Annotated in this window: 78 protein-coding genes and 5 tRNA genes (1 of these 83 cut by a window edge); 40 read left to right on the top strand and 43 right to left on the bottom strand. The window is 68.2% G+C overall.

Translation table 11 applies throughout. The features are described from left to right. Positions 1–283: 283 nt before the first annotated feature. The 3 genes from glgB to I6N91_RS07915 are packed head-to-tail and all read right to left on the bottom strand — an operon-like array spanning position 284 to position 7895. Positions 284–4090: a 1,4-alpha-glucan branching protein GlgB gene (glgB, locus tag I6N91_RS07925; RefSeq protein WP_198812034.1), complete on the bottom strand. Its 3807-nt coding sequence runs from the start codon at positions 4088–4090 to the stop codon at positions 284–286. Next, positions 4090–5856, bottom strand: coding sequence for a maltose alpha-D-glucosyltransferase (gene treS / locus I6N91_RS07920; RefSeq protein WP_198812033.1), 1767 nt, complete (start codon positions 5854–5856; stop codon positions 4090–4092). The genes glgB and treS overlap by 1 nt, the downstream gene beginning before the upstream one ends. Beyond that, positions 5856–7895 carry an alpha-1,4-glucan--maltose-1-phosphate maltosyltransferase gene (locus I6N91_RS07915; protein ID WP_198812032.1) on the bottom strand — a complete coding sequence of 680 codons (2040 nt, stop codon included), beginning with the start codon at positions 7893–7895 and terminating at the stop codon, positions 5856–5858. Before I6N91_RS07915 ends, treS begins: the two co-directional genes overlap by 1 nt. Positions 7896–8028: 133 nt before the next feature. On the opposite strand from I6N91_RS07915, the gene glgP reads away from it, so the two are divergent. Both glgP and I6N91_RS07905 read left to right on the top strand, forming a co-directional pair. Then, positions 8029–10641 (top strand): alpha-glucan family phosphorylase, encoded by a 2613-nt coding sequence (glgP, locus tag I6N91_RS07910; RefSeq protein WP_198812031.1) that lies wholly within the window; start codon positions 8029–8031, stop codon positions 10639–10641. 162 nt (positions 10642–10803) lie between these two features. Continuing rightward, a complete protein-coding gene (locus tag I6N91_RS07905) occupies positions 10804–11667 on the top strand; it encodes an SGNH/GDSL hydrolase family protein (protein WP_198812030.1) in 864 nt (287 codons plus the stop codon). Positions 11668–11785: 118 nt separating this feature from the next. Here I6N91_RS07905 and I6N91_RS07900 read toward each other — a convergent pair whose 3' ends face one another. The 6 genes from I6N91_RS07900 to I6N91_RS07875 form a co-directional block, all read right to left on the bottom strand. Next, positions 11786–12346 (bottom strand): hypothetical protein, encoded by a 561-nt coding sequence (locus I6N91_RS07900; protein ID WP_198812029.1) that lies wholly within the window; start codon positions 12344–12346, stop codon positions 11786–11788. Positions 12347–12419: 73 nt separating this feature from the next. Next, the gene (glgX, locus tag I6N91_RS07895; protein WP_198812028.1) at positions 12420–14546 is read right to left on the bottom strand and encodes a glycogen debranching protein GlgX; all 2127 of its coding nucleotides are present in this window, start codon (positions 14544–14546) and stop codon (positions 12420–12422) included. A 22-nt stretch (positions 14547–14568) separates the two neighbouring features. Beyond that, on the bottom strand, positions 14569–15549 hold the full coding sequence (rlmB, locus tag I6N91_RS07890) for a 23S rRNA (guanosine(2251)-2'-O)-methyltransferase RlmB (RefSeq protein ID WP_198812027.1): 981 nt from the start codon (positions 15547–15549) through the stop codon (positions 14569–14571). Positions 15550–15635: 86 nt separating this feature from the next. Next, positions 15636–17078 (bottom strand): cysteine--tRNA ligase, encoded by a 1443-nt coding sequence (cysS, locus tag I6N91_RS07885; protein ID WP_198812026.1) that lies wholly within the window; start codon positions 17076–17078, stop codon positions 15636–15638. Positions 17079–17116: 38 nt separating this feature from the next. Further along, on the bottom strand, positions 17117–18376 hold the full coding sequence (gene ispD / locus I6N91_RS07880; protein ID WP_198812052.1) for a 2-C-methyl-D-erythritol 4-phosphate cytidylyltransferase: 1260 nt from the start codon (positions 18374–18376) through the stop codon (positions 17117–17119). Between the two features lie 110 nt (positions 18377–18486). Beyond that, positions 18487–18969: a CarD family transcriptional regulator gene (locus I6N91_RS07875; RefSeq protein ID WP_043443336.1), complete on the bottom strand. Its 483-nt coding sequence runs from the start codon at positions 18967–18969 to the stop codon at positions 18487–18489. A gap of 256 nt (positions 18970–19225) precedes the next feature. On the opposite strand from I6N91_RS07875, the gene I6N91_RS07870 reads away from it, so the two are divergent. Next, positions 19226–19756, top strand: coding sequence for a hypothetical protein (locus I6N91_RS07870; RefSeq protein ID WP_198812025.1), 531 nt, complete (start codon positions 19226–19228; stop codon positions 19754–19756). Between the two features lie 96 nt (positions 19757–19852). Here the strand turns inward: I6N91_RS07870 and I6N91_RS07865 are convergent, their stop codons facing one another. Next, a complete protein-coding gene (locus tag I6N91_RS07865) occupies positions 19853–20533 on the bottom strand; it encodes a response regulator transcription factor (protein ID WP_159617078.1) in 681 nt (226 codons plus the stop codon). Then, complete coding sequence (locus tag I6N91_RS07860) at positions 20530–21774, bottom strand: cell wall metabolism sensor histidine kinase WalK (RefSeq protein ID WP_198812024.1); 1245 nt, start codon at positions 21772–21774, stop codon at positions 20530–20532. The genes I6N91_RS07865 and I6N91_RS07860 overlap by 4 nt, the downstream gene beginning before the upstream one ends. A gap of 166 nt (positions 21775–21940) precedes the next feature. Between I6N91_RS07860 and phoU the strand changes: the two genes are divergently transcribed. Then, a complete protein-coding gene (gene phoU, locus I6N91_RS07855; RefSeq protein WP_120165622.1) occupies positions 21941–22600 on the top strand; it encodes a phosphate signaling complex protein PhoU in 660 nt (219 codons plus the stop codon). A gap of 86 nt (positions 22601–22686) precedes the next feature. Here phoU and I6N91_RS07850 read toward each other — a convergent pair whose 3' ends face one another. Continuing rightward, complete coding sequence (locus I6N91_RS07850; protein WP_198812023.1) at positions 22687–23436, bottom strand: phosphoglyceromutase; 750 nt, start codon at positions 23434–23436, stop codon at positions 22687–22689. 98 nt (positions 23437–23534) lie between these two features. Here I6N91_RS07850 and I6N91_RS07845 point away from each other — a divergent pair, with 98 nt between their 5' ends. Further along, positions 23535–24326 carry a class I SAM-dependent methyltransferase gene (locus tag I6N91_RS07845; RefSeq protein ID WP_198812022.1) on the top strand — a complete coding sequence of 264 codons (792 nt, stop codon included), beginning with the start codon at positions 23535–23537 and terminating at the stop codon, positions 24324–24326. Positions 24327–24367: 41 nt separating this feature from the next. Here the strand turns inward: I6N91_RS07845 and I6N91_RS07840 are convergent, their stop codons facing one another. Beyond that, positions 24368–24688 (bottom strand): DUF2516 family protein, encoded by a 321-nt coding sequence (locus I6N91_RS07840; protein ID WP_246018999.1) that lies wholly within the window; start codon positions 24686–24688, stop codon positions 24368–24370. 4 nt (positions 24689–24692) lie between these two features. Continuing rightward, a complete protein-coding gene (locus I6N91_RS07835; protein ID WP_198812021.1) occupies positions 24693–25859 on the bottom strand; it encodes a PLP-dependent aspartate aminotransferase family protein in 1167 nt (388 codons plus the stop codon). Positions 25860–25941: 82 nt separating this feature from the next. Here I6N91_RS07835 and tmk point away from each other — a divergent pair, with 82 nt between their 5' ends. From tmk to I6N91_RS07810, 5 genes are all read left to right on the top strand, one after another. Then, the gene (gene tmk / locus I6N91_RS07830; protein WP_307843277.1) at positions 25942–26589 is read left to right on the top strand and encodes a dTMP kinase; all 648 of its coding nucleotides are present in this window, start codon (positions 25942–25944) and stop codon (positions 26587–26589) included. Then, positions 26586–27746, top strand: coding sequence for a DNA polymerase III subunit delta' (locus I6N91_RS07825; RefSeq protein WP_198812020.1), 1161 nt, complete (start codon positions 26586–26588; stop codon positions 27744–27746). Before tmk ends, I6N91_RS07825 begins: the two co-directional genes overlap by 4 nt. Beyond that, positions 27743–29314, top strand: a complete 1572-nt coding sequence (locus I6N91_RS07820; protein ID WP_307843276.1) for an alpha/beta hydrolase — start codon at positions 27743–27745, stop codon at positions 29312–29314. The genes I6N91_RS07825 and I6N91_RS07820 overlap by 4 nt, the downstream gene beginning before the upstream one ends. Positions 29315–29422: 108 nt before the next feature. Then, positions 29423–29498 (top strand) — tRNA-Thr (locus tag I6N91_RS07815). A 121-nt stretch (positions 29499–29619) separates the two neighbouring features. Next, positions 29620–30399, top strand: a complete 780-nt coding sequence (locus tag I6N91_RS07810; protein ID WP_198812019.1) for a helix-turn-helix transcriptional regulator — start codon at positions 29620–29622, stop codon at positions 30397–30399. Positions 30400–30612: 213 nt separating this feature from the next. On the opposite strand, the gene I6N91_RS07805 is transcribed toward I6N91_RS07810, so the two are convergent. The 7 genes from I6N91_RS07805 to I6N91_RS07775 all read right to left on the bottom strand — a co-directional run bounded on the left by I6N91_RS07805 (position 30613) and on the right by I6N91_RS07775 (position 36646). Continuing rightward, positions 30613–31452: an aldo/keto reductase gene (locus I6N91_RS07805; protein ID WP_198812018.1), complete on the bottom strand. Its 840-nt coding sequence runs from the start codon at positions 31450–31452 to the stop codon at positions 30613–30615. Between the two features lie 74 nt (positions 31453–31526). Beyond that, positions 31527–31976 (bottom strand): hypothetical protein, encoded by a 450-nt coding sequence (locus I6N91_RS07800; RefSeq protein ID WP_198812017.1) that lies wholly within the window; start codon positions 31974–31976, stop codon positions 31527–31529. Positions 31977–31982: 6 nt separating this feature from the next. Continuing rightward, positions 31983–32621, bottom strand: a complete 639-nt coding sequence (locus I6N91_RS07795) for a bacterial proteasome activator family protein (protein ID WP_198812016.1) — start codon at positions 32619–32621, stop codon at positions 31983–31985. A 136-nt stretch (positions 32622–32757) separates the two neighbouring features. Then, positions 32758–32967 (bottom strand): YbdD/YjiX family protein, encoded by a 210-nt coding sequence (locus tag I6N91_RS07790; RefSeq protein ID WP_120165630.1) that lies wholly within the window; start codon positions 32965–32967, stop codon positions 32758–32760. Next, on the bottom strand, positions 32967–35243 hold the full coding sequence (locus I6N91_RS07785) for a carbon starvation CstA family protein (RefSeq protein ID WP_198812015.1): 2277 nt from the start codon (positions 35241–35243) through the stop codon (positions 32967–32969). Before I6N91_RS07785 ends, I6N91_RS07790 begins: the two co-directional genes overlap by 1 nt. A gap of 132 nt (positions 35244–35375) precedes the next feature. Continuing rightward, on the bottom strand, positions 35376–35585 hold the full coding sequence (locus I6N91_RS07780) for a hypothetical protein (RefSeq protein ID WP_198812014.1): 210 nt from the start codon (positions 35583–35585) through the stop codon (positions 35376–35378). Between the two features lie 89 nt (positions 35586–35674). Next, a complete protein-coding gene (locus tag I6N91_RS07775; RefSeq protein ID WP_198812013.1) occupies positions 35675–36646 on the bottom strand; it encodes an NAD(P)H-quinone oxidoreductase in 972 nt (323 codons plus the stop codon). A gap of 63 nt (positions 36647–36709) precedes the next feature. On the opposite strand from I6N91_RS07775, the gene I6N91_RS07770 reads away from it, so the two are divergent. Next, a tRNA-Ser gene (locus I6N91_RS07770) sits at positions 36710–36797 on the top strand. Between the two features lie 458 nt (positions 36798–37255). After that, a complete protein-coding gene (locus I6N91_RS07765; RefSeq protein WP_198812012.1) occupies positions 37256–41707 on the top strand; it encodes an ExeM/NucH family extracellular endonuclease in 4452 nt (1483 codons plus the stop codon). 306 nt (positions 41708–42013) lie between these two features. Here I6N91_RS07765 and I6N91_RS07760 read toward each other — a convergent pair whose 3' ends face one another. Continuing rightward, a complete protein-coding gene (locus I6N91_RS07760) occupies positions 42014–43978 on the bottom strand; it encodes an FAD/NAD(P)-binding protein (protein ID WP_198812011.1) in 1965 nt (654 codons plus the stop codon). Positions 43979–44063: 85 nt separating this feature from the next. On the opposite strand from I6N91_RS07760, the gene I6N91_RS07755 reads away from it, so the two are divergent. Both I6N91_RS07755 and I6N91_RS07750 read left to right on the top strand, forming a co-directional pair. After that, positions 44064–46145 (top strand): prolyl oligopeptidase family protein, encoded by a 2082-nt coding sequence (locus tag I6N91_RS07755; protein ID WP_198812010.1) that lies wholly within the window; start codon positions 44064–44066, stop codon positions 46143–46145. A 108-nt stretch (positions 46146–46253) separates the two neighbouring features. Next, positions 46254–46341, top strand: a tRNA-Ser gene (locus I6N91_RS07750). A 125-nt stretch (positions 46342–46466) separates the two neighbouring features. Here I6N91_RS07750 and I6N91_RS07745 read toward each other — a convergent pair. Next, complete coding sequence (locus I6N91_RS07745; protein ID WP_198812009.1) at positions 46467–48581, bottom strand: RecQ family ATP-dependent DNA helicase; 2115 nt, start codon at positions 48579–48581, stop codon at positions 46467–46469. A gap of 98 nt (positions 48582–48679) precedes the next feature. Between I6N91_RS07745 and I6N91_RS07740 the strand changes: the two genes are divergently transcribed. From I6N91_RS07740 to I6N91_RS07730, 3 genes are all read left to right on the top strand, one after another. Next, positions 48680–50086 (top strand): phosphomannomutase/phosphoglucomutase, encoded by a 1407-nt coding sequence (locus I6N91_RS07740; RefSeq protein ID WP_198812008.1) that lies wholly within the window; start codon positions 48680–48682, stop codon positions 50084–50086. Positions 50087–50151: 65 nt separating this feature from the next. Continuing rightward, complete coding sequence (locus I6N91_RS07735; protein ID WP_198812007.1) at positions 50152–51165, top strand: pirin family protein; 1014 nt, start codon at positions 50152–50154, stop codon at positions 51163–51165. Positions 51166–51381: 216 nt separating this feature from the next. Then, positions 51382–51762, top strand: a complete 381-nt coding sequence (locus tag I6N91_RS07730; RefSeq protein ID WP_198812006.1) for a co-chaperone YbbN — start codon at positions 51382–51384, stop codon at positions 51760–51762. A 95-nt stretch (positions 51763–51857) separates the two neighbouring features. Here I6N91_RS07730 and I6N91_RS07725 read toward each other — a convergent pair whose 3' ends face one another. Beyond that, on the bottom strand, positions 51858–53744 hold the full coding sequence (locus I6N91_RS07725; protein ID WP_198812005.1) for a phosphoenolpyruvate carboxykinase (GTP): 1887 nt from the start codon (positions 53742–53744) through the stop codon (positions 51858–51860). Between the two features lie 292 nt (positions 53745–54036). On the opposite strand from I6N91_RS07725, the gene I6N91_RS07720 reads away from it, so the two are divergent. Then, a tRNA-Arg gene (locus I6N91_RS07720) sits at positions 54037–54109 on the top strand. A 135-nt stretch (positions 54110–54244) separates the two neighbouring features. Next, complete coding sequence (locus I6N91_RS07715; RefSeq protein ID WP_198812004.1) at positions 54245–55663, top strand: NAD(P)/FAD-dependent oxidoreductase; 1419 nt, start codon at positions 54245–54247, stop codon at positions 55661–55663. A 3-nt stretch (positions 55664–55666) separates the two neighbouring features. Here the strand turns inward: I6N91_RS07715 and I6N91_RS07710 are convergent, their stop codons facing one another. From I6N91_RS07710 to upp, 3 genes are all read right to left on the bottom strand, one after another. Further along, positions 55667–56206, bottom strand: a complete 540-nt coding sequence (locus I6N91_RS07710; protein ID WP_198812003.1) for a histidine phosphatase family protein — start codon at positions 56204–56206, stop codon at positions 55667–55669. Between the two features lie 58 nt (positions 56207–56264). After that, a complete protein-coding gene (locus I6N91_RS07705) occupies positions 56265–57086 on the bottom strand; it encodes a winged helix-turn-helix domain-containing protein (RefSeq protein ID WP_198812002.1) in 822 nt (273 codons plus the stop codon). A 318-nt stretch (positions 57087–57404) separates the two neighbouring features. Next, positions 57405–58040 carry a uracil phosphoribosyltransferase gene (upp, locus tag I6N91_RS07700; protein ID WP_159617130.1) on the bottom strand — a complete coding sequence of 212 codons (636 nt, stop codon included), beginning with the start codon at positions 58038–58040 and terminating at the stop codon, positions 57405–57407. A 23-nt stretch (positions 58041–58063) separates the two neighbouring features. On the opposite strand from upp, the gene I6N91_RS07695 reads away from it, so the two are divergent. From I6N91_RS07695 to I6N91_RS07675, 5 genes are all read left to right on the top strand, one after another. Further along, entirely contained in the window at positions 58064–58576 is a 513-nt protein-coding gene (locus I6N91_RS07695) for a nucleoside deaminase (protein WP_374058927.1), read from the top strand. 60 nt (positions 58577–58636) lie between these two features. Then, entirely contained in the window at positions 58637–59122 is a 486-nt protein-coding gene (locus tag I6N91_RS07690) for a pyridoxamine 5'-phosphate oxidase family protein (protein WP_198812001.1), read from the top strand. Between the two features lie 74 nt (positions 59123–59196). Further along, positions 59197–59286 (top strand) — tRNA-Ser (locus I6N91_RS07685). A gap of 877 nt (positions 59287–60163) precedes the next feature. Next, on the top strand, positions 60164–60556 hold the full coding sequence (locus I6N91_RS07680; protein WP_198812000.1) for a TIR domain-containing protein: 393 nt from the start codon (positions 60164–60166) through the stop codon (positions 60554–60556). Continuing rightward, positions 60553–61512, top strand: a complete 960-nt coding sequence (locus I6N91_RS07675) for a caspase family protein (RefSeq protein ID WP_198811999.1) — start codon at positions 60553–60555, stop codon at positions 61510–61512. The genes I6N91_RS07680 and I6N91_RS07675 overlap by 4 nt, the downstream gene beginning before the upstream one ends. A 173-nt stretch (positions 61513–61685) precedes the next feature. On the opposite strand, the gene I6N91_RS07670 is transcribed toward I6N91_RS07675, so the two are convergent. Beyond that, positions 61686–61952, bottom strand: coding sequence for a hypothetical protein (locus I6N91_RS07670; protein ID WP_198811998.1), 267 nt, complete (start codon positions 61950–61952; stop codon positions 61686–61688). Positions 61953–62039: 87 nt separating this feature from the next. Here I6N91_RS07670 and I6N91_RS07665 point away from each other — a divergent pair, with 87 nt between their 5' ends. Beyond that, on the top strand, positions 62040–62702 hold the full coding sequence (locus I6N91_RS07665; protein WP_198811997.1) for a restriction endonuclease: 663 nt from the start codon (positions 62040–62042) through the stop codon (positions 62700–62702). 375 nt (positions 62703–63077) lie between these two features. Next, positions 63078–63494, top strand: a complete 417-nt coding sequence (locus I6N91_RS07660) for a TIR domain-containing protein (protein WP_198811996.1) — start codon at positions 63078–63080, stop codon at positions 63492–63494. A 246-nt stretch (positions 63495–63740) separates the two neighbouring features. Here the strand turns inward: I6N91_RS07660 and I6N91_RS07655 are convergent, their stop codons facing one another. Beyond that, on the bottom strand, positions 63741–64085 hold the full coding sequence (locus I6N91_RS07655) for an SOS response-associated peptidase family protein (RefSeq protein ID WP_307843275.1): 345 nt from the start codon (positions 64083–64085) through the stop codon (positions 63741–63743). Positions 64086–64220: 135 nt separating this feature from the next. Beyond that, positions 64221–64997 (bottom strand): type 1 glutamine amidotransferase domain-containing protein, encoded by a 777-nt coding sequence (locus I6N91_RS07650; RefSeq protein ID WP_198811994.1) that lies wholly within the window; start codon positions 64995–64997, stop codon positions 64221–64223. Positions 64998–65313: 316 nt separating this feature from the next. Between I6N91_RS07650 and I6N91_RS07645 the strand changes: the two genes are divergently transcribed. Genes I6N91_RS07645 through I6N91_RS07635 form a run of 3 tightly spaced genes read left to right on the top strand, consistent with a single transcriptional unit; the run spans position 65314 to position 67571 of the window. After that, a complete protein-coding gene (locus I6N91_RS07645) occupies positions 65314–65490 on the top strand; it encodes a hypothetical protein (RefSeq protein ID WP_198811993.1) in 177 nt (58 codons plus the stop codon). Beyond that, on the top strand, positions 65474–66667 hold the full coding sequence (locus I6N91_RS07640; protein ID WP_233091583.1) for a cupin domain-containing protein: 1194 nt from the start codon (positions 65474–65476) through the stop codon (positions 66665–66667). The genes I6N91_RS07645 and I6N91_RS07640 overlap by 17 nt, the downstream gene beginning before the upstream one ends. After that, positions 66612–67571, top strand: coding sequence for a sucrase ferredoxin (locus I6N91_RS07635; RefSeq protein ID WP_307843274.1), 960 nt, complete (start codon positions 66612–66614; stop codon positions 67569–67571). Before I6N91_RS07640 ends, I6N91_RS07635 begins: the two co-directional genes overlap by 56 nt. A 40-nt stretch (positions 67572–67611) precedes the next feature. On the opposite strand, the gene I6N91_RS07630 is transcribed toward I6N91_RS07635, so the two are convergent. After that, complete coding sequence (locus tag I6N91_RS07630) at positions 67612–68154, bottom strand: hypothetical protein (protein ID WP_198811992.1); 543 nt, start codon at positions 68152–68154, stop codon at positions 67612–67614. Between the two features lie 179 nt (positions 68155–68333). Between I6N91_RS07630 and I6N91_RS07625 the strand changes: the two genes are divergently transcribed. Beyond that, positions 68334–68576, top strand: coding sequence for a hypothetical protein (locus tag I6N91_RS07625; RefSeq protein WP_198811991.1), 243 nt, complete (start codon positions 68334–68336; stop codon positions 68574–68576). A 381-nt stretch (positions 68577–68957) separates the two neighbouring features. Here I6N91_RS07625 and I6N91_RS07620 read toward each other — a convergent pair whose 3' ends face one another. The 6 genes from I6N91_RS07620 to I6N91_RS07595 form a co-directional block, all read right to left on the bottom strand. Next, entirely contained in the window at positions 68958–69836 is an 879-nt protein-coding gene (locus I6N91_RS07620; RefSeq protein ID WP_307843273.1) for a phosphodiesterase, read from the bottom strand. A 28-nt stretch (positions 69837–69864) separates the two neighbouring features. After that, the gene (locus I6N91_RS07615; protein WP_198811989.1) at positions 69865–70995 is read right to left on the bottom strand and encodes a glycosyltransferase; all 1131 of its coding nucleotides are present in this window, start codon (positions 70993–70995) and stop codon (positions 69865–69867) included. Continuing rightward, entirely contained in the window at positions 70985–72328 is a 1344-nt protein-coding gene (locus I6N91_RS07610) for a family 1 glycosylhydrolase (RefSeq protein ID WP_198811988.1), read from the bottom strand. The genes I6N91_RS07615 and I6N91_RS07610 overlap by 11 nt, the downstream gene beginning before the upstream one ends. A 116-nt stretch (positions 72329–72444) precedes the next feature. Then, complete coding sequence (locus tag I6N91_RS07605; protein WP_198811987.1) at positions 72445–72678, bottom strand: hypothetical protein; 234 nt, start codon at positions 72676–72678, stop codon at positions 72445–72447. Further along, positions 72675–74219, bottom strand: coding sequence for a class I SAM-dependent methyltransferase (locus I6N91_RS17465; protein ID WP_198811986.1), 1545 nt, complete (start codon positions 74217–74219; stop codon positions 72675–72677). The genes I6N91_RS07605 and I6N91_RS17465 overlap by 4 nt, the downstream gene beginning before the upstream one ends. Next, positions 74216–75670: a bifunctional cytidylyltransferase/SDR family oxidoreductase gene (locus I6N91_RS07595; RefSeq protein ID WP_198811985.1), complete on the bottom strand. Its 1455-nt coding sequence runs from the start codon at positions 75668–75670 to the stop codon at positions 74216–74218. Before I6N91_RS07595 ends, I6N91_RS17465 begins: the two co-directional genes overlap by 4 nt. A gap of 152 nt (positions 75671–75822) precedes the next feature. Here I6N91_RS07595 and I6N91_RS07590 point away from each other — a divergent pair, with 152 nt between their 5' ends. The 7 genes from I6N91_RS07590 to I6N91_RS07560 all read left to right on the top strand — a co-directional run bounded on the left by I6N91_RS07590 (position 75823) and on the right by I6N91_RS07560 (position 85782). Further along, positions 75823–76284: a 23S rRNA (pseudouridine(1915)-N(3))-methyltransferase RlmH gene (locus I6N91_RS07590; RefSeq protein ID WP_198811984.1), complete on the top strand. Its 462-nt coding sequence runs from the start codon at positions 75823–75825 to the stop codon at positions 76282–76284. Between the two features lie 86 nt (positions 76285–76370). Beyond that, entirely contained in the window at positions 76371–77027 is a 657-nt protein-coding gene (locus tag I6N91_RS07585; RefSeq protein ID WP_198811983.1) for a DUF4232 domain-containing protein, read from the top strand. 99 nt (positions 77028–77126) lie between these two features. Continuing rightward, positions 77127–82016, top strand: a complete 4890-nt coding sequence (locus I6N91_RS07580; protein ID WP_198811982.1) for an ATP-dependent helicase — start codon at positions 77127–77129, stop codon at positions 82014–82016. Positions 82017–82072: 56 nt separating this feature from the next. Beyond that, positions 82073–82897 carry an Fpg/Nei family DNA glycosylase gene (locus tag I6N91_RS07575; protein WP_198811981.1) on the top strand — a complete coding sequence of 275 codons (825 nt, stop codon included), beginning with the start codon at positions 82073–82075 and terminating at the stop codon, positions 82895–82897. After that, complete coding sequence (locus I6N91_RS07570) at positions 82897–83811, top strand: RluA family pseudouridine synthase (RefSeq protein ID WP_198812046.1); 915 nt, start codon at positions 82897–82899, stop codon at positions 83809–83811. The genes I6N91_RS07575 and I6N91_RS07570 overlap by 1 nt, the downstream gene beginning before the upstream one ends. A gap of 56 nt (positions 83812–83867) precedes the next feature. Then, positions 83868–84509, top strand: coding sequence for a DedA family protein (locus I6N91_RS07565; RefSeq protein WP_198811980.1), 642 nt, complete (start codon positions 83868–83870; stop codon positions 84507–84509). A gap of 493 nt (positions 84510–85002) precedes the next feature. After that, positions 85003–85782, top strand: a complete 780-nt coding sequence (locus I6N91_RS07560; protein ID WP_198811979.1) for a hypothetical protein — start codon at positions 85003–85005, stop codon at positions 85780–85782. A gap of 34 nt (positions 85783–85816) precedes the next feature. On the opposite strand, the gene I6N91_RS07555 is transcribed toward I6N91_RS07560, so the two are convergent. Then, positions 85817–86233: an STAS/SEC14 domain-containing protein gene (locus tag I6N91_RS07555; protein WP_233091582.1), complete on the bottom strand. Its 417-nt coding sequence runs from the start codon at positions 86231–86233 to the stop codon at positions 85817–85819. Continuing rightward, positions 86234–87040, bottom strand: coding sequence for a class I SAM-dependent methyltransferase (locus I6N91_RS07550; protein ID WP_307843272.1), 807 nt, complete (start codon positions 87038–87040; stop codon positions 86234–86236). 82 nt (positions 87041–87122) lie between these two features. On the opposite strand from I6N91_RS07550, the gene I6N91_RS07545 reads away from it, so the two are divergent. Together I6N91_RS07545 and I6N91_RS07540 are read left to right on the top strand one after the other, a co-directional pair. Continuing rightward, a complete protein-coding gene (locus tag I6N91_RS07545; protein ID WP_198811978.1) occupies positions 87123–88649 on the top strand; it encodes a glycosyltransferase family 39 protein in 1527 nt (508 codons plus the stop codon). Between the two features lie 32 nt (positions 88650–88681). Next, on the top strand, positions 88682–89227 hold the full coding sequence (locus tag I6N91_RS07540; RefSeq protein WP_198811977.1) for a GNAT family N-acetyltransferase: 546 nt from the start codon (positions 88682–88684) through the stop codon (positions 89225–89227). 17 nt (positions 89228–89244) lie between these two features. On the opposite strand, the gene I6N91_RS07535 is transcribed toward I6N91_RS07540, so the two are convergent. The 4 genes from I6N91_RS07535 to I6N91_RS07520 form a co-directional block, all read right to left on the bottom strand. Continuing rightward, positions 89245–89715 carry a GNAT family N-acetyltransferase gene (locus I6N91_RS07535; RefSeq protein WP_198811976.1) on the bottom strand — a complete coding sequence of 157 codons (471 nt, stop codon included), beginning with the start codon at positions 89713–89715 and terminating at the stop codon, positions 89245–89247. Between the two features lie 62 nt (positions 89716–89777). Then, entirely contained in the window at positions 89778–90209 is a 432-nt protein-coding gene (locus I6N91_RS07530; RefSeq protein WP_198811975.1) for a VOC family protein, read from the bottom strand. 27 nt (positions 90210–90236) lie between these two features. After that, on the bottom strand, positions 90237–91436 hold the full coding sequence (locus I6N91_RS07525) for an acyl-CoA dehydrogenase family protein (protein WP_198811974.1): 1200 nt from the start codon (positions 91434–91436) through the stop codon (positions 90237–90239). A 42-nt stretch (positions 91437–91478) separates the two neighbouring features. Continuing rightward, positions 91479–92255, bottom strand: coding sequence for an SDR family NAD(P)-dependent oxidoreductase (locus I6N91_RS07520; RefSeq protein ID WP_198811973.1), 777 nt, complete (start codon positions 92253–92255; stop codon positions 91479–91481). Positions 92256–92388: 133 nt separating this feature from the next. Between I6N91_RS07520 and I6N91_RS07515 the strand changes: the two genes are divergently transcribed. Next, positions 92389–92515, top strand: the beginning of a protein-coding gene (locus I6N91_RS07515) for a glycoside hydrolase family 76 protein (RefSeq protein WP_198811972.1). The gene runs 1016 nt beyond the window's last position; only the first 127 of its 1143 coding nucleotides appear in the window; it begins with the start codon at positions 92389–92391; its stop codon lies beyond the right edge, outside the window.

The raw sequence follows: 92515 nt of genomic DNA, 5'->3' as shown, positions 1-92515 counted from the left end.
CAACCCGACAAAACCAGGCCATCCTCGCTCCGGAGCAACTTTACAAGCCTACCCGCACCCGACCATCCCCGCAAATCGGCTGGTTTCCACCGTTCCGGCTGCTTCCAGCTGGACCCCCAACCGGCTGGATTTTGGGATCAGCAGATCCCGTTCCCAACCGTTCTTGTGGTCGCCATCCGACCGAGAACTTCGATCAGCGCGGATATAAACACTAGCACCCTTGAGCGCTGAATGTAAACCTCCGCCGGACCTCGGTAAGGCCCGGCGGAGGCTGGATAAGCGGCTACGCCTTGGCGGTCCGGGGCGCCAGGTACAGGACACCCAAGGGCGGAACGCGCAGATCCGCGTGTGCGGGCTGTCCGTTGTGCCCACCTTCGATGGCGGTGATGTCACCGTTTCCGACCCCGGACCCACCGAACTGCTCCGCGTCGGTGTTGAGGACCTCGGCCCACTCCCCCGCCCAGGGCAGGCCGACGCGGAAGCCTTCGTGCGGGCCGCCGGCGAAGTTGGCTACGCAGACGAGCGGGTTGCCTTGGTGGTCCCACCGGATGAAGGAGAGCGTGTTGCGTCCGCCGTCGTTCTCATCGATCCACTGGAAGCCGGCCGGCTCGTTGTCCCGCGCGTACATCGCCGGGGTCTCCCGGTACACCGTGTTGAGCGAGCGCACGAGTTCCTGCACACCGCGGTGCGGCGGGGTATCGCACAACCACCAGTCGAGGCCGTGCTGTTCCGCCCATTCGGACTCCTGGGCGAACTCGGATCCCATAAAGATCAGCTGCTTGCCCGGGTGCGCCCACTGGAAGGCAAGGTAGGCGCGCACATTGGCCAGCTGCTGCCAGCGATCCCCCGGCATCTTCCGCAGGAGGGAGCCCTTGCCGTGCACTACCTCGTCATGGCTGATGGGGAGGAGGAAGTTCTCGGTGTACGCGTACACCATTGAGAACGTCGCCTTGCCGTGGTGGTAGGACCGGTTGATCGGATCCTCCGCCATGTACTGGAGGGTGTCGTGCATCCAGCCCATGTTCCACTTCAGCCCGAAGCCCAGGCCGCCGGCACTCGTGGGGCGGGTGACGCCCGGGAAGGCCGTGGATTCCTCGGCAATCATGACGATGCCCGGTGCCCGCTTGTAGGCAGTCGCGGTGACTTCCTGGAGGAAGGAGATGGCCTCGAGGTTCTCCCGCCCACCAAGGCGGTTGGGCCGCCACTGGCCTTCCTCCCGCGAGTAGTCGAGGTAGAGCATCGAGGCGACGGCGTCGACGCGGAGCCCGTCGATGTGGAACTCCTCGAGCCAGTACAGGGCATTGGCGACAAGGAAGTTGCGCACCTCCCGGCGTCCGAAGTCGAAGATCAGCGTTCCCCAGTCCATGTGCTCACCGAGCAGGGGATCACCGTGTTCGTAGAGCGTTCCGCCGTCGAACTTGGCCAGCGCCCACTCGTCCTTCGGGAAGTGTGCCGGAACCCAGTCCATAATGACGCCGATGCCGGCCTGGTGGAGCTTGTCGACGAGGTACTTGAAGTCGTCCGGGTGCCCGAAGCGGGACGTCGGCGCGAAGTACGACGTGACCTGATAGCCCCAGGAACCGCCGAACGGATGCTCCGCGACGGGCATGAGCTCGACGTGCGTGAAGCCCTGCCAGGTGACGTACTCGACGAGCTGCTCCGCGAGGTCGCGGTAGCTCAGGCCGACGCGCCAGGAGGCAAGGTGCACTTCGTAGACGCTCATTGGCCCGTTGTGCGGGTCCTTCGAGGCGCGTTCGGTCATCCAGGCGTCGTCTTCGAAGGCGTAGCGTGACTCGACGACGCGCGAACCGGTCAGCGGAGGCACCTCGGTGCCGCGGGCCATCGGGTCGGCCTTTTCGCGCCACTGCCCGTCGCTGCCGAGGATCTCGTACTTGTAGACGGCACCGGCCTGGGCACCGGGGATGAAGATTTCCCACACCCCCGAGCTGCCGAGCGCGCGCATGGCGTTGATGCTGCCGTCCCAGCCGTTGAAGTCGGCCTTGACCCGCACGGCTCGAGCGCTGGGCGCCCAGACGGCGAAGGAGACGCCGTCGATCGCTCCGAGCACCGAGGAGTAGTGCCGGACGTGGGCGCCGAGTGCGGTCCACAGGGTTTCGTGCCTGCCCTCGGCAATGAGGTGCATGTCGATCTCGCCGAGGGTCGGGAGGAACCGGTAGGGGTCATCCACCAGCTGGGGCTCGCCGCCGTAGGCGACCTCGAGCCGGTAATCCGGGACGTGGCCCGGGGATTCCGCGGGGACGGCCCCGACCCAGATTCCGTTGTGCTCGTGCGTAAGTTCCGTCCGCCCGCTGCCGGTCACGACGACGACGGAACGCGCCAGCCGGCGCAGGGTGCGGATGGTGACAGTCCCGGAATCGTCAAGGTGCGCCCCGAGCACCGCGTGCGGCTGGTGGTGCATGCCGTCCGAAACCTGCTGCAGGACATCCCGCGGCACGGGGATGGGCGTGGGGTCCGACGGCGGACCGGAGGGCGCGGACGTGCCCTTCGGTGCGCCGGATGCTGCACCTCCGGCAAGCGACGGCGACGCCGCCGCAGGGGAAACCTGGCCGGTGGTGGAGCCGGCACCGGATCCGGCCCCGGTGGGAGCGGGCGGTGCGGCAGGGGGCTCGGCCGCTGCCCCTGAGGAAGCGGGAGTACCGCTGGAAACTGCGGCCGCCATGGCGCCCACGGGTGCGGCCAAGGGCTGGCCGGTCAGGGCATGCCGGACATCGCGCGCCGGCATTTCGACCCACTCGGGCCGGTTACGTAGTTCGTAGACCACCTCGTAGAGGGCCTTGTCGAGCCAAAGTGCCCGGAACAGCGGCGAAACGGGGTCGACCTCGCTGCCCGCCTCGGAGGCATATCCGGCAAGGAGCGCCGAGGTCGCCGCGGCGGCCCACTGCTCACCGGCGAGTGCCTCCGGGGAGCCTTCGGGCGATGCCCCACGGGAAGCGGCAGCATATTCGAGCGACCGGACCATTCCCACGACGTCGCGCAGCGGCACATCGGGGACGCTCCGCTCGGCGGTGGGACGCAGCGGTTCGCCTTCGAAGTCGAGCATGAGCCAGGATCCGTCCGGTGCCCGCAGGATCTGCCCAAGGTGGAGGTCGGCGTGGATCCGCTGCAGGGCGGGCAGCGCGTCGAGAGCGCGGACCTGTGCGAGGACGGCCTCGATATCCTCGTTCAGCGGCCCGACGGCGGTGCCTGCCTCGGCCCATGCCCACTCGATGCGCCGGGTGAGTGCGTCCTTGAAGGCCTCCTGCTCGGCGGCGGTGGCCTGGCTGCTGCCAAACGCGCTCTCAAGCTGCCGGTGGATCCGCGCCACGAGGGCACCGAGTTCGTGGGCTTCGGCGCTGAAGTCGGTGCCCGCCGAAGCGGCCAGGGAGGCGACGCGCCAGGCGTCGGTGCTGCCCTCGATGAAGTCGCGCAGCACACTCAGGTGGCCGGTGACGTGATTTCCGGGCTCGGTGTTCGGCAGCTGCCATTCGCCGGTGACCCAGCCGAAGGTGGCGGGAACATCGGTTGAACCTTCGGCCGTCAGTCCCGCGCAAATGTCGACATCGGGGCTCTTCCCCGCGGCGAGCACACGGAAGAACTTCACGATCATCGAAGACGGCCCAGACCCGACGACGACCGAGGTGTTTGACTGCTCGCCCTTCAGCACCTTGATGGGCTGCTTCGGGGTGGGCACCGGCAGGTTCTCGAGGGCCAGGCCCTTCACGCGTCCGTCGGCGCTGGCGCCCGAAACGCGCATCAGTTCGACCCAGGCGTCAACGAATGCCGGGTCGTGGGTGGCGTCGTAGACCCAGCGCTTGCCGAGATCCGGATGCTCAATCTGCCCGAGGAGCCCGGAGGCCGCCTCCGGAAGGGGCTCTGCCCGGTAGCTGAGCGGGACGTTGACGACGTCGGTGCGCCGGCCGGAGCCGACGGCGAGGAAGTTGACCTCGAGGGCGGCCTGGCCGGTTGGGTCGTCCAGGACCGTCCCGCCGACAACGGTGATCGAAATGTCCTTGCCGCGGGCCGGGAACCAGCGCTGTGCCGGGAGCCACTCGGTAAGGATTTCAGGAAGAAACGGTGTGTGGGTTCCCATTACTTAATAGCCTCCGGGATAGGTATGACGGGCAGCGCCGCGGTGTGGGGCGATGCGCTGTTCGAGCTCGCCGATCGCAGGCGGAGCCAGTAGAAGTCATGGCTTCCAAGGGTCAGGGTGATATTGCCGTCCTCGGCGAAGGCCGGGAAAGGCATTCCGCCGAAGAGGTCGCGCAGTCCCCTGCCGGCGAATTCGGGCAGGTGAAGGTTTGCTGCGACGGGGTGCTGGGAGAGGTTGAAGATGCAGAGCACCACTTCTGGACGCTCGCCCTCGGAGTTGCCCTCGTGGACCTCGCGGACGAACGCGAGGACGGACTCCGCCTCGGTCGGCACATTGCGGTAGTCCCCCAGCCCGAAGGCCGGGTTGGCACGCCGCACCGCAAGCATCTGGCGCATCCAGTGAAGGAGCGAGCTGGAGGTTGCGAGCTGCGCCTCAACGTTGACGTGGTTGTAGTGGTACACCAATGACTGCACCACGGGCAGGTAGAGCTTGCCCGGGTCGGCGGTGGAGAACCCGGCATTGCGGTCGGGGTTCCACTGCATCGGGGTGCGGGATGCATCCCGGTCTTCGAGCCAGATGTTGTCCCCCATGCCGATCTCGTCCCCGTAGTAGAGGAACGGGCTGCCTGGCAGGGACAGCAGCAGGGCGTGGATCAGCTCCACCTCGGCCCGGGAGTTGTCGAGTAGCGGCGACAGGCGGCGGCGGATGCCGACGTTGGCGCGCATCCGGGAATCCGGCGCGTACCAGCCGAGCATCGCCTCGCGCTCTTCGTTGGTGACCATTTCAAGGGTGAGTTCGTCATGGTTCCGCAGGAAGGTCCCCCACTGGGCTCCGCCGGGGATCGACGGCGTCTCCTTCATCGTCTCGATGATGGGGGCGGCCTTCTGGTCCCGCAGCGCGTAGAAGAGCCGGGGCATGATCGGGAAGTGGAACGCCATGTGGCACTCCGGCCCGGTTTCGTCGCCGAAGTATTCGACGACCTCCTCCGGCATCTGGTTCGCCTCGGCGATGATGACGCGGCCCGGGTAGTTCTCATCGACCATGGCGCGCAGGTCCTTAAGGAACTCGTGCGTCTTGGGAAGGTTCTCGCAGTTGGTGCCCTCCTCCTCGAAGAGGTAGGGGATGGCGTCGGCACGGAACCCGTCGATCCCCTGATCGAGCCAGAACCGCACCACATTGAAGATCGCCTCGATAACCTTCGGGTTTTCGAAGTTGAGGTCTGGCTGGTGGCTGAAGAACCGGTGCCAGAAGAACTGCCGGCGGACCGGGTCGAAGGTCCAGTTGGACTCCTCGGTGTCGACGAAGATGATGCGCGCGTCCTGGTACTTCTCGTCGGTGTCGCTCCAGACGTAGAAGTCGCCGTAGGGGCCCTCGGGGTCGCGGCGCGACTCCTGGAACCAGTGGTGCTGGTCCGAGGTGTGGTTCAGGGGCAGATCGATGATGACGCGCACGCCGCGGGCGTGAGCCTCGGCCACCAGCCGCTTGAAGTCGCTGATGGTGCCGAACTCATCGAGCACATCGTAGTAATCGGCGATGTCGTACCCGCCGTCGCGCAGCGGCGACTTGAAGAACGGGGGCAGCCAGAGGCAGTCCACGCCGAGCCACTGCAGGTAGTCGAGCTTGTCGATCAGCCCGGAGAAGTCACCCGACCCGTCGCCGTTGGCGTCCGCGAATCCCCGCACCAGTACTTCGTAGAAGACGGCCTTGCGGTACCAGTGGGGGTCGTGCGCAAGTCCGGGTGCATTGAGTTGGAAGGGGTTGGGCACTAGTGCTTCCTCCTGACATAGAGAATGTGTGCCGGTTCCACATGGGCGTCCAGCCTGACGTAATTATGTTCGCCCCAGTTCCAGCTCGAACCGGTGAGGAGGTCGTCGACGCGAAACGTGCCGTCCTCGTTTCGGTCGGCCGGATCGATCGACAGGGCGTCGAGATCCAGGGACACGGTGCTCTCGCGGGCGCTGTGAGGATCGACGTTCACCACGATGATGAGCGTGTCCTTGCCGTCCGCGGTCTCCTTGTGCTTGGAGAACACGACGGTCGCGGAGTCGGTGCTCGAGTGCACCGCGAGGTTCTCAAGGTCCCCGAGGGCCGGGTGCGCCCGCCGGATCGCGTTGAGCCGCGTGAGGTACGGGGCCAGGGAACGCCCTTCGGCCTCGGCCGCCGCGTAGTCGCGCGGACGGTATTCAAACTTCTCGTTGTCGATGTACTCCTCGGCGCCCGGGCGGGCGACGTGCTCGAACAGCTCGTAGCCGGAGTACACGCCCCACAGCGGGCTCGCCATCGAGGCAAGTACCGCGCGGATCTTGAAGGCCGCCGGGCCGCCGAACTGCAGGAACGCCGTGAGGATGTCCGGGGTGTTCACGAAGAAGTTCGGCCGGAAGTACGGTGCCGAGACCTTGCTGATCTCGGTGAAGTACTCCTCGATCTCCGTCTTGGTGTTCCGCCACGTGAAGTAGGTGTAGGACTGCTGGAACCCGGCGCGCCCCAGAGCGTGCATCATCGCGGGGCGGGTGAAGGCCTCGGCGAGGAAGACGACCTCGGGGTGCTTGGCGTTGACCTGCGCGATCAGCCACTCCCAGAACTGGACCGGCTTCGTGTGAGGGTTGTCGACGCGGAAGATCTTCACGCCGTGGTCCACCCACAGCAGCACGATCCGCAGGATTTCCTGAGGCAGCCCGACCGGATCGTTGTCGAAGTTGATCGGGTAGATGTCCTGGTACTTCTTCGGAGGGTTTTCCGCGTAGGCGATCGAACCGTCGACGCGCGTCGTAAACCACTCGGGGTGCTCGGTGACCCAGGGGTGGTCCGGGGAGGCCTGGAGCGCGAAGTCGAGGGCGACCTCGAGGTTGAGCTCCGCCGCCCGCGCCACGAAGGCGTCGAAGTCCTCGAAGGTGCCAAGGTCCGGGTGGATGGCGTCGTGGCCGCCGGCGGCGGAGCCGATGGCCCACGGCGAGCCGGGATCGCCCGGGGCCGCGGTGAGCGTGTTGTTCGGGCCCTTGCGGTGCGTTTCACCGATGGGATGAATCGGAGGCAGGTAGACGACGTCGAAGCCCATGGCCGCGACCGCGTCGAGGCGCTTGGCGGCCGTGCGGAAGTTGCCGGAGATCCACCGGGCTGCGGCGGCGTCATACTCGGAACCCTCGGAACGGGGGAAGAACTCGTACCAGGCCCCGCGTCCGGCCCGGTCGCGCTCCACCAGAATGGGGTAGGCCTTCGACGGGGTCACCATGGATCGGATCGGCTCGCGCTCGATCGCATCGAGGATTTCGGGGGTGCTGCCGGCCGAGAGGCGTTCCTCGACGCTGAACGCCGTGTCCCCAAGGGTTGCGGCGGTGCGGCGGAACATTTCTGCGTCGCGGGGTGAGCGGTCGGCGGCGGCCCGGGTGAACAGGGCGGCCCCTTCGGCGAGCATGAGTTCGACGTCGACGTTCGCGGCGATCTTCACCGTCGCATCGTGGACCCAGGTCCCGTAGAGGTCGGACCAGCCCTCAATGGTGAAGGTGTTGAGTCCGACGGCGGTGGGGCGGAGCAGCCCCTGCCACCGGTCCAGGCCTGCGCCCACCGGTTGCAGCCGGATCCGCTGCACTTCCTTGCCCTCCGGGTCGTACAGCACCGCCGAGACGCCCAGTTGGTCGTGGCCTTCGCGGAACACGGTCGCGCCGACGACGATATCCGCCCCGGGCACCGCCTTGGCAGGGAATTGGCCGCCCTCGACGACCGGGCTGACGCCCGTGATGGGGATGCGGCCGAACCGCAGCCCTTCCGCATACGTGCCTTGACGTGGTAGTTCGCTAGATAGGGTCACCCACAGCACGTTAGCGAGAATTCAGGCGAAATGCTAAGGGGGCTTCGCGTAACACAACGATATCTTCGGCGATAACGTAAGCGGTTACGCGCGCTTCTCCCCAGTGGAACGCAAGTGCGCTAGCGTAACCAAAGTGAAGGCAATCCGTAGATTTACAGTCCGAACCGTCCTCCCCGAAAGCATCGCCCCGCTGGGCAAGCTGGCGGGCAATCTGCGCTGGTCGTGGCACCTGCCGACAACGCGCCTGTTCGAGGACATTGACCCTACGGCCTGGGACGCGAGCAACCGCGACCCCGTGGCTTTCCTCGGCTCGGTGACGCGCGAGCGCCTGCAGCAGCTTGCAGCCAACAAGGAGCTCGTCGCCCGCATCCAGGAGCTCGGCGCCGACCTCGACAGCTACCTGACCGAGCCGCGCTGGTACCAGTCCCTCGGCGCGGACGCTCCCCGCTCCATCGCCTACTTCTCACCCGAGTACGGCATCAGCGCCGTGCTGCCCCAGTACTCCGGCGGCCTCGGCATCCTCGCCGGTGACCACCTCAAGGCGGCCTCGGACCTCGGGGTGCCCCTCGTCGGTGTCGGGCTGCTGTACCAGGCCGGCTACTTCATGCAGTCGCTCTCCCGCGATGCCTGGCAGCAGGAAACCTATCCGGTGCTTGACCCGGACGGGCTTCCCCTCACTCTGCTCCGCGAGGAGGACGGCACGCCGGCACGCGTGGTCCTCCCGCTGCCCAACGGGCGACAGCTGATCGCGCACATCTGGCGCGCCGACGTCGGCCGCGTTCCGCTGCTGCTGCTCGACTCCAACCTGCCTGCCAACGACGAGGCGGCGCGCACCGTCACCGACCGGCTGTACGGCGGCGGCGGGGACCAGCGCCTCCAGCAGGAACTCCTGCTGGGCATGGGCGGGGTCAAGGCGCTGCGCATCTTCCAGCGCCTCACCGGCGCCCCGGCGCCCGAGGTGTTCCACACCAATGAAGGCCACGCCGGTTTCCTCGGCATCGAGCGGATCCGCGAACTGATGGATTCGGCCAGCGAATCACCCATGAGCTGGGAGGAGGCCCTCACCGCTGGCCGCGCCTCCACGGTTTTCACCACCCACACCCCGGTGCCGGCCGGCATCGACCGCTTCGAGCGGGCGCAGATCGAGCACTTCTTCAACGCGGGCCTGGCCCCGTCCGTGCCGACCGACAAGGTCCTGGCGCTGGGCGCAGAGAACTACGAGGGCGGCGACCCGGCCAAGTTCAACATGGCCGTCATGGGCCTGCGGCTGGCGCAGCGGGCCAACGGCGTCTCCAAGCTCCACGGCGAGGTGTCCCGCGGCATGTTCTCCGGGCTCTGGCCGGGCTTCGACACCAGCGAGGTTCCCATCACCTCGGTGACGAACGGCGTGCACGTCCCCTCCTGGGTCGACCCGCTGATCGCCGACTTCGCCCGCGAGAACTTCGGGGCCGAATCGGTCCTCGACCAGCGATGGGCCCGCGTGTACGACGTCGCCGACGAGAAGATCTGGGCGCTGCGGCGGAGCATGCGCTCCAACCTCGTCGACGACGTCCGCGGCCGCCTGCGCTCCTCCTGGAAGAAGCGCGGAGCCGCCGACGCCGAACTGGCGTGGACCGATACGGTGCTCGACCCCGACGTGCTGACCATCGGGTTCGCCCGCCGCGTCCCCACCTACAAGCGCCTCACCCTCATGCTGCGAGACCCCGCCCGGCTCAAGGCCCTGCTGCTCCACCCCGAGCACCCGATCCAGCTCGTGGTCGCGGGCAAGTCCCACCCAGCGGACGAGCAGGGCAAGCGCATGATCCAGGACATGGTGCGCTTCACCGATGATCCGGAGGTCCGCCACCGCATCGTCTTCCTGCCCAACTACGACATCGCGATGGCACGCATTCTGTTCCCGGGCTGCGATGTCTGGCTGAACAACCCACTGCGCCCGCTGGAGGCCTGCGGCACCTCGGGCATGAAGGCGGCGATCAACGGCGGACTCAACCTCTCGGTGCTCGATGGCTGGTGGGATGAGATGTACGACGGCGACAACGGGTGGTCCATCCCGACCGCCAACAACGGGGCCTCAGCCGACGAGCGCGACGACATCGAGGCGGCGGCGCTCTATGACCTGCTCGAGAACCAGGTCGCTCCGCGGTTCTACGGTTCGGTGACCGCTGCCGCAGCCGGGTCGGCCGGCCCGTCGGAGCCGTCGCACGACGGCATTCCGCACCAGTGGATCGCGATGATCAAGCACACCATGGCGACCCTCGGCCCGGCCGTCTCGGCCGAGCGCATGCTCCAGGACTACGTGGGCCACCTGTACCAGCCGGCCTGGCGGGCCGGCCGGGACGCCACCGAGGACCGGTATGCCCTGGCGCGGCGCACGGCCGCGTGGCGCACCCGCATCCAGGGTGGCTGGCCCGCCGTCCAGGTCGAGCACGTCGACTCCCTCGGCGTGAGCGAGGATCCGCAGATCGGTGACGCGCTCACGGTCAACGCCTACGTCGCCCTCGGCAACCTCGATCCCGCCGATGTCGCGGTGGAGGTTGCGTACGGCCGGGCCGCCGGTGACGACGAGCTCAGCGACGTGACGCTTGCGGAACTGCGGGTCGCGGAGAACCTGGGCAGCGGGCGGTACCTCTTCACCGGGGACACCCGGATCGAGCACTCGGGTTCGTTCGGCTACACGGTCCGGGTGCTGCCGCGGCACGCGACCCTGGCCTCCAGTGCCGAACTCGGGCTGGTCGTCAACGCCTGACCTCCGGTGGGCAGCGCCGCCTGGCGGCGCTGCCCACCCGCCGGCTACCGGACCGGCTTCGCGGCGAATGCCTTCCCCCGTCCGTTCCGGCCCGACGGCAGAATAATGAACCGCTCGGGACAGATAGGACCGCCGGAGCGGTATGCGGAGTAGCTTGAGGGCATGACTACTACTCACCGCACCCAGCTCAGGACCCGCTTTTCCCTGCTCGCCGCCCTCACTGTGGCACTCGCCGCTGCTCCTGCCGCCGTTCCGGCCGCCGCGGCACCCAAGGCCCCCGCCGATTACGTCGCACTCGGTGATTCCTACGCCTCGGGCTTCGGTGCGGGAACCTACACTGCGTGCGGCCAGTCGCTGCTTGGCCTTCCCGGGGTGCTGGATTCGAACAAAAAGGTGGAACTGACGGCCAACGGCACCTGCGCGGGTGCGGCCGCCACCGTGGTGCCCGGTGGAGCCGTCGATGTTCCAGAACAGATTGCAGGGCTTGTAGCCCTCGGCAAACTCGGTGCCGGAACGAAACTCGTGACCCTCTCGGTCGGTGGAAATGACGCCGGTTTCTCGACCGTGGCCGGCGCCTGCGCCGTCCAGCCCCTTGAAGCCTGCGCCCGGGCGCTCCAGCTGAGTTCCGCCGCCGCGCAGACGACCGTTGCGCCTAAACTCGACGCCGCATATGCCCAGCTTCGGGCCGCAGCCCCCAATGCCGTGGTTGTGGTGACCGGTTATCCCCACCTCTTCTCACCGGAGTCCTCCGGCCCGGCCCCGTTCCCGGCCGTGGCCCAGCAGCTTTTCAATGACGCCACCGACACGTTGAACACGGTCATCGCGTCCCGGGCCGCTGCCGCCGGCTTCACCTATGTGGACGTCGTCGACGAATTTGCCGGACACGGCGTCGGATCGCCGGATCCCTGGATCACCTTCACCGGGTTCACCGCTCCCGATGACCTGCATCCGACGGCCACCGGGTACTCGGAGGGCTACCTCAAGGCCGTGCGCAGCGAGGTAAACCTCGCACAACTGCGGAAGTAGCTGCGAAGGAAGTTCCCGCGCTGCTGTAACCCAGTGGCCGCGGCCGGTCGGTGGGCAGCTCCCGAGCTGGCCACCGACCGGCCGGGTCTGGTGGCGAACGGCATTCCGGCGGATCCGTTCAGCCGGTCGACGTGGTGCCGCCCGTTTCCGTGACGGACCGCCGCAGAACCGCTGCTGTCTTCCGGAGGTCGCGGGCCGGCCCCGCAAGTTCGACCGCTCCCCCGGGCGTCGACAGCTCAACGACGCGCCAGGTCGGGCCCATCCGGAAAAGCGCCTGGGATAGTGGAATGTCGCGCTCGCTGCCGACAGACATCACCTCTAGTTCGAGCGGTTCGCCATATTCATCGCCGCGCCCATCGATCTGGGGTTGAAAATCCAGCCGCCCGGCCGACGGCGTCGCAAGTCCGGGCTTCCACCGGCGCGGTACACCCTCCGCTCCACTCACGCCCGACCGAAGAAAGCCAACGACCTGCCCCCGCACCGCCCGCAGCCGGATGTCGCCCCTCCGGAAGTAGCCCCGCAGCAGTGATACGGCGGTCGCTCCTGCAACGGCTCCCAGGAACGGCAATAGCGAGGTGGTTATCGCGTCCTGATGGGCAATGACGGGCACGGCGACAACGGCGGCAACCAGTAGTGCCACCTTGAGGATCAACGCAATGAGTCCGTTGCGGCTGGGCATAAGGCACCCTAAACCGGCGTCCCGCCCACTGGCGAGGCTGGGTCGGTGTGCTGGTCAGGCTGACGGACCCCGTTCAGGAGGCCGGACGGCCCCCGTACCGCTGGCACAGATAAACAGCGACCGAGTTGGCGGTGAGGGAATCGGACTCCCCCAGAGAGAACCGGGCACCTGAGCGCCGCAGCGCCGGGTCGGCCGAATCGAAGGCGAGTTCCATGGTCGTGGCCCTCGCTTCCACCAGGCCCTGCCCCTGCAGGATCCATGCGGCCGGAAGGTGGATCTTGCGGTCCACGGTCGATCCATTGACCGCGATGAGGGCCCCGGCCTGGCCGTCCGGATCGGCCAGCATCAGCTGGACCACCCGGGTGGACGAGTTGTCCCAGTCGGCCGGAGTCATGGGCAGGCCCGAGGCGTTGAACCACAGCAGCGCCGAGTCGGCGCCCCGGCCGGGAAAGGCCGGCGACTGGCCGGCGAGGAACCGCCGGCGGATCCGAAGCAGCGCACGCGTGGCGGTGAGCATGCGTTCCGCCGCGGCGTCGTGGTGCCAGGAGATCCAGGCGAGCTCGTTGTCCTGGCAGTAGGCGTTGTTGTTGCCCCGCTGGGTCCGTCCGAGCTCATCACCGGCAGTGATCATGGGAACCCCGACCGACATCAGCAGCGTGGCCATCAGGTTCCGGGCCGTCTGCTCCCGTGCGGCGACGATCGCCTCGGTCTCGGTGCGGCCCTCCGCACCGTGGTTGTAGCTGCGGTTGTCGTTGGAGCCGTCGCGGTTTTCCTCCCCGTTGGCCTCGTTGTGCTTCCGGTCGTAGGCGGTGAGGTCCGCGAGGGTGAACCCGTCATGGGCGGTGACGAAGTTGACTGAGGCAAGCGGGGTGCGGCCCGAGTGGCGGAACAGGTTCTGCGACCCGGCCAGGGAGTCGGCGAGGCGAGCCGGTGAGCCGGCGTGCCCTCCGGCCCGCAGCGAGGCCTGGTCGCGCAGCCAGAAGTCGCGGGCGGTGTCGCGGAAGCGGTCGTTCCAGTCGGCCCAGCCCTGAGGGAAGTTTCCTGTCTGCCAGCCGCCCATGCCGACGTCCCAGGGTTCGGAAATGAGTTTCGTTCCCCGCAGGGCGCTCGATGCGCCGACGGCGACCAGGAAGGGGTGCCGCGGAGTGTAGGTGTTGGTCTCGTCCCGCCCCAGGGTCACGGCGAGGTCGAACCGGAAGCCGTCGATCTGGAACTCCTCAACCCAGTACCGGAGGGAGTCGAGCGCGAACTCGACGACCTTCGGCTGCGAAAAGTTCAGCGAGTTCCCGACTCCCGTGGTGTCGAGGTAGCGTCCGGCGCCGTCGTGCCGGTAATAGTCGGTGTCTCCGAGGCCGCGCCAGCACAGCGCGGGGTTCTCCTTGCCTCCCTCGGCGGTGTGGTTGTAGACGACGTCGAGAATCACTTCGAGGCCGGCCTCGTGCAGCGCCTTCACCATCGACTTGACCTCCGCGAGGACCGCCGCCGGACCCGCGGCGCGGGCCGCCGCGGTCGCGTAGGCCGAGTGCGGGGCGAAGAATCCGAGGGTGTTGTAGCCCCAGTAGTTGGAGAGGCCGAGCGGCCCGAGGTGGGGTTCGTCAATCGAAAAGTGGACCGGGAGCAGCTCGACCGCAGTGACGCCCAGCTCGAGCAGGTACTCGATCATCACGGGGTGGGCCAGGCCAGCATAGGTGCCGCGCAGCTCCTCGGGAATCCCGGGATGCAGCTTCGTCAGTCCCTTGACGTGCGCTTCGTAGATGACGGTGTCCCGCCACGGGGTGCGCGGCCGGGAGGAGCCGCCCCAGTCGAAGGATTCCTCGACGAAGACCGAGAAGTACACCGGGTCCTCCCCGGTACCGCCGGCCTCCTCGACCTCGATGGCCCGCGCATACGGGTCGAGCAGCAGTTGTCCCGGCCCGAGGGCCGGACTCGGGGGCAGCGGCTCGCCGGTCGGCCAGAACCCATAACGGGCGCCCGCCGGGATCGGGCCCACCACCCCGTGGTGGACGCCGCCGTCGAGTCCGGGCAGCGTTTCGAAGGCCCACCGGCCGTCCTCCCGCTGAAAGTGCACGTCGATCGAAGGGATCGACGGCGCCCAGACCGCGGCGTTGACGTGAAGGCCATCCGAGAAACGGCCCTTGAGCCGGTGCATCCCCTGCGGGAATTCACTGGAGGCGACGGGGGCCTGCTGCGGCATGCTCATGACGGGATCCAGCTCGGCGCGATCAGGCGGAGCGCTGGCGGGAAATTTCGTAAAGGCTGATTCCCACCGCCATTGAGGCGTTGAGCGATTCCATGGCGGAATCGATCGGGATCGAGACGATCTGGTCGCAGTTCTCGCGCACCAGCCGCGACAGCCCCTTGCCCTCCGACCCCACCACCAGGCACACCGGGTCCTTGCCGAGTGTCAGCTCCGGCAGCGAGATGTCGCCGTCGCCGTCTAGACCGAGCACGAAGATGCCCTTGTCCTTGAACGACTTCAGGGCCGAGTTGAGGTTGCCCACCCGGGCCACGGGCACGCGGACGGCGGCTCCCGCGCTGGTCTTCCACGCCGAGGCGGTCACGCCGACGGAACGCCGCTCCGGCACGATGACGCCGTGGGCGCTGAAGGCCGAGGCAGACCGGATGATGGCGCCGAGGTTGCGCGGATCGGTGATCCCGTCGAGCGCGATGAACAGGGGTGCGTTCGCAATGTGGCCGCGCTTGAACTTGTCCACCGTCTCGTCGACAAGGTCGAGCGCATCGGCGTATTCGTAGGGCGGGATCTGCAGCATCAGCCCCTGGTGCACCGCACCTTCGGTCATCCGGTCAAGTTCGGGCTTGCCGGTTTCCATCACGGGGACGCCGCGTTCGGTGGCGAGCTTGAGCGCCTCCCGGACCCGGTCGTCCATCTCGACGCGGATAGCCACATGGAGCGCCTTGGCGGGGATGCTCGCGCGGAGCGCCTCAACCACCGAGTTGCGGCCCGTCACGATTTCCTCGGTGGCCTTGCCCTTCCGGCCCGAACCGGGGTTCTTGCCGCCGCCGCGCTTGGCTGCGGAGCGTTCGGCCAGCTCCTTATTCTTGTACGCCTTGTGGTACGGGCGGTCCTCCGCCTTCGGGGTGGGGCCCCTGCCTTCGAGGGACTTGCGACCGTGGCCCCCCGTGCCGATGGTGGGGCCCTTTTTCAACTTGCGCACCGCGCCTGGACGTCCGTGACTGGCCATGGGGAAACACCTTTATATAGAGGAAAAGTCTCCACCAGTTTACGCGGACGGCGCCCGGAGGCGTTCCCGGAGGAAAACAGGCGCGTTCAGCGGCCGGCGATGCTCCACTCGGCACCGTCGGCGGAATCCTCGACGGCGATCCCGGCGCCGGCCAGCGCGTCCCGGATGGCGTCGGCGCGCGCCCAGTCCTTGGCGGCGCGGGCCGCCTCCCGCTCGCGCAGAGAGGACCGGATCAGGGCGTCGAGCGCGGCGGTCTGCTTAACGTCGGCCGTTCCGGTGTCGGTGGCATCATCGAGGCCGAGGACGCGGACCATCGCCGCGACCCCCGCCTGCGCGGTGCGCGCCCCCTCGGCGTTACCCGCCGCCAGGGCTGTATTGCCGGCCCTCACGGTTTCGTGAAGGACGGCGAGGGCCTGCGGGATGTTCAGGTCGTCATCCATCGCGTCGCCGAAGGCCTCCGGCAGGTCCGACGGCGCACCGGCGGCCGGCCCGAAACGGGCAAGGGCCTTGCCCAGGAATCCGTCGATGCGCTCGACGGCGGCCGCGGCCTCCTCAAGCGAGGACGGGCGGTAATCGAGCACCGACCGGTAGTGGGCCTGACCCAGGTAGTACCGCACCACGCGCGGCCGGGCGCGGGCGATCATCTCCTCGGGGCTGACCGTGTTGCCGATCGACTTGGACATCTTCTCGCCCTCGAAGGTGACGAGGCCGTTGTGCATCCAGTACTGCGCATACCCGCGCTTCGCGGCGCGCGCCTGCGCCAGCTCGTTCTCGTGGTGCGGGAAGCGCAGGTCGAGCCCACCGCCGTGAATGTCGAACTGCTCCCCGAGGTACTTGTGGGTCATTGCGCAGCACTCGGTGTGCCAGCCGGGCCGTCCGGCACCCCAGGGGCTGGGCCATGACGATGAGGCAGGGTCGGTGTCCTTGTGGCCCTTCCACAGGGCGAAGTCCCGCGGGTCGCGCTTGCCGCGCGGGTCGGCGTCGGTGGCGGCCTGCATGTCGTCGATGTTCTGGTGGGTGAGGGCGCCGTACTCCGGCCAGGAGCGGACATCGAAGTACACATCCCCCGATCCGTCGGGGGCGGGATACGCGTAGCCGGTGTCGATGAGTTCCTGGATCAGGGCCTGCATCTCCGGGATGTGGCCGGTGGCCCGCGGTTCGTAGGTGGGCCGGCGCACCCCGAGGGTGTCGTAGGCCCGGTTGAACTCGAGCTCATAGCGGTAGGCCAGCGCCCACCACTCCTCGTTCCGGATCCCGCCCGGCGCCGGTTCCTCGTCGGTAAAGGAGGCCTTCGACTTTTCGAGGATCTTGTCATCGATGTCGGTGACGTTCCGGACCGAGGTCACCCGGAACCCGCGTGCCTCGAGCCAGCGGGTCAGCTGGTCGAACACGATGGCCGAGCGGACGTGGCCCACGTGCGGCATGCCCTGAACGGTGGCACCGCAGTAGTAGAGGCTGACGGCTCCCGGGGTCAGGGGGACGAAGTCCCGTACCTCGGCGGTGGCGGTGTCATACAGTCTCAGGCTCACTGCACCAGATTAGCCGAACCGCCGCCTGCCGCCTGCTGTTATGCGGCAGAGATGACGACGGCGGTGGCCAGCGCGGCGATGCCCTCGCCACGCCCGGTCAGGCCAAGGCCGTCGGTGGTCGTCGCCGAGACGCTCACTGGCGCGCCGGCTGCCTCCGAGAGGACCGCTTCGGCCTCGCTGCGGCGGGCGGCGAACCGGGGACGGTTGCCGATCAGCTGCACGGCGATGTTGCCGATGCGGAAGCCCGCCCCGCGGACGATCGCGGCCGCCTCCTGGAGGATCGTCACCCCGGAGGCCCCGGCGAGTTCGGGGCGGTCGGTGCCGAAGTGCGTGCCGAGGTCGCCAAGGCCCGCGGCGGAGAAGAGGGCATCGGCGGCGGCGTGGGCGACGACGTCGCCGTCGGAATGACCCGCCAGCCCTCGCTCGCCCTCCCAGAATAGGCCCGCGAGCCACAGGGGGGCGGGTGCATCCTCCGGGGAATAGGCATGGATGTCGGTGCCGATACCGGTCCGGGGCAGGGGCGCCGCCGGGGGCAGTGCGCTTTCGGTCATGGGGGCCTCCTCGGGGGCGGTGGTGGCTGCCGAAGGCGTGCCGGCGCCTTGAACGAGCGTTTCGGCGAGCATCAGGTCCAGCGGGGTGGTGACCTTGAAGGCGGACGGGTCACCCTCGACGGTGACGACGGGGGTTCCCGTGGTCTCGATGAGCATCGCGTCGTCGGTGATCAGCGGGTCCTCCGCGCGGGCGCCCGCATGCGCCTCCCGCAGCAGGCGCGCGGTGAAGCCCTGGGGAGTCTGGACGGCGCGCAGGCCGTTCCGGTCAGGGGTGCCTTCAACCTCGCCGCCGCGCACGGTCTTGACGGTGTCGGCCACGGGGACCACCGGGATCACGGCATCCGCGCCCGCCGCGAGGCGGGACACCACGCGTCGGAAGACCTCCGGCGGGGTCAGGGCGCGTGCCGCGTCGTGGACGAGGATGACCGGAGCGTCGGTTGAGAGTGCGGCGATGCCTGCCCGCACCGAGCCGGCCCGGCTGGCCCCGCCGGCGACGACCCGCACGGGGACGGTGCCCGACAGGCCTTCCGCCACCGACCGCAGGACGTCGTCACCGGCGGGGATGACGACGGCGATTTCCGCGGCGACACCGGAGTCGAGCACCGCGCGCAGGGACCGCTCAAGGAGGGTGAGGCCCCCGCAGAGGACGCGGGCCTTGGGGATTCCATGTCCCAGCCGTTGCCCGGAACCGGCAGCGACGATCACCACGCCCGCCGTTCCGGCGGCAGGGGTGCTGGGAAAGGACACTTCCGGGGAGGGTGTGGGGCGGGAGGACACGAAATTACCCTACGGCAGCCGCACGCAAAAGAAGGACCCCCCTGAGGGAGCCCTTCTCTTTGTGCTTGTTGACCTGCCGCCTAGGAGGCGAGGACCTCGTCGAGAACGCTTGCGGCCTTCTCTTCGTCGGTCTTCTCCGCCAGTGCGAGTTCGGAGATCAGGATCTGCCGCGCCTTGGCGAGCATCCTCTTCTCCCCGGCCGACAGCCCGCGGTCGTGATCCCGGCGCCAGAGGTCGCGGACGACCTCGGCCACCTTGATGACGTCGCCGGATGCAAGCTTCTCCAGGTTCGCCTTGTATCGGCGCGACCAGTTGGTCGGCTCCTCGGTGAACTCGGCACGCAGTACGTCAAAGACGTGCTCCAGGCCTTCTTTGCCCACCACATCACGAACCCCGACAAGGTCGACGTTTTCTGCTGGTACTTCGATCGTTAGATCACCCTGTGCCACCTTGAGCTTGAGATACATCTTCTCTTCGCCCTTGACGACGCGCATCTTGATCTCTTCGATCTTCGCTGCGCCGTGGTGAGGGTAAACAACTGTTTCGCCAACCTCAAAAACCATGTGGACTTTCCCCTTTCCCGCAAGTCAGTTTATCACGGCGGCGACACGCCGACGGCGCGTTTTCGCAGGTCAGCGGGCTCCAACGGACCGGTTTAGCTATCATTCGCCTCTTGACGCGGCGGGGAATCGGTGATCGGGCCTTGTCATGCGCCGCGAAACGGACTCCGCCAAACGGGCCCTTTGGCGATAGTGTGTTTCCTAGTTTCACCACCCGACCCCCCGGCGCCGTGCCGGAAGACCCCCAGGAGTTTGAGCTGTGAGAATTGCACCGCACCGCCGAGTGCAGCAGGCCGCCGTCGCCGGCGTCGTGCTGTCCATGCTGGGGATCACCGGCTGCAGCGTGATCAACGAGCAGTCAACCACCCGCCAGTACGCGGCGTCCGACGGCATTGTCGAGAACCTCGGCCCGGTGGAACTGCGGAACATCCTGATCGTCTCCACCGACGAGGGCGAGCCCGGGACCCTGCTGGGCACCGTGTTCAACAACAGCGAGGAGCCGGTCCAGCTCACCATCGAGGGTGAGAACGAGACCTCCGAGATCACCATCGACGGCGGCGACAAGTACGTCTTCGAAGATGAGGTCGACGACGACGGCACCCTCCAGGGCATCAGCGAGATCCCCGGATCCCTCGTCGACGTCGACTTCACCGTCGAGTCCGAGACTGAAACCTATGGCGTACCGGTGGTCGATGGAACCCTTGCGGAATACCGCGACTTCGTCCCCGGCGGATACACCCCGGAGCCCAGCGAGCCGGCCGCTACCGAAGAGGCCCACGGGGGCGAGTAGCTCCCGACCGCCGTGCACCCCGAGCCGGGGCCCGATCCGGGCCCCGGCTCAGCACGTTAACCCCGGAGCAGGACCCCGGCGGGGTCTCCGAACCGCTCAGGGCTCGAACTTGTACCCGAGGCCGCGCACGGTGATCAGGTGGCGCGGCGCCGAGGAGTCGGGCTCAATCTTTCCCCGCAGCCGCTTGATGTGGACATCGAGGGTCTTCGTGTCGCCGACATAGTCTGCGCCCCACACCCGGTCGATCAGCTGGCCGCGGGTGAGCACCCGGCCGGAGTTGCGCAGGAGCATCTCCAGCAGTTCGAACTCCTTGAGCGGCAGCGCCACCTGGGTGCCCTCGACGCTCACGACGTGCCGTTCGACGTCCATGCGGACCGGACCGGCCGAGACAGTGCCGGAGACGAGCTCCTCGGGCTCCCCCTGCCGGCGCAGGACCGCCCGGACCCGGGCGACGAGCTCCCGGGACGAGTAGGGCTTCGTGACGTAGTCGTCGGCGCCGAGCTCGAGCCCCACCACCTTGTCGATCTCCGAGTCCTTTGCTGTCAGCATGATCACGGGGACGCTTGAGCGCTGCCGGAGCTGGCGGCACACCTCGGTCCCGGAAAGCCCTGGCAGCTGGAGGTCCAGCAGCACGAGGTCCGCTCCCGCCCGGTCGAATTCGGTGACCGCGTCGAGCCCGTTGTCGACGACGGCGACCTCGAAGCCCTCCTTTCCCAGCAAGTACGACAGCGGGTCGCTGAAGGACTCTTCGTCCTCGACAATCAAGATCCGGGTCAAGCGCTTACTCCCTGCTCCTGGGCGTTGGTTCCGCCCTTTTTCTCTGGCTTTGAATCAGGCTGCGGCGTCGCATGGGCGGCCGGCTGGGCTTCGGCGCCGTGCGCCTCGTCGGCCGATTCCATCTCGGGAAGCCGGACGGTGAAGGTGCTGCCCTGCCCGGCCATCGACCAGACCGTCACCTCGCCGCCGTGGTTGGACACCACATGCTTGACGATGCTCAGTCCCAGGCCCGTGCCGCCGGTCGACCGCGAACGCGCCGCGTCGATGCGGTAGAAGCGTTCGAAGATGCGTTCCTGTTCCTCGGCCGTGATCCCGGTGCCCTGGTCGGTGACCGAGACTTCGGCCAGCCCGTCCCGGGAGCGCAGGCCGATGCCGACCCGGGTCCCCTCCGGCGAGTAGCGGATGGCGTTGTCGATCAGGTTACGGAAGGCGGTCATCAGCTGGTCGGGGTCGCCGAAGACCGGCTCGTCGACGGTGCCGCGTACGACGATCTCGATGGAGTTGCTCTCTGCCGGGAGCCGGTTCCGGTCGACCGCCTCCTGGATGACGGTGTTGAGGTTCACCGGCTTGCCCTTGCGCACGATGTCGGCGCCCTGCAGCCGGGAGAGCTCGATGATGTCCTGGACCAGGGCGGAGAGCCGCCCCGATTCCTTATGCATCCGCTGGGCGAACCGGCGGACCGCCACCTCGTCCTCGGCGGCGTCGTCGATGGCCTCGGCCAGCAGGGAAATGGCGCCCACCGGGGTCTTCAGTTCATGCGAGACGTTGGCGACGAAGTCGTTGCGGATTTCCTCGGTGCGCGTGATCTCGGTCCGGTCGTCGGCCAGGATCAGGATGTACTCGGCGCCGAGGGAGGCGACGCGCACCTGCAGGATGATGGTGCCCTTGCCCAGCGGGCCGCGCGGCAGTTCGAGCTGCTCCTGCTCGATCACGCCATCACGGCGGACGCGCGCCGTCAGGTTCAGCAGTTCCTCGTGCACCACCGTGTGTCCCCTGACGAGCCCGAAGGCGTAGGCCGCGGGACTGGCGCGGACGACGCCGTCGATGGCGTCGACGATCACGTAGGCGCGTCCGATGATGGAGAGCACCTCCGCCGCACCCTCCGGCAGGGTCGGCTCGTCATCGAATAGCAGCTGGCTGTGCTTGGCCTCGCTGGCCCGGTAGGCCAGCATCCCGAACACGCCAAGGGCCAGGCCGACGAGCCCGGTGACCAGGCTGAGCAGTACGGGGTCCACGGTCATAGCTTATGCGCTGGAATCCCGGCCGGACCCGCATCCGGTGGCAATAGGCGGGTGGTTCAACTAACGTTCACCTAAAGCTGCGCGAACGTTCATGAGGGGCTGAAAAGCTGGCCCGCGGACCTGTTCCCGCAGGTGAGTAGAAACTTCCAACGGAAAGGACGCCCACGTGCGTAAGGTTTTTCAGGCCGAACTCCACCAGATTGGCGAGGAACTGATTGAGATCTCGCAGCTGGTGTCGGAGGCCATCCAAAAAGCCAACAGCGCTTTCCAGGGTGCCGATACCGAGCTTGCCCAGGAAGTGATCGCGGCCGATGCCCGCATCGACTTCCTGCAGAACTCCCTCGACGAGCGGGCGATCGACATTCTCGCGCTGCAGGGGCCGGTGGCCAGCGACCTGCGCATGATCGTCGGGGCCCTGCGCATGAGCGCCTCCCTCGAGCGGATGGGCGATCTGGCCCGTCACGTTGCCCAGCTGGCGCGCCTGCGGTACCCGGCCCACGTCATCCCCGAGAAGATCCGCCCGACCTTCGATGAGCTTGCCGTCCTGGACATCCAGATCGCCGGCAAGGTCACCGAGCTGCTGGAGACGCGGAACCTCGACCTCACCAACGAGATCAACGCCGCCAACGCCCGGGTGAACGAGCTTCACGCAGGAGTGTTTAAGGCCGTCGCCGCCGCCGACTGGAACGAGACGGCGCCGACCACCGTTGACGTCACCCTCGCCAGCCGGTACTTCGAGCGCTTCGCCGACCACGGGGTCTCCGTGGCCCGCAAGGTCACCTACCTCGTCACCGGCGAGTGGCAGCCCAGCGCCCCGCTCAACTGAGCGGCGCGAACTCAACAGACGACGACGGCGGCTTCCGGAAGGAAGCCGCCGTCGCGTTTAAGCTCCGGTGGTTCAAGCTGCGGTGCCTAGTGCTTGCCCTGGTTGGCCACGGCCTGGATTGAGGCAGCGGCGGCCTCGGCGTCGAGGTAGGTGCCTCCGGCCTTGATCGGGGTGAGGTTCTCGTCAAGTTCGTACACCAGCGGGATGCCCGTGGGGATGTTCAGGGCGGCGATGTCCTTGTCGCTGATCCCGTCCAGGTGCTTCACGAGGGCGCGCAGCGAGTTGCCGTGCGCGGCGACGAGCACCGTCTTGCCGGCCAGCAGGTCCTTGCTGATGTCCGACTCCCAGTACGGAAGGAACCGGTCGAGGACATCCTTGAGGCACTCGGTGCGGGGCAGGTCCTCGCCGAGGTCCGCGTACCGCGGATCGTTGCTCTGGGAGTACTCGCTGGAGTCCTCGAGCGGGGGCGGCGGGGTGTCGTAGGAGCGGCGCCACAGCATGAACTGGTCTTCGCCAAACTCGGCGAGGGTCTGAGCCTTGTCCTTGCCCTGGAGGGCGCCGTAGTGGCGCTCGTTGAGGCGCCAGTTGCGCTTGACGTCGATCCAGGTGCGGTCCGCGGCCTCGAGGGCGAGGTTGGCCGTGATGATCGCGCGCTTCTGCCGCGAGGTGTAGACGATGTCAGGGAGGAGACCCTCCTCGACGAGGAGTTCACCGCCGCGGATCGCTTCCTTCCGGCCCTTCTCCGTCAGTGCCACGTCGACCCAGCCGGTGAACAGGTTCTTTTCGTTCCACTCGCTCTGTCCATGGCGCAGCAGAATCAGTTTGTGAGAAGTCATGGGTCCTAGTCTGCCGTATCCCGCGCCGGCGGGCATCCGGGCGCCGGCGGTGCGAGTACCCTTGGACGGTGCACTTTCACCTCCGCGCCGGGAAACCCATGGGCAGCATCACACGCGGAACAACGAATCCCAACCGGCTCCGTCGGGTCGACCGGTGGCTGGCCGGGCCGCAGGCGTGGCGCCTGCGCCGCGCGGAGGACCCCCTCGTCGTCGACCTCGGCTACGGCGCAGCACCGGTGACCGCCGTCGAACTGTTCGGCCGGCTGCGCCCGGTGCGCCCCGACAGCGAACTGATCGGCATCGAGATCGACCCGGCCCGGGTCGAGGCGGCGCGGCCGCTGGAGCGGGCGGGCCTCAGCTTCCGCCAGGGCGGTTTCGAAGTACCGGTGCCCGGGCGCCGCCCCGTACTGGTGCGTGCATTCAATGTGCTCCGCCAGTACGACGAGGAGGACTACCTGGCGCACTGGGACACGGTACGGTCCCGGCTCTCGGAGGACGGGCTGTTCATCGACGGGACGTGCGATGAGATCGGCAGGCGGTCAACCTGGGCCGCCATCGACCGGCACGGCCCGGTGTCGCTGAGCATCTCCATGCGCTTCGGGTCCTTCACCCTGCCCTCCGACGTCGCCGAACGCCTTCCAAAGGCCCTGATCCACCGCAATGTTCCCGGCGAAAACGTTCACCGCTTCCTGCTCGCGATGGACCGGGCCTGGCTTGATGCGGCTCCGCTGGCCGCCTTCGGGGCACGCCAGCGGTGGACGGCGATGTGCGCGGTGCTGGCGAAGGCCGGCTGGCCCCTGCTCGACTCGCCGTCCCGCTGGCGCCTCGGCGAGATCACCGTGGCGTGGAGCGCCGTCGAGCCGGCCGACACCGCTCGGCGGGCAGCGTAAGGGCAGGTGGATGCCCGCTGGATTTTACTTCCCGCAGCGCTTTACCAGGGGCCGTAGGGGCCCTGGTTGCCGCGGCCGCGGATCTCGCTGACGGCCGGTTTCACGTCGGCGAGGTAGACGCACGCGGCGACGACGGCGACCAGCTTGAACAGGCCGAATCCCGGGCTGAGTGCGCTGAAGATGCCGACGACCACGGCGCCGCCGGTGATGGCCATCCAGAAGCCCTTGGTGCGCTTGAGGGTCGCCTCAAAGGACGCCGCCGGGCGCCGCACGCAGTCGGCAAAGGCCCACAGCTCGAGACCCAGCGCAACGTAGCCAAGAACGAGGTACAGGTAGAACTCGAAAGTCAGGATGATACCCACGGAGTTAGCTTAGCCGCTGGGATGCCTTGAGCGCGTTTTCGAGGTCCGCCCACAGATCTTCGACATTTTCGATACCCACCGAGAGCCGCACGAGGGCCTCGGGGACCGTGGCGGGCTCCCCGGGCTGGCGGCGCCGGCGTTCGATGAGGGATTCAACCCCGCCGAGTGAGGTTGCCGGCAGCCACAGGCGCACCGCCCCGACCAGCGCCTCTGCGGCTTCGACTCCCCCGGCGGGCTCGATGCAGACGATGGCCCCGAACCCGCTCAGCTGCGCCTTGGCCCGTTCGTGGCCTGGATCCTGCGGCAGTCCGGGGAAACGGACGCGGTCGACCGCCGGGTGGCCGGCGAGCCGGCCGGCGAGTTCGGCCGCGTTGGCCTGCGCCCGCTCCATCCGCACCGCCAGGGTGCGCAGCCCGCGCAGGGCCAGCCACACCTCGAAGGGACCGGCGACGGCGCCGTGCAGGGTCCGGTGGGCCAGCAGCCGCTCGCGCAGGCCAGGATCGGAGGTGGCGAGCGCCCCCAGGACGACGTCGGAGTGGCCCGACAGGTACTTGGTCACCGAGTGCAGCACCACGTCGGCCCCGGTTTCCAGCGGCCGGGAGAGCAGCGGGGTGTTGAAGGTGTTGTCGGAGACGACGAGCGCTCCGGCGGCGCGCGCGGCGTCGGCCAGGCGCGCGGTCTCGGCCACCTCGAGCATGGGGTTGGTGGGGCTCTCCAGCCAGAGCATGCCTGCCGGTGAGGCGGGCAGCGCGTCGATCTCCCGCAGGACGGCATCGGTGTCGGCGATGTCAACGGTGCGAAGGGTGAACCTGCCGGAGGCTGCCTCGGCCGTGGCGAGACTGACCGAACCGGCGTAGGCGTGGCGTGGCATGATCACGGTGCCCCCGGCCGGCACGAGGGACAGCGCCGCGGCTGCGGCCCCGAGCCCGGAGCTGAACACCAGGGCCGGGAGGGCTGCGGCCTCTAGCCGGCCCAGAGCCTCTTCGAAGGGGTCCCAGCTCGGGTTGGACATGCGCCCATAAACCCGGTCGCCCGGCTCCGGCGCCCGGGTCTCGTGGAAGGTCGTCGACAGCACCAGCGGCGGGTTGGCCGGGGCGTCATGCTCCCGGGCGGGCCTGCCTGCCGCGACGACGACGGTATCGGGAGCCAGATCGGGGTCGGAATTAGCCATGGGGAAAGGGTAGCCCGGAGGGTTGATCCCTGCCGCACCGGCGGCGTCGGCAAGTGGGGGCGGCACTCGGTAGGCTGGGCGTGTGACTCTGTCGAATCCGCATCCGCTGCCGGGGCTCTTTATTGCTTTCGAGGGCGGCGACGGCGCGGGCAAGTCGACCCAGGTGGGCGCACTGTGCCGGGCGCTGGAGGCCGACGGCGTCCCCGTGGTGAGGACCCGCGAGCCCGGCGGGACGCCGGTGGGCGAAAAGCTGCGCGCCCTGGTGCTCGAACACGGGCACGGCGAGATTGACGCCCGGACCGAAGCGCTGCTGTTCGCCGCCTCGCGCGCGGCCCACGTGCAGCAGGTGATCCTGCCCGCCCTGCGGCGCGGCGACGTCGTCGTCTGCGACCGGTACATCGACTCCTCCGTGGCCTACCAGGGCTCCGGACGCGGGCTGGGCGCCCGGGATGTCGAGGACCTCAACCTGTGGGCGGTCGAGGGGCTCCGGCCGGACCTCACGGTGCTGCTCGATGTGGAGCCGCGGGAGGGCCGCAACCGGCGCACCGCGGGCGATGCCCCCGAGGACCGGATGGAGTCCGAGCCCGACGACTTCCACGCGCGGATCCGCAGCGCGTTCCTCGAGGCGGCCGACCGCGACCCCGCCCGCTACCTGGTGCTCCCCGCCGCCTCGCCCGTCGGCGACCTCGCCCAGCGCGTGCTGACCGCCGTCCGGGAGCGCCTCGCGTGAGCGTCTGGACCGACCTGCGCGGGCAGGAACCCGTGGTGGAGCAGCTGCAGCGGGCCTCCCGGTCCGGCGCGCCCACGCACGCCTGGCTGTTCACCGGCCCGCCCGGCTCCGGCCGTTCAAACGCGGCGCGGGCGTTCGCCGCGGCCCTGCTGTGCGACCGGGACGTGGCGGAGCGTGGCTGCGGCACCTGCAAGTCCTGCCGCACCGTGCTCGCCGGCTCGCACGCCGACCTGACCAACGTCACGACCGAGAAGGTCACCATCACCATTGACGAGGCGCGGGAGCTGGTGCGCAAGGCCCAGGACAAGCCCTCGACCGGCCGGTGGCGCGTGATCATCGTCGAGGACGCCGACCGCATGCAGGAACGCAGCACCAACGTGCTGCTGAAGGCCATCGAGGAACCGCCCCCGCGGACCATCTGGCTGCTGTGCGCCCCGAGCCCGGGCGACGTCCTGGTGACGATCCGCTCGCGCTGCCGCAGCGTGAGCCTGCGCCTGCCCCCCGTGCGCGACGTCGCGGACCTGCTGGTGCACCGCGACGGGATCGACCCGGCCACAGCGGAGGCGGCGGCACGGGCCGCCCAGAGCCATATCGGTGTCGCCAAGCGCCTCGCCACCGACGACGGCGCCCGCGAGCGCCGCAACCAGATTGTGCGGCTGCCGCTGACCCTGCGCTCGGTCTCCGGGGCCATGCAGGCCGCAGCCGACCTGGTGAAACTTGCCGAGGCGGAGGCGCAGAGTTCCTTCGAGCAGCGCGACGCCTCCGAGCGTGCCGCACTGCTCACCGCCCTGGGCGCACCGGAATCGGGAACCCTTCCCCCCTCGATGCGCAGCCAGGTCAAGCGCCTCGAAGAGGACCAGACGCGGCGGGCCAAGCGGTCGAAGAACGACTACTTCGACCGCGCCTTGACCGACCTGATCTCCTTCTACCGGGATGTGCTGATGCTCCAGGTCTCCAGCGGCCGAGACCTCGTCAATGAACCGCTGCGCCCCGAGCTCGAGGCCTTCGCGCGGCGGGAATCGGCGGAGGACACCCTGCGGCGCATCGACACGATCAACGAGGTGCGCGAACGCCTCGTCAGCACCAACGTCTCACCGCTGCTGGCGATCGAGGCGATGGCCGTCGGCCTCCTGTCCCGGAAGGACCTCGCCTCGTGAGCCCGAAGACCGCTCCAGGCCTGCGCCGGCTGCGCCGCTGGGTGGCCTCGGGCGCAGCCGCCGCCCTCCTGCTCTCGGGCTGCACGCTGCTGCCCGGGCCGTCGGCGGACAAGGCCCCGGACACCGGAGTCGTGACGGCGGACCCGGACGCGATCGGTGACGTCCCGGCCGGCCTTGAGCCCTTCTACAGCCAGGAGGTGGAGTGGGAGCCGTGCGAGGAGGACTTCGCCTGCGCCCGGGTCGAGGTTCCCCTTGACTACAGCGACCCGGGACGGGCGACCATCGAGATCGCGGCAATCCGCGCCGACGCGACGAAGGGCGAGCCGCAGGGGACGATCCTGGTCAACCCCGGCGGCCCGGGTGGATCCGGGTACAACATCGTGCGGGACGCCCTGCAGCGGGTGGCCAGCGACCGGGTCCGTGCGGACTACGACATCCTCGGGTTCGACCCGCGCGGGGTCAACCGTTCCACGGCGGTCGAGTGCCGCACCGATAAGGAGCAGGACGCCGCCCGCGAGGAGTTCATTCCGCCCGACACTCCCGACGAGGAAGCGCTCGAGCTGCTGCGCGCCGAGGCCCGGGAGTTTGCCGACCTGTGCGCGGAGCGGACCGGAGAGCTGCTCGGCTTCGTCGACACCAACAGCGCCGCACGCGACATGGACATCCTCAGGGCCCTGGTCGGGGACCCCAAGCTCAACTACCTCGGCTTCTCCTACGGCACCCTGCTGGGCGCCGCCTATGCCGGGCTGTTCCCCGAGCGTTCCGGCCGCCTCGTGTTCGACGGCGCCCTGAACCCGGCCCTCAGCAATGAGCAGGTGACGCTCGCGCAGGCGGCAGCCTTCGAGAAGGCCCTGCGTGCCTATGTCGCCGACTGCCAGGCCCGGGAGGGCTGCCCGCTGCCCGGTGACGTCGACGCCGGCGTGGCCGCCGTCCAGAACCTCTTCACCGCGGTCAAGGAGGAGCCGAAGCCGGCCGAGGACGGGCGCCTCGTCACCATCGGCAGCTTCGTGCAGGGCTTCATCCTTCCCCTGTACGACGACTCGAGCTGGCCGACGCTCACCGACGCGCTGACCACCGCCCTTGAGGGCGACTACACCGACATGATGTACCTTGCGGATCTCTCGTTCGAGCGGGAAGCCGACGGCACCTACAGCACCAATGCGACCGACGCCTTCCTCTCCGTGAACTGCCTCGATTACCCGATGGTGACGGACCCCGAGCAGCTGCGCCGCGACGAGGCGGAGCTGGTGGCGGCCTCACCGACCTTCGGTGAGCTTCTCGCCTACGGAGGGCTGACCTGCGAGCCGTGGAAGTACGGGCCTGTGCGCGAACCGGCGCCCGCCAGCGCCCCGGGGGCCGACCCGCTCCTGGTGATCGGGACCACCGGGGACCCCGCCACCCCCTACGAGTGGTCGCTGGCCCTGGCGGATCAGCTCGAGTCGGCCATCCATGTGACCTGGGAGGGCGAGGGGCACACGGCCTATGGCCGTTCCAACGACTGCATCCTGGACATCGTCGACAGCTACTTCCTTGAGGGCGCCGTCCCCGAGGACGGGGTCCGCTGCTGAAAGGGCAGGACCGGGCGCAGGTGGGTGCGCTTTTGACCACCGGGCGCAGGCTCTTATAGAGTTGCTTCTTGTGGATTGAGGGACCAATCGGTCCGGCTCATGAAGCGTGCCTCCTTAGCTCAGTCGGTAGAGCGTCTCACTCGTAATGAGAAGGTCGCCAGTTCGACTCTGGCAGGAGGCTCCACCGGAACCCCGCGCTTCGACGAAGCCGCGGGGTTTTCTGTATCCGCTCCCGCGATCACGTCCTCAGGGAAACGCCTTTACGCCCGGCGGTGTTGGAGGGATCATCGACTGCGGGAGCTGATGTGGAAAAGACTCGAAACACCATCGACGGCGCAGCGCTGACCGCCGCCCAGTTCCTCGGCGCCAAGTCGTCCGATCCCATCTCCCTCGGCGACGTCGCCGACCACGTCGGGTACAGCCCATCCCACCTCGTGCGCCTCTTCGAATCCGTCGTGGGAGTGCCGCCGGGACGCTACCTTGCCCAATTGCGCTTCGAACGCGCCAAGACCCTGCTGCTCACCAGCGGAGAGCCGGTGCGCGACATCTGCTTCGAGGTCGGCTTCACCTCGCTGGGCACCTTCAGCCGGCGTTTCGCCGAGGGCGTCGGGTACAGTCCCGGGCGCTTCCGGGTGCTGCCCCACATCCTCGCGGACCATCCACCGCGTCCGCTCCACCTGCCCACCGGACTCACCAGCGGAGGAACCATCTCCGGGGTGACCGTCCTGAGCCGCGCGGCCAGGGACGCCGTCGGACCCAACCCCGCCCTGTACGTGGGGCTGTTCACCACACCCTCCGCGAAGGGCCGGCCCGTGACCAGTTCACTACTCGACGGCGTCGATACCTTCGCGTTCGTCAATGTCCCGCCGGGGCGGTTCTGGGTGCTCGCCTCGGCCCTGCCCGGTGCGGCCGAGCCGCTGCGGCAGCTGGTCCCGCTGCGAAGCGTGTACGGCAGGACGATGCGCCCAATCCTTGTGGGGCGGGACGCACCGCACCACCATGTCGCCATCGAGCTGGAGCCGGCCGAGGAATGGCAGCTGCCGGTGCTCCTCGCCGTGCCGGCGCTCGCCTCGGCCGGGACCTGACGCAGCCCCGGCCGGGGCGCGCTGGCTTCAGCTCATCGCGGACCCGGCCTGGCCGGAGCGCATCAGGGGCACTGTCGGACGCCCCACAGTTCCGGACGCAGGAAGGCCACCCGGCGGGCCGGGTGGCCTTCCTCTGAGGGACAGCGTCCCTTCCTGCGGCTTAGCCGACGGAGCTACGCGCGGACTTGGCCGACGCGCGGCGCCTGACCGGAATCAGGCGAAGTCCGCCGTTGCAGGGTCGGAGCCGATACGGCCCGCTTCGCCCTTGTCGAGCGCTGAGATCGCCTCGATGTCCTCGTCGGCGAGCTGTACGTCGAGTGCGTCCCAGTTCTCCGCGATGCGGGACTCGGTGACCGTCTTGGGGATCACGACATTGCCGAGGGCGAGGTGCCAGGCCAGGACAACCTGCCCGGGGGTCGCGCCGTGCTTGCCGGCGATGTCCTTCAGCACCGGGTCCTCGAGGAGGCCCTTGCCGGAGCCCAGCGGCGAGTAGGCCTGGTGCAGGATGCCCTTCTCCGCGTGGAAGGCCCGGAGCTCGGGCTGGCTGAAGTAAGGGTGGGACTCGACCTGGTTGATGACCGGCACGACGCCGGTCTCGTCGATGATCTCCTGCAGCGCCTCGATGGTGAAGTTGGAGACGCCGATGCTGCGCACGCGCCCCTGCTCCTGCAGCTCGATGAGCGCCTTCCAGGTGTCGAGGTACTTGCCCTGCTTCGGCTGGAGCCAGTGGATCAGGTACAGGTCGAGGGTTTCGAGGCCCAGCTTCTCCATTGACTTATCGAACGCCGCAAGGGTGCTTTCGTAGCCCTGGTCGGAGTTCCAGAGTTTGGTCGTGATGAACAGATTTTCGGTGGGGATGCCCGAGGCCGCGATCGCGCGTCCTACCCCGGCTTCGTTCCCGTAGATCTTCGCGGTGTCGATGTGGCGGTAGCCGGCCTGGAATGCCTGGCCCACCACCTTCTCGGCCGTATCGTCTTCAACCTGCCACACGCCAAAGCCGAGCTGGGGGATCGAAAGTCCGTCGTTGAATTTCAGTTCTGGTGATGTAGTCATAGGGAAACAACTAACCACACCGGGCATCCATTTCACAACGTCAATCTTCAGCACCCTTAGCACTTGCAGTCGGCCTAGCCCGGAAGCTGGCGTTCGGCTTCGAGCACATCCTCGACCACAAGTTCCGCCCGGCGCCGCACGTTGTCGAGCCCGGCCGAGGCCACGCCCCACCGCTCCCCGTCCAGGCGCGTCATGGCCGCGGCCTCCGCCGTCGTGGCAAGGGTATTGCCGGCGCGGGAAAGGGCCCGATGGACCGCAATTACGGCGCCGGGGATATCGAGGCCCTCGCTGGGCCACTGCGCCTGCGCCCGGGCGCACACGGCGCGCACCCGCGGCAGCAGGTCCCCCAGCTGGTTGGCGACGGCGACGAGTTCGTTGTACACGTCGTCGTCCTCGACGCCCTCAAGGATCTGGTGGTACCGGTCGAGGCCGCGGCGGAACCGGTCATGGGCGCGGCGCCACACGCCGTTCCCCAGATCGGCGTCATCCTTGCGGCCCTGCCGGGCCGCAGCAAACAGTCCCATCGCCCGCTAGAGGTACTGGCCGGGCCCGCGATGCTCCGGGTCCGCCGGTGCCTGCTTGCCGGGGGCCCGCACGGGTTCCCCGTCCTCGCCGACGACGACGCCGGGGGCGATGACGGTACCGGGCGGAAGCTGACGGAGCTGGAGCTTGGCGGCAAGCTGCTGGTTGGCCATCTGCTGAGCCGCAAGGGCCGCCTGGATACCGTGGAAGAGCCCCTCGAGCCAGCCGACGAGCTGCGCTTGGGCCACCCGCAGCTCTGCGTCGGTGGGGACGGAATCCTCCTCGAAGGGCAGGTTGATGCGGTGGAGTTCCTGCACCAATTCAGGGGCAAGACCATCCTCGAGTTCCTTGACCGAGCGTTCGTGGATTTCGGCGAGGCGGGTGCGGCCGGCGTCGTCGAGCGGTGCGGAGCGCACCTCCTCGAGCAGCTGCTTCAGCATCGTCCCAATGCGCATGACCTTGGCCGGCTGGTCAACGAGGTCGGCGAGCGATGCCCGGCCCGAACCCAGCGTGTCCGCGGCGAACTTCCCCGCACCGGGGGCGGGCGGCGGCGCGGAGGGCGCATCGGCGGGTGCGTTCCCGGGGGAGGGCACAGGCCCGGGGGTGGGCACACCGGATGAAGAACTGCCTGGCTGCTGTTCGGTCATGGGTTTATGTTCTCACGGGCGGCCGGAGGGGCGCTGGTGACGCCGCCGGCTCCGCGCGTGCCGCCCAATGAAAAAAGGACCGGCCGGAGATGTCCCCCCAAGGGCATCTCCGGCCGGTCCGGTCTTTCGGGGGCGCCTAGCAGCAGCGCCCCTCGGGGTTGGCGTCCTGGCGGTCCGTCCGGTCCCGCCAGAACTGCCGCTCAGTCATGGGCGGCTCGGAGCAGTGCGACGCCTCGTGGTGTTCAAGGTACGCCGCGTAGGCGTTCTCGCCCATCACGCCCTTGAAGAACCACGCCACCCCGCGTGCCGCGTCCCGTGCCCTGCCGAGGGCAGTTCCGGTGCTCATCAGTGACCGGACCTTGCCGGGCGCTTGACCGGCCCGAGCGCGTTCCACTTCGCCTCCAGCTCCTTCTCGGGCGGGGTCGGGATCAGACCGGCCGGCGCGTAGATGCGTGAAGGCACCGGAGCGTCCTCCGTCTCGTCGCCCCCACCGTTGCGGTAGGCCCGAATCGTGGCGAGGATCGCCGTGATGATCACAATGATCGCCAGCGTCACGAAGACGATGGACAGGGTGCCCTGGATGAAGGTGTTGGTCACCACCTTCTCCATCGCCTCAACCGTCGGGGCGTTGCCGAAGCTCTCCTCACCAGCGGCGAGGGCGTCCTTGAACGCGTTGTGCTGCGCCCAGTAGCCGATGGCGGGCACCGGGGAGAAGATCTTCAGGAACGACGCCGAAATGGTCACCACTGCGGCGAAGGCCAGCGGAAGCGCGGGGATCCACAGGTACTTGAAGGCCCCCTTCTTCGCGCAGATCGCCATGCACACCGCGAGCGCGATGGCGGCCAGCAGCTGGTTGGCGATGCCGAACAGCGGGAACAGGGTGTTGATGCCGCCGAGCGGATCGGTGACACCCATGATGAGGATCGCGCCCCAGCCGGCGACCATGATCGCCGTGCAGACCCATGCCCCGACCCGCCACGAGGTGTCGCGGAAGCGGGGGATGAAGTTGCCGATGCTGTCCTGCAGCATGAACCGCGCCACGCGGGTTCCGGCGTCGACGGCGGTCAGGATGAACAGCGCCTCGAACATGATGGCGAAGTGGTACCAAAACGCCATGGCTCCCGATCCGCCGAACAGGCCCTGCATGATCTGGGCAATGCCGACGGCAAGGGTGGGCGCCCCGCCGGTGCGGGAGACAATCGATTCCTCACCGACGTTGCCGGCCAGTGAGGTCAGCGCCTCGGGGGCGAGGTTCACTCCGGTCAGGCCCAGGCCGTTGACGAAGGCGACGGCGCCCTCGACGGTGCCTCCGGTGGCCGCCGCAGAGGTGTTCATGGCGAAGTAGATGCCCCGGTCGATCGACAGGGCCGCAACGAGCGCCATGATCGCGACGAAGGACTCCATGAGCATGCCCCCGTAGCCGATAAAGCGGGCCTGGCGTTCCTTCTCGATCAGTTTCGGCGTCGTCCCCGAGGAGATCAGAGCGTGGAAGCCGGAGAGGGCACCGCAGGCGATGGTGACGAACAGGAAGGGGAAGAGCGGGCCGGGGACCACCGGGCCCGTGCCCGTTGCGGCGAACTCGCTGATGGCGGGAACGCTGATCTCGGGGCGGGTGATGATGATGGCCACGGCCAGCAGCACGATCGTGCCGATCTTCATGAAGGTCGACAGGTAGTCACGGGGTGCAAGGAGCAGCCAGACCGGCAGGACCGCGGCGATGAACCCGTAGATGATGATGCCCCACGCGATGGTGACGCGGTCGAGGGTGAAGAGCGCGACGCCCCATTCCGTTTCGGCGATCCAGCCGCCGGCGACGATGGCGAGCATCAGCAAGGCGAAGCCGATCAGGGAGACCTCTGTGACCTTGCCCGGCCGAATGAAGCGCAGGTAGACGCCCATGAACAGCGCGATGGGGATGGTCATGGAGACCGAGAACACGCCCCACGGGCTCTCGCCGAGGGCGTTCACGACGACCAGGGCGAGGATGGCCACGATGATGATCATGATGGTCAGGGTCGCGAGCAGCGCCGCCGTCCCGCCGATGACGCCGAGTTCCTCGCGGGCCATCTGGCCCAGCGAGCGGCCGCCGCGGCGCATTGAGAAGAACATGACGAGGTAGTCCTGCACCGCGCCGGCGAGGATCACCCCGACGATGATCCACAACGTGCCGGGGAGGTAGCCCATCTGGGCGGCGAGGACCGGACCGACGAGCGGGCCGGCGCCGGCGATTGCCGCGAAGTGGTGTCCGTAGAGCACTCGGCGGTCGGTGGCCACGTAATCCTTGCCGTCCGCCTTGTACTCGGCGGGGGTGGCCCGGCGGTCATCGGGCTGCAGCAGTTTGCGCTCGATGAACTTGGAGTAGAACCGGTAGGCGATGAGGTAGGTGCTGACCGCCGCGAAGACGAACCAGATGGCGTTGACCGTCTCACCGCGGACGATGGCCAGCATGACCCACGCGATGCCGCCCAGCAGGGCGATGCCCAGCCAGATGGCGATTTTAGCCGGTGTCCACCGGCGGTCCTCCGCATCGGCCACCGCTGGATCGATCGCGGTGGGCGGAAGATCGGGGTCAGTCACGAGCACACCTTTGTGCCCGTGCGCCCCGTTGTGCTTCTCACTCATGATGCTCCCTTGGAATACGAGTGGTGTGATGCACACGAAGGTAGCAACCTACTGAGGTGCACGTCACATCTCAAGGCACCGACGGGGCTTTCGTCGCCGAAGGGCACCGCCGGTGCGGTGAGCGGTCCGGCCTCAGCGGCCGTCGTTGTCCCGCGCGTTCGACCCTTCGCTCAGGGAAGCATGGGTGTGCGTGCGGGGGTCTTCTCCCTCGTTGGCCGTGTCCTGGGGGCCGCTGTCGACGCCGTCGGGAACCTGGTCCGCAAGGTTTTCGGTGAAGCTGTCCGCGGCCTTCGCCAGGCCACTCTTGTCCTGACCCGCGTCGTCGTTGGCACTGGATGTCATTCGTTTCCTCCTCGGTCCGATTGGACGCCTCAAGGGTCGCACATCCGCCGCACCGAAGGAAGCATGCTTATCGTCCCTGCGGAGGTTGACTAGATGGTCAGGAGGATCTTGCCCGTATGATCTCCGGAATCGAAGTACTCATGGGCGGCGGCAGCCTCGGCGAGGGGGAAGGTGCGGCCCACCAGGGGCCGTACGCGTCCGGCCGCGACCAGCGGCCAGACCTCCCGTTCCACGGCGGCCATGATCTCCGCCTTTTGCTTCGGCGGCCGGACCCGCAGGGTGGATCCGGCGATGCTGGCCCGCTTGGTCATCAGGGCTCCAAGGTTCACCTCGGCCGTCGCGCCACCCTGCAGGCCGATCACCACGAGGCGGCCGCCGACGGCGAGCGCCTGGATGTTCCGCTCCAGGTACCTCGCCCCGACGACGTCGAGGATCACGTCGGCGCCCGCGCCTCCGGTCGCCGCCCGGACCTCTTCGACGAAGTCCTGCTCGCGGTAGTTGATGGTGGCGGCCGCACCAAGGGACGCCGCCAGCCGCAGCTTGTCCGGCGACCCCGCGGTCACCAGCGGCACTGCGCCGAAGGCCCTGGCGAGCTGGATGGCCATGGTGCCGATACCGCCGGCGCCTCCGTGGATCAGCACGGTCTCCCCGGCCTTAAGGCCCGCCGTCGAGAACAGGTTCGAGTACACCGTGGCCGCGGTCTCCGGGAGGGCGGCGGCCTCGACCAACCCCACTCCGTCCGGCACCCCCAGGACCTGGCCGGCCGGCACAGCGACCTTCTCCGCGTAGCCTCCGCCGGAGAGCAGCGCCACCACTTCGGTGCCGGCGGGAAGGGCGGATCCGTTCGGGTCGGAGATCCTGCCGGAGACCTCGAGGCCCGGGTATTCGGAGGCACCGGGCGGCGGAGGGTAGACCCCGCGGCGCTGCTGCACGTCGGCCCGGTTCAGGCCGGCGGCGACGACGTCGATCACCACCTCGCCCGGCTTCGGTTCCGGGTCCGGAACCTCCCGCAGTTCGAGCATTTCCGGTCCTCCCGGACCGCGGATGACGACTGCTTTCACGGGCGTTCTCCGTTCGATTTGGGATTTGGGTGGGGCAGGTTCCCATGAAACACTACTCAGTGGGGAAGGTTGTCCGAGCGGCCGAAGGAGCTGGTCTTGAAAACCAGTGGGCGGTTACCCCGTCTCAAGGGTTCGAATCCCTTACCTTCCGCTCCCTGAAGGAACGGTCCCGGCAGCAGCCGGGGCCGTTCCTTTTTTCATGGGTCGGATTCCGCCGAAATTGCAGCTCACCACCCTTTGCCCGCCCCAAAGCGTGGTTACCTGCCAACTCGACGCAGGGGCGGTCGGCGTCGCGTCCCGCTCCCACCTTCCCCCCGAAACTGCAGCTCACCACCCTTCAGAGGAGCCATGGCGTGGTTACCTGCCAACTCGCTGCGACGGGCGGCGTGCACTGTCAATACGCTCCGCGAAAAGTCCAGTAATTGCCTCCCCGCCCCTTCCCCGGAGGTCACCTCTTGTTCATCCTTGGTTGGTTGGATTATCACTAGTCACGCATGTCACAGGTGACCCATACTGTCTAAGCCATCACCAACCGCCGTCCGGACCATCAGTGCGGGCCCGCGGACTCACCGGCTGAACACCAGCCAGTCTCAAGGAGAGTTCTACCGAATGATCAATTCGCCATGGAAAGGCGCGCTGTGCTCGGTGCTGACGGTGGGACTGCTCGCCGCGCCCGCAGCAGCACTCCCGGCAAGCGCCGAGGAAACGACCCCGGCCAGCACGGGCGGCGTCGTCATCAACGAAGCGTATGTGACAGGCGGCAGCACCGGCGCGCCGTACGTCAACAAGTTCGTTGAGCTGTACAACCCCACCAATGCCCCCGTCACCGTCGACGGGTGGTCCCTGCAGTACCGGTCCGCGACCGGCACCGCCGCACCCACCGGCATTACTCCACTGACCGGCACCATCCCCGCCAAGGGGTACTTCCTGGTACAGGGCTCGAGCAATGGAACGGCCGGCCAGGCCCTCCCCGCTCCGGACATCAAGGGCTCAATCAACACCAGCGGAAGCTCCGGCACGATCCTCCTGGCCCGCCAGGCCACCACCGTGAACCCGCTGCCCACCGAGTCCGTCGTCGGCCACGCCGCAGTGGTGGACCTGCTGGGTTACGGGACCTCCAACACCTTCGAGGGCGCTCGGGCGACCGGCCCGAGCGGCGGACAGAGCTCGATGAACCGCACCAACGGTGCCGACACCAACAGCAACGCCACCGACTTCACCCTGGCGACGACGGTGACGCCCACCAACTCCACCGGGACGGCGACGCCGCCTCCCGTGGATCCGCCGGTCGAACCTCCGGTACCGGGGCAGGTCGTCCCCATCCGCGAGATCCAGGGCACGGGCACCGAAACCCCGCTCAAGGGGACCACGGTGACGACCCGCGGCAAGGTCACCGCCGCCTACCCCACCGGCGGTCTCGCCGGCTTCTACCTGCAGACCGCGGGAACCTCAGCGGCCGAGGGGCAGAACGCCTCGGACGCCATCTTCGTCTACTCCCCGGCCACCGTCGGCTCCGTTGCCGCCGGCGACTTCGTCGAGGTCACCGGAACGGCCGGCGAGTTCTTCGGCCTGACCCAGCTCACCGTCGCGGCCGGTGGAACCACGAAGCTCGCCGAACCGGCCGAGGAGGTCAAGGCCGCGGCACTGCCGCTGCCCGCCACCGACGCCGCACGCGAAGCCTACGAGGGCATGCTCTTCCAGCCCGCCGGCGACTTCACGGTCACCGACAACTACGCGCTCAACCAGTACGGCGAAATCACCCTCGCCGCCGGCACCACACCGCTGCTGCAGCCCACCGAGGCCGCGGCACCGGGAACGCCGGAGAACGCCGCCATCGCCGCGGACAACGCCGCCCGCCGGATCGCGCTCGACGACGGCGCGACGACGAACTTCTTCAACGACGCCAACCGCGGCAAGCCGCTTCCGTACCTCACCGTGGACCAGCCGGTCCGGGTGACGTCGAACGCCAAGTTCACCTCGCCCGTCGTGCTCGACTACCGCAACACCGCCTGGAAGTTCCAGCCGCTCACGGAACTGACGCCCGCCAACGCCGGCGCCGTCCAGCCGGTGGCCTTTACCGGCGAGCGCCCGGCGAGCCCGAAGGACGTCAAGGGCTCGCTGAAGCTCGCGTCGTTCAATGTGCTCAACTACTTCTCCACCACAGGGGACCAGGTCGCCGGCTGCACCTTCAACAACGACCGCTCGGGCAACCCCATTACGGTGCGCGGGGGCTGCGACGTGCGCGGCGCGGCGAACGCCGAGAACTTCGAGCGCCAGGAAGCCAAGATCGTCAAGGCGATCACCGGTCTCGGCGCCGACGTCGTGAGCCTCGCCGAGGTCGAGAACTCGGCCAAGTTCGGCAAGGACCGCGACAGCGCCCTGGCGACGCTGACCGCGGCGCTGAACGAGCAGACGCCGGGGGTCTGGGACTACGTCCGCTCCCCCGCGGCGCTGCCGGCGCTGGAGAACGAGGACGTCATCCGCACCGCCTTCATTTACAAGTTGGCCGCGGCCAAGCCCATCGGCGACTCGGTCATCCTCGATGACAACACCGCCTTCGCAAACGCCCGCAAGCCCCTCGCGCAGGCCTTCGAGACCGTCGACGGCGGCGAGGAGAGCCGCTTCCTCGCCATCACCAACCACTTCAAATCCAAGGGCTCCGGCCCGCGGACCGGGGAGAACGCCGACTCCGGTGACGGCCAGGGCGCCTGGAACGCCGCCCGCGTCCTTCAGGCCCGCGCCCTCGTCGAGTTCGCCGACCGGCTCAAGACCGAGGCCGGCACCGACAAGGTGTTCCTGACCGGAGACTTCAATTCCTACTCCGCCGAGGACCCGATGCGGGTGCTCTACGACGCCGGATACGTCAACCAGGGCATCAAGACCGGCGGCCACTCGTACGTGTTCGGCGGACTGGTCGGCTCGCTCGACCACATCCTCGCCTCCCCGGCGGCCGACGCCACCGTGGCAGGAGTGGACACCTGGAACATCAACGCCGTCGAATCCGTCGCGCTTGAGTACAGCCGCTACAACAACAACATCACCAACTACTACGCGCCCGATCCCTACCGCTCCAGCGACCACGACCCGGTGATCGTCGGAATGGACCTGGGCGACGGCACGAGCGAGCTGAACCTGCTCAACATCAACGATTTCCACGGGCGCATCGACGCCAACACCGTGCGCTTCGCCGGCACCGTGGAGAAACTGAAGGCGGCCTTCCCCGAAGGCAGCTCGGCGTTCCTCTCGGCCGGAGACAACATCGGCGCGTCGCTGTTCGCCTCGTCGCTGCAGCAGGACAAGCCGACCCTGGACGTCCTCAACGCCCTCGACCTGCGCGCCTCCGCCGTCGGCAACCACGAGTTCGACGGCGGCCTGCAGGATCTTCTCGGCCGGGTCGACGACGCCGCTGACTTCCCGTACCTCGGCGCGAACGTCTACGCCAAGGGCACCCAGGACCCGGTGCTCGACGAGTTCACCCTGCTTGAGCTCGACGGGGTCGACGTCGCCGTCATCGGTGCCGTCACCGAATCCACGGCCACCCTGGTGAGCCCGGGCGGCATCGCCGACATCGAATTCGGGGACCCGGTTGAAGCCGTCAACCGCGTCGCGAAGGAGATCGAGGCGCAGGATCTCGCCGACGTCATCATCGCCGAGTACCACGACGGCGCCGGGGACGGCGTCGTCGAGGGCGGGACCATCGAGGAGGAGGTCGCGGCCGGCGGAGCGTTCGCCGACATCGTCACCCTCACGGACCCGCTCGTCGATGCCATCTACACCGGGCACACCCACAAGCAGTACGCGTGGGATGCACCCATTCCGGGCGTCGAGGGCAAGACCCGCCCGATCCTGCAGACCGGGTCCTACGGCGAGTTCATCGGTCAGATCACCCTGACCGTCGACAGCGCGACCGGCGACGTCGAGTCGTACACGGCCCGCAACGTCGCCCGCACCACGGAGGCGAACGACACCCTCGTCGCCACCTACCCGCGGGTCGCGGAGGTCAAGCGCATCGTCGATGCGGCCCTGGCCCAGGCGGCCGTCATCGGCAGCCAGCCGGTGGCATCCGTGACGGCGGACATCACGACCGCCTTCACCGGGACCACCCGTGACGACCGGTCCTCGGAATCGACGCTGGGCAACCTCGTCGCTGACTCCCTCAAGGCGAGCCTCTCCGCCCCCGAGCGTGGCGGTGCCGAGATCGGAATCTCGAACCCCGGTGGACTGCGCAACGAGCTGTACTACGGAGCCGACGGCGTCATCACCTACGCCGAGGCCAACGCGGTGCTGCCGTTCGTCAACAACCTCTGGACCACCACGCTGACGGGAGCGCAGCTCACCGCGCTGCTCGAACAGCAGTGGCAGCCCGAGGGCAGCTCACGGTCGTTCCTGGCCCTGGGCCTTTCGGACAACGTGAGCTACACCTACGACCCGGCCCGCGAGCGCGGCTCACGGATCACCTCGGTCACCGTGAACGGGGAACCCCTCGACCCGGCCCGCGGCTACCGGATCGGCACGTTCAGCTTCCTGGCGCAGGGCGGCGACAACTTCACCGCCTTCAAGGAGGGCACCGATGTGCGCGACTCGGGTCTGGTTGACCGCGACGCCTGGATTTCCTACCTGAAGTCCAACAGCCCGCTGTCGCCGTCCTTCGACCGCCGCGGCGTGATCGTGCAGAACGCGCCGACGACGGTCCAGGCCGGTGGCCAGGCCTCCTTCACGGTGTCGAAGCTGGACCTGACCTCACTCGGAAGCCCCGTGAACACTTCGCTCAACGCGGCGTATGTCGGAGCTGACGGCGTCCGCGTCGACCTCGGGAACACCCCGGTCACGGCCGGGGCGGCCGCCGTCACGGTCACCATCCCGACGACGGCGAACGGAGCCGGGCGGATCGTCCTCACCGCCGCTGAATCGAAGACCACGGTGACGCTGTTCGTCACGGCCGAACCCGTCGTCGTCGAGAAGCCGGTGTGCGGCAAGGGCGATGGGCCCAAGACCGACAAGCCGGTCAAGGGCGACGACAAGTCGGGCAGCAAGAAGTGCACCCCTCCGGGCCGCAGCTGACGGTTCCAGCCCTGACGTAAACCTCCGGGCCTGCGCGGTGATCCGTGCAGGCCCGGAGGTGTTTAAGGGCCGGGCCACGCCGTCGGGCCGCTCGCACCACCGCCGAAACTGCAGCTAACCACCCTTCGGGCGGCGCGAAGCGTGGTGATCTGCACACTCGGCGAGGTGCGGGGAGGGCAATGCCGCCGTGCGGGGGCATCGGGGCGGTCTGGGGCTCCGCCGTCGGGCCGTCCGTACCACCGCCGAAACTGCAGCTAACCACCCTCTGGGCGGCGCAAAGCGTGGTTAGCTGCACACTCGGCGAAGCTAGGCGCGGGAATCCGCCGCCTGCAGGTCCGGGGAGTCCCGGAAGGAGGCGATCAGCGCCTCCGCAATCGCGTCGGCGTCCTGCAGGGTGCGTGCTCCCGCATTGAGGGAGGCCCCGGCCTCGGCGGCGATCGCCGTGCCCCACTGCACCGAGGCGAGCTGCAGCCCGCACACGTACAGCCCGGGCTGCGCTTCGCCGGTGCCGCTCAGCGGCCGGTAGGGCGGCAGCGTCACATCCAGTCCGGCCGAGACGACGGGCACCCCATCCTCGGCCATCCGCAGGTGGGGACGCACCACGCCCTCCTCGAGCATCTGCCGCATCAGCACGGACAGGCTCGTCGACACCTGGTTCGCCGGCATCATCGCCTCGACCAGATACCCGGCAGTGAATCCCGGGTCGCCGACCCACGGCGAGGAGGCCCGGAAAACCCCGTCGTCGGGGTCGAGGGCGAACAGCGGGTTGGGCCCGACGAACCGCACCAGGTCGGCCCGGACCAGGGCCGCGAGCTGCGCGATGCGAAGCGGCGGCGGCCCGCTGGCAAGGCCCTCGACGAGCGGCTCGAACCAGCCGCGCAGCTCGGCGTACCAGCCGGAATCGGTGAGCCCGCCGTCGGCGACGACCTGCTTGATTACGGTCCGGCCGGCGTTCATCGCCCCGATCGCCATCTTGAGCGGGTCGTCCTCCCCGCGGGCGGAACCGGCGGCGTCCTCATCGAGGTACTCCAGCACTGCCTCGGTCAGGGCGGCGCTGTCGGCGAAGTGCCGGCCGGCGAACGGCTGCGCCAGGGCTTCGACGTTCAGCTGCAGCTCCGCCGGCACGTTCCGGTCAAGGAACTCCTGAAGTGCGGGCAGCCACCCCGGACCGGCGATATCCAGGGCGGTCCGCAGCTCGTCCAGCGCGGCGTCGGCCGGGCGGAGGAAGGCGTCGGGCCGGACGCGGGCGAGGGTGCGGTAGTACGCCGCGAGGACGTCGCGGTGCAGCAGCGGCCAGACGTCGTGGTCGAATCCGGGCTGAATGCCGGCCTCCGCAAAGGCGCCGAGGGTCTCGACGGTGCAGTAGGAGAGGTTCACGCTGCGGGGGATGTAGCTCGTAATGGCGGCCTTCGCCCGGTAGGGGACGCCGCGGCGGGAGGCCGCGATCAGCACCGGCTCGCGCCCTGACGGCGTGTAGGCGAGCCGGCCGCTCCCGTAGTCGGTGAACCGGCCGCCGCGGCCTTCGGTCAGCTGGATCATGATGTCGAAGAAGTTGAGCCCAAGCCCCCGCACGAGCACGTTCTTGCCTGCGGGCAGCCGCTTCCAGTCAAGATCCCCCGGCACGGCGGGCGGCCAATATTGAAGCCCGAACCGCGCCGCGCCGTCCTGCAGCACGCCCTGCTCGGGGTTGAGGCGTGCGGGTAGGTGCCCGAGGGCAAGGACGACCCCGTCGACGCCGAGGACCTCTCCCCCGTCGAGCTCCAGCTCCCACCGGACACCGGCACGGCGCAGCGAAAGCGCCTCCCGCCGGTGGTGGATCACCGTCACGCCCTCGCCGGGATCGGCGGTCAGCGCCGCATAGACCCAGGCGAGGTAGCGCCCGTAAAGCGCGCGGCTGGGGAACCCGGCGCTGCCGACCCGCGCGGCTTCGGCGGTCTCCTCCGGGGTCAGGCCCTCAACGCCGCCGGCCGCAGCCAGTGCGCGCCAGGAGTCGAAGTCGAACGGCACGGGCGACGCCGGAACCTCCGCCGCCGCCTCGCCGACCGGCACCACCGTGGGAAAAAGGGAGGGGGTGTTCATCAGGGACAGTCGCGACTGATCGGTTCGCCAGACGTGCCCCGGCCCCGGGTCGAACGGGTCCACAACGTGGATGGTGAGGGGCTCCTGGGGGCCCACAAAGGCCTTCCGATGCGCTATGAGGCGCTCCAGGACGGAGGTGCCGCGGGGCCCGCCACCGATAACGGCAACTTCCGCGCCCTCCATGCTGATCATGGTCCAAGCCTATCGAACCGGCCGGGGTGGTCCCGGCGGGCCGCCACCGCCACCCGCCGGGGATGGCACTGCTTAGGATGGCATCATGAACAGCGAACCCGAGCAGACCACCGCCGACGACGAGTTCATGTGGCTCGAGGACATCTACGGCGAGCGCCCGCTCGAGTGGGTGCGGTCACAGAACGCGGTCACCGAGGGAATGCTCATCGATCCGGGTTTCCTCACGCTTGAGGGCGGCGTGCTCGAGGTTCTCGACTCCACCGACCGGATCCCGATGGTGGCCAAGCGCGGCAACCACTACTACAACTTCTGGCGCGATGCCGCCCACCCCAAAGGCCTGTGGCGGCGCACCAGCTGGGAGAGCTACAGCACCGAGGACCCCGAGTGGGAGATCCTGCTCGACGTCGATGCCCTGAGTGCGTCCGAGGGGACCGAGTGGGTGTGGGGCGGGGCCCTCTTCCTCCGCCCCCCGGAGGGGCAGGAGTACAACCGCGCGCTGGTCGTGCTCTCCCCCGACGGCGGCGACGCCGCCCGCTACCGGGAGTACGACGTCGTGACCCGGTCCTTTATCGAGGGCGGCTTCGACATTCCGACGGCGAAGAGCCGGATCAGCTGGGCCGGCCCGGATGCGCTGTACGTGGGCACGGACTTCGGCCCGGGCTCCATGACGTCGAGTTCCTACCCGCGCACCGTGCGCACCCTCACCCGCGGCTCCGACCTCTCCGACGCCGAGCTCTACTTCGAGATTCCCGCCGAGCACATGATGGCGGTCGTGGTCCACGATTCGACACCCGGGTTCGAGCGGGACATCGCCATGGACACCATCGACTTCTACTCCCACCGCACCCACATCCGGCGCGGCGGGGAGTGGGTGCAGCTGGACCTGCCCGACGACGTCAACGTCTCGCTCCACCGCGAGTGGATGGTGCTGCGTCCGCGGACCGACTGGACCGTCGCCGGCACCACGTTCCCGGCCGGATCACTGCTCGTCATCGGCCTCGAGGACTTCCTCGCCGGTGACCGGTCACTGCGGGTGCTCTTCACGCCCGACGCCTCCACGTCGCTGCAGTCCTGGAGCTGGACCCGGAACTACCTCCTGCTGAACCTGCTCCGCGATGTCTCTTCGGAGATCCTCATCCTGAACCCGGCCGACGGGTGGTCCGCGGAGTCCCTCGACGCCCCGGCCCTCCACACGGTCGACGCCTATGCCGTGGACGACGAGGACGAGGAGGCCGGCGACGACTACTGGCTGGTCTCGACAGGTTTCCTCACCCCGTCCACCCTGAGCCGCGGCACCATCGGCTCGGCCCACCGGCCGGTGAAGGCCACCCCCTCCTTCTTCGACGAGGAGGCGTACGCCGTGGAGCAGCACTTCGCGCTGTCCGCGGACGGCACCAAGGTCCCCTACTTCCAGGTCGCGGCGAAGGACCTGGTGCTCGACGGCGCGAATCCGACACTCCTCTCGGGCTACGGCGGCTTCGAGCACGCCCTGACTCCTGCCTACAGCGGGGTCATCGGCAGGGGCTGGCTCGAGCGCCGCACGCCCGACGGCCGCGCCGGGGTGTACGTGCTGGCGAACATCCGCGGCGGCGGCGAGTACGGCCCCGGCTGGCATGCCGCGGCGCTGCGGGAGAATCGGCACCGTGCCTACGAGGACTTCGCCGCCATCGCCCGCGACCTGGTGGAGCGGGGCGTCACCGTGCCGGCGCTGCTGGGCTGCACCGGCCGCAGCAACGGCGGCCTGCTGGTGGGCAACATGCTCACCAGCTACCCGGAGCTGTTCGGCGCGATCTCCTGCGGCGTGCCGCTGCTGGACATGCGCCGCTACACCAAGCTCTCCGCCGGGTTTTCCTGGATCGCCGAGTACGGCGACCCGGATCAGCCTGAGCAGTGGGAGTTCATCCGCACCTTCTCCCCCTACCACCTGCTGCGCGAGGGGGTGGACTACCCCAAGACCCTGATCTGGACCGCGACGAGCGATGACCGGGTGGGGCCGGTGCAGGCCCGCAAGATGGCGGCTCGGATGGAGGCCCTGGGCGTGAAGGACGTCTGGTTCCACGAGGCGCTCGAGGGCGGCCACGCCGGGGCCTCGGACAACCGCCAGGCCGCCCGCATGCACGTGATGTCGTACGAGTTCCTGTGGAAGGCGCTGACCAAATCCCTGTAGCAAGAAGTCCGGTCCGCCGCCCGTCGGCCGCGCTGTCCGGGCAGCACGGGACTGTTTTGCTTGTGGATGCCCCTTCTGGGTAACCTTGGGTGGCTAGCAATAGCCGCTGGAGACGTGCCAGAGCGGCCGAATGGGCTTCACTGCTAATGAAGTGTGGGCCTAAAGCCTACCGGGGGTTCAAATCCCCCCGTCTCCGCTTGAAGACCCCCGTGTTTACGGGGGTCTTTTTGTTTGTGTTCCCACAGCAGCGAAAAATGTTCCCCCAGCCCGGACCTCGCGTTTGAGGCAGGGCGCAACGCCCTTGCGGCGCAGCGCCCCGGTTCAGGCGCGCAGCGCCAGCGCGAAGGGCAGCACCGCTTCGGCACCGGCCTGCCGAAGGGCCCGCCCGGCCACGGTGAGGGTCCACCGGCTGTCCGCGAGGTCGTCGACCAGCAGCACGGGCCCGGGATTCGCGGCGAACCAGGCCGACCCCTCCGCCGGCACCTGGAAGCGGTCCCACACCGAGGCGAGCCGGAAGGCGCTGTTCCCGCCGGGCCCACCCTCGGGCCAGCCGTTGGGCGTGCCCAGCGTCCCCAGATACGGGATCCGGCCGACCCCGGCGAGGGCCTGGGCGAGGGACCCGATCAGCTCGGGGTGCCGCCGGGACGGCATCCCCACGACGGCGACCGGCCGGGCCTCCCAGTTCCACTGGGCGAGGACCTTGATGCACGCTTCGATGACGCCGGGCTCCAGCGGGGCATCCGGGGTGGTGTCCGCAAGCAGGGTGCGCAGCTGGGTTCCCCAGCCGAGGTCGGTCATACGCGCCAAGGACCTGCCCGGGGCACTGACCTCGTCGGCCTTGAGCTTGCCCTTCACCGGCACGCCGAGCTTGTCCATGCCCGAGGGCCACTGCCCGCGCGGTTCGAGCTCCACACCGACCCTGCTCAGGGCCTGCTGGGCGTTATCGGAGGCGTCATGGTTCACCTCGTCGGAGTACCACCGGCCGGCGCAGTTGTCGCAGCGCCCGCAGGGGGCGGCCGTCGGGTCGTCGAGGGCGTGGGCGAGGAACTCCATCCGGCACCCGGAGGTGTTCTCGTAGTCGAGCATTGAGCGTTGTTCAGCGACGCGCGCCTGCTGGATGCGGGTGTAGCGGTCGGCGTCGTAGCCCCAGGGCTGCCCGGTGCTCTCCCACCCGCCGGTGACCTTGCGGACCGCTCCGTCGACGTCGAGCACCTTCAGCAGCAGCTCGAGCGGTGACCGTTTGAGGTTGACCCGCGCCTCAAGCGCCGGCGTGGACAGCACGGTGCCCGGCTCCAGGGCGGCAAGGACCCGCTGGGCGGCATGCTCGGAGGGCATTGAGGCGGTGGCGAAGTACTCCCAGATGTCGCGGTCCTCGGGCCCGGGCAGCAGCAGCACATCCGCGTTCGGGGTGCCGCGCCCGGCACGGCCCACCTGCTGGTAGTACGCCACCGGCGAGGAGGGCGCACCGAGATGGACGACGAATCCGAGGTCGGGCTTGTCGAAGCCCATCCCCAGGGCGCTGGTGGCGATCAGCGCCTTGACCTCGTTGTTCTTCAGGGCCGCTTCGGCCGCCTCCCGGTCCGCCGGGTCGGTGCGGCCGGTGTAGGCCCGCACGGGGTGGCCGTTCTCCCGCAGCAGGCGGGCGGTGTCCTCGGCCGCCGAGACGGTGAGGGTGTAGATGATGCCGCTGCCGGGCAGGTCGTCGAGGTGGGTGAGCAGCCAGGCCAGGCGGGAACGCGGGCTCGGCAGGCGGAGCACGCCCAGCCGCAGGGAATCCCTCGAGAGCCTGCCGCGCAGCGTGAAGACCTCGGTGCCGCCTGTGCCCAGCTGCTCCTCGACGTCGTGCACCACCCGGGTGTTCGCGGTGGCCGTGGTGGCAAGCACCGGCACCCCCTGCGGAAGGGTTCCAATGAGATCGCGCAGGCGGCGGTAGTCGGGACGGAAGTCATGGCCCCAGTCCGAGATGCAGTGGGCCTCGTCGATCACCAGGAGCCCGGTGCGCCGGATCAGTTCGGGAAGCTGCCGTTCCCGGAAGGCGGGGTTGTTCAGGCGCTCGGGTGAGACCAGCAGGACGTCGACCTGGTTCGCCTCGAGCCGCGCCGTCACCTCCTGCCACTCCGTCTGGTTGGCCGAGTTGATCACCTCCGCGCGGACACCGGCCCGGGCGGCGGCGGCCACCTGGTCGCGCATCAGGGCGAGCAGCGGGGACACGATAAGTGTGGGCCCGGCACCGCGCGAGCGCAGCAGCAGGCTCGCCACGAAGTAGACGGCGGACTTGCCCCAACCGGTGCGCTGGACCACCAGCGCGCGGCGGCCACCCTCGACCAGCGCCTGAATCGCCTCGAACTGTCCGTCGTGGAAGCGGGCATCCTCACGGCCCACGAGGGTGCGGAGAATTGCTGTCGCCTGGTCATACAGGGTGATCGTGTCGGCCATGGGCCAAGTATTCCAGCCGCCACCCCCGGAAAAAGACCGGCGGCAGGTATCTGCACAACTCTGGTGAGGGGCGGCGGGCCAGCCGATAGACTTCGGGCGTGAACACTTCCTCGGATCTCTCAGCGTCCTTCAAGGCCTACGACGTGCGCGGCATCGTCGGGGAGACGATCACCGTCGAGACGGTCACGGCGGTCGGTGCGGCCTTCGTGGATTCCCTCGGTCTCGCCGGACAGACCGTCCTCGTCGGCGGGGACATGCGGCCCTCCTCCCCCGAGTTCTGCAGCGCCTTCGCCAAGGGCGCCACCCGGCGCGGGGCGGATGTCCTGCTGCTCGACCTGATTTCCACGGATGAGCTGTACTTCGCCAGCGGGATGCTCAACGCCGCCGGGGTGACCTTCACCGCAAGCCACAATCCCGCCCAGTACAACGGGATGAAGATGACCCGCCCGGGCGCCGTCCCGGTCTCCTCGGAGACCGGCCTGTACGAGGTGCAGGCCCTCGCCGAGCAGTACCTCGACCGCGGCTTCATCCCCGCCGTCGAGGAGCCGGGCTCGATCGGGGTCCGCGACGTCCTCGAGGAGTACTCTCGGTTCCTGCGCGCGCAGGTCGACCTTTCCGCCTCGCGTCCGCTGAAGGTGGTGGTCGACGCCGGCAACGGGATGGCCGGGCTGACCACGCCTGCCGTGCTTGGGGACACGCTGCTGCCGGCCCTGCCGCTTGAGATCGTCCCGCTCTACTTTGAGCTCGACGGGACCTTCCCGAACCACCCCGCGAATCCGCTGGAACCCGAGAACCTGAGGGACCTGCAGGCCGCCGTGGTCGCGCACGGCGCCGACATCGGCCTCGCGTTCGACGGCGACGCCGACCGCTGCTTCGTCATCGACGAGAAGGGCGAGCCGGTCTCACCGAGCGCCATCACCGCGATGGTCGCCCGGCGCGAGATCGCGCGGGCCCGGGCCGACGGCGAAGAGACCCCCGTCATCATCCACAACCTGATCACCTCGCGCGCCGTCCCGGAACTTGTGCTCCGTGAAGGCGGCCGGCCGGTCCGCACCCGGGTGGGCCATTCCTTCATCAAGGCGCTCATGGCCCAGGAGGGTGCGGTGTTCGGCGGAGAACATTCGGCCCACTACTACTTCCGTGATTTTTGGTTCGCCGACACCGGAATGCTCGCCGCAATGCACGTCCTGGCGGCCCTTGGCGAGCAGGATGGCCCGCTGTCCGACCTGGGCCGCGAGTACGAACCGTATTTCTCCACGGGCGAGGTCAACTCGAAGGTCGCCGACGTGCCCGCGGCCATCGCCCGCGTCCGTGCCGAGTTCGAGAACGACGGCGTCAGCGTCGACACGCTTGACGGCGTCACCTTCACCGCCTCCTCCGGGAAGTGGTGGTTCAACCTGCGCCCCTCAAACACTGAGCCCTATCTTCGGCTCAATGCCGAAGCGGTGGATCCGGAAACGCTCCACGATCTCGCCGACCGGGTTCTGGCCCTGGTCCGCCGCTGAACCGGCGGCACCCGGAAGCGGACGGCCCTCAGGCGGCCGCTTCGCACCCCTGATGGAGAACACCAATGAGCAACCTCGAACTCGATCCAACGCCCGTTGTGTGCAGCAGCGGGGATGACGCGCGATGCCGCGTCGACATCCTGCAGCCGCGCGAGGTCCCGCTCGGGGGTCCCCGCGCCATGGGCGTGCGGCGCACGCTGCCCCAGCGGAACCGGTCACTGATCGGCGCCTGGTGCTTCCTTGACCACTACGGGCCCGAGCCGGTGCGCGAAGCGGGCGGGATGTCGGTCCCCCCGCACCCGCACACCGGGCTCCAGACCGTAAGCTGGCTCTTCGCCGGCGAGATCGAGCACCGCGACAGCGCCGCCAACCACGCGTTCATCCGGCCGGGCGAGCTGAACCTCATGACCGCGGGGTCGGGGATCTCCCACTCGGAGGTGGCGACCTCCGCGGCCCCGGTGATGCACGGCGTCCAGCTGTGGCTTGCCCTTCCCGACGCCTTCCGGCACACCGGACGCGGCTTCGAGCACTACGCCCCGGAACCGGTCTCCGGCGACGGCTACACGCTCTCGGTGTTCCTGGGCAGCTTCGGTGGGTCTACATCACCCGTCACCACCTACTCGCCCCTGCTGGGCGCCGAGCTCCGGCTCGCGGCGGGGCGGAGAGTCTCCTTCGACGTTTCCCCGGAGTTCGAGCACGGCATCCTCCTCGACAGCGGAGGCCTTGAGATCAATGGCACGCCGGTCGCGGCGGGCGAACTCGCCTACCTCGCCCCCGGGGAGGCAGCCGTGGAGCTCACCGCCACGGCGGATGGGCCGGCCCGGCTGCTCGTCATCGGCGGGGAGCCGTTCGGCGAGGACATCGTGATGTGGTGGAACTTCGTCGGCCGGACCCACGAGGAGATCGTGGAGTTTCGGGCCGCGTGGACCGCCGAAGTCGAGGCCGGCACGGCGCCCGCGGACGGCGCGCCGCGCTTCGGTCTTCCCGAGGAACACGGGCTGCGGCCCCTCCCTGCGCCGGTGCTTCCCACCTCGCGCCTGCGCCCACGGCAGGGGGACGGCGGGCGGCGGATCCGCTGAGTCCGGCAAGCAACCTCGAATCGACCTCACGCTTGGGATTTGCTTAAGTCGTGAGAACCGGATAATCTTTGATGCAGTTTCAGCTGTCTCCTGTGTGCGGCGGGACGCAGGTATCCGCGTTTCCGCCCGGATTCCGAAATCTGCGGGCTCCTCGGGCAGCACCCGGGCCGCCACCGCTGCAGCCGCACCTATCCACCCCACCCAAGGAGTTCCCCCATGGCAACCATCGACATCACCGAGGCAAGCTTCCCCGAGACCATCGAGAACAACGACATTGTGTTCGTCGATTTCTGGGCCGGTTGGTGCGCCCCGTGCACCCGGTTCGCCCCCGTCTACGACGCCGCCTCCAAGGAGCATGAGGACGTCGTCTTCGCCAAGGTCGACACCGAGGCCGAGCAGTCCCTCGCGGCCGCCGCGGGGATCACCTCGATCCCGACCTTGATGGCGTTCCGCGAGAACGTGCTCGTCTTCTCCCAGCCCGGCGCGCTGAACTCCTCGCAGTTCTCCGAGCTCGTCGACGCCGTCAAGGGCCTGGACATGAAGGCAGTCCACGAGCAGGTCGCCCAGCAGCAGGCCGCCGAGCAGAACGCCAACTGACCCGCCTCACCCGCGCCGGTTCAACACCACGAAGCCCCCGTCTCCGGAATGGAGACGGGGGCTTCGTCGTGTTCGGCTGAGCCTCAGCCGAGGGTTCAGCTCAGCTGGAAGCGTTCCTTGAGCTCGGTCAGCTGGCCTCGCAGTTCATCGGGCAGGGATTCGCCGAAGCGGTCGTACCACTCCTCGATCCCCTGGAGTTCCGCGGCCCATTCGGCGGAGTCGACGTGGACGGCCGCCTCCACCTCCGCCGGGGTCATATCCAGCCCGGTCAGGTCAAGGGCGTCAGGGGTGGGAACGAACCCGATCGGGGTCTCGATCGCGTCGGCGGTTCCCTCGATGCGTTCGATGACCCACTTGAGCACCCGGGAGTTGTCCCCAAATCCGGGCCATGCGAATCCGCCGTCGGCCGTGCGCCGGAACCAGTTGACGAGGAAGATCTTGGGCAGCCGCTCCTGGTCCGCCTTGGAGCTCAGGGTGATCCAGTGCTTCAGGTAGTCACCGGCGTCGTAGCCGATGAAGGGAAGCATGGCCATCGGGTCACGGCGCACCAGCCCGACCTCGCCGGCGGCCGCCGCCGTGGTCTCGGAGGAGAGCGTCGAACCCATGAAGATGCCGTTCGCCCAGTCGCGCGACTGGGTGACCAGCGGCACGGTGGTCTTGCGCCGGCCACCGAAGAGGATGGCCGAGAGTTCGACGCCGTCGGGCCGGTAGTATTCCTCGGCCAGCATGTCGATCTGGTCGATGGGGGTGCAGAACCGGGAGTTGGGGTGCGCCGCGGGCTCTCCGGATTCGGGGGTCCAGTCGTTGCCCCGCCAGTCGGTGAGGTGCGCGGGCGTCTCGTCGGTCATGCCCTCCCACCAGACGCCGCCGTCATCGGTGAGCGCGACATTGGTGAAGATCGAGTTGCCCTTGGCGATGGCGCGCATGGCGTTCGGGTTGGTCCCCCAGCCGGTGCCCGGCGCGACGCCGAACAGGCCGGCCTCGGGATTGACCGCCCGAAGCTCCCCCTCCTTGCCGAAGCGCATCCAGGTGATGTCGTCGCCGAGGGTTTCGACCTTCCATCCCTCGATGGTGGGGTCGAGGAGTGCGAGGTTCGTCTTCCCGCACGCCGAGGGGAAGGCCGCCGACAGGTAGTAGCTCTTGTTCTGTGGAGAGGTGAGCTTGAGGATCAGCATGTGCTCGGCCAGCCAGCCCTCGTCACGGGCCATGACCGAGGCGATTCGGAGGGAATAGCACTTCTTGCCCAGCAGGGCGTTGCCGCCGTAGCCGGAGCCGAAGGACCAGATCGAACGCTCCTCGGGGAAGTGGACGATCCACTTATCGTCGTTGCACGGCCAGGGGACATCGGCCTCACCCTCGGCCAGCGGCGCGCCCAGGGAGTGAAGGGCGGGGACGAAGTCTGCGTCGAGCTCGGTCATGCGGTTCAGCACGTCCGTGCCGATCCGGGCCATGATGCGCATTGAGGCCACCACGTAGGCGCTGTCGGTGATTTCCACCCCGAACTTGGGATCCTCGGCGTCGAGGTGGCCCATCACGAAGGGAATGACGTACATCGTCCGGCCGCGCATCGAGCCGTTGAAGAGGGTGCGCAGCTTGCCCTTCATCTCCGCCGGGTCCATCCAGTTATTGGTGAAGCCGGCCTCACGCTCGTCCTCGGAGCAGATGAAGGTCTGCTCCTCGACCCGGGCCACGTCCTTCGGGTCGGAGAAAGCGGCAAAGGAATTCGGGAAAGTGTCGGGGTTGAGGCGGACCAGCGTTCCGGCTTCGACGAGCTCGTCGGTGAGCCGGGTGTTCTCGGCCTCGGACCCATCCACCCAGTACACGCGGTCGGGCTTCGTGAGCTCGGCGGTTTCGGCAACCCAGGCGAGCAGGCGGGCGTGGGTGGTCGGCGCAGCGGCGCCGTCCGTGGCCGAAGCGGCGTGCCGGCCCGAGCCGGCACCTCCCTGATGACCCTGATCCTGCTGGCGCACGGGATTGCCCATTAGTCTTCCCTCCGTTGGGTGCGAGATGTGCTTCGATGCTAAAGGCGCGTAAAGGGCCGTCCGGGGCCTTTTTTCGCCACCGCCCCGACGCCCGTCGAACAAAAACCCTGTAATGACGCGGATCACAAAAAGATCCTACGCGCCTTATGTGATTAAGGTCACATAGACCGGTCTAGCCAAAACGAGGGCTCCCGCGCAATTAGGCGGTACCGCAATTTGCCTGTAAAGTTGTTCAAGGCCAAACAGCCACCCGGCAGGACAAGCAGCGTCACCGCTGAACTGCCCGCCGGATGCGTGCGTAGCTCAACGGATAGAGCATCTGACTACGGATCAGAAGGTTGGGGGTTCGAATCCCTTCGCGCGCACTGGAAAACGCAAAAAGCCCTGGCTACTGGCCGGGGCTTTTTCGTGCCCGCAATGGCCCATCTTCTGCACCGTAATGTTCCGCCCGCTCCGGCCGCTCCATTGCCTTGCCCACAAGCAGGTGCAAAGCTCTGCACATGAGCGAAGCGCAGGAAACCGATGTCATCGTAATTGGGGCCGGATCTTCGGGCGAGAACGTCGCCGGAAGGGTGGTGGCCGCCGGGCTGAGCGCGGTGCTGGTGGAATCCGAGCTCGTGGGCGGGGAGTGTTCCTACTGGGCGTGCATGCCCTCCAAGGCGCTGCTGCGCTCCGGGACCGTCCTCAACCGCGCCCGCGAGGTCTCCGGGGCCAAGGAGGCCGTCACCGGGAAGCTTGACGCGCAGCAGGTCCTCGAGCGGCGGACCCGCATGACCAACAACTGGGACGATACCTCGCAGGTGGACTGGGTCAACGGCGCCGGCATCACGCTGCTGCGGGGCGCGGCCCGCGTCTCGGGCGAGCGCACGGTTGAGGTGCAGCTCGACGGCGAGACCACCAGCGTCACCGCCCGCCACGCCGTGGTCTTCGCCACCGGCTCGACGCCGAACGTCCCGCCCGTGGAAGGCCTCGCCGGCCTCGACTACTGGGGAACCCGGGAAGCCACCTCGGCCAAGGAGGTGCCCGAGCGGCTTGTCGTCCTCGGCGGCGGGGTCTCCGGGGTGGAGCTCGCCCAGGCATTCGCCCGGCTCGGCTCCCGGGTCACTGTGGTGGCCCGCCACAAGCTCCTCAGCAACTACCCGCCGGAGGGCGTCAAGCTCGTCGAGAAGGGCCTGCGGCGGGACAACGTCGAAATCCTCACCGACACGGCCACCGAGTCCGTGCGGCTCGACGACGACGGCCGTTTCGTCCTAACCCTCGCCGGCAACCGACACGCGACCGGGGACAAGCTGCTCGTCTCCACCGGCAGGACCGCCAATACGAGGGGCCTTGGCCTCGAGGAGCTAGGCCTGGATCCCAAGACGCTGACCTTCGACCCCACCGGGCGGGCCGTGGACGGGCCCGCCTGGCTCTATGCAGTGGGGGATGCCGCAGGACAGGTGCTGCTTACCCACCAGGGTAAATACGAGGCGCGGGTCACCGCCGACGCGATCGTCGCACGTGCGGCGGGCACGCTGGGCGACACCGCGGAGGAATGGAGCAAGTACACCTCAACGGCCAATAAGTACGCGGTCCCCCAGGTGGTCTTCACCGATCCGGAGATCGCCATGGTCGGACGGACGGCCGAGGCGGCGCAGGCTGACGGCCTCCGGGTGTCCGAGACCTCGCTGCCCATCAATGTCGCCGGAACCTCGATCCACTCCGACAAGTACACCGGCTGGGCCACGATGGTCGTCGATGAGGACCGCAAGGTGATCGTCGGCGTCGCCTTCACCGGCCCGGACGTGGCCGAACTGCTGCACTCGGCGACCATCGCCGTCGTCGGGGAGGTTCCCCTGGACCGGCTGTGGCATGCGGTGCCGCCGTATCCCACGGTCAGCGAGGTGTGGCTGCGGCTGCTCGAGAAGTACGGGCTGTAGGACCTACCTGCTGGCGGAGTGCGCCCGCCGGACCACGAAATCCGTCACGGCGGCGTCCCGCCCGTCGAGTTCGGCCCAGTCGCGGTCGTGCTCCAGGACCGTCAGGCCCGCTGTGGGGTAGTGCGTCGCCATCTCCATCACGGCGTCTTCATTGGAATCGACCGAGGCGAGGCGCATCGCCAGGTCCTGCACGCCGGGCATATGGGCCACCACCAGTAGGCTCGTCACGGTTGAAGGCACCGCGTTGATCAGGGCGAGGATCTCAACCGCCCGTGCCGCGTAGAGCCCCTCCTCGAGCTTGGGGGTCGGTCCCTTGTCTCCCAGCTCCTTGCTGACCCAGGTGCACGTCTGCCGGGCCCGCAGGGCCGTGGAGCACAGAATCAGGTCGGGGACGGCGTCGTTCTCCACCATCCAGCGCCCGGCGAGCGGCGCATCAAGGTGCCCGCGTGAGCTGAGCGAACGCTCGTGGTCGGCCACTCCGGCCCCCCACTCCGCCTTCGCGTGGCGCAGCAGCATGAGCCGTTTCAGGTGATGGGATGCCATATGCCGAATCCTATCGGCCTCCCGGTCCGGGAGGCCGGGTGCGGGCGTCCGTCCCCGCCTAGATGGAGTATTCGGGGGCGGCCCAAACGATGACCTCGGGGTGGTCGTAGAACCGGTACCCCTGGCCGCGGACGGTGCGGACGGTGTTTGCGAGGCGTCCGAGCTTGGAGCGCAGCCGCCGGATGTGGACGTCGATGGTCCGCTCGTTGGGCACCTCGTCGGCGTTCCGCCACAGCCCGCTGAGCAGTTCCTCGCGGCACACGGTGCGGGCACCGTTCTCCACGAGGTAGTTGAGGAGCTCGAACTCCTTGAAGGTGAGGTTCAGGGCCTGGCCGTCGAGGTGCACCTCGCGGCGTGAGAGGTCGATCAGGACCCCGGTGGGCCGGGGTGCCTGGGCGTGGGGATGCACACCGTGGTGGTCGGGGCGGGGGCGGCGGACGGTGGGGTCACCGAGGGCCGCACGGACGACGTCGATGTCCGAACCCGGCGCGTCGGCCGGCGCGAGGGCCACGGCCGCATGGCTTTCCGCGGTGGGCACCAGCGAACGGACGTAGGACCGCACATCCTGGGCGAGCCGGGAGAGGGTGGTGCCGTTGGCGGCGGCCGTCTCCTCGTCGAGCGCGACGTACAGGACGAATCCCCGCGCACTGGTGTCCCCGGTAACGGCCTGCGGCCCGGGAACGCCGTTAGGCGTGACGACGGGGGTGGGCGCAGTAATCGGATGGGCCTCGGAGCCGACGGCCTGAAGCGGCCGGTACGACGGCGGGGCAGTGGGTGCGCCGGGGCCGTACGGGTAGCCCGAGCCGTACTGCGGCCTGGCCGCACCGCGGTTCTGCTGGGTTCGGAGGGAGATGTGGACGTAGCCCGAAGTTACTGACATGAAAACAACCTCAAAGTGGGTCGCCGTCGTAACGGCGCGAATGCCTGGGGGGAAGCCTGGCCCGGACGAAGCTGGGGTGGTGCCCGCCGTGGACCGGTGATGCAGAAACAGGTTGGGGTAGATCTGTTACGCGTGCATTCGACAACAGCGCGATCCCACAACGGACGAGGGTTCCGCAGCGGCAACTGCGGCTGCAGATGCTGTTGAGTTGGTGTTCACAGGAGAGATTATTGCACGTCACATTGTGTTACGCGCAAGTAACAAAGGCCCTAATTCCGCGGAATGGCGCGGATCTAGGCGTGTCGGGGCGGCGGAAAGTCAGCCGACGACGCCGTAGAGGCGGTCCCCGGCATCGCCCAGACCCGGGACAATATAGGACTTGTCGTTGAGTTTCTCGTCTATCGAGGCAAGTACAATCGTGACATTTTTGTCCTCGAGTTCCTCCTTCAAAGCCGCGAGGCCTTCGGGAGCAGCAAGCAGGCAGATGCACGTGACGTCGGCGGCTCCGCGCTTGAACAGGAACTTGATCGCCTCGCGCAGGGTGCCGCCGGTGGCGAGCATCGGATCGAGCACGAAGACCTGGCGTCCGGTGAGGTCATCGGGCAGCCGCTCGGCGTAGGTGATCGCCTCGAGGGTCTCCTCGTTGCGGGCCATGCCCAGGAAGCCGACCTCCGCGGTGGGCACGAGCCGGGTCATGCCTTCGAGCATGCCGAGCCCGGCGCGGAGGATGGGGACCACCAGCGGGGTCGGCTTGACCAGCCCGATGCCCACAGCGGTCTCGACGGGGGTCTCCACGCGCACGGGTTCGACCCGCACCTCCCGGGTGGCCTCATAGGCGAGGAGGGTGACGAGTTCCTCGGTCAGCAGCCGGAACACCGGCGACGACGTGTTCTTATCGCGGAGAACGGTCAGTTTGTGGGCCACAAGGGGATGGTCGACTACCAGTACGCGCATAGGTCAAAAGTACCATTGGGAGCATGACCCTCCCTTCGGCTGGTGCTGACTCCGATCATGTGCGGTGGATGGGCCTCGCCTTGGCCGCGGCCGGGCGGACGGGGCTGGCCGCCGACGCCGGCAGCGCCGACGTGCCGATCGGCGCCGTCGTCGTCGACCCGGACGGCACGGTGGTCGGCATTGGGTGGAACCAGCGCGAGGAACTGGGCGACCCGACCGCCCACGCGGAGGTCCAGGCCATCCGGCAGGCCGCCGGGGTACTGGGAAGCTGGCGGCTGGAGGGCTGCACGCTGGTGGTGACCCTGGAGCCGTGTGCGATGTGCGCCGGGGCCTCGGTGCTTGCCCGGATCCCCCGCGTGGTCTTCGGCGCCTGGGATCCCAAGGCGGGGGCCTCCGGATCGGTGTTCGACGTGCTGCGCGAGCGGCGGTTGAACCACTGGACCGAGGTCTTCCCCGGCGTACGCGAAGCCGAATGCGCCGCGTTGCTCAAGGACTTTTTTGCCGCCCACCGGACGGGTTCCGCCGGCGAAGGCTAATGCCTAGGCTGGAAGTTCAGCACGGAACTTCCAGAGCGCCCGCAAAGCGAAGGAGCATCGATGGATACCCAGCAGGAAGGCATGCAGGAGCTGCGGAAGATCCTGGACAAGGCCGACATCGCCATCCTCACCACGACCAACGCGCAGGGGCAGCTGGTCAGCCGCCCACTGGCTGTGCATGGCAAGGACTTCGACGGCGACCTGTGGTTCTTCACGGAGGACCCCTCGCCGAAGGCCGACGAGATCCGGGCCAACCCGCAGGTGAACGTGTCGGTCAGCACCGGTAAGGGCTACCTCTCGATCGCCGGCACCGCTTCACTGACCCGCGATCAGGCCAAGATTGACGAGCTGTGGGGCCCTACGGTGTCGGCCTGGTTTGAGAACGGCAGGGACGATCCCGCCGTCGCCCTGATCAAGGTCGACGCTGACACCGCCGAGTACTGGTCGATGGACGCCCCGCGGGTCGTGTCGGCGGTCAAGATGGTGAAGGGGCTCGTCACCGGAAGCAAGCCGGACACGGGAAAGAACGAGGTCATCGACCTCTGACACGCCCGGCTTCGCGGGCCGTGCGGCGTCCTGTTTTGGGTTCGGGCCCCTCAACCCGGTAAAGTAGCGGCGTTGGTGACGTGTCCGAGCGGCCGAAGGTGCAACACTCGAAATGTTGTTTGGTGTAAAAGCCAACGTGGGTTCAAATCCCACCGTCACCGCCACTACCGAAGGCCCCTACTCCCCGATGTCGCAGGGAAGTGGGGGCCTTCGTTTTGTCCGGTATGTTCCATTGGCGAGGAACTGAGAGAACTTTTCGCGCAACACTCTTCCACCAGGTCAGGAGGTGGACCCGGGGGGCGTATTCAAGCTGTCCGCTCCAGGGTCAGCTCCCTCGTATAGATCCAACTTTCGGTAGCCGAGCAGCACAACACGCACTGGACGCCGGATCTAAGACGGAGTGAGCATCGCTTACCGGTCGAGGCCGGAGACGCCCGTGCACGACCCAGGCCGCTGGATACCTGGCGCCACCACCACCGCACCGTAGTCACAACCCGCGGGAAGCGGCCCTGCGAAACGAATGCGGCGGGTGCCGTCGGGACATGCTGTCCTCCGGGCTGGGGATTTCCTGCGCACGCCCCCTGCCACCACCCACGATGACTGAACAGGACTCGATCGACCGATCCAGCCTGGGGAACCTTCAAACCGGACCCCGCAGAGTATCAGCCGGCTAACGGGCGCGATGTCGACGACGTGCAGATATGTCCCCCAAAGTCCGGGGCTTTCCCTCTCACCCTCAGGCGGCTGAACGTTCAATCTGTCGCTCCAATACCAATGTATCTCCGCCATCGACTCCAGCATTCCAGCGGTGTGGCGTTCGAGCGCGGAGTTAGCAACCTTGAGGTAGGCGGCAATGGAGTCACGGTTGCCAGTGAGGAAGTTGATTCGGCGACTCATCCTTTCCTGCTCGATGCGCAGGATCGTCAAACTCCGAATGAATGCTATTCGGACAACACCAACACCATAAGTACAATTATGTCCGTGTTGACACTTAGGCTTCGTCGTAGAAGTCATTTCAGCGATCATAGAAGGATTTAGTTCATGGCCACCAAAGTTGTCTTCATCGCCTTCGCAAAAGAGGACGAATCCACCCGCAACCTGTTCACTGGGCAGCGAGTTAACCCCTCGACCCCGTTCGAGTTCACCGATATGTCAGTCAAAGAGCCCTACTCCTCCGCTTGGAAGGAGAAGGTCCGAACGAGAATTCGCCGCTCCCATGGGGTCATCGCGCTAATCAGTAGCAACACCCCAGCGGCCACAGGTCAGCTCTGGGAGATCTCTTGTGCCATCGAGGAGGGAGTTCCCGTCCTCGGTATCTGGATCGAAGACGGCTACAGGACGAAACCAAGGGAAATGGGCTCCTCACCCTGCAAAGTATGGACCTGGGCTGGAATCGCTGACTTTATCGACGCACTGCAGGGCAGCAACCGATGAAACGAGCCCTGCTAGTCGGCATTGATTCCTACACCTCATTCAACAATCTTGGCGGATGCGCGAACGACGCCGAGGCCCTCGAACCCCTACTTGCCCGCAACGAAGACAACAGCCCTAACTTCGACTGCCGCACCCTCACTGCTCGCGACGCCCGCAAGCCGATTTCCCGAGATGCACTTCTGGAGCAAATCCATGAACTGCTCGGCCCCGGCGGCACCTTCGCATTGTTCTACTTCGCCGGTCATGGGGCGCCCGTCAACGGCGACGTCTCCCTCGTAGCATCCAATGGGACCACAACCACTCCTGGCGTGTTGTTCTCCGAGATTCTCACAGTCATCAACAGCAGCCCTGTCAACGAAGTCGTTGTGATCCTAGACTGCTGTTTCTCCGGTGGAGCGACAACTATCGGTGCTCTAGGGAACCAACTTGCTAACCTTCGCCCGGGTCTCTCGGTGCTGACCGCAAGCCGCAACGACCAGGTTTCAATGGAAACGATCCATGGTCGGGGGCAGTTCTCCACGTACCTCGAGGGCGCACTCGACGCAGGTGCTGCCGACGTCTTAGGTCACGTCAACGTCTCCGGCTTATACGCGTACCTCTCAGAATCCTTTGGCCCTTGGGAACAACGACCAACCTTCAAAGCGAACATTGATCGGCTTCAGGACATCCGTAAGTGCGACCCGCGCGTTCCACTCGAGACCCTGCGGAAACTTACCGAGTGGTTCCCCGCCACGGACTACGACTTCGCCCTGGACCCGTCATTCGAACCGACAGCGGAACCTAACCACCCTGAAAACGAACACGTTTTCTCTGGGCTGCAGAAGTTCCGCTCATGCCGGCTCATCGAGCCGATCGATGAGGAACACCTGTACTTCGCCGCTATGCACTCTAAAGGGTGCCGACTCACAGCACTCGGCAAGCACTATTGGCGCCAGGTCACGGCGGGCCGCATATGACTATCGTAGGAATCACGGGCCACCAGTCCATGCCGAACGAAGCTCGCGCGTACGTTACAGAACGCCTCCGGGAATTTTTGGCGCATCAAGACCCACCCCTAATCGGCCTAAGCAGCCTTGCAGTTGGAGCAGACCAGCTATTCGCCGACGAGCTCCTCTCAACAGGCGGCACATTACATGCCGTCATTCCCTCCGTCGGATACGAAAGAACCTTCTCCGAGCAGGATCGCCCCCACTACTTCGATCTTAAGAGCCGGGCGACTGAGGTCGACGTGCTCAACTACGACCAACCCGCCGAGGACGCCTTCGATGCGGCAGGGCGCCGAGTTGCTGAGATGTGTGACGTCATGGTCGCCGTGTGGGACGGAAAAGGCGCCAAAGGACAGGGAGGCACCGCGGATGCTGTCGATCACGCCCGAAAGAACGGCAAGCCCGTCCATATTATCTGGCCTCCAGGCGTAACCCGCGACTAAAACTATAGACAATTCATCATGCGGCCGCCTGTAGGGCCTCATCCGAGAGGGAAAATGAACAATGAGCGACACGCCGAGGACGCACCAGCATTCGAAATGCTGCGATACCCGGCGGCAGACATTACCGCCGCTGAGTTCGAAGAGTACGTCGTAGAGACCCTTCGAAGTGTCCACAAGGAACTCGACAACGTCGAAGTCACCTTGCACGACGTACTTCAAGGCGTCGACGGCTCATATGACATGGACGGCACCATGACCTTTGAAAGCGGCGGCATGAAATTTCGTGTCCTCGTCGAAGCGAAGCGTCACTCGCATCCAATCAAGCGGGACATCGTGCAGATTCTCCACCAGAAAATTCTGAGCACTGGATCACACAAGGGTGTCATCTTCTCGACCGCGCCGTTCCAGCGAGGAGCGCTAGACTACGCAAAAATTCACAGCATCGCTCTTGTAGTGGTGACCGAGGGACGGTACACCTACGTGACGCGGTCCATCACAAAGCCCCCTCCCCTAACCCGTGAGCTTGCACGCGCAATGGGATTCCCTGAGTTCACTGGGCATATCTACACAGCGAACCCGGAGACCGGAGCGACCAATGTAAGCATCGCGAGCCAGGAGTACCCCAGCTACCTAACCAAGATTCTTGTCTCAGGAACACAGAGCGCATCTGCCGGCCAACTTCGCAGCACCCTTGAAGAACCGCAGACAGACGGTTGAGCGAGCGAAATCCCGTTAACCGAGCGCAAAGATAAAAACTATCAAAGACCAACGACAAGCTTGCAACAACGGCTAGATAGATTACCGTGAGAGCACTCATACATCCAGCACTGCGATGAGTTGCCCTTGCGCGGATTCTGTGCTTTTGCACAATCGCTGGTCCAGGTTTAGGAGAGACACTTAGCGACATCGGCTTGAGTCATATTTTGCTCCGCGTTGCGAAATAATGCATGTCTTGAGTAGAAATCCAGGATGAAATAGTGAGCCGCCATATCCCTGAAGCCATTACGGCCCAGATCAGCCATGTTGCTGACCCCCGACGGAAACTGTCAGGACCAGCGCATAGAATTGGTCCATCTACAAAGGAGAAACGTCATGGCAGATCCCCGCGCTTTCTTGAGTTTTGACTTCGATCACGATCTAGTTCCGAAGATCCTGTTCGCGGGTCAAGCAAAGAATGACTCCCCAACCCCCTTCACCCTCCAAGACTGGTCAAGCAAGTCCGCGCTTCCGGAGGCTGAATGGGAAGCACTGATTGCTCAGAAGATCAGCGCAACGAACATGCTGATCGTTCTGGTTGGCAAGTCCATGGGTACGGCCACAGGCGTCGTAAAAGAGATTGCCATGGCTATCAGGGCTGACGTGCCAGTGTTCGGTGTTTACGTCGACGGAGCCAATGCCTCCTCAACTCTCCCCACTGGTCTGCAGCGCAACCGAACCATGGACTGGTCTTGGCCGCTCATTGGCGCGGCCATTGATCAAGCAATGACCCTAGGTAAAAACGCAAAGTAGCGACGTTCACCGTTCGATCGGCTCGATCAGGCGAGGACGGTCTACGGACTGATCCAACCACTTTTCCAACGATTCCCGGCACGAGGCTGGGTGCGAAATTGTATCGATGAGATGCTAGGCCAGGTCCCGCTCCGCCATCGTCGCGTCGAGCAACTGATCCTGCAGGTCCTTCAGCACGATCAACGGTGTCCGATCGTGGGTCTAGCAAAGTCCGTCAGGTGCGGCCCCTGGTGAGGGTTCTCGTGGTCACCAGCCTCTTATCCTTATCCTTATCCTTCGTAGGGTCGGGCCAGAACTCGTACGAGCCGGGGAAGACCCAGCAACTGGTCCTCGTCCTCCGCCTGGCCTTGAAGGGAGTACGGGGTCTTCGACCCCGTACTCGTTCTTCTGCCACTCGTGATATCCGTTCGCGGATCGGGCGCAGCAATAATCGGCCGCTGTTCGAAATGACAGCTTCTCCGTCACCGTCCCACTGCCGGCGTTAATCATTTTGGCGCCAGCGTTCGAGTCCTTAGACCATACTGGGACCAGCCCCCAGCGGGCGACCTCGAGACGGCGAACCAGCTCACCTTCGCACAATTGCTCGTACACGGACAGAATCCCTGCATGGGCGCTACGTTTCACGACGACTTCGACTCACAAGCGCATGGACGCCACCTAGAGGCCGCCCCGTTCTCGGGGCGGCCGCCGGTTTCCGTGCTCTGCAGGCGTTGGTGCGCTGTAGGCCTAGTGCTCCGCTGCTGCGTCAGCCTTCTTGGCCTCTTTCTCCGCGTCCTTCTCGGCACGCAGAGCCGCCGCCTCGTGCTGCTCCTCGGCCTTCTCCTGATGGATGACCTCTGCTAGGAGCTTCTCCATCTCCTTGGCCACGCCGGCGGCCGAGGCCGGGTTCTGCCCGGTCACCAGCCGCTCGTCGACCACGACCTTCTCCTCGAAAACATCGGCGGAAACGTGGGTGGCGCCCTGTTCCTCAAGCCGGTCGGCCAGGAAGAATGGGATGACCTTGTCCTTCCCTGCGGCGACCTCCTCCTCATTGGTGAAGGCCGCAACCCTCCGCCCCTCGACGAGACGGAACCCGTTCTCCAGTTCCACGTTCACCAGGCCGGCCGGTCCATGGCAGACCGCTCCCACCACGCCGCCGGCGTTGTAGACGCTGGCCACCAGGTTCTGCAGGCCTTCGCTGTCCGGGAAGTCCCACATGGTGCCGTGGCCTCCGACGAGGTAGACGCCGTCGTACTGGTCGGCATTGACGACATCGACGCGGGCCGTGTTGTAGAGCCCGGCACGCGTGGTCTCATCCTCCGTGAAAGCGACCTGGATGGGATCATCCTTGTCTACCTCGTCGCGCGGAGGCTGGCCGCCCTGAATTGAGGCAAAGTCGACGAAATGCCCGGAATCCTTGAAGACCTTCCAGGGGTGTGCAGCTTCGGCCACGTTGTAGCCGGTCTTCTCCCCGGTGTCGCCGATCTCGGAAACGCTGGTCAGTACCATGAGGATTTTCTTCATGAAGTGCTCCTTTCGTCCGACTTCCACCCTACGCCCCGCCCTGTCCGGGTTCCCCCTCCTGCACTTCCATTCCTGGTGAGTGAGAATCTGCGGGCTGTTCCCTCGGCTGATCTGTGCCGATAGGGTGATCTCAGCGTCATGCACCGCCCGGTGGGGTGATCAGGTACGAGGAGTATTCGACTCTCAGGAGGAAATATGACTGAACCACAGCAGGATCCCAACGAGCAGGAAATCGCGGCGGGCGGTGACACGACCGGTGTGCCGAGTGTTCTAGACGGCGGAGGTACCGGAGGCGCAGACGGCGGAGCAGACGGGGGTGCCGACGGAGGCGCAGATGGCGGCGCTGACGGGGGCGCAGACGGAGGCGCAGATAGCGGAGCCGATGGCGGCGCTGACGGGGGTGCCGACGGCGGCGCAGATGGAGGCGCAGACGGCGGTGCCGATGGCGGCGCCGACGCCGGAGCGGGCATCTGAGCTTGAGCGCTCCTCCTAACGAGCCCACGCGTCCCGGCGCTGGGGTTCTGGAGACACGCCTGATCGACATCGACCGCGAGAAATTCGCCCGCGAGGTCTGGGGACGGACGGCGTTGCTCACGCGCGGCGCGGGCGACTTCTCCGACCTGTTCTCAGCCGACGCCGTCGACGAACTAATCTCCCGCCGCGGCCTGCGCACGCCCTTCCTCCGCGTCGCCAAGGAGGGCACGACCTTCCCCGACTCATCCTTCACCGCCCCGGCCGGCGTCGGCGCCACCATCTCCGACCAACTCGACGACACAGCCCTCTGGCGAAAGTTCGCCGACGGCGCCACCCTGGTCCTGCAGGCGTTGCACCGTACCTGGGAACCCATCGAGGAGTTCAACGCGCAACTGAGTACAGAGCTCGGACATCCGGTGCAGGCCAACGCCTACATCACACCGCCCCAGAACCGCGGGTTCGACGATCACTACGACGTCCATGACGTCTTCGTCCTGCAGATCGAGGGGACCAAGCGCTGGATCATCCACCAGCCGGTCCTCCCCGATCCGTTGCGTGATCAGGTGTGGACCGACCGCCGCTCCGAAGTCGCCGACGCCGCGAAAGGCGAGGCCTACATCGACACCCTGCTCGAGCCGGGCGATGTCCTCTACCTGCCGCGCGGGTGGCTGCACGCCGCTCAGGCGCAGGGCGAGGTCTCCATCCACCTCACGCTCGGCATCCACAGCTGGACCCGCTACGCCTTGGCAGAACAGCTCGCCCAGGCCGCGCTTGCGCTGCTCCGCGACGATCCCGAGATGCGCCGGACGCTTCCCCTGGGCGTCGACGGACCGGCCGGGGAGGTCGACGTCGTCCGGAAACGCCTGGCCGCCGCCGTCGCCGAAGCCGATTCCGCTCCCTTGTTCCACCGCACCCGGCGGGGACAGGGGCGCCCGGCCCCGCTGGGACCGCTTGCTCAGCTCGCGGCCGTCGAAGGCCTCCGCCCCGACTCCAGAGTGCAGCTGCGTGGTGCGCTTGACGCACGGCTGGAAGGATCGCGCCTGAGCACCCGGGTGGGCTGGCTCGATTTCCCCGCGACCGACCTGCCGTCCGTGGAGCGACTGCTCGACGGCGGGACTCACACCGCGAACGATCTGGGCGGTGAACTGGTCGGGAGGCTGCTGCGCGCCGGGGTCCTCGTTCCCGCGGATCCGTGACACCGCGGTGACCGCTCCGGAACGCTTTTTCTGCGCCAGCAGTGCCCGGGTGCGCGGCGACTCGATGGCCGGCACAGCGCCGAACGACGTCGTCTGGGTCCTCATTGAATACCGCGGCAGGTGGCCGTTCAACAGCTTCGACGGCCTCGCTCTTGAGCCCGACACGAAAGCCCTCGTGATCGCCGCCGCCCAGGCCGCGCGGGCACGGGTGCTGCTGGTGCGGCGGCACGGCCGCCGGCGGCGCGAAGGACCTCAGCGATGGGCCGTCCTGCGCCATGACGGGTCCGGTGCCCATCGGCAGCTTTGGGGGTCGTGGACGCAGGAAGAAGACCTGGCGGAGATTGCCGCGGCCCTCAGCAGACCGGGCGAACTCGGCCACCCGCCGGTCCTCCTCGTCTGCGCCCACGGCCTGCATGACACCTGCTGCGCGGTCCGCGGACGGCCCGTGGGACGTGCCCTGGAGGAGCGCTGGCCGGAGCTGGTGTGGGAATGCTCGCACGTCGGCGGTGACCGGTTCGCGGCCAACGTCGTCATCGCGCCCGACGGCGTCTACTACGGCGGCCTCGATGCCGCATCGTCAGTGGCCACGGTCGAAGGGCACCTCGCCGACTCCATCCACGCGGAGCATCTGCGCGGCTACACCGACCTCCTCCAACCACAACAGGCCGCTGTCGCTGCCGCGCTCGAACGCTTCGGTCCGGCGGGACGGCTGGACTATGCGGTCGCCGGGACCACCCGCCACGGTGACCGCTGGCGGATCCGCCTCACCGCTCCCCCGCCCCACCCCGCACAGATCGACGTCGAACTGCGGACTTACCGCGCCCCGCCGGAACAGTTGACCTGCCGCGCACCGGCGCCGGGCTCGGTCATCGTGTACGAAACCGTTTCGATCACTGCAGAGTGAAGCTTCGGCCCTTCTTCCACCGGGCGGAAGCTTCAGGCTCCTACTCGATGGCGCCCTGGTAGATCGCGTCCTCGCCGGTTCCGGTTGGATCCGCGATCTCCATCTGGATGATGTCTGCATCGGCAGCGGCGATGCCGTAGGCAAACTGGGCCGTTTGGGTGTCGCCGGGTGGAATCGTCGAAAGGAGCTCCCCGCCGATGCCGGTGTCCGAATCAACCACCGGCTGAACCGCTGTCCCGGCGTCGCCGGCGCGGACCGTGGGCAGGTTCATCAGGCCGCCGTCCACTTCTTCCTGTCCGTTGTTGACCACCGTGATCTCAAAGACCGCATACCGGCCTTCAACCGCACCAGGTGCACTGCCGGAAGCGGACTGGAAGCCTCGGGATTCGACGGTCACCTCCACGTCCCCCTCGAAGGTCACGGTGTCGCCGAACGCCGCACTCTGACTGGCGGGGGCTTCCCCAATTGCGTCCTGGGTCGCAGAAGGCACGCCCCCGGGTGATTCTGTGGGCTCCGCACCATTGCAGGCCGACAGGCCGATTCCGAGCAATAGAGCAGCGGTAAGGGCGATTGAGTTTTTCATGATTCCTCCGACACTGGAGCCGCTGACGGGGCCGTGGCAGCGTACCTACACTCTAATTTCCGGATCGTCCCGTTTCACCTACATTTCCCGGCTCACCGGGAGGAACACCGCGCCCTGGCTCGCCTGTCAAGGAAACCACCGTGCTGAAGCCCTCGGAACCACGGGCGTAGGCTTCCGCCATGAGAGATGACCGCGCAAACGACGCCGAGGTGTGGGCGAAGCTTTCCCCAGGCACCCAGGACCTCCTCAAGTCCGATCCGAACGCTCCGCTGAATGCCGACACCCTCGAGGAGCTCACCCACATCGGCAGGGCGGACTGGTGGACCAGCGTGTCCCGGGACTCCGGACACCTCAAGCTGCCTGAGCACTTCCAGGACTACGTCACGTCACTGGACCGGCGCGGCGGAGATATCAACAGCTGAACCTCGGCTCCAGCCTCTGGCCCGGTCCGCTGCGGGGCTCTATGCTCGCCTGATAAGTCAGGCGGAACCTGCTCTTTCGGTGCGGGCTCCAACGGGGATGGGGGCTTGAAGGAATGCCAGAGACGGATGAGCCAGCTGAATCCGATGAACCCAGCGGGAAATACGGTCCTTCGCCCCTCTTCCTATGGATCTCCCTCGTGTACTTCGTCTGGTTGACCGCCCAAGCTTTTCCCTACGAAGACAGCACTCCGAGGGCAGTCCTGGCAGTAACCGGTCCGCTGACCATTCTCTTCATCGCAGGCTCGCTGATTCGGCATTACCGGGCACAGCACAAGGGAAGGCCCGACCAAGGCAGTCCCGGGAACTAGTTCTCGGCCGTCCTCACCGTTTGCGGATCGTGCCGCCCACACCCGCAATCCCCAGGAGCCGCTGCGCCTCCTCGGGGGAAACGTACTGCCCCACCGTCGGAAAAGAGCCGATCGGCACCACCGAGTTGATGATCGTCACCGGGTAGACATGCACCAGGTTGAGGGCCTGGGCACCGTCCCGCCCCCGTGATCCGCCCAGCTCCACGGTGAGGTCCTGCGTGTAGCAGGTGGCCGAGGCCACCGAGACGGGGATCCCGGCGAAGGTCCCGGCGGAGGAGAAGTGGAGGTGCCCGCCGAGGATCAGCCGAACGTCGGAATCCTGCAGCGCCGCCTCAAGCAGGTCCTGGCGCCGCAGTTCCGTCAGGACGGCGAGGTCCTGGATCATCGGCACCGGCGGGTGGTGCATGGCCAGGATGGTGCCCTCGGGGGCGGGATGCGCGAGCTGCTCAGCCAGCCACTCGAACTGCTCGGCGCAGATCTCCCCGTGGTGGTATCCCGGAACCGAGGTGTCGAGCGTGATCACCCGCAGTCCGCCCAGCCGGTAGCTTCCGTAGAGCGGCGCCTCCTCCGGGGGCTCCCCGAGCAGGCCGGTGCGCATCCCGGCCCGGTCGTCGTGGTTTCCCATCAACCAGATCGGCTGGGCACCGAGGCGTTCGGCGATCGGCTCGACGATGCCGCGCAGCCTTGCATACGCCTCCGGATGCCCCTTGTCCGCCAGGTCGCCGGTGAAGATCAGGGCCTCCGGCTCGACGCCGGAGGCCTCCATCTGCTCCAAGAGCGCGGCCAGCCGCGCCCCACTGTCAACCCCGCCGTACAGCAGCCCGTCCGCCACGAGATGGGTGTCGCTAAGGTGCAGGATGACGTGGTCTGCCGGTGGATGTTCTCGCGACACCGCGGGTCTCAATTGATACTCCTCCTGGTTAGGCGGTTGCTTCCTCGGTCTCGGCGGGATGCATCCGGCCCGAGAATACAAGCTTCTCCATCGAGCCGGCGATCCGGTCCCAGTGGTGGTGTTTCAGCAGCCGCTTCAGCTCGGCCGACGGCGCACGGCCGGCCCGGCCCACAAGCCGCCCGCATGCGCCGGCGAACCCTTCACCGTCGTCCTGAAGGTCCACGACGCCGGTGAAGTCGGCGACGACGTCGGGAACCCGGGTCGACACCACCGGCAGGCCGCACGCGAGGTACTCAAGGGTCTTGGTGGGGCTGATCGAGCGGGTCGCCTCGTTGAGGGCGAAGGGCATCAGGGCGACGTCGAGGTCGGCCATCAGCCCGGGAAGGTCCTCATAGGACTGCTGCCCGAGGTAGGAGATATTCGGTGCCTGGGGCAGGTCCGCCGGGTCGATCTTGCACACCGGCCCGATCATGTGGATGTCCCACTGGGGCAGCCGGGCGGCGAGGTCGGCCAGGAGCCCGAGGTCGAGCCTCTCGTCGAGGACACCGACGTATCCCGCCACCGGGCGCTCCCGGTCGCGCTTCGCGTGCCGGCCGGCGGCGGCGTAATGCTCGACCGCAACGCCGCTGGGCACGAGGTGCGCGTCCTCACGGCCCTGCCTCACCACAGAACGGTGAAGTGAGCGGCCACCGGCGAAGACGACGTCGGCGCGGCGCAGCGCCTGGCGCTGGCGCACGATGAGCTCCGGTGCCGCGTCCTTGAACGCCGCCAGGTCATCCATCACGTCGTAGACGAGTGTCGTGGGCTGGAGCGCCAGCGCGGCCTCGAGTGCCAGCGGCGTGTAGATCCAGACGACCCGCTCTCCGGTAGGGGCGCCCATCAGCTGCGGGAGCTGCTCGACGTAGTCGGGCATCACCTCGTCGAAGAAGCCGACGTGTCTTCCCTGCTCGGGAATTTCCAGCCAGACGCGGGTCAGCCCATCCATCTCGGAGGTGCCGAGGCGGTTACGGGTCACCTCGACTCCGGCGGGGGTGAGGGGCTCCTCAACAAACCAGGTGGTGCGGGCGGGCGCCTTGCCGAGCCGCGACATGAGCTGCTGCGGACGCTGCCAGACCCAATCCCACCGCAGGTGCGACAGGACGATGAGTTCACTTTGCATCGACGATCCTCAATTCCATTCGAGTAGTGGTACGGGGAAGGCTGGAACCGATATCGGTGGTCGGGGGCATCGAGAAGTTCCAGTGGGACATCTGCGGGAAGTACCCGCGAAGCCAGGTATTCACGGGCTCCGCGAAGCGGTACGCCGGCAGATCGACGGCCCGTGCGCCGCCTGCGGCGAGGGCATAGGAGGTGGCCATGACCGAGCCGCGGCGGTCCAGCTGTTCGTCAAGCCAGTACACCCCGACGGGGTCGATATGCCCGTCGCAGCGGAACAGCAGCGAGTCCCAGTCGGTCGAGTCGATGACGGGGAACCAGCAGAGGCCCTCGACGGCGACGCCGCGCTCCTGCGCGTGTTCGCATTGTTCGAGGACGTACTTGAGCCAGCTGGCCCGGTCGCCGGTATGCCCGCGAACGTTCGTTTCGGTGATGGCGCAGGGAAGGCCGTAGCGCTCCCAGTACTGCGCGATCTGGTCGGCCAGCGGAAGTGGCGTTGGGGTGGGCGCGGTTCCGCCGTCCACCGAGAAGTTCCACTGGCAGTGGGCGTAGTAGTCGAGGCCGAGCACGTCCACGAAACCGGGCTCGAGGCCCTGCAGCCGCTCCCCTCCCACCGGAGCGAGGTCGCGGCCGAGCTGGCTTTCGGCGTCGTAGCCCCGTCCGAGGAAGCTGTCGATCACCAGGAACCGACGCTCGTTGGCCATGTCCGCGTACGCCTGCCCGGGGGCGTCGGATCCGGTGTGGAACTCGCAGGTGTCGACCCAGACATGCCGGGCGCCCGGCAGCAGCTCCCGGTAGAGGCGGCTCGCCTCGGCGACGGCGGGCAGGACGTTGGCGAGGAGGTCGATGAAGCCCTGGAGTCCCGAGTGGTAGGGCGGCCAGATGGCTTCGTGCCCGGAGAGGAAGAGGGTTGAGAAGGGCTCGTTGAAAAGCGTGTACTCCTCCACCCACGGATAGCGGCGGGCGAAGGCCTCGGCGTAGCGCAGGTAGGCGGGACCGAACCCGGAATCGGCGAAGCCGCCCTCGAGCCAGGTGGGATAGCTGGTGTGGTGTACGAGATCGACAATCGGCCGGAAGCCGTTGTCGCGCAGGTGGTTCAGCACTTCGTCCGTCGCCGACCAGTCGAACACGCCCTGGACCGCCTCGACGCGGTGCCACCGGACCGGGTAGCGCAGCCGGGTGATCCCCGAGCGACGCAGCAGGTCGAGGTCCTCCCGCCAGCGGACGTCGTGTTCGGTGGTTTCGAAGATGTCGCGGTCATGGGCGGGCAGGAACGTGCTCTCGAACCCGCCGATGATTTCGATCGGCGGTCCGGGCGGTGAAGTGCTCGATGCCATGCGGCCCTCCTGACGGTTGCGGAGGGAAAAACCTCCGGATGAAGCTGGGTCACCAAATAGTAAGAGGGCTTACTATTTGGGGGCGAGGAAAAATTCTGCTTGCCTTTTGGTTCCGGTCACACCGGGCGCCGGCCAAGCTCCTCGTAGACGGTGTCGAGAAGTTCGGCGGCGCGCAGATTGAGCCGCCGCGACTCGTCGAGATCCGCATCGAGGCGGATCACCTCGGCACGCAGGTCCTCGACCTCCCGCTGGAGGTCAGGGATGGCGTCGATTCTCCCCAGGATCCCGGGGATCGCAGCCCGAAGTAGTTTCCGCCCCGGCCCCCTCAACCTCGCAAGCACAGCATTCACGATTCCATCCTCCTGACAATCACCCTGCGGACCTCGGCCCCTGCCGATTCCGACAACGGAACGTCCGCTCGTTCGTCGATCTCCATCCCGTACCGGGCCAACTGCTCTTCGAACCTGCGCCACTCAACGGGCCGGTACTCCAACCAGCTCAGGGATCCCACCTCGCCGCCGACCCCGACCTCGAAGTGCGCCCGCGCCCCCGGTTCCGCCAGCAGGTGCTTCACGAGTTGGAGGGTCGTGTCCCAGCCCAGCGGGCTGAGCGCGTTGAAGAGCTGGTTCCCGTACACCTGCACCGGCCCCGGCAGCTCCTTGCACTGCCTGCGCAGGCGCATCGCATGCCGGGCCATGTAAAGGTTCGTGTGCTCGAACCGGAGCCGGCCGCCTTCATCCCCCGCCGCGCGGGCGAACACCAGGGCGGGCCTGCTGTAGTCCACCCCGAGCACCGAATGACCCTGCGCGGCGAAGTATCGAGCGTCGGCGCCGAGGCCGCAGCCGAGGTCGAGCACCGAGGATCCGGGGGCGAGCCGGCCGGCGGTGGCGAGTGCGAAGGCCGACGGCGGCGGCGAGGGATCGGCAGAGATTTCGGCCCGGTGATGGTCCTCCCAGTTCTCGCGGTCGACATCAAAGTGGTTCAGCCACCAGTAGAACCGCCGCCCGGCCGAGGGCGGGGTGACAAACCGGAAGGCCGGGTCGGGGGTCCTCCAGCCGGGACCGTAAATGGCGGTGAGCATCGAATCCGGCTCCGCGGGACCCGGCAGCATCCTGCCGCTGACGTCCACCGGCTTCAGCGGCAGGACCGTCACCTCGTCGGCGCGTTCCCGCGCATGAAAGGTGCCGTGGAACCAGCCGGAACAGACGAAGTAGGTGAAGATGTCGAGGTAGAAGCGGTCGGTGACGGTTCCGCCCGGGTACATCAGCTGCAGGTGCCCGCTGGAGTGGCGCACCACCTCGTGGCCCTCCGCGACGAGCATCCGCTCGAGCTCGTAGCTCTCAAGGGCGACGTCGGAGGGGTTCTCGTGCCGGCTGAGGTAGGCAAGGTCGGCGTCGTCGTCACTGGGCAGGATCCGCCCGTCACGCACCGGGCCCAGCAGGGTTCCCCCGGTGACGAAGAGCTCGATCCCGGCCCGGTCCCGGACCAGCTCGATGAGCCGTTCGGCTTCGTCAAGGACTCCCTCGACGAGCGAGGCCTCGCGTCCCTCGAAGGAGCGGGCGATCCGGCCCCACTTATTGACCACCAGCGGGATGCCGGTGGCCGGCTCGCACAGCAGCAGCTCGGTGTCGCTCTCGTCGAACTGGACGGGCTGCTCGCCGCCGATCAGGGTGCCGTCGCGTTCCACCGCCAACCGCGCCCTGCCCCGGAGCCGCTCGGCGAGCGCCGGGGGCCACTCGATCGTCACGCCGTCCCAGCCTGAGCCTTCCTCGGGCACCCGGAACGTCCAGATACGCCGCCCCGCGAGCAGGACCGAGACCGCCGAGCCCGGGGCGAGGTCCGTTCCGGTGACGGTCAGGCTCTTGGTGTCGGCGGCAAAGAAGGCGCTCACTTCGCGGTTTCCAGCGGGACGTGCAGCGGATCGGTTGCGGGCAGCCGGACATCGAAGACCTGCCCGGTGAGGTCCGAGGCCAGCACCTGCGCGCTGACACGGGCAACCTCCCCGGCCTGGACCAGCGAGTGCTCATCCTCGACGCCGAATGCCCGAACGCGCATGGGCGTGGCCGTCCGGCTCGGGCTGATGCAGTTCACCCGGATGCGGTCCTCGCTCCACTCGTCGGCGAGCGCCTGCGTGAGGTTCACGACGGCGGCCTTCGTCGCCGAGTACACGGTGTACTTGGCCCGGCCGCGCGTGTACGAACTCGAGGAATAGAGCAGCAGCGAACCCTGCGAATCGGAAAGGTACGAATGGGACTCCTGGGCGACGACGAAGGCCGCCATCAGGTTGACGTCGACGTCGTGCCGGATCTGCTCGTCGCTGAGTTCGGCCAGGGCCCCGATGGTCAGCACGCCTGCGGTCAGGACGACGTGGTCGATCCGCCCGTACGTCGCCGACGCGCCAGCGAGCGCCCGGGCCACCGAGGCGCGGTCCTCAACGAAGGTGCCCGAGCCGGTGCGGCTGTGGCAGACGACGTTGGCGCCCTCGGCGTCGAGCTGGCGGGCCAGTTCCTCACCGATGCCCGAGCTCCCGCCGAAGATGACCACGGTGGCACCGCGCAGGCTGGCGACCGGAAACGGCACCGGTTCGGTCTTCTGGTTCTTCAGCTGGAACAGCTTGTCCGCGAGATGGATGTCGATGGGGTGGGTGATTTTGATGTTCGCCTCATGCCCCGGGACGACGATGATCGGCACGTTCGGGCGGTACTTCAGCACGACGGAGCAGTCATCGGTGGCCATGAAGGCGGGATCCTGTCGGGCCCGGGAGTAGGCGTCCAGAATGGTGTCGAACCGGAAGGCCTGGGGAGTCTGCCCGCGGCGCAGGGAGGCCCGCGGAGGAACGGCCCGAATGATGTCGGACCCGTCGACCTCGATGATGGTGTCGGCCGACGGGATGCCGGTGTCGACTGCCTCATAGGTGTCGAGCGCGTCGATGCAGGCGCGGATGATCGAGGAATCGACGAGCGGGCGCACCGCATCGTGGAAGATCACCTTCGCGCCGGGCTCCGCGATGGCCTGCAGCGCCCGGTAGGAGGTGTCGTTGCGGTCTGAACCCCCCTCGAGGATCGAGGAGAGCCGGGGAAAACGGGAAGCGGGAAGGAGTTCCCGGGCGCGGGCGATGCTGCCGGGGTCCATCATCACCAGGATCTCGTCGATGCCCGGGCAGGTCGAGAAGATGTCGACGGTGTGCTCAAGGCTGGTCCTGCCTGCGATGGGGACGAGCTGTTTGGGGATGTCGAGCCCCATCCGGGTGCCGACTCCGCCGGCGAGGATGACGGCGATGGTCCGCCCGCCGCGCGCTGGACCTTCACCCGGTAGCTGGTTGCTGCCCTTGGAATTCGTCATCTCTCCACCTGCCTTTCGGTTCCATCGGAATTTGGTAAGCGTACTGATACTTCTCTAGGGCGGGCACTGTTTTTGTTCACCTCCGCGACGGTTGCGCTTTGGCCCCCGTTAACCCTTCGGGGTTCCTGCTTTCGGGGCGGTAGCCTGAGGAAATGGCAATCCGAGTACTGGCCGTGGGCCGGAAACATGAGAGTTGGGTTTCCGACGGAATTGCCCGCTACGAGAAGCGCCTCAAGAAGCCGTTCGACCTGTCCTGGCAGTTCCTTCCGCATTCGGCCCGCGAGGGTGACGCCGCCCGCGCCGAGGAATCCGAGCGGCTCCTGACCAAGACCACCGAGGCGCGCGAGTACGTGATCCTGCTCGACGAGCGGGGCAGGTCCATCGACTCGCCCGCCTTCTCCCGCACCCTCGGCGGCGCCCTTGACGCCTCCCGTCCGGTGACCTTTCTCATCGGCGGCGCGTACGGCGTCGATGACACGGTTCACCGGCGCGCCGATTTCGTCCTGTCGCTCTCGAAGCTCGTGTTTCCGCACCAGCTGGTCCGGCTCATTCTCGCCGAGCAGGTCTACCGCGCGCAGGAGATCGCCGGGCGGCGCTCCTACCACCACGAATAGTCCCCTTCCATAACAATCGGGGAACTCAATCCGCGGCACGGGCTCCGCCTCGTGCGTCACACGGGCACCACGTCTACTGTTGCTTCATGACTTCGGGTACCCCGCATTGGATCTTCGCCGCAGCAGCCATCGGCACCGCCACCCTGCTTGGCGCCTGCGCGCCGGCGTCCTCCCAATCAGCCGGAGCGGAGGCCCCGGCATCCTCGGAGGCAACGTCGGCGTCCCCCTCCGAGACAGCGACGGAGGTGCCGTCGACGCCGCCCGCGCCGTCGCCCTCGCCCTTGTCGACTCCTGAGGCTGATCCCGAACCGACCGCCGGCGACGGCGGGGTGTGCACGGCGGCAGATTTGTCCGGTGCGGTGACCACCGAGCCCGGCGCCGGAGCCGCCGGCAGCGTCTACCGGACCTTGACGCTCACCAACACCTCCGAGGACGCCTGCGACATGTCCGGCTACCCGGGGGTTTCCTACGTTGACGCGGCGGGCACGCAGCTCGGTGCGCCCGCGGACCGGGGCGAGCCGGGCAAGGCCTTCACGCTCGAAGCCGGCGCCTCCGCGGCGGCGGTGCTGCGGCAGGTCAACGCGGGCAACTACGGCGCCGACTGCGGCGCGGTGCCCGCCGCCGGCGTGCGCGTCTACCCTCCCGGTGCGACCGACTCCCTCGTTCTGCCGCAGGAGACCACCGCCTGCTCCGCCTCATCGATCGTCCTGATGACCGTGGGCGCTCTGCAGCCCGCGGGCTGACCCGGCGGCCGCCCCTTCAACCCACCCCGGCCGCCCCTTCATCCCACCCCGGAAGAGCCCGGAGTGAGGAATGTCAGCAGACTGAGGGATGATGTTGGGGTGACATCGGTGTTGAGCAGGTTCACGCCAGCTACCTCGGAGTGGTTCGCCGGCGCTTTTTCCGCGCCCACCGCGGCGCAGGAGGGTGCCTGGAAGGCAATTTCGGCCGGATCGAACGCTCTGGTGGTGGCGCCGACGGGGTCGGGCAAGACCCTCGCGGCGTTCCTCTGGGCCCTTGACCGCCTGCTGGTCGATGGAGAGCATGCGGAACCCGCCTCGAACGGCCCCCCCGGCTCGAAGAAAACTCCGGCAGTGCCGGCGCGCAGCACCCGCGTGCTCTACATCTCCCCGCTGAAGGCGCTCGGCGTCGACGTCGAACGCAACCTCCGCGCCCCGCTGATCGGCATCACCCAGACGGCCCGCCGGCTCGGCCTTCCGGCACCCTCCATCACCGTCGGCGTGCGTTCCGGTGACACCCCGCAGGCCGAACGGCGCGCGCTGCTCACCCGCCCGCCGGACATCCTCATCACCACACCCGAGTCGCTCTTCCTGATGCTCACCTCAAAGGCCCGGGAGACGCTGTCCGAGGTCCACACCGTCATTGTCGACGAGGTGCACGCCGTCGCCGGCACCAAGCGCGGCGCACACCTGGCGGTATCCCTGGCCCGGCTCGATGTCCTGCTGGGCAAGCCGGTGCAGCGGATCGGGCTTTCCGCAACCGTGGAACCCCGGGAAACCGTGGCGCGGTTCCTCTCCGGCAACGCCCCGGTGGAGATCGTGGCTCCGCCGTCGGCCAAGAAGTGGGACCTGACCGTCTCCGTGCCGGTGGAGGACATGACCGAACTGGGCGGCGCCACCGGAGGCCCCGGCGGGACCGACGGCGACGCGGTCCCGCAGGCGAGCATCTGGCCGCATGTCGAGGAACGCATCGTCGACCTGATCGAGGAGAACCGCTCCACGATCGTCTTTGCGAACTCCCGCCGGCTCGCCGAGCGCCTCACGGCCCGGCTCAATGAGATCCATGCCGAACGCCTCGAGCGCAACGCCGCCTGGGCTGCCGGAGACGCATCCACTGGAGACCCGTCCGACGGGGACGCCTCCGGCGGGGTAGCCGATGTGGAACTGGATGCCGCGGATCCGATTCCCCGCGGTGTACCGGCCGCCGCGCCCGCTTCACCGCCGGCCCAGATCATGGCGCAGGCCGGGCAGAGCGCCGGCGGCGAACCGCTGCTGGCCCGCGCCCACCACGGGTCGGTGTCGAAGGACCAGCGCGCACTGATCGAGGACGACCTGAAGTCGGGGCGGCTGCGCTGCGTGGTGGCCACCAGCTCCCTGGAGCTGGGCATCGACATGGGCGCCGTCGACCTCGTGGTGCAGGTCGAGTCGCCGCAGTCAGTGGCCAGCGGCCTGCAGCGGGTGGGCCGGGCCGGGCACCAGGTCGGCGAGGTGTCCCAGGGGGTGCTCTTCCCCAAGCACCGCGGCGACCTGGTGAACACCACAGTGACGGTGGAGCGGATGCTGGCGGGCAAGATCGAACCCCTCGCCATCCCCGCCAACCCACTGGACATCCTGGCCCAGCAGACCGTGGCCGCCGCCGCGCTGGGCACCATCGACGTCGAGGAATGGTTCGACGTCGTGCGCCGGTCCGCGCCGTTTGCCACCCTTCCCCGCTCGGCCTTCGACGCCACCCTCGACCTGCTCGCCGGCCGGTACCCCTCCGATGAGTTCGCCGGGCTCCGCCCCCGGATCATCTGGGACCGGACCGAGGGGACCATCACCGGGCGCCCCGGCGCCCAGCGCCTCGCCGTCACCTCCGGCGGCACCATCCCCGACCGCGGCCTCTTCGGCGTCTTCCTCGTCGGCTCCGAGGGCGAGGGTGCGCGGGCCGGTGGCCGGCGGGTCGGGGAGCTGGACGAGGAGATGGTCTACGAATCCCGGGTGGGGGACGTCTTCGCCCTCGGAGCCACCAGCTGGCGGATCGAGGAGATCACCCACGACCGGGTCCTCGTCTCCCCCGCCTTCGGCCAGCCCGGCAAGCTGCCCTTCTGGAAGGGCGACTCCCTGGGCCGGCCGGTGGAGCTGGGCCGGGCGCTGGGAGCCTTTGTCCGGGAGATGTCCTACGCCCCGGAGGACCAGGCCCGCGAGCGCTGCCAGCGGATCGGGCTCGACGAATGGGCCTCGGGGAACCTGCTGACCTACCTCCGGGAGCAGCGCGAGGCCACCGAGGTGGTCCCGAACGACCGCACGCTCGTCGTCGAACGCTTCCACGACGAGCTCGGCGACTGGCGCGTCGTCCTGCACAGCCCGTTCGGCATGCCCGTGCACGCCCCCTGGGCGCTCGCCGTCGGGGCGCGCCTTGAGCAGCGGTACGGCATCGAGGGCTCCGCCATGGCCTCCGACGACGGCATCGTGCTGCGCGTGCCCCTGATGGAGGACGAGCCGCCCGGAGCCGACCTCTTCCTCTTCGACGCCGAGGAGCTCGACGGGATCGTCACGGCTCAGGTCGGCGGTTCCGCCCTGTTCGCCTCGCGGTTCCGGGAGTGCGCCGCCCGGGCGCTCCTGCTGCCCCGGCAGAACCCTGGCAAGCGCAGCCCGCTGTGGCAGCAGCGGCAGCGCTCGGCACAGCTGCTCGACGTCGCCAAGAAGTACCCGACCTTCCCGATCGTCCTCGAGACCGTGAGGGAGGTCCTCCAGGACGTCTACGACCTGCCCGCCCTCAAGGAGCTTGCCGCCTCCCTTGAGCGCCGCGAGCTGCGGATGGTCGAGGTCACCACGCAGCAGGCCTCCCCCTTCGCCCGCTCCATGCTCTTCGGCTACGTCGCCTCCTTCCTGTACGAGGGGGATTCCCCGCTGGCGGAGCGCCGGGCCGCCGCCCTCTCGCTGGATCCCACCCTCCTCAACGAGCTCCTGGGCCGGGCCGAACTGCGCGAACTGCTCGACGCGAAGGTCATCGCCGACACCGAAAGCGAGCTGCAGCGCCTCCGCCCGGACAGGCGCGCCCGCGGCCTGGAGGGCGTCGCGGACCTGCTGCGACTCCTGGGCCCGCTGAGCCTTTCCGAGATCGCCGAGCGCCTCGAGGGCACCGAAGCGGCCGCGAATGAAGAGGGCGCCGGCGAGGAGGGTGCCGCGGTCCCGCGGGCCACTGAGGCCGAGGCCGCGGCCCTGGTGGAACCGCTGCTACGCGCCAACCGGGCCCTTCGGGTTTCCATCGCGGGCGTTGAACGGATCTCGGCCGTCGAGGACGCCGCTCGACTGCGCGACGCCCTCGGGGTGCCCCTGCCGATGGGCATCCCGCTCGCCTTCATCGAACCCGTCGCCGATCCGCTGGGGGACCTTGTCAGCCGCTACGCCCGTACCCACGGGCCCTTCACCGCCGCGGAAGCCGCGGCCCGGCTCGGCCTCGGCGTCGCCATCGTGGCAACCGCCCTGCAGCGCCTCGCCGCCGACGGGCGCACCGTCGAGGGCGAGTTCCGGCCCGCCGAGGCGGCCCCGCAGGCCGGGGAGACCACCGTCGTCCACCCCGCCGCACCGAGCGAATGGTGCGACGTCGAGGTGCTGCGCCGGCTGCGGCGGCGCTCCCTTGCGGCTTTGCGGCAGGAGGTGGAACCGGTCGACCCGGCCGCCTACGGACGGTTCCTGCCCGTCTGGCAGCACGTCGGTTCGGGACTGCGCGGACTCGACGGCGTGGCAACCGTGGTGGACCAGCTCTCCGGCGTGCCGATTCCCGCCTCAGCTTGGGAGCCGCTCATCCTGGGCCAGCGGGTGGCCAATTACTCACCGGCCATGCTCGACGAGCTCACCGCCACCGGGGAGGTGGTGTGGTCGGGTGCCGGATCGCTCGCCGGAAACGACGGCTGGATCGCCCTGCACCTCGCGGAAAACGCGCCGCTGACCCTCCGCCCCGACCCGGTGTACGAGCCCTCGCCGCTCTCCGCGGCGCTGCTCGAACTGCTCGGCGGCGGCGGAGGCTATTTCCTGCGCCAGCTCAGCACCGCCCTCGACGTCGACAGCATCCCCTCCGAGGCCGACCTCGTCACCGCCCTGTGGGACCTGGTGTGGGCCGGACGCGTCAGCAACGACACCTTCACCCCGGTCCGGGCCCTGCTGGCCGGCGGCCGGACCGCGCACAAGCAGCGCCAGCCCCCGGCACGCGCCCGCACCTCCCGGGCGGGACGGCTGGGGCGCGCACCGGGACGTTCCCTCACGAACAGTTCGATGAGCCTGGCCGGCGGGCCCGACGGCGCCTCCGGATACCAGCGCGCCACCCCGCCGGTCGCGGCCGGACGCTGGAACCTGCTGCCGCCCGTGGAAAACGAGTCGACCCTCCACGCCCATGCCACCGCCGAACTGCTCCTTGACCGCTACGGCGTGGTCACCCGCGGCGCCGTGGGCAGCGAAGGGGTGCCCGGCGGGTTCGGCCTGATGTACAAGGTGCTTGCGCGGCTTGAGGAGATGGGCCGGTGCCGGCGCGGCTACTTCATCGAGCATCTCGGCGCGGCCCAGTTCGCGGTGCCCTCGACCGTGGATCGGCTGCGTTCCTTCAGCGCGGACAACGATCCGCGCTCGGAGGCCGCCGGCGGACCGGCGCTCACGGCCACGGCCCTGGCCGCGACCGACCCGGCCAACCCGTACGGCGCCGCCCTCGCCTGGCCGCAGGCCGAGGGAGGGCACCGTCCCGGCCGCAAGGCCGGCGCCCTCGTCGTGCTTGTGGACGGCGACCTGGCGCTCTACGTCGAGCGGGGAGGCAAGACGCTGCTGGTCTTCACCGAGGACCAGCCCGCCCTCGATGCGGCCGCCGCCGCCCTGGTCGGCGTCATCCGGCGGGGCGCGGCCGACAAGATGGCTCTGGAGAAGGTCAACGGCGGGGAGATTCTCGACACCGGGGTGGGCTCCGCCCTGGCCGCTGCCGGTTTCTACACGACACCCAAGGGGCTGAGGATCCGTGCCTAGAGGATTTGTGTCAGACCTCGGCGCCCGGCGGCACATCAACACTCAAGGGGGAATCCGTGCCTGAGGGGGATACCGTATGGCGGGCCGCCCGCGACCTTCACGCGGCCCTCGCCGGAAAGGAACTGACCCGGTGCGACATCCGGGTGCCGCGCTTCGCCACGGTGGACTTCACCGGCGACACCGTCGAAGAGGTGGTCTCCCGCGGCAAGCACCTGCTGATCCGCGGGGGTGGCAGTGCGGATGCGGAAGGGTGGGACATCCACTCCCACCTGAAGATGGAGGGGCTCTGGCACGTGTACGCGCACGGCCAGAAGTGGCGCCGGCCCGGCTTCAAGGCGCGGTGCGTGCTCGAGACCACCGACAATGTCGTCGTCGGCTTCGAACTGGGTTTTTTGCGGGTCCTGCCGCGCTCGGGCGAGGAGGAGGCCGTGGGCTACCTCGGGCCTGACCTGCTCGGCGGGGACTGGGACCCGGCCGAGGCGCTGCGGAGGCTCTCTCTTCAGCCGGAACGGCCCCTCGGCCTGGCCCTGCTCGACCAGCGGAACCTCGCAGGCATCGGCAACGTCTACCGCTGCGAGCTGTGCTTCCTGGCCGGGGTGCACCCCCTGACGCCCGTCGGCGAGGTCCGGAACCTGCCCCGCATCGTCGATCTGGCCAAGAGGCTGCTCGAGGCGAACAAGCTGCGGAGCACCCGCGCCACCACCGGGAACCTGCGCGGCAACAACCTGTGGGTGTACGGGCGCTCGAACCGGGGCTGCCTGCGCTGCGGCACTCCGGTGGTCCTTGAACAGCTCGGAGACAACGAACTCGAGCTGCGCGACCTCTACTACTGTCCCCACTGCCAGCCGGCCACCGGTGGTGCCCGTACCCTTGAAAGGTGATGAAGTCCCCCCTTCCGGTGCGCAACGGAGTCAATGCCACTCGCCTCCGCCTGCCCGACGAAGGGCCGTGGTCCACGGCCCTCGAGTACATCCTTGACCGCTTCGACCACGTGAACCCCGACGGCATTGCCGAGCGGTTCGACCGCGGCGAGGTGGTGGCCCTCGGCGGAGCCGTGCTCACCCGGGAGACCCCGCTGACCGACCACACCTTCATCTGGTACTACCGCGAGCTTCCCGTCGAGGACCGGCTCCCGGTGGAAATCAGCATCCTCCACCAGGACGAGGACCTGCTGGTGGTCGACAAACCACACTTCCTGCCGACGACCCCCGGCGGCATGTATGTCGCGGAGTCGGCCCTGGTGCGCCTTCGGGTGCAGCTGGGCCTGCCCGACCTGATTCCCATGCACCGGCTCGACCGCATGACGGCCGGCATCCTGATGTTCTCGGTGAACCCGGAGACCCGCGGAAAATATCAGCTGCTGTTCGAGAACCGCCAGATCCGCAAGGAGTACGAGGCGGTCGCCCGGGTGCGGCCGGAGCTCGGCCTGGATGCTGCACCCCTGATTGTGCGCAGCCGCATCGTGAAGTCCCGCACCTACCTGCTGGCCCAGGAGGTCGAGGGCGTCCCCAACACCGAGACAGCAGTGAGCCTGATTGAGGAGACGGCGGGCGTTGGCCGCTACCGGCTGCAGCCGCACACCGGCAAGACCCACCAGCTTCGGCTGCACATGGCCGGGCTCGGACTGGGCATCCTCAACGACCCTTTCTACCCCGTGCTCAAGCCACAGGCCGCCGATGACTTCTCGAAGCCGCTGCAGCTGCTGGCGAAGAGCATCTCCTTCACCGACCCGCTCAGCGGCGCCGAGTCCTTCTTCGAATCATCACTGCGGCTCTCGGAGTTTCCCCCGAATTAACCCGGGCTTGGCGCGACTCCTCTGCTTTCCCCAGCCGCGGCCTGTAGGTTGGGTGGGTGGAGATTCCCGGCCCCGATCTCGCCCTGCCGCTCTACTTCCTGCTCATGTTCACCATCATCGTCGTGGACGTGATCCTCCCCATCGTGCCCTCGGAACTGATGGTGATCGCCGCCGGCACCATGGCCTCGCATGGAAATCTCTTCCTGCCTGCTGCCGTCCTCGTGGCGACCACCGGCAGCTGGGTGGGCGACCTCGCGCTGTTTCTGCTCTTCCGCCGCCGCCTGACGCACTGGCTCGACCGCTTCCGCTGGGGACGTTCGGTCCACGGTGGGCTCCGCCGCGCAGTCGAGAAGGCCGGCAAGTCGCCGACCTACGCGGGTCTCGTCGCGGTGCGGTTCCTGCCCGGCGGCCGGACCGCCAGCGTCGCGGCGGCCGGGATCGCCGAGGTCGCGCTCCGCCCCTTCATGGTCCTGACCGCCCTGGGCGCGTGTCTGTGGGCCGCATGGCTCCTTGGCCTTGGCTACCTGACCGGCGCCTCCACCGGACTGCCCCTCTGGGTCAGCATCGTGCTGGGAACCGCCGTCGGAACCCTCGTGGGGCTCGTGACCGCTGCTGTTCTTGGTCTGCGGCAGCGTCGGAGGTCCAAGGCCGCCGGTGCCGGCGAGACCGGAGAGACGGCCAGCCCGGATTCGCGGTGATTCTGCCGGGCCAACTGCCCGCCGCTGCGTGGAAGTAGGTAGGCTGAACGCGAGCGCACGGGAAACCCGCGGCGCAGCACCCGTCGAAAGGGAGGCGATGAAGCCGACGCATGAGGTGAAGCTCCCGCCTGCGCCCTCGGTTCCTCCGACGGTGTCCGCGGCTCCGGACGGAGCCCCTGGCACGGGCGGCGGGGCTCGCCGCACATTCCACGCCGTGACCTCCGCGCTGGGAGCGGACCGGACTCGCGGACGGATCCACGGTGTGACCTCCGCCCTTGGAGGGCGCCGGGCACGCGGACGGATCCACGGTTCGACGGCCGCGCCTGAAACGCGCGGTGGACGCCGGCGGGAAGCGGCCCGGCCGGCCACCCCGCGACGCGGCGGGCGGAGGAAAATACCCGCCTGGACAGCTGCCCCCCGGAATCGCCTTGCGGCCGCTGCCGCCCACGTCCGATCCTGGGATCCGGATCTGCTGCGCGCTGTTCTGGTCTCCTTGGCCGCGCTGGCATGGCTCCTTGCACCGGGCGGACGCGCCTGGGATCCACTCCAGGCCGGGCCACCGCTGCCGGGACCGACCCTGCTTCTTCCCGCCGCTGGGGCCCTGTGGATCCGGGTCCTCATCGACCTGGCGCTGTGCGTCTACGTGCTGTACCAGTGGCTGCCCTCCCAGCTCCGAAAGGAGCGCCAGCGCCGGCTCGGCTGGACTCTCGCCTCGGCGCTCGTGCTCCTCACAGCGGTCCGGCTGAGCGGCCCGGAGGAGCTGCAGACCCTGGCAGCGGCCATCGTCGTCCTGCTCCTCGGCGTGCTGCTGACCACCCTGGGCACACTGCACCGCTACCCGGCGGAGGGCCGGATCGAAGGCGCCGCGGTCGATGTACCCCTCGGCCTGCTGCTGGGCTGGACCATCGTCGAGACGGCGGTGCGCGCCGCCGCGCTGGCCGACCGACAGGGGACGGACCTGTTCGATCTCGGTGCACAGACGTGGGCCCTGATCGCCGTCGGGGTGGTGACCGTCGGCACGGCGGTCCTGTGCAGTACGGGCAGGGGGCACCTCAGCGTCGCCCTGGCCGTGGTCTGGGGGCTCATCTGGCTCCTCTTCGACCGGCTCTTCGGCGAACCCTCGTCTAGGCCGGTCGCCTTCGCGGCCGGCCTCGCCGTCTTCCTGCTCCTGATCACCGCCGGTTCGCGGAGGCACCGGGTGGATCATGAGCGCAGGCGGCGGCTGCGGGCCCTCCAGGACGCCGCCCGGCCTCCCCTCAACCTCGCCGGATAGCCCCGGAAGGCTGGAGCTCAGTCCAGTGGCTCACTCAGTCCAGTGGCTCTGCTTCGCCCGGCCGCTTGAGCCAGTCGAGGGCGTGCTCCCGCGAGGTGAAGAAATGGGTGGGGCACGGCGGGCTGTGAAGGCCGAGGAAGAAGTTGGCAAGGAGCCGGTCGACCGGAGAGGACCCCAGCAGTGCAATCCGTGATGCACCGCACGGGATGGAAAAGGTGCTGCGGGCTCCCCTGCTGACCGACCGGGTGGCCTCCATGTCGACGAGCATGGGGTGGGAGGTGTCAGCGCAGAGCACGTTGACGACGTCCATTGCGGCCCGGGCATCGTCCGAGGTGATGTGGATGCCGAGGTCCCACTTCAGGTGCAGGACGCCGTCCGGCCGGAGCTCAAGCGTGCCCTTCCCGCCTTCGATCGGCAGCGGCGCCGTGGATTCTCCCGACGGGGTTTCCATTCAGGCTCCCTTCCGCGGCTGCAGCACCGCAAAGTATCCGGGGACCGGCGTGGACTGGGTGGTCTCCGCCGGAACGGTATGGATGACGGCCGGTCCGTCGGCGAGAAGCTGCCATTGGTCTTCGGGGAAGGCGGCCCCGCGTTCCGTGGCGCCGAAATGGCCGGGCCGCGGAAGCCCGGCGATGGCGCGCTTCAGGCCCGCAGGGATATACCCGGGGGCGGCCCCGAGCCGTTCGACGTATTCGAGGGAGCTGCCCGGGAAGTTGGTTTCGGTGAGGAACACCCGGCCGCCGCGCACTGAGGTGCGGAGATTGGCGGCCATCACCGCCCGTGGCCGGGGCGGCAGGACGTGAAGCACCCCACGGACGAAGACATTGCACGCTCCGGGGTAGGGGGAGACTTCGGCGCCCGGTTCGGTGGCGTCGACGACGGCGAAGGAGACATTGGCCAGGCCGGCGGCCTCCGTCTCGGCGCGGGCGATGGCGCTGGGGGAAACGTCGACGCCGAGGGCCTCGGGAAAGATGCCGGCCAGCCAGCGGGTGAAAGATCCGTTGCCGCACCCGACGTCGATGACCGGCAGCGACGTGTCGAGATGCGCCCGGAGGGTGGCGGCGTACTGTTCCCGCTCGGTTTCGGAGGCGGAGTCCCAGAGCACCTGTCCGCCGGCACCCGTGGTCCGGATGTCCTTCCAGTACCCCTCCCACGCCCGGTGGGGATCCCGGGGCGCCCGTGCGGCAAGCCACGCGATCCTCGGCACCAGCCGCGCCCTGTTCAGCAGTCGAACGGCCGCCGTTTCTCCTTTTGTCACATGCGTCACTTTGCCACTTCGGCCGGAGTGCGGCCAGCCCGACCCGCCGGTGCCGGCCGGGCGGCGGGGTTAGGCTGGCGGGGTGAACACGCAGGCCCGGGCGCTTCATGCCCGTTCCGGCGGCGCAGCGGAGCGCGGACCGGAGTTGCCGCCCCTCGCCCGCTTCCCGGTGTTTGCCGCGATGGGCGCACTCGGGGTCTTCCTTACAGTGGCCAGCGCTGCATACGGCTACCACCGCGACGAACTGTACTTCCGGATGCTGCCACCGGCCTGGGGCTACGTGGACCAGCCCCCGCTCACCCCGCTGCTGGTGAGGCTCTTCAGCTTCCTCGTCGCCGACGAGGTGTGGGCCATCCGGATACCGGCGACACTCGCCGCTGTCGCCTCGGTCCTCGTGGTCGTGCTGATCACCCGGGAGCTGGGCGGCGGCCGGGCCGCCCAGGGGCTGTGCGCGTGGGCCTACGCCTTCGCGACGGCGCCGCTGCTGTTCGGGCACGTGATGCTCACCGCCACCCTCGACCTCGTGTTCTGGCCCGCCGTCGTCCTGCTGATGATGCGTGCCGTGCTGCGGGAGCAGCCCGCGTGGTGGCTGGCGGCGGGTGCCGTCGTCGGGCTGGCCATGTACAACAAGCTGCTGATCGCCGGGCTGCTGGTGTCCCTGGCGGCGGGCCTGCTCCTTGCCGGCCCACGGAAGGTGTTCCGCTCGGGCTGGGTCTGGGGTGCGGCGGTGCTGGCGCTCGCCATCGGCTCGCCGAACCTCTTCTACCAGGCGGCCAACGGCTGGCCGCAGCTCGAAATGGGGGCGGCGCTCGCGGAGAACAACGCGGCCGAAACCCGGGTGCTGATGTGGCCCTTCCTGTTCCTGACGCTCGGGCCTCCCCTCGCCGTGGTGTGGGCCGCGGGCGCCGTTGCCCTGCTGCGCCGGCCCCAGTGGCGGACCGTGCGGTTCACCGCCGCCGCCCTGCCCGTCCTGCTGACCCTGACCTTCCTTGCGGGCGGGCAGATCTACTACCCCTCGGGCCTGCTGACAGTGCTGTTCGCGGCCGGCTGCGTGCCCACCGCTGCCTTTGTGGCCGCCCGCGTCCGGCGGCGGGCGCTTGCCGCGGGCGCCGTCGCCCTCAACGCGGCGGTGGCGGCCGTCATTTCCCTGCCGGTGCTGCCGGTGCCCGCCCTGGCGGCCAGCCCGGTTCCGGACATCAACCAGGTGGCCGCGGACCAGGTGGGCTGGCCGGTGTACGTGGAGCAGGTCGCCGCCGCGTACCGCTCCCTGCCCGGGAAAGACGCCGAAGGGGCCGTCCTCATCGCGAGCAACTACGGCGAAGCCGGGGCGCTGGCGCGGTACGGACCCGCGCTGGGGCTGCCTCCGGCCTACAGCGGGCACAACGAACTCCAGTTCCGGAGCAGGCCGCCGGACACCGGCGGCGCGGTGATCGTCGTCGGGGGCCAGGCTTCGCTGGCGCGCACCCTCCTCGAGGGCTGCCGGAGGGCCGGAGTGCTCGATAACGGAGTCGGCGTCGACAACGAGGAACAGGGCCAGGAAATCCTCGTTTGTTCCTCCCCGGCGGCCGGCTGGCGCGAGCTGTGGCCGGCGTTCGCCCACTACGACTAAGCGTGGAACTGGCTGTAGAGGAGGATGGGCGGATGACACCGACAGCGAATTCCTGGCGTTCCTCCGCCGCAGTGGCCAGGGACGTCCGGCTCGTGCGCCTGCCACCGGCCGCCATCCACGCCCTAGCCGACGGCGACCTTGCCGCCGCACAGCTTCGAAGTCCCGCGGTGCTGACGGAGCATCTCGTCTCCAGCGGCTGCCGTGCCGTGTGGAGGATGCGCAGCCGTCAGCTTGTTGCGTCCCCGGGCGACGCGGACTGGATCACCCGGCTCATTGTCGATGCCGCCGGGACCGCCGTAGGGCGGGCGGGCTTCCACGGACCGCCCGACGGCGGGAGAGTCGAGGTTGGATACGAGGTGGATCCCGGGCATCGGCGGCGCGGCCATGCCCGGGCGGCCCTGAGGATCCTGCTCGACATCGCCGACGCCGAACCCGGAGTTCACACGGTCCGCGCCTCGGTCCGGCCGGACAACCTGCCCTCACGGCACCTTGTCGACTCCTTCGGGTTCCGGGCGGTGGGCCGGCAGTGGGATGAGGAGGACGGATGGGAAACGGTGCTTGAACTCTCTCTCGCCTGACCCGGACGGCCGGCGTCCTAGGCCAGCGGGCGGCTGAGCACCACCCGCGGCCACCGCGCCAGGCCGGCGGCGGCCTCCTCTGCCACGACCTGCTGCAGTCCGGGCTCCAGCGCGTCGTCCGGCAGGTCCCGGAAGCCCAGCCGCCGGTAGTACGGGGCGTTCCAGGGGACCTCGCTGAAGGTGGTCAGGGTGAGGTTTCCAAGCCCCTGCCCGCGGCCCCAGTCCGCAGCGGCCTCAAGGAGGCGCCGCCCAATCCCCTGCCGGGCGCAGGAGGGGTGCACGCTGACCTGCTCGACGTGGGCATTGGCGCCGACACGCTTCACCAGCAGATAGCCCACCGGGGTGCCGTCGGCGTCGACGGCGGTCCAGGCCCGGCCGTCGGCGGAGAACCCGGCGAGCTCGTCCACCGGCAGCGGCTCGTCCTCTGCGATCTCCACCATGCCAAGCGCCCGGAACTGCTCCCCCGCGGCGCGCTCGATCCCGCGCATGGCCTCCAACTCGGTCGGTGACGCGCTCCGGATCCGCACTCCAGGCGGCGCGGCGTCCGGTGTCAGGGGTTCCCCGGCTTGGGGTCGAGTTCCTGGAAGAGGGTGAGCTGGAGCCCTGCCGGGGCGTCGAGCCGGGAGTTCAGCGAACGCCACGGCGTCTCGCGTGGTTCGGCGATCAGTTCGGCCCCGGCCTCGACGAGCCGGTGCGTGGTGCCGGCGGTGTCGTCGACCTCAAAAGCGATCCGGATCCGTGCGCTCGGCCGGCCCTCCGCCTCGACGCTGTCGATCAGGCGCACCTGCGCTGGATTCGACAGTTCGAGGGTGGCACGGCCGGCGTCGAGGATGCTCACACGGGCGCCGCCCTCGCCCTCGTAGGCCTCCTCCTCGGGCATGCCCAACACGTCCCGGTAGAACGCCAGCGCCGCGTCGTAGTCCTCCGCACGCACCACGACCCGCAGCTGCCGCACCGGACGGGCGGGCTCCTTCTCCGTCATGGCCGCAGTCTAATCCTCTTCGGAGGCTCAGACGATGGCCGAAAGCCCTGTGAGGGCGCGCCCCACGATGAGGGTGTTGATCTCGTAGGAGCCCTCATAGGTGTAGATGGCCTCGGCGTCGGCGAAGATCTTCGCCATACCGTAGTCGGTCACGATCCCGTTGCCGCCCAGGATGCTGCGCCCAAGGGCGACCGTCTCGCGCATGCGCGCCGTCGTGTAGGACTTCGCCAGGGCCGCCTGAGGCATGCCCGGGCCCTCCGGCATGGCCGCCGATCCGGCGCCGTCCTGCAGCTGGGCGATCCGGACCATGAGGGCAAGGCTCGCAGTCGTATTGCCGAGCATCGTCACCAGCTGGTCCTGGATCAGCTGGAAACTGCCCAACGGGCGGCCGAACTGGTAGCGCTCAAGCGCGTACCTGCGGGCGACGTCGTACGCGGCCAGCTGCTGCCCCACCGCCTGCCAGCCAACCAGGATGCGCGAGCCGAGGAGCAGGCGCCGGGTGTCGGAGAAACTGTCGATCCCCTCGAAGCGGTCGGCTTCGGCCACCCGCACGTCCTCGAGGAGGATGTCGGCGTTCTGCACGGTGCGCAGGGCGATCTTGTTCTCGATCACGGTCCGGGTGATCCCGGGCAGGGTGGCGTCGAGGATGAAGCCGCGCACCGCCGAGGTCTCGGTGTCGCGCGCCCACAGCAGCATGTAGTCGCAGAAGGTTCCGTTGCCGATCCACCGTTTCGCTCCGTTGAGGATCCAGGTGTCCCCGTCGCGGGTGGCCGTGGTGGCCATTCCGCCGGCGATGTCCGATCCGTGCTGCGGCTCCGTCAGGGCGAACGCCCCGGTGATGCGCAGGTCCATGGCGGCCTGGAGGAGTCGCTGCTTCTGGTCCGGGGACCCGAACTGGTGGAGTGCCTCGACGAAGAGGTCGTGGTGGACCATGAAGAAGGTCGCCAGGGAGGTGTCGGCACGCGTCATCTCCGCGATGACCATACCGCCGAAGAGGTGGCTGTAGCCCTGCTGCACCGGTGTGCTCAGTTCGAGTGCCGCAAGTTTCGGCAGGATGTCGTGCGGGAACTCGGCCCGGTTCCACCAATCTCCGGCCGACGGCGCCACCTCCTTGGCGAGGAAGTCGCGCACGTCGTCAAGTTTCGCCCGCTCGGTGGCGCTCAGCAGCGATTCGAAGCCGAGGAAGTCCGCGGCCGGAAGGTTACTGGTGTCGAACTGGCTCTCCATTGAGCAGTCCTTTCGGTTGGGCGGCCGGAGGCCGGGAAGGAGTTACCGCGGACCCATGCGGATGGCGCCGTCGAGCCGGATGGTCTCGCCGTTGAGCATCTGGTTCGCGAGGATCGAGGACACCAGCGCGGCGTACTCGGAGGGCTTGCCCAGCCGGGAGGGGTGGGGCACCTGGCTGCCGAGGGAGTCCTGGGCCTCCTGCGGCAGGCCCGCCATCATGGGGGTTTCGAAGATGCCCGGGGCGATGGTGACCACCCGGATCAGGTGCCGGGCGAGCTCCCGCGCCAGGGGAAGCGTCATGGCGGCGACCCCGCCCTTGGACGCGGCGTAGGCGGGCTGGCCGATCTGGCCGTCAAAGGCCGCGACGGAGGCCGTGTTGATAATCACTCCCCGCTCCGGGGAACCGCCGGCCCCTTTCACGGGTTCGACGGCGGCCATCGCCTCCGCCGCCAGCCGGAGAACATTGAAGGTGCCGGTCAGGTTCACGGCGATCACCCGCTCGAACTGCTCGAGCGGCAGCACCCCCTCCCGGCCGAGGACCTTCCCGGGGGTGGCGATGCCCGCGCAGTTCACCAGGACCCGCAGGGGCGCCCGCTCCCCCGCGGCTGCAACCGCGGCGCCGACCTGCGCGGGGTCGGCGACGTCGGCCGGGACGAACTGCGCGCGCGGGCCGAGGCGGCCGGCGGCCTCGGCGCCGGCGGACGAGGGAAGGTCAAGGAGGACGACGAAGGCGCCCTCGTCGATCAGCCGCTGGGCAGTGGCCAGCCCCAGCCCGGAGGCGCCTCCGGTGACCAGTGCCGCCGAACCCGCTATGTCCATGAAAGAGCCCCCTTGAGAAATGTGCATGCTGCTGATTCAGCGTACTGTGATGCCGCCCACACCGCATCCGGGGTGGGCGGCACTGGGCAGAATGCTCAATCCGGCACCGGCGCCGGTTGGCTAGGGTGGTCTTATGCTCACCCCGCCGGATTCCGCAGGGCCGGACACGCCTGCGTCCCGGGCGCAGGCGGCCGCCGAGAGCGTTGAAACCCTCTTCGCTGCCCGCGCGCTCGGCCTGCCCGGCACCCGCCTGGGCCGGA

This window comes from Arthrobacter sp. MSA 4-2 (genome assembly GCF_016405885.1).
In the GTDB taxonomy this organism is placed as follows: Bacteria; Actinomycetota; Actinomycetes; order Actinomycetales; family Micrococcaceae; genus Arthrobacter_D.
The sequence above is the reverse complement of the archived record's forward strand: the minus strand, read 5'-3'. Positions and strand labels throughout refer to the sequence as shown.

Excerpts from the sequence above, each read along its gene's own strand:
- glgB (WP_198812034.1), bottom strand. The coding sequence starts at position 4,090 with ATGGGAACCCACACACCGTTTCTTCCTGAAATCCTTACCGAGTGGCTC.
- I6N91_RS07905 (WP_198812030.1), top strand. The coding sequence starts at position 10,804 with ATGACTACTACTCACCGCACCCAGCTCAGGACCCGCTTTTCCCTGCTC.
- I6N91_RS07900 (WP_198812029.1), bottom strand. The coding sequence starts at position 12,346 with ATGCCCAGCCGCAACGGACTCATTGCGTTGATCCTCAAGGTGGCACTA.
- glgX (WP_198812028.1), bottom strand. The coding sequence starts at position 14,546 with ATGAGCATGCCGCAGCAGGCCCCCGTCGCCTCCAGTGAATTCCCGCAG.
- rlmB (WP_198812027.1), bottom strand. The coding sequence starts at position 15,549 with ATGGCCAGTCACGGACGTCCAGGCGCGGTGCGCAAGTTGAAAAAGGGC.
- I6N91_RS07875 (WP_043443336.1), bottom strand. The coding sequence starts at position 18,969 with ATGGTTTTTGAGGTTGGCGAAACAGTTGTTTACCCTCACCACGGCGCA.
- I6N91_RS07860 (WP_198812024.1), bottom strand. The coding sequence starts at position 21,774 with ATGACCGTGGACCCCGTACTGCTCAGCCTGGTCACCGGGCTCGTCGGC.
- I6N91_RS07850 (WP_198812023.1), bottom strand. The coding sequence starts at position 23,436 with ATGACTTCTCACAAACTGATTCTGCTGCGCCATGGACAGAGCGAGTGG.
- I6N91_RS07845 (WP_198812022.1), top strand. The coding sequence starts at position 23,535 with ATGGGCAGCATCACACGCGGAACAACGAATCCCAACCGGCTCCGTCGG.
- I6N91_RS07835 (WP_198812021.1), bottom strand. The coding sequence starts at position 25,859 with ATGGCTAATTCCGACCCCGATCTGGCTCCCGATACCGTCGTCGTCGCG.
- I6N91_RS07805 (WP_198812018.1), bottom strand. The coding sequence starts at position 31,452 with ATGACTACATCACCAGAACTGAAATTCAACGACGGACTTTCGATCCCC.
- I6N91_RS07800 (WP_198812017.1), bottom strand. The coding sequence starts at position 31,976 with ATGGGACTGTTTGCTGCGGCCCGGCAGGGCCGCAAGGATGACGCCGAT.
- I6N91_RS07795 (WP_198812016.1), bottom strand. The coding sequence starts at position 32,621 with ATGACCGAACAGCAGCCAGGCAGTTCTTCATCCGGTGTGCCCACCCCC.
- I6N91_RS07790 (WP_120165630.1), bottom strand. The coding sequence starts at position 32,967 with ATGAGCACCGGAACTGCCCTCGGCAGGGCACGGGACGCGGCACGCGGG.
- I6N91_RS07785 (WP_198812015.1), bottom strand. The coding sequence starts at position 35,243 with ATGAGTGAGAAGCACAACGGGGCGCACGGGCACAAAGGTGTGCTCGTG.
- I6N91_RS07780 (WP_198812014.1), bottom strand. The coding sequence starts at position 35,585 with ATGACATCCAGTGCCAACGACGACGCGGGTCAGGACAAGAGTGGCCTG.
- I6N91_RS07765 (WP_198812012.1), top strand. The coding sequence starts at position 37,256 with ATGATCAATTCGCCATGGAAAGGCGCGCTGTGCTCGGTGCTGACGGTG.
- I6N91_RS07760 (WP_198812011.1), bottom strand. The coding sequence starts at position 43,978 with ATGATCAGCATGGAGGGCGCGGAAGTTGCCGTTATCGGTGGCGGGCCC.
- I6N91_RS07755 (WP_198812010.1), top strand. The coding sequence starts at position 44,064 with ATGAACAGCGAACCCGAGCAGACCACCGCCGACGACGAGTTCATGTGG.
- I6N91_RS07745 (WP_198812009.1), bottom strand. The coding sequence starts at position 48,581 with ATGGCCGACACGATCACCCTGTATGACCAGGCGACAGCAATTCTCCGC.
- I6N91_RS07735 (WP_198812007.1), top strand. The coding sequence starts at position 50,152 with ATGAGCAACCTCGAACTCGATCCAACGCCCGTTGTGTGCAGCAGCGGG.
- I6N91_RS07730 (WP_198812006.1), top strand. The coding sequence starts at position 51,382 with ATGGCAACCATCGACATCACCGAGGCAAGCTTCCCCGAGACCATCGAG.
- I6N91_RS07725 (WP_198812005.1), bottom strand. The coding sequence starts at position 53,744 with ATGGGCAATCCCGTGCGCCAGCAGGATCAGGGTCATCAGGGAGGTGCC.
- I6N91_RS07715 (WP_198812004.1), top strand. The coding sequence starts at position 54,245 with ATGAGCGAAGCGCAGGAAACCGATGTCATCGTAATTGGGGCCGGATCT.
- I6N91_RS07710 (WP_198812003.1), bottom strand. The coding sequence starts at position 56,206 with ATGGCATCCCATCACCTGAAACGGCTCATGCTGCTGCGCCACGCGAAG.
- I6N91_RS07705 (WP_198812002.1), bottom strand. The coding sequence starts at position 57,086 with ATGTCAGTAACTTCGGGCTACGTCCACATCTCCCTCCGAACCCAGCAG.
- upp (WP_159617130.1), bottom strand. The coding sequence starts at position 58,040 with ATGCGCGTACTGGTAGTCGACCATCCCCTTGTGGCCCACAAACTGACC.
- I6N91_RS07695 (WP_374058927.1), top strand. The coding sequence starts at position 58,064 with ATGACCCTCCCTTCGGCTGGTGCTGACTCCGATCATGTGCGGTGGATG.
- I6N91_RS07690 (WP_198812001.1), top strand. The coding sequence starts at position 58,637 with ATGGATACCCAGCAGGAAGGCATGCAGGAGCTGCGGAAGATCCTGGAC.
- I6N91_RS07680 (WP_198812000.1), top strand. The coding sequence starts at position 60,164 with ATGGCCACCAAAGTTGTCTTCATCGCCTTCGCAAAAGAGGACGAATCC.
- I6N91_RS07675 (WP_198811999.1), top strand. The coding sequence starts at position 60,553 with ATGAAACGAGCCCTGCTAGTCGGCATTGATTCCTACACCTCATTCAAC.
- I6N91_RS07670 (WP_198811998.1), bottom strand. The coding sequence starts at position 61,952 with ATGGACGGGCTTGCCGTTCTTTCGGGCGTGATCGACAGCATCCGCGGT.
- I6N91_RS07665 (WP_198811997.1), top strand. The coding sequence starts at position 62,040 with ATGAACAATGAGCGACACGCCGAGGACGCACCAGCATTCGAAATGCTG.
- I6N91_RS07660 (WP_198811996.1), top strand. The coding sequence starts at position 63,078 with ATGGCAGATCCCCGCGCTTTCTTGAGTTTTGACTTCGATCACGATCTA.
- I6N91_RS07650 (WP_198811994.1), bottom strand. The coding sequence starts at position 64,997 with ATGAAGAAAATCCTCATGGTACTGACCAGCGTTTCCGAGATCGGCGAC.
- I6N91_RS07630 (WP_198811992.1), bottom strand. The coding sequence starts at position 68,154 with ATGAAAAACTCAATCGCCCTTACCGCTGCTCTATTGCTCGGAATCGGC.
- I6N91_RS07625 (WP_198811991.1), top strand. The coding sequence starts at position 68,334 with ATGAGAGATGACCGCGCAAACGACGCCGAGGTGTGGGCGAAGCTTTCC.
- I6N91_RS07615 (WP_198811989.1), bottom strand. The coding sequence starts at position 70,995 with ATGCAAAGTGAACTCATCGTCCTGTCGCACCTGCGGTGGGATTGGGTC.
- I6N91_RS07610 (WP_198811988.1), bottom strand. The coding sequence starts at position 72,328 with ATGGCATCGAGCACTTCACCGCCCGGACCGCCGATCGAAATCATCGGC.
- I6N91_RS07595 (WP_198811985.1), bottom strand. The coding sequence starts at position 75,670 with ATGACGAATTCCAAGGGCAGCAACCAGCTACCGGGTGAAGGTCCAGCG.
- I6N91_RS07590 (WP_198811984.1), top strand. The coding sequence starts at position 75,823 with ATGGCAATCCGAGTACTGGCCGTGGGCCGGAAACATGAGAGTTGGGTT.
- I6N91_RS07585 (WP_198811983.1), top strand. The coding sequence starts at position 76,371 with ATGACTTCGGGTACCCCGCATTGGATCTTCGCCGCAGCAGCCATCGGC.
- I6N91_RS07570 (WP_198812046.1), top strand. The coding sequence starts at position 82,897 with ATGAAGTCCCCCCTTCCGGTGCGCAACGGAGTCAATGCCACTCGCCTC.
- I6N91_RS07555 (WP_233091582.1), bottom strand. The coding sequence starts at position 86,233 with ATGGAAACCCCGTCGGGAGAATCCACGGCGCCGCTGCCGATCGAAGGC.
- I6N91_RS07540 (WP_198811977.1), top strand. The coding sequence starts at position 88,682 with ATGACACCGACAGCGAATTCCTGGCGTTCCTCCGCCGCAGTGGCCAGG.
- I6N91_RS07535 (WP_198811976.1), bottom strand. The coding sequence starts at position 89,715 with ATGCGCGGGATCGAGCGCGCCGCGGGGGAGCAGTTCCGGGCGCTTGGC.
- I6N91_RS07530 (WP_198811975.1), bottom strand. The coding sequence starts at position 90,209 with ATGACGGAGAAGGAGCCCGCCCGTCCGGTGCGGCAGCTGCGGGTCGTG.
- I6N91_RS07525 (WP_198811974.1), bottom strand. The coding sequence starts at position 91,436 with ATGGAGAGCCAGTTCGACACCAGTAACCTTCCGGCCGCGGACTTCCTC.
- I6N91_RS07520 (WP_198811973.1), bottom strand. The coding sequence starts at position 92,255 with ATGGACATAGCGGGTTCGGCGGCACTGGTCACCGGAGGCGCCTCCGGG.